The sequence below is a fragment of the Aldersonia sp. NBC_00410 genome, assembly GCF_026342035.1.
Lineage (GTDB): Bacteria > Actinomycetota > Actinomycetes > Mycobacteriales > Mycobacteriaceae > Aldersonia.
On sequence record NZ_JAPENM010000008.1, the window covers coordinates 230,509 to 345,851 of the forward strand.

104 protein-coding genes (2 of these 104 only partly in view) are annotated in these 115,343 nt (G+C 66.3%); 50 read left to right on the forward strand and 54 right to left on the reverse strand.

What is annotated here, in order from left to right:
- Positions 1-954, reverse strand: the 5' portion of a protein-coding gene (locus tag OG921_RS19435; RefSeq protein WP_266114273.1) for an Nramp family divalent metal transporter. The gene continues 282 nt to the left of window position 1, outside the view; only the first 954 of its 1,236 coding nucleotides appear in the window; it begins with the start codon at positions 952-954; the stop codon falls past the left edge of the window.
- Positions 955-1,131: 177 nt separating this feature from the next.
- Between OG921_RS19435 and OG921_RS19440 the strand changes: the two genes are divergently transcribed.
- Positions 1,132-2,433, forward strand: coding sequence for an amidohydrolase family protein (locus OG921_RS19440; protein WP_266114158.1), 1,302 nt, complete (start codon positions 1,132-1,134; stop codon positions 2,431-2,433).
- 184 nt (positions 2,434-2,617) lie between these two features.
- Positions 2,618-4,006 carry a wax ester/triacylglycerol synthase family O-acyltransferase gene (locus OG921_RS19445; protein ID WP_266114159.1) on the forward strand — a complete coding sequence of 463 codons (1,389 nt, stop codon included), beginning with the start codon at positions 2,618-2,620 and terminating at the stop codon, positions 4,004-4,006.
- A gap of 11 nt (positions 4,007-4,017) precedes the next feature.
- On the opposite strand, the gene OG921_RS19450 is transcribed toward OG921_RS19445, so the two are convergent.
- Complete coding sequence (locus tag OG921_RS19450) at positions 4,018-4,593, reverse strand: TetR/AcrR family transcriptional regulator (protein WP_266114160.1); 576 nt, start codon at positions 4,591-4,593, stop codon at positions 4,018-4,020.
- 128 nt (positions 4,594-4,721) lie between these two features.
- Here OG921_RS19450 and OG921_RS19455 point away from each other — a divergent pair, with 128 nt between their 5' ends.
- Complete coding sequence (locus OG921_RS19455; protein ID WP_266114161.1) at positions 4,722-6,218, forward strand: acyl-CoA carboxylase subunit beta; 1,497 nt, start codon at positions 4,722-4,724, stop codon at positions 6,216-6,218.
- On the opposite strand, the gene OG921_RS19460 is transcribed toward OG921_RS19455, so the two are convergent.
- On the reverse strand, positions 6,215-7,246 hold the full coding sequence (locus tag OG921_RS19460) for a TIGR03617 family F420-dependent LLM class oxidoreductase (RefSeq protein ID WP_266114162.1): 1,032 nt from the start codon (positions 7,244-7,246) through the stop codon (positions 6,215-6,217). The two genes, OG921_RS19455 and OG921_RS19460, sit on opposite strands and share 4 nt — an antisense overlap.
- A 19-nt stretch (positions 7,247-7,265) precedes the next feature.
- Positions 7,266-7,751, reverse strand: coding sequence for a nuclear transport factor 2 family protein (locus OG921_RS19465; RefSeq protein WP_266114163.1), 486 nt, complete (start codon positions 7,749-7,751; stop codon positions 7,266-7,268).
- 88 nt (positions 7,752-7,839) lie between these two features.
- On the opposite strand from OG921_RS19465, the gene OG921_RS19470 reads away from it, so the two are divergent.
- From OG921_RS19470 to OG921_RS19495, 6 genes are all read left to right on the forward strand, one after another.
- Positions 7,840-8,856 (forward strand): Rieske 2Fe-2S domain-containing protein, encoded by a 1,017-nt coding sequence (locus OG921_RS19470; protein WP_266114164.1) that lies wholly within the window; start codon positions 7,840-7,842, stop codon positions 8,854-8,856.
- Complete coding sequence (locus OG921_RS19475) at positions 8,853-9,467, forward strand: cysteine hydrolase (RefSeq protein ID WP_266114165.1); 615 nt, start codon at positions 8,853-8,855, stop codon at positions 9,465-9,467. Before OG921_RS19470 ends, OG921_RS19475 begins: the two co-directional genes overlap by 4 nt.
- 154 nt (positions 9,468-9,621) lie before the next feature.
- A complete protein-coding gene (gene cysD, locus OG921_RS19480) occupies positions 9,622-10,545 on the forward strand; it encodes a sulfate adenylyltransferase subunit CysD (RefSeq protein WP_266114166.1) in 924 nt (307 codons plus the stop codon).
- Complete coding sequence (cysC, locus tag OG921_RS19485; protein ID WP_266114167.1) at positions 10,545-12,401, forward strand: adenylyl-sulfate kinase; 1,857 nt, start codon at positions 10,545-10,547, stop codon at positions 12,399-12,401. Before cysD ends, cysC begins: the two co-directional genes overlap by 1 nt.
- Positions 12,401-13,153, forward strand: coding sequence for a 3'(2'),5'-bisphosphate nucleotidase CysQ (locus OG921_RS19490; RefSeq protein WP_266114168.1), 753 nt, complete (start codon positions 12,401-12,403; stop codon positions 13,151-13,153). The genes cysC and OG921_RS19490 overlap by 1 nt, the downstream gene beginning before the upstream one ends.
- 74 nt (positions 13,154-13,227) lie before the next feature.
- Positions 13,228-13,707, forward strand: coding sequence for an Rrf2 family transcriptional regulator (locus OG921_RS19495; RefSeq protein ID WP_266114169.1), 480 nt, complete (start codon positions 13,228-13,230; stop codon positions 13,705-13,707).
- 22 nt (positions 13,708-13,729) lie between these two features.
- Here the strand turns inward: OG921_RS19495 and OG921_RS19500 are convergent, their stop codons facing one another.
- From OG921_RS19500 to OG921_RS19545, 10 genes are all read right to left on the reverse strand, one after another.
- Complete coding sequence (locus tag OG921_RS19500; RefSeq protein WP_266114170.1) at positions 13,730-14,569, reverse strand: DUF1206 domain-containing protein; 840 nt, start codon at positions 14,567-14,569, stop codon at positions 13,730-13,732.
- A gap of 129 nt (positions 14,570-14,698) precedes the next feature.
- Complete coding sequence (locus OG921_RS19505; RefSeq protein WP_266114274.1) at positions 14,699-16,198, reverse strand: coniferyl aldehyde dehydrogenase; 1,500 nt, start codon at positions 16,196-16,198, stop codon at positions 14,699-14,701.
- A 30-nt stretch (positions 16,199-16,228) separates the two neighbouring features.
- Positions 16,229-17,038, reverse strand: coding sequence for an NAD(P)-dependent oxidoreductase (locus OG921_RS19510; protein ID WP_266114171.1), 810 nt, complete (start codon positions 17,036-17,038; stop codon positions 16,229-16,231).
- 10 nt (positions 17,039-17,048) lie between these two features.
- Entirely contained in the window at positions 17,049-18,509 is a 1,461-nt protein-coding gene (locus tag OG921_RS19515) for an aldehyde dehydrogenase family protein (RefSeq protein ID WP_266114275.1), read from the reverse strand.
- Between the two features lie 80 nt (positions 18,510-18,589).
- Positions 18,590-19,786, reverse strand: coding sequence for an acyl-CoA dehydrogenase family protein (locus tag OG921_RS19520; protein WP_266114172.1), 1,197 nt, complete (start codon positions 19,784-19,786; stop codon positions 18,590-18,592).
- 16 nt (positions 19,787-19,802) lie between these two features.
- Complete coding sequence (locus OG921_RS19525; protein WP_266114173.1) at positions 19,803-20,888, reverse strand: acyl-CoA dehydrogenase family protein; 1,086 nt, start codon at positions 20,886-20,888, stop codon at positions 19,803-19,805.
- A gap of 2 nt (positions 20,889-20,890) precedes the next feature.
- Positions 20,891-21,730: an amidohydrolase family protein gene (locus OG921_RS19530; protein WP_266114174.1), complete on the reverse strand. Its 840-nt coding sequence runs from the start codon at positions 21,728-21,730 to the stop codon at positions 20,891-20,893.
- The gene (locus tag OG921_RS19535; protein ID WP_266114175.1) at positions 21,730-23,403 is read right to left on the reverse strand and encodes an acyl-CoA synthetase; all 1,674 of its coding nucleotides are present in this window, start codon (positions 23,401-23,403) and stop codon (positions 21,730-21,732) included. Before OG921_RS19535 ends, OG921_RS19530 begins: the two co-directional genes overlap by 1 nt.
- 16 nt (positions 23,404-23,419) lie before the next feature.
- On the reverse strand, positions 23,420-24,616 hold the full coding sequence (locus OG921_RS19540) for an amidohydrolase family protein (protein WP_266114176.1): 1,197 nt from the start codon (positions 24,614-24,616) through the stop codon (positions 23,420-23,422).
- A 49-nt stretch (positions 24,617-24,665) separates the two neighbouring features.
- A complete protein-coding gene (locus OG921_RS19545; RefSeq protein WP_266114177.1) occupies positions 24,666-25,511 on the reverse strand; it encodes an enoyl-CoA hydratase in 846 nt (281 codons plus the stop codon).
- Between the two features lie 504 nt (positions 25,512-26,015).
- Here OG921_RS19545 and OG921_RS19550 point away from each other — a divergent pair.
- Positions 26,016-26,765: a TetR/AcrR family transcriptional regulator gene (locus tag OG921_RS19550; RefSeq protein WP_266114178.1), complete on the forward strand. Its 750-nt coding sequence runs from the start codon at positions 26,016-26,018 to the stop codon at positions 26,763-26,765.
- A 25-nt stretch (positions 26,766-26,790) separates the two neighbouring features.
- Here OG921_RS19550 and OG921_RS19555 read toward each other — a convergent pair whose 3' ends face one another.
- Both OG921_RS19555 and OG921_RS19560 read right to left on the reverse strand, forming a co-directional pair.
- Complete coding sequence (locus OG921_RS19555) at positions 26,791-28,515, reverse strand: HNH endonuclease signature motif containing protein (RefSeq protein ID WP_266114179.1); 1,725 nt, start codon at positions 28,513-28,515, stop codon at positions 26,791-26,793.
- An 80-nt stretch (positions 28,516-28,595) separates the two neighbouring features.
- Positions 28,596-29,831, reverse strand: coding sequence for a cytochrome P450 (locus tag OG921_RS19560; protein WP_266114180.1), 1,236 nt, complete (start codon positions 29,829-29,831; stop codon positions 28,596-28,598).
- Between the two features lie 146 nt (positions 29,832-29,977).
- Here OG921_RS19560 and OG921_RS19565 point away from each other — a divergent pair, with 146 nt between their 5' ends.
- From OG921_RS19565 to OG921_RS19575, 3 genes are all read left to right on the forward strand, one after another.
- Complete coding sequence (locus OG921_RS19565; protein WP_266114181.1) at positions 29,978-30,742, forward strand: enoyl-CoA hydratase-related protein; 765 nt, start codon at positions 29,978-29,980, stop codon at positions 30,740-30,742.
- Positions 30,743-30,851: 109 nt separating this feature from the next.
- Positions 30,852-32,528, forward strand: a complete 1,677-nt coding sequence (locus OG921_RS19570) for an acyl-CoA synthetase (protein WP_266114182.1) — start codon at positions 30,852-30,854, stop codon at positions 32,526-32,528.
- Positions 32,529-32,571: 43 nt separating this feature from the next.
- The gene (locus OG921_RS19575; protein WP_266114183.1) at positions 32,572-33,717 is read left to right on the forward strand and encodes a thiolase family protein; all 1,146 of its coding nucleotides are present in this window, start codon (positions 32,572-32,574) and stop codon (positions 33,715-33,717) included.
- A gap of 25 nt (positions 33,718-33,742) precedes the next feature.
- Here OG921_RS19575 and OG921_RS19580 read toward each other — a convergent pair whose 3' ends face one another.
- Entirely contained in the window at positions 33,743-34,948 is a 1,206-nt protein-coding gene (locus tag OG921_RS19580) for a cytochrome P450 (protein WP_266114184.1), read from the reverse strand.
- A gap of 212 nt (positions 34,949-35,160) precedes the next feature.
- On the opposite strand from OG921_RS19580, the gene OG921_RS19585 reads away from it, so the two are divergent.
- Both OG921_RS19585 and OG921_RS19590 read left to right on the forward strand, forming a co-directional pair.
- Positions 35,161-35,946, forward strand: a complete 786-nt coding sequence (locus tag OG921_RS19585) for a coniferyl-alcohol dehydrogenase (protein ID WP_266114276.1) — start codon at positions 35,161-35,163, stop codon at positions 35,944-35,946.
- 68 nt (positions 35,947-36,014) lie between these two features.
- Positions 36,015-37,286 (forward strand): cytochrome P450, encoded by a 1,272-nt coding sequence (locus OG921_RS19590; RefSeq protein WP_266114185.1) that lies wholly within the window; start codon positions 36,015-36,017, stop codon positions 37,284-37,286.
- 26 nt (positions 37,287-37,312) lie between these two features.
- On the opposite strand, the gene OG921_RS19595 is transcribed toward OG921_RS19590, so the two are convergent.
- The 4 genes from OG921_RS19595 to OG921_RS19610 form a co-directional block, all read right to left on the reverse strand.
- A complete protein-coding gene (locus tag OG921_RS19595) occupies positions 37,313-38,110 on the reverse strand; it encodes an SDR family NAD(P)-dependent oxidoreductase (protein WP_266114186.1) in 798 nt (265 codons plus the stop codon).
- 13 nt (positions 38,111-38,123) lie between these two features.
- Entirely contained in the window at positions 38,124-39,296 is a 1,173-nt protein-coding gene (locus tag OG921_RS19600; protein ID WP_266114187.1) for a thiolase family protein, read from the reverse strand.
- A 120-nt stretch (positions 39,297-39,416) separates the two neighbouring features.
- Positions 39,417-40,328 carry an enoyl-CoA hydratase/isomerase family protein gene (locus OG921_RS19605; protein WP_266114188.1) on the reverse strand — a complete coding sequence of 304 codons (912 nt, stop codon included), beginning with the start codon at positions 40,326-40,328 and terminating at the stop codon, positions 39,417-39,419.
- A 4-nt stretch (positions 40,329-40,332) separates the two neighbouring features.
- Positions 40,333-40,929 (reverse strand): hypothetical protein, encoded by a 597-nt coding sequence (locus OG921_RS19610; protein ID WP_266114277.1) that lies wholly within the window; start codon positions 40,927-40,929, stop codon positions 40,333-40,335.
- 249 nt (positions 40,930-41,178) lie between these two features.
- Between OG921_RS19610 and OG921_RS19615 the strand changes: the two genes are divergently transcribed.
- The 6 genes from OG921_RS19615 to OG921_RS19640 are packed head-to-tail and all read left to right on the forward strand — an operon-like array spanning position 41,179 to position 48,357.
- On the forward strand, positions 41,179-42,000 hold the full coding sequence (locus tag OG921_RS19615; protein WP_266114189.1) for an enoyl-CoA hydratase/isomerase family protein: 822 nt from the start codon (positions 41,179-41,181) through the stop codon (positions 41,998-42,000).
- 36 nt (positions 42,001-42,036) lie between these two features.
- Positions 42,037-42,840: an enoyl-CoA hydratase/isomerase family protein gene (locus OG921_RS19620; protein WP_266114190.1), complete on the forward strand. Its 804-nt coding sequence runs from the start codon at positions 42,037-42,039 to the stop codon at positions 42,838-42,840.
- A gap of 41 nt (positions 42,841-42,881) precedes the next feature.
- A complete protein-coding gene (locus OG921_RS19625; protein ID WP_266114278.1) occupies positions 42,882-43,688 on the forward strand; it encodes an enoyl-CoA hydratase/isomerase family protein in 807 nt (268 codons plus the stop codon).
- Entirely contained in the window at positions 43,688-45,211 is a 1,524-nt protein-coding gene (locus OG921_RS19630) for a class I adenylate-forming enzyme family protein (RefSeq protein ID WP_266114191.1), read from the forward strand. The genes OG921_RS19625 and OG921_RS19630 overlap by 1 nt, the downstream gene beginning before the upstream one ends.
- Positions 45,201-46,793: a class I adenylate-forming enzyme family protein gene (locus OG921_RS19635; protein ID WP_266114192.1), complete on the forward strand. Its 1,593-nt coding sequence runs from the start codon at positions 45,201-45,203 to the stop codon at positions 46,791-46,793. The genes OG921_RS19630 and OG921_RS19635 overlap by 11 nt, the downstream gene beginning before the upstream one ends.
- A complete protein-coding gene (locus OG921_RS19640) occupies positions 46,786-48,357 on the forward strand; it encodes a class I adenylate-forming enzyme family protein (RefSeq protein ID WP_266114193.1) in 1,572 nt (523 codons plus the stop codon). Before OG921_RS19635 ends, OG921_RS19640 begins: the two co-directional genes overlap by 8 nt.
- A 15-nt stretch (positions 48,358-48,372) precedes the next feature.
- Here OG921_RS19640 and OG921_RS19645 read toward each other — a convergent pair whose 3' ends face one another.
- Genes OG921_RS19645 through fabG form a run of 3 tightly spaced genes read right to left on the reverse strand, consistent with a single transcriptional unit; the run spans position 48,373 to position 51,577 of the window.
- Positions 48,373-49,566, reverse strand: coding sequence for an acyl-CoA dehydrogenase family protein (locus OG921_RS19645; protein WP_266114194.1), 1,194 nt, complete (start codon positions 49,564-49,566; stop codon positions 48,373-48,375).
- Between the two features lie 23 nt (positions 49,567-49,589).
- Complete coding sequence (locus tag OG921_RS19650) at positions 49,590-50,801, reverse strand: acetyl-CoA C-acetyltransferase (RefSeq protein WP_266114195.1); 1,212 nt, start codon at positions 50,799-50,801, stop codon at positions 49,590-49,592.
- 35 nt (positions 50,802-50,836) lie between these two features.
- Entirely contained in the window at positions 50,837-51,577 is a 741-nt protein-coding gene (gene fabG, locus OG921_RS19655) for a 3-oxoacyl-ACP reductase FabG (protein WP_266114196.1), read from the reverse strand.
- A gap of 220 nt (positions 51,578-51,797) precedes the next feature.
- Between fabG and OG921_RS19660 the strand changes: the two genes are divergently transcribed.
- Together OG921_RS19660 and OG921_RS19665 are read left to right on the forward strand one after the other, a co-directional pair.
- Positions 51,798-52,619 carry a mycofactocin-coupled SDR family oxidoreductase gene (locus OG921_RS19660; protein ID WP_266114197.1) on the forward strand — a complete coding sequence of 274 codons (822 nt, stop codon included), beginning with the start codon at positions 51,798-51,800 and terminating at the stop codon, positions 52,617-52,619.
- A gap of 27 nt (positions 52,620-52,646) precedes the next feature.
- The gene (locus tag OG921_RS19665) at positions 52,647-54,143 is read left to right on the forward strand and encodes a class I adenylate-forming enzyme family protein (RefSeq protein WP_266114279.1); all 1,497 of its coding nucleotides are present in this window, start codon (positions 52,647-52,649) and stop codon (positions 54,141-54,143) included.
- Here the strand turns inward: OG921_RS19665 and OG921_RS19670 are convergent.
- The 8 genes from OG921_RS19670 to OG921_RS19705 all read right to left on the reverse strand — a co-directional run bounded on the left by OG921_RS19670 (position 54,122) and on the right by OG921_RS19705 (position 62,746).
- Positions 54,122-55,087 carry an alpha/beta hydrolase gene (locus OG921_RS19670; RefSeq protein WP_266114198.1) on the reverse strand — a complete coding sequence of 322 codons (966 nt, stop codon included), beginning with the start codon at positions 55,085-55,087 and terminating at the stop codon, positions 54,122-54,124. The two genes, OG921_RS19665 and OG921_RS19670, sit on opposite strands and share 22 nt — an antisense overlap.
- On the reverse strand, positions 55,084-56,457 hold the full coding sequence (locus OG921_RS19675) for an NAD(P)/FAD-dependent oxidoreductase (RefSeq protein ID WP_266114199.1): 1,374 nt from the start codon (positions 56,455-56,457) through the stop codon (positions 55,084-55,086). The genes OG921_RS19670 and OG921_RS19675 overlap by 4 nt, the downstream gene beginning before the upstream one ends.
- A 2-nt stretch (positions 56,458-56,459) precedes the next feature.
- Positions 56,460-57,581: a phosphotransferase family protein gene (locus OG921_RS19680; protein ID WP_266114200.1), complete on the reverse strand. Its 1,122-nt coding sequence runs from the start codon at positions 57,579-57,581 to the stop codon at positions 56,460-56,462.
- A gap of 22 nt (positions 57,582-57,603) precedes the next feature.
- The gene (locus OG921_RS19685) at positions 57,604-58,446 is read right to left on the reverse strand and encodes an SDR family oxidoreductase (RefSeq protein WP_266114201.1); all 843 of its coding nucleotides are present in this window, start codon (positions 58,444-58,446) and stop codon (positions 57,604-57,606) included.
- Positions 58,447-58,584: 138 nt separating this feature from the next.
- The gene (locus tag OG921_RS19690; protein WP_266114202.1) at positions 58,585-59,472 is read right to left on the reverse strand and encodes an alpha/beta hydrolase; all 888 of its coding nucleotides are present in this window, start codon (positions 59,470-59,472) and stop codon (positions 58,585-58,587) included.
- A gap of 63 nt (positions 59,473-59,535) precedes the next feature.
- Entirely contained in the window at positions 59,536-60,303 is a 768-nt protein-coding gene (locus OG921_RS19695; RefSeq protein ID WP_266114203.1) for an enoyl-CoA hydratase/isomerase family protein, read from the reverse strand.
- Positions 60,303-61,574, reverse strand: a complete 1,272-nt coding sequence (locus OG921_RS19700) for an acetyl-CoA hydrolase/transferase family protein (RefSeq protein ID WP_266114204.1) — start codon at positions 61,572-61,574, stop codon at positions 60,303-60,305. Before OG921_RS19700 ends, OG921_RS19695 begins: the two co-directional genes overlap by 1 nt.
- Positions 61,571-62,746, reverse strand: coding sequence for a CaiB/BaiF CoA-transferase family protein (locus OG921_RS19705; protein ID WP_266114205.1), 1,176 nt, complete (start codon positions 62,744-62,746; stop codon positions 61,571-61,573). The genes OG921_RS19700 and OG921_RS19705 overlap by 4 nt, the downstream gene beginning before the upstream one ends.
- 90 nt (positions 62,747-62,836) lie before the next feature.
- Between OG921_RS19705 and OG921_RS19710 the strand changes: the two genes are divergently transcribed.
- The 5 genes from OG921_RS19710 to OG921_RS19730 all read left to right on the forward strand — a co-directional run bounded on the left by OG921_RS19710 (position 62,837) and on the right by OG921_RS19730 (position 69,273).
- Entirely contained in the window at positions 62,837-64,327 is a 1,491-nt protein-coding gene (locus OG921_RS19710) for a class I adenylate-forming enzyme family protein (RefSeq protein WP_266114206.1), read from the forward strand.
- Positions 64,324-65,100, forward strand: coding sequence for an SDR family NAD(P)-dependent oxidoreductase (locus OG921_RS19715; protein ID WP_266114207.1), 777 nt, complete (start codon positions 64,324-64,326; stop codon positions 65,098-65,100). Before OG921_RS19710 ends, OG921_RS19715 begins: the two co-directional genes overlap by 4 nt.
- Positions 65,101-65,344: 244 nt before the next feature.
- Positions 65,345-66,328, forward strand: a complete 984-nt coding sequence (locus tag OG921_RS19720; protein WP_266114208.1) for an MDR family oxidoreductase — start codon at positions 65,345-65,347, stop codon at positions 66,326-66,328.
- A gap of 9 nt (positions 66,329-66,337) precedes the next feature.
- Positions 66,338-67,534 carry a MaoC family dehydratase N-terminal domain-containing protein gene (locus tag OG921_RS19725; protein WP_266114209.1) on the forward strand — a complete coding sequence of 399 codons (1,197 nt, stop codon included), beginning with the start codon at positions 66,338-66,340 and terminating at the stop codon, positions 67,532-67,534.
- Positions 67,535-67,557: 23 nt separating this feature from the next.
- Positions 67,558-69,273 (forward strand): class I adenylate-forming enzyme family protein, encoded by a 1,716-nt coding sequence (locus OG921_RS19730; RefSeq protein WP_266114210.1) that lies wholly within the window; start codon positions 67,558-67,560, stop codon positions 69,271-69,273.
- 56 nt (positions 69,274-69,329) lie between these two features.
- Here the strand turns inward: OG921_RS19730 and OG921_RS19735 are convergent, their stop codons facing one another.
- From OG921_RS19735 to OG921_RS19755, 5 genes are read right to left on the reverse strand one after another with little or no spacing between them, the layout of a single operon-like run.
- On the reverse strand, positions 69,330-70,406 hold the full coding sequence (locus tag OG921_RS19735) for an acyl-CoA dehydrogenase family protein (RefSeq protein WP_266114211.1): 1,077 nt from the start codon (positions 70,404-70,406) through the stop codon (positions 69,330-69,332).
- Positions 70,403-71,596 carry an acyl-CoA dehydrogenase family protein gene (locus tag OG921_RS19740; RefSeq protein WP_266114212.1) on the reverse strand — a complete coding sequence of 398 codons (1,194 nt, stop codon included), beginning with the start codon at positions 71,594-71,596 and terminating at the stop codon, positions 70,403-70,405. Before OG921_RS19740 ends, OG921_RS19735 begins: the two co-directional genes overlap by 4 nt.
- Entirely contained in the window at positions 71,593-72,372 is a 780-nt protein-coding gene (locus OG921_RS19745; RefSeq protein WP_266114213.1) for an enoyl-CoA hydratase/isomerase family protein, read from the reverse strand. The genes OG921_RS19740 and OG921_RS19745 overlap by 4 nt, the downstream gene beginning before the upstream one ends.
- Positions 72,369-73,340, reverse strand: a complete 972-nt coding sequence (locus OG921_RS19750) for an acyl-CoA dehydrogenase family protein (protein WP_266114280.1) — start codon at positions 73,338-73,340, stop codon at positions 72,369-72,371. The genes OG921_RS19745 and OG921_RS19750 overlap by 4 nt, the downstream gene beginning before the upstream one ends.
- A gap of 44 nt (positions 73,341-73,384) precedes the next feature.
- Positions 73,385-74,542, reverse strand: coding sequence for an acyl-CoA dehydrogenase family protein (locus OG921_RS19755; RefSeq protein WP_266114214.1), 1,158 nt, complete (start codon positions 74,540-74,542; stop codon positions 73,385-73,387).
- A gap of 95 nt (positions 74,543-74,637) precedes the next feature.
- Here OG921_RS19755 and OG921_RS19760 point away from each other — a divergent pair, with 95 nt between their 5' ends.
- The 10 genes from OG921_RS19760 (at position 74,638) to OG921_RS19805 (ending at position 87,235) form a co-directional block, all read left to right on the forward strand.
- Positions 74,638-75,444: a FadR/GntR family transcriptional regulator gene (locus OG921_RS19760; RefSeq protein ID WP_266114215.1), complete on the forward strand. Its 807-nt coding sequence runs from the start codon at positions 74,638-74,640 to the stop codon at positions 75,442-75,444.
- A gap of 352 nt (positions 75,445-75,796) precedes the next feature.
- A complete protein-coding gene (locus OG921_RS19765; RefSeq protein WP_266114216.1) occupies positions 75,797-77,389 on the forward strand; it encodes an SMP-30/gluconolactonase/LRE family protein in 1,593 nt (530 codons plus the stop codon).
- An 8-nt stretch (positions 77,390-77,397) separates the two neighbouring features.
- Positions 77,398-78,243 (forward strand): SDR family NAD(P)-dependent oxidoreductase, encoded by an 846-nt coding sequence (locus tag OG921_RS19770; RefSeq protein WP_266114281.1) that lies wholly within the window; start codon positions 77,398-77,400, stop codon positions 78,241-78,243.
- A 28-nt stretch (positions 78,244-78,271) separates the two neighbouring features.
- Positions 78,272-79,648, forward strand: coding sequence for an aromatic ring-hydroxylating dioxygenase subunit alpha (locus OG921_RS19775; protein WP_266114217.1), 1,377 nt, complete (start codon positions 78,272-78,274; stop codon positions 79,646-79,648).
- 39 nt (positions 79,649-79,687) lie between these two features.
- Positions 79,688-81,517, forward strand: coding sequence for an NAD(P)/FAD-dependent oxidoreductase (locus OG921_RS19780; RefSeq protein ID WP_266114218.1), 1,830 nt, complete (start codon positions 79,688-79,690; stop codon positions 81,515-81,517).
- A gap of 39 nt (positions 81,518-81,556) precedes the next feature.
- Positions 81,557-82,486, forward strand: a complete 930-nt coding sequence (locus OG921_RS19785) for an SDR family NAD(P)-dependent oxidoreductase (RefSeq protein WP_266114219.1) — start codon at positions 81,557-81,559, stop codon at positions 82,484-82,486.
- On the forward strand, positions 82,476-84,182 hold the full coding sequence (locus OG921_RS19790; protein ID WP_266114220.1) for a thiamine pyrophosphate-binding protein: 1,707 nt from the start codon (positions 82,476-82,478) through the stop codon (positions 84,180-84,182). The genes OG921_RS19785 and OG921_RS19790 overlap by 11 nt, the downstream gene beginning before the upstream one ends.
- Before the next feature lie 9 nt (positions 84,183-84,191).
- Positions 84,192-85,625, forward strand: a complete 1,434-nt coding sequence (locus OG921_RS19795) for an aldehyde dehydrogenase family protein (protein WP_266114221.1) — start codon at positions 84,192-84,194, stop codon at positions 85,623-85,625.
- Positions 85,626-85,667: 42 nt separating this feature from the next.
- Positions 85,668-86,495, forward strand: coding sequence for a TauD/TfdA family dioxygenase (locus OG921_RS19800; protein ID WP_266114222.1), 828 nt, complete (start codon positions 85,668-85,670; stop codon positions 86,493-86,495).
- On the forward strand, positions 86,492-87,235 hold the full coding sequence (locus tag OG921_RS19805; protein WP_266114223.1) for an SDR family NAD(P)-dependent oxidoreductase: 744 nt from the start codon (positions 86,492-86,494) through the stop codon (positions 87,233-87,235). The genes OG921_RS19800 and OG921_RS19805 overlap by 4 nt, the downstream gene beginning before the upstream one ends.
- A gap of 89 nt (positions 87,236-87,324) precedes the next feature.
- Here the strand turns inward: OG921_RS19805 and OG921_RS19810 are convergent, their stop codons facing one another.
- A complete protein-coding gene (locus tag OG921_RS19810) occupies positions 87,325-87,906 on the reverse strand; it encodes a carboxymuconolactone decarboxylase family protein (protein WP_266114224.1) in 582 nt (193 codons plus the stop codon).
- A gap of 301 nt (positions 87,907-88,207) precedes the next feature.
- Here OG921_RS19810 and OG921_RS19815 point away from each other — a divergent pair, with 301 nt between their 5' ends.
- Positions 88,208-88,708 (forward strand): hypothetical protein, encoded by a 501-nt coding sequence (locus OG921_RS19815; RefSeq protein ID WP_323182827.1) that lies wholly within the window; start codon positions 88,208-88,210, stop codon positions 88,706-88,708.
- Positions 88,709-88,782: 74 nt separating this feature from the next.
- Positions 88,783-88,926 (forward strand): hypothetical protein, encoded by a 144-nt coding sequence (locus OG921_RS19820; RefSeq protein ID WP_266114226.1) that lies wholly within the window; start codon positions 88,783-88,785, stop codon positions 88,924-88,926.
- Between the two features lie 14 nt (positions 88,927-88,940).
- Here the strand turns inward: OG921_RS19820 and OG921_RS19825 are convergent, their stop codons facing one another.
- From OG921_RS19825 to OG921_RS19845, 5 genes are all read right to left on the reverse strand, one after another.
- A complete protein-coding gene (locus tag OG921_RS19825) occupies positions 88,941-89,567 on the reverse strand; it encodes an SAM-dependent methyltransferase (RefSeq protein ID WP_266114227.1) in 627 nt (208 codons plus the stop codon).
- A complete protein-coding gene (locus tag OG921_RS19830) occupies positions 89,564-90,313 on the reverse strand; it encodes a PIG-L deacetylase family protein (protein WP_266114228.1) in 750 nt (249 codons plus the stop codon). The genes OG921_RS19825 and OG921_RS19830 overlap by 4 nt, the downstream gene beginning before the upstream one ends.
- Complete coding sequence (locus tag OG921_RS19835; RefSeq protein ID WP_266114229.1) at positions 90,307-91,263, reverse strand: acyl-CoA dehydrogenase family protein; 957 nt, start codon at positions 91,261-91,263, stop codon at positions 90,307-90,309. Before OG921_RS19835 ends, OG921_RS19830 begins: the two co-directional genes overlap by 7 nt.
- Complete coding sequence (locus OG921_RS19840) at positions 91,257-91,964, reverse strand: glycosyltransferase family 2 protein (RefSeq protein ID WP_266114230.1); 708 nt, start codon at positions 91,962-91,964, stop codon at positions 91,257-91,259. Before OG921_RS19840 ends, OG921_RS19835 begins: the two co-directional genes overlap by 7 nt.
- 83 nt (positions 91,965-92,047) lie before the next feature.
- Positions 92,048-92,761: a DsbA family oxidoreductase gene (locus tag OG921_RS19845; RefSeq protein ID WP_266114231.1), complete on the reverse strand. Its 714-nt coding sequence runs from the start codon at positions 92,759-92,761 to the stop codon at positions 92,048-92,050.
- 223 nt (positions 92,762-92,984) lie between these two features.
- Here OG921_RS19845 and OG921_RS19850 point away from each other — a divergent pair, with 223 nt between their 5' ends.
- A complete protein-coding gene (locus OG921_RS19850) occupies positions 92,985-93,404 on the forward strand; it encodes a YciI family protein (protein ID WP_266114232.1) in 420 nt (139 codons plus the stop codon).
- Between the two features lie 10 nt (positions 93,405-93,414).
- The gene (locus OG921_RS19855; RefSeq protein ID WP_266114233.1) at positions 93,415-94,878 is read left to right on the forward strand and encodes an RNA polymerase sigma factor; all 1,464 of its coding nucleotides are present in this window, start codon (positions 93,415-93,417) and stop codon (positions 94,876-94,878) included.
- 21 nt (positions 94,879-94,899) lie between these two features.
- Here the strand turns inward: OG921_RS19855 and OG921_RS19860 are convergent, their stop codons facing one another.
- Positions 94,900-95,475: a TetR/AcrR family transcriptional regulator gene (locus OG921_RS19860; protein WP_266114234.1), complete on the reverse strand. Its 576-nt coding sequence runs from the start codon at positions 95,473-95,475 to the stop codon at positions 94,900-94,902.
- A gap of 370 nt (positions 95,476-95,845) precedes the next feature.
- Between OG921_RS19860 and OG921_RS19865 the strand changes: the two genes are divergently transcribed.
- Both OG921_RS19865 and OG921_RS19870 read left to right on the forward strand, forming a co-directional pair.
- Positions 95,846-97,312, forward strand: coding sequence for an MDR family MFS transporter (locus tag OG921_RS19865; RefSeq protein ID WP_266114235.1), 1,467 nt, complete (start codon positions 95,846-95,848; stop codon positions 97,310-97,312).
- A 67-nt stretch (positions 97,313-97,379) separates the two neighbouring features.
- The gene (locus OG921_RS19870) at positions 97,380-98,063 is read left to right on the forward strand and encodes a GntR family transcriptional regulator (protein WP_266114236.1); all 684 of its coding nucleotides are present in this window, start codon (positions 97,380-97,382) and stop codon (positions 98,061-98,063) included.
- Positions 98,064-98,089: 26 nt separating this feature from the next.
- Here the strand turns inward: OG921_RS19870 and OG921_RS19875 are convergent, their stop codons facing one another.
- From OG921_RS19875 to OG921_RS19895, 5 genes are all read right to left on the reverse strand, one after another.
- On the reverse strand, positions 98,090-98,959 hold the full coding sequence (locus tag OG921_RS19875) for a MaoC family dehydratase N-terminal domain-containing protein (RefSeq protein WP_266114237.1): 870 nt from the start codon (positions 98,957-98,959) through the stop codon (positions 98,090-98,092).
- 72 nt (positions 98,960-99,031) lie between these two features.
- Entirely contained in the window at positions 99,032-100,189 is a 1,158-nt protein-coding gene (locus OG921_RS19880) for an acyl-CoA dehydrogenase family protein (RefSeq protein WP_266114238.1), read from the reverse strand.
- Positions 100,190-100,272: 83 nt separating this feature from the next.
- Positions 100,273-101,067: a hotdog domain-containing protein gene (locus OG921_RS19885; RefSeq protein WP_266114239.1), complete on the reverse strand. Its 795-nt coding sequence runs from the start codon at positions 101,065-101,067 to the stop codon at positions 100,273-100,275.
- 109 nt (positions 101,068-101,176) lie between these two features.
- A complete protein-coding gene (locus tag OG921_RS19890) occupies positions 101,177-102,094 on the reverse strand; it encodes a TauD/TfdA family dioxygenase (RefSeq protein ID WP_266114240.1) in 918 nt (305 codons plus the stop codon).
- Between the two features lie 223 nt (positions 102,095-102,317).
- Positions 102,318-102,599, reverse strand: coding sequence for a DUF4242 domain-containing protein (locus OG921_RS19895; RefSeq protein ID WP_266114241.1), 282 nt, complete (start codon positions 102,597-102,599; stop codon positions 102,318-102,320).
- Between the two features lie 181 nt (positions 102,600-102,780).
- On the opposite strand from OG921_RS19895, the gene OG921_RS19900 reads away from it, so the two are divergent.
- Complete coding sequence (locus OG921_RS19900) at positions 102,781-105,378, forward strand: AAA family ATPase (protein ID WP_266114242.1); 2,598 nt, start codon at positions 102,781-102,783, stop codon at positions 105,376-105,378.
- A 134-nt stretch (positions 105,379-105,512) separates the two neighbouring features.
- Complete coding sequence (locus OG921_RS19905; protein WP_266114243.1) at positions 105,513-106,373, forward strand: class I SAM-dependent methyltransferase; 861 nt, start codon at positions 105,513-105,515, stop codon at positions 106,371-106,373.
- A 70-nt stretch (positions 106,374-106,443) separates the two neighbouring features.
- Here the strand turns inward: OG921_RS19905 and OG921_RS19910 are convergent, their stop codons facing one another.
- Complete coding sequence (locus OG921_RS19910) at positions 106,444-107,748, reverse strand: hypothetical protein (protein WP_266114244.1); 1,305 nt, start codon at positions 107,746-107,748, stop codon at positions 106,444-106,446.
- Positions 107,749-107,895: 147 nt separating this feature from the next.
- Entirely contained in the window at positions 107,896-108,084 is a 189-nt protein-coding gene (locus tag OG921_RS19915; protein WP_266114245.1) for a hypothetical protein, read from the reverse strand.
- Between the two features lie 203 nt (positions 108,085-108,287).
- On the opposite strand from OG921_RS19915, the gene OG921_RS19920 reads away from it, so the two are divergent.
- The gene (locus tag OG921_RS19920; RefSeq protein WP_266114246.1) at positions 108,288-109,586 is read left to right on the forward strand and encodes a cyclopropane-fatty-acyl-phospholipid synthase family protein; all 1,299 of its coding nucleotides are present in this window, start codon (positions 108,288-108,290) and stop codon (positions 109,584-109,586) included.
- A 9-nt stretch (positions 109,587-109,595) separates the two neighbouring features.
- Here OG921_RS19920 and OG921_RS19925 read toward each other — a convergent pair whose 3' ends face one another.
- The 3 genes from OG921_RS19925 to OG921_RS19935 all read right to left on the reverse strand — a co-directional run bounded on the left by OG921_RS19925 (position 109,596) and on the right by OG921_RS19935 (position 112,359).
- Complete coding sequence (locus OG921_RS19925; protein WP_266114247.1) at positions 109,596-110,414, reverse strand: mycofactocin-coupled SDR family oxidoreductase; 819 nt, start codon at positions 110,412-110,414, stop codon at positions 109,596-109,598.
- A 63-nt stretch (positions 110,415-110,477) separates the two neighbouring features.
- On the reverse strand, positions 110,478-111,725 hold the full coding sequence (locus OG921_RS19930; RefSeq protein ID WP_266114248.1) for a cytochrome P450: 1,248 nt from the start codon (positions 111,723-111,725) through the stop codon (positions 110,478-110,480).
- A 55-nt stretch (positions 111,726-111,780) separates the two neighbouring features.
- Positions 111,781-112,359, reverse strand: coding sequence for a TetR family transcriptional regulator (locus OG921_RS19935; protein WP_266114282.1), 579 nt, complete (start codon positions 112,357-112,359; stop codon positions 111,781-111,783).
- A 178-nt stretch (positions 112,360-112,537) separates the two neighbouring features.
- Here OG921_RS19935 and OG921_RS19940 point away from each other — a divergent pair, with 178 nt between their 5' ends.
- From OG921_RS19940 to OG921_RS19950, 3 genes are all read left to right on the forward strand, one after another.
- The gene (locus OG921_RS19940; protein ID WP_266114249.1) at positions 112,538-113,506 is read left to right on the forward strand and encodes an NAD(P)-dependent alcohol dehydrogenase; all 969 of its coding nucleotides are present in this window, start codon (positions 112,538-112,540) and stop codon (positions 113,504-113,506) included.
- Positions 113,507-113,588: 82 nt separating this feature from the next.
- Entirely contained in the window at positions 113,589-114,557 is a 969-nt protein-coding gene (locus OG921_RS19945) for an alpha/beta hydrolase family protein (RefSeq protein ID WP_266114250.1), read from the forward strand.
- Between the two features lie 191 nt (positions 114,558-114,748).
- Positions 114,749-115,343, forward strand: the 5' portion of a protein-coding gene (locus tag OG921_RS19950) for an amino acid hydroxylase (protein WP_266114251.1). Its footprint extends 302 nt past the window's final position; the window shows 595 of its 897 coding nt (coding positions 1-595); it begins with the start codon at positions 114,749-114,751; its stop codon lies off the right edge, out of view.

A 115,343-nucleotide genomic window follows, 5' to 3' on the forward strand; every position in this document is an offset into this window, starting at 1 on the left:
CAGCAGCCCGTCCATGATCATCGCGCCCGCGTAGGCACCGACCGACGTCGATGCAAGCCCGGATGCGAGCAGCCCCAGGGCGAACAAGAGCGCCACGAACGACCCCAGACTGTCCGCAACGGCGGCGTGGGCGCCTTCGATCGAATCGACGCCCTCGACGCCGCGCAGCGTGGTCGCGGCCGCCAGCAGCATCGAGAGATTGACCGCCCCGGCGAGCACCATGGCGAGGCCGACATCGACCCGCGTCGCGCGGAGCAGACGTCGGCGCGCCGGCCCCGGCGGCGGATTACCGTGTCGGTCGCGCGCCAGCCCGGAGTGCAGATAGACCGCGTGCGGCATCACGGTGGCACCGAGCATGGCGGTCGCGATGAGAACGCTCTCGGCGCCGTCGAATCGCGGGACGAGGCCGCCGACGACCGAACCGGGCTCGGGCGGCGCGACGACGACGCTGGTCACGAATCCCACCGCGATCACGGCGAGCAGTCCGGTGATGACCCGCTCGAAGCCGCGTTGCCCACCTCGGTCCTGCACCAGTAGCAAGCCCATCGACACGATGCCGGTGATCACGCCACCGATAACCAGAGGTAGGTCGAAGAGGAGGTAGAGGGCTATCGCGCCGCCGACCACCTCGGCCAGATCGGTGGCGATCGCGACGAGTTCGGCCTGCGCCCAGTAGCTGAGCCGCACGCCCCGCGTCGCGCGCGCCCGGACCGTTTCGGGCAGTGACATCCCGGTCACCACGCCGAGCTTGGCGGAAAGGAACTGCACGAGGCCCGCCATCGCGTTCGCGCAGACGATGACCCAGACGAGCAGGAAGCCGAATTGTGCTCCGGCACTGATATTGGAGGCGACGTTGCCGGGGTCGACGTAGGCGATCGCGGCGACGAACGCCGGGCCAAGCAGCAGCGACCCGGAGCGCGCACGCCGAAACGCCGGGCGCACGGTGTCGACCAGTGTCACGGCGCTCCAACTCCAGCATCCAACGGGCGATTTCGGGTAGCCGAAGACTAGCTTTCGCCATCCCGCAAAGCAATCCGCGCGCGCCGATCCCGGCCACCGAGGTTCTTGGGATTCACCTGCGAGAAGCGCTATCGTAAGACATACTGTATGCGCCTCGGAAAGGAGAACAGTGTGGACAGGAACGACATGATCCTCATCAGCGTCGACGACCACATCATCGAGCCCCCGGATATGTTCGAACGGCATCTGGCGAGCAAGTACCTCGATGACGCTCCGCGATTGGTGCACATGGATAACGGGGCCGATGTATGGACGTTCCGCGACCGAGTGATTCCCAACGTCGCACTGAACGCCGTCGCGGGTCGACCCAAGGAGGAGTACGGCCTCGAACCGGAGGGCCTCGACGAGATCCGGCCGGGTTGCTACAACGTCGACGAGCGAGTGAAGGACATGAACGCCGGGGGCATTCTCGCCTCGATGAACTTCCCGTCGTTCCCCGGTTTCGCCGGGCGACTGTTCGTCACCGAGGACTCCGAGTTCTCCCTCGCGCTGGTGCAGGCCTACAACGACTGGCATATCGACGAGTGGTGCGGCGCCTACCCGGGTCGGTTCATCCCGATGGCGCTACCGGTGATTTGGGACGCCGAACTGTGTGCGCAGGAGGTGCGCCGGGTCGCGAAGAAGGGCGTGCACTCACTGACATTCACCGAGAATCCGGCCGCCCTCGGCTACCCGAGTTTCCACAACGAGTACTGGAATCCGCTGTGGCGCGCCCTCGTCGAGACCGACACAGTGCTTTCGGTGCACATCGGCTCGTCGGGCAAGTTGTCCATCCCCGCCGTCGACTCGCCGCCGGACGTGATGATCACCCTGCAGCCGATGAACATCGTGCAGGCCGCGGCCGACCTGCTGTGGTCGCAGCCGGTCAAGGACTACCCGGACCTGAAGATCGCGCTGTCCGAGGGCGGTACCGGCTGGATCCCCTACTTCCTCGAGCGCGTCGACCGGACCTTCGAAATGCATTCCACCTGGACGCTGCAGGACTTCGGCGGCAAGCTGCCCTCGGAGGTCTTCCGGGAGCACTTCCTCACGTGTTTCATCAGCGACCCACTCGGGGTGAAGCTGCGCCACGAGATCGGCATCGACAACATCGCCTGGGAAGCGGACTACCCGCACAGCGATTCGATGTGGCCCGGCGCGCCGGAGGAACTCGGCGAGGTACTCAACCGCGAGCAGGTTCCGATGGACGAGGTGGACAAGATGACCCATCTCAACGCGATGCGGTGGTATTCCTTCGACCCGTTCGCCCACGTCCCCAAGGAGAAGGCGACCGTCGGGGCCCTGCGTGCCGCATCCGCCGATCACGACGTCAGCATCCAGGCCCTCAGCCATCATCACACCGACGCCAAGGACAAACTCGCCGCATTCCACTCCCAGATCAACGCCGCCACCGGGCACACGGCACGCCGCTAGCTCACCCGCCGCGACACCCTCCCCACCTGGTACGTAGCACCCGATCGGCGCGTGGTCACAAGCGATGGCTTGTGGCCGCGCGCCGCGTCGAGCGGGCGCACCGCGTTCGCCAGCTGTTGCAGCTGGTTACAGTAAGCATTACGGTAGCGACAAGGGACAACGGGGCCGATAGGGGGAACAGTCGATGAATCGACTCTCGGGTACGGATTCTGCGTTTTGGTATGCCGAATCACCAACGTGGCACATGCATGTCGGCGCCGCTGCGGTGTGCGATCCGACGAACGCGCCCGGATTCTGCTTCGAATCGGTCAAAGATCTTGTCGCACGACGGCTTCCAGAGGTACCGCAGCTGCGCTGGCGAATCGGCGGTGACGTGGCGGGTCTCGATCGGCCGTGGTTCGTCGAGGACGACGAGCTCGACATCGACTTTCACTTCCGGCGGGTCGCTGTGCCCGCCCCGGGTGGCGACCGCGAATTCAACGATCTGGTAGGGCGATTGATGAGCTACAAGCTCGATCGGTCGCGTCCGCTGTGGGAGCTGTGGTTCATCGAAGGACTGGCCAACGGCAAGGTGGCCATTCTGACCAAGATGCACCACGCGCTCATCGACGGCACCACCGGCGCCGGCCTGAGCGAGATCCTGCTCGATATCACTCCCGAGCCCCGACCGCCCGCCACGACGGTCGACCGCTCGCTCGTCGGCGTCGGCGTGCCCCCGCTCGAGCAGCGGGCACTCGGCGGCCTGATCAATGTCGCGGTCAAGACGCCGTTCCGGGTGGCGCGCCTGGTCGAGCAGACCATCCGGCAGGAACTGGCCACCCGTGGGATCGAGAACAAGCCGCCGCGGCCCTACGACGCGCCGCGGACGATTTTCAATGCGCCAATCTCGCAGTACCGCAAGGTCGGTGGCTCGGGCGTACCGATGGCGCGCGTTCGCGCGGTCGCGGACGCCTACGGCGTGAAGATCAACGACGTTGTCATGGCACTGACCTCCGGGGCGCTGCGCAGCTATCTCGACAAGCGCGGCGAGCTGCCCGACCGCGCGCTGGTGTCCCAGGTGATGGTCTCCAACCGCGGCGACAGCAACGACGTCGGAAATCGCTTCACCGCCATGCCCGTTGCACTGGCGACCGACATCGAGGATCCGGCGGAGCGGATCGCCGCGATCTACGCCAACTCCCAAGGTGCCAAGAACACCGCGAAGGCACTTGCGGCACACCAGATCGTCGGCTTGAGCGAGGTTGTCCCGCCGGCAATGATCAGCTTCGGCAGTTGGGCCTACACCGCGGCGGGCATGGGCGGCCGGGTGGCGCCGATGAACCTGGCCTTCTCCAACGTGGCCGGTCCCGATTTCCCGCTCTACCTGAACGGCGCGCTGCTCGAGCACCTGATGCCGATGGGGCCGTTGGTCTTCGACGTCGGCCTCAACGTCACCTGCTTCAGTTACCGCGGTTCGATGGATTTCGGTTTCACCAGCACGCCCGAGATCGCCGATGACATCGACGATCTTGCCGATGCCATCGAGCCCGCGCTGCGCGAGCTCGAACAGGCCGCCGGCATCGCCGTGTCCTGAACGTCGGCCACTCAGGAGGATTCCGCCGCCAGCTCGGCGCGCACACCGGCGAGGATCCATCGGATCGCCATCGGCAGGTTGCGCGCCATGCGAATGCTCTCGGCCACGTTCTCCGCCGACGGATTCGGCATGCGCAACGCCCGCACTTCCACGATCGTATGGTTGACCGTCACGTTCACCAGAGTGCGACAGCATTCGATCGCGAGCGTGCGTGGAAAACCTTCTCGAATGGCGACTTTCACGAGTTCATTGACGTAGTCGATGATCACCGAGCGGTCGTCGAAGCTCATCAACTCGGTGAGGAACGGATGGGCACGCAGCGTGTCGCGCAACGTCAGACACCAGTGCAACGCCGTCGATTCCCAATCCGAGCGCTCGGCGAACTCGAAGGTCAGCTGCGAGAAATGACGCGCCACAAGGGCACGGATCAACGCGTCCCGATTGCCGACCTGCTGATACAGCGTCCGCGTCGAGATCTCCAGGTCACCGGCCAGCCGCCGGGCACTGAGTGCCTCGGCGCCCTCCGAATCCAGTACTGCCAAAGCATGGTCGAGAATTTTCTCGACCGGGATCAACGGACGTGCCATCGCCGAGATTCACCGCCTCCATCGCACTTCGGCATTGCCCTTGTCACCAGCGCCGCACCTTGATAGAACAACACTGTAGTTCTAATCTCACTGTAGTTCCAACACGCCGAGCGGCTTAAGGACACCCGTTGACGAACGCGCAGAGCTGGAATGAAGCCCTCACCGATCTCGACGATCGACGGCAGCACACCTTCGCGATGGGCGGGCCGGAGCGGGTCGCGAAACATCACGGCAAAGGCAAACTCGACGCCCGTGCGCGAATCGCGCATCTCCTCGATCCCGGTTCCTTTCAGGAATTCGGCACCCTGGTCGGGGGCGAGATCGCCGCGGACGCACTCGTCGCCGGTTCCGGATTGATCGACGGCGCGCCCGTCATGGTGGGCGCCGAGGATTTCACCACCCTCGCCGGGACGATCTCGCCGGGCAGCAATTCGAAGCGCTACCGGCTGGCCGAATTGGCCCTGCGCAACAAGATTCCGATGATCATGCTGCTCGAGGGAGCAGGCTTTCGCCCGACCGGCGCGCACTACGGCCGCACGCCCACCGACCTGCTGGCGCAGGCTCGGTGTTCGGGCCGGGTGCCGTTGGTCTCGGCGGTGCTCGGCCCCTCGGCGGGGCACGGTGCGCTCGTCGCGCCGATCTGCGACTTCGCCATCATGAGCAATCAGGGTGCGATCTTCACCGCGGGGCCACCTGTGGTGAAAGAGTCCACCGGAGAGGATATTTCGAAGGAGGATCTCGGCGGGCCGGATGTCGCCCTGGCGAGCGGCGTGGTGCACAACGTCGCCGAGGACGACGAGACCGTCCTCGACGCGATTCGCCGGTACCTGTCCTATTTCCCGTCGAGCGCGTGGTCCTATCCGCGGTCGGCGACTCCGGACGAGACCACAGAGCAACGCCGCACCCCGGAACTGCTCGAGATCGTCGCCCGCGACAACCGCCGGGTGTACGACATGCGTGCGGTGCTCGACGTCGTCTTCGATCGGCCGGACTGGTTCGAGGTACAACCGGATTTCGGGCCGGCGATCATCTGCGCGCTGGCCCATCTCGGTGGACACCCGGTCGCGGTGGTCGCGAACCAACCCCGGGTGCTGGCCGGATCCATCGATGCCGATGCCGCCGACAAGGCCGCGCATTTCATCGCGGTGGCCGATTCGTTCCACCTGCCCATCGTGTTCCTCGCCGACAATCCGGGAATGCTCCCCGGCAGCGCATCGGAGAGCAGCGGAGTGCTGCGCAGCGGGGCCAGAATGTTCGCCGCCCAGACCGCCGCGACCACCTTGAAGCTGCATGTCACGCTCCGCAAGGCCTTCGGGTTCGGTTCGATGGTGATGTCGCTGCTTGGATACGACGACCAGGTCGCGACCTTCGCCTACCCGGGCGCCACCATGGGCGCGATGAGCGCGGCCGCGCTCAGCCGCGCCTCGAACGCCGAGCAGGACCTCGCCGCCCAGTTGCGCGAGATGGAACTGCAGGCGTCCTACTTCTCCGCCGAGCACATGGGCTTCGACGAGATGATCGACCCGCGTGAAACGCGCAATGCGCTGCTCGTCGCATTGCAGCGCGGACTGCACAGCCGCCAGCAGGTTCCGGAGCCGGTGAGCCGCACCGTCATTACGCCCTAATCGCCGACGAGGTCGGCCAGCACGCGCGCCACGGTCTCCGGAGCGGCCTTCCCGAAGATCGGCATCGCGCGATCGATGACGCCGGCGCAGCGCGTCCGCAGTGCTTCGGCGACCTCGCCGACCGGCGCGACGACCGCGAACGCGGCGAGGATGTCGTCGTCGACGAGTCTGCCCATCGCCTCCCACTCACCGCGCAGCGACAGCTCCCGCAGTTCGGTCTGCATCTCGCCCACGCCGTGCAGGTCGAGCACCTTGCGATATGCCGGGGTCGAACCGTAGAAGGCGATCTGTTGTCGCACAGCCGACTTCGCCGTTGCCATCTCTTGCTCGTCACGTCCGGTGACGACGAAGATCGGGCAGGTGACCTCGACATCGGGCCGCTGCCGATCGCTTCGCGCCAGGCCGCGCGCCAGCGTTGGCATGGTGACCTCATCGAGATAGCGCCTGGTGGTGAATGCGTGCACGAGCAAACCGTCGGCCACCTCGCCGCACATCTCGGTCATCGCCTCGCCGACCGCGGCGAGCAGTACCGGTGGAAATGGATGCGGCGACGGCTCCGGGGTGAACATCGGCGTCATGATCTTGTGGGTGTAGAAATCGCCCTCGAACTGCAGCTTCGAACCGTCCCGCCAGGCCGACCAGATCGCTTGCAGCGCCGCAACGAACTCGCCCATCCGGCGCGCCGGATTGCTCCACGGCATGCCGAACCGTTTCTCGATATGCGGCCGGATCTGCGTGCCCAGCCCGAGGACGAAGCGTCCCTGCGAATACGCCTGCAGATCCCAGCCGAGTTGAGCGACGCTCATCGGGTTGCGCGCGAAGGCCACCGCGATATTCGTGCCCACCCGGATCCGCGACGTGTGCTCAGCGGCAAGCACCATCGGCAGGAACGGATCGTGATTGGTCTCTCCGGTCCAGCAACCCTGGTAGCCCTGCTGCTCCAGTAGCGCGGCGGCGTCCGGCACAAGCGCCAACTGGTTGGGTATGCCGCCGTCTATCGCGACAGCATTCTCATCGACGGTCGTCATCCTGCGACCTGGCCCGCGATCACCCGGCCGGCCGCGCGTTCGCCCAATCTCCGGCCATCCGCTGGAGAGTGCGCGTCAGGTGCAAAGTCTTGATTCGCCATGTCCCGTCGTGCTTTTCGTAGGTCTCGTGATAATGCCCCGCGCCGAGGAGTTCCCGCCCGTCGGCAAACACGAGCCGGTCCTCCATCGCCCAGATGCCCGTCGCCGTGGTATCGGAAGTCAGGTCGAGTTCGGGGGTATGGCAATGGTGCACCGTTGCCGCACCGTCGAGGCTGGCTAGCACGGTGGCCACGACCGCGTCCGCCCCGACGAAGGGTGGCGCGGTCATCGGATCGGCGCCACCGGTGGACACCGCGAGATCGACCACCATCTCCACGTCGGAGGCGAACACGCTGCGCCACGCGTCGGCATCCTTGGTATCGAGGAAGCGGCAGTACCGCGCCTTCAATCGGCGCAGGGATTCGAGTTCCGCCGCAACATCCACGGTTGCTGTCACTGCTTCCATCGAAACCTCCTCGCCACATCGAACATGTTCGTGATGGTATTACCGTAAGCTACACAGTATCGATGTCCAGATCGAGGAGGGCCGGTCCGTGAAGGTTCCATTCACCTGGAAGGTCACGGGGTGGTTCGTCATCGGGTGGTCCGCGGAGTTTCCCATCGGGGAGTCTCGCGCGCTGCACTACCTCGGCGAGGAGCTCGCCGCCTATCGCGACGAAGCCGGCGAATTGCACTTGCTCACGGCGCATTGCCGCCACCTCGGGGCGCACATCGGGCACGGCGGCAAGGTGGTGGGCGACTGCATCGAGTGCCCCTTCCACGGCTGGCGTTGGGGACCGGACGGCACCAATCGCTATATCCCCTACCAGCCGGACCGCCCAAACCGGGCGTTGACGCTGCGGGTCTACCCGGTCCGCGAGCAGCACGGCGTCGTGTTCATGTGGTATCAGCCGGAGGGCAAGGAACCACAGTGGGAACTGCCGGATATTTTCACGAAGTTCCCCGAGTTCGACGGCGACCCGGACGACTATTACCGTCCGTTCCCCGAGTTCTCGCGCCGCGCGGAGAACGAGCCGGTACATCCGCAGATCGTCGCCGAGAACGGCCCCGACAGTTCGCATTTCCGCTATGTACACGGCGCCTCGGTGACACCGGTCTGCCTGAACTGGGAAATGGTGGACAACGAGTGGCGTTTCCTGACCGGCTGGCCCGATGTGCGCAGCGATGATCCGGAGAAGATGTCGCTGCGGATCCACAGCCATTTCTCCGGCCTCGGTTTCGCGATCAGCCTCTTCGAGGGCGCGCAGAACCATCGGCTCATCTTCGCCTGCACCCCGGTCGATGACGAGCGCTCCGACCTGTTCTACTCGATCTGGTGGCCGCGCAACGCCGGGGACGAGTCCGACGTCCCACCCGAAGACGTACGTGCCCTGGTGGAACGCCGATTCCTGGTGACGGTATTCGAAGATCTGAATATCTGGCGCTATCAGCAGTATGTCGAGAAGCCACCGCTGGCGAAGGTGGACGCGGCACCCTACATGGCGATGCGCCAGTGGGCCAAGCAGTTCTACGAGGTGCCGCCCGCCGGGCAGGCCGCGAGCACCGCGTGAGTCCCGCCCTCGCCGACCTGATTGCGCCCGGGCACACCGCGATCGTGACGCAGGAATGCCAGGGCGCCGTCGTCGGGCCCAACGCGGGACTCGCCGCACTTGCCGACGAGGCCCGCCGAGTTGCGTTGCCCAATATCGGACGCCTGCTGCCTGCCGCTCGCGCGGCCGGAGTACATGTCGTGCACTGCCTGGTGCAGCGGCGCGCGGACGGACTCGGCTCCAACCACAATGCGAAGCTCTTTGCCCTCGGGCGCAGCGCAGTGGCGATCGAACCGGGCGGCGAAGGAGCGCGCCTGCTCCCCGAGTTCGGTCCGGAACCCGCCGACGTGGTGCTACACCGTTGGCACGGTCTCGGCCCGATGGGCGGCACCGATCTCGACGCGGTGCTGCGCAATCTCGGCGTGAGTACCATTGTCGCCGTGGGCGTCTCGCTCAATGTGGCAATCCCGAACCTGGTCATGGACGCGGTGAATGCCGCGTACCGGGTGGTCCTCCCCCGCGACGCGGTTGCCGGCATCCCGGCCGAGTACGGCGACGCGGTCATCGCGAACACGCTGTCGCTGCTCGCGACCATCACCACCACCGACGATCTGCTGCACGCCTGGAAGTAGCGCTCGCCTGTCGCGGGGGTGAGGTCCGCCCGCGGCTGCGGCATGCGCCCTTCCGTTTGTGCCCTTCGGTTGACCGCCTTCCCCCGGCTGTGGTTCCCTATACGACTATGCGGATAAACTTGGTCATTCTGACCCAATTAAAGGGGATGATGCGATGACCGCCCCGACCACACTCGAACCGGGCCACTTCGAGCTCAGTCACCTGCGCTGGCTCGAGGCCGAGGCGATCCACATCATCCGCGAGGTCGCGGCCGAGTTCGAACGACCGGTCTTGCTGTTTTCCGGCGGCAAGGACTCCATCGTCATGCTCCACCTGGCGCTCAAGGCGTTCGCGCCGGCCCGGCTCCCCTTCCCCGTGATGCACGTCGACACCGGGCACAACTTCTCGGAAGTCATCGCCACCCGGGACGAACTCGTCGCCCGCAGTGGCGTCCGCCTGGTCGTCGCGTCCGTGCAGGACGACATCGACGCCGGCCGAGTGGTCGAGAACGGACCCTCCCGCAACCCGCTGCAGACCGTGACACTGCTGCGCGCGATCCGGGAGAACAAGTTCGACGCGGCCTTCGGCGGCGCCCGCCGCGACGAGGAGAAGGCCAGGGCCAAGGAGCGGGTTTTCAGCTTCCGTGACGAATTCGGGCAGTGGGACCCGAAGGCGCAGCGCCCCGAGCTCTGGAACCTCTACAACGGTCGCCACCACAAGGGCCAGCACATCCGGGCCTTCCCGTTGTCGAACTGGACCGAATTCGACATCTGGACCTACATCGGCGCCGAGGACATCACGCTGCCCTCCCTCTACTACGCGCACCACAGGCAGGTCTTCGAGCGCGACGGCATGCTGCTCGCGGTCGACCCATTCCTGACTCCCGAGCCCGACGAGGAGGTCTTCGAGACCAGCGTGCGATTCCGCACCGTCGGCGACGTCACCTGCACCGGTTGCGTGCAGTCCACGGCCGCCACCGTCGAGGACATCATCATCGAAACCGGGATATCGCGGCTGACCGAACGCGGCGCCACCCGCGCGGACGATCGCATCTCCGAGGCCGGCATGGAAGACCGCAAGCGAGAGGGCTACTTCTGATGACCACGCTGTTGCGCATCGCCACCGCCGGCTCCGTCGACGACGGCAAGTCGACGCTCATCGGGCGGCTGCTTTACGACTCCAAGGCGGTGATGGAAGACCAGCTCGCGGCGGTGGAACGCACCTCGCGCGAACGCGGCAACGACTACACCGATCTAGCGCTCGTCACCGACGGGCTGCGCTCGGAGCGCGAGCAGGGCATCACGATCGACGTCGCCTACCGCTACTTCACCACTCCCAAACGCAAATTCATCATCGCCGACACCCCCGGCCATGTGCAGTACACGCGCAACATGGTGACCGGAACGTCGACCGCCCAACTCGCGATCGTGCTCGTCGATGCCCGTCAGGGCCTTACCGAACAGTCCCGGCGGCATGCCTTCCTCGCCTCACTGCTCGGGGTCGCCCACATCGTGCTCGCGGTCAACAAGATGGACATGATCGATTGGGACCAGGCAGGTTTCGAAGCGATCCGGGACGAGTTCCACGCGTTCGCGGCCCGCTTGGACGTGCACGATGTCACCTCGATCCCGATGTCCGCATTGCACGGGGACAACGTCGTCACGAAGTCGGACAACTCGCCCTGGTACGAGGGACCGGCGCTGCTCTCGCATCTCGAAGAGGTGTACATCGCCGGCGATCGCAATCTCGTCGATGTGCGGTTCCCGGTGCAGTACGTGATCCGGCCGCAGACCCTCGAACATCATGACCACCGCAGTTACGCGGGCACCGTCGCCAGCGGCGTGCTGCGCCCCGGCGACGAGATCGTGGTGTTGCCGAGCGGCAAGACCAGCCGGATCGCCGCGATCGATGGGCCCGAAGGCCCAGTGGCCGAGGCATTCCCACCGATGGCCGTCTCGGTCACCCTCGCCGACGACATCGATGTGTCACGCGGTGACCTCTTCGCGAGGGTCAACAACCAGCCTCGAGTGGTCCGCGAGTTCGACGCCACGGTCTGCTGGATGGCCGATGAATCCGTGCTCGAACCCGGACGCGACTATGTGCTCAAGCACACCACGCGAACCACTCGCGCACGAATCACCTCGCTCGAATATCGCCTCGATGTCAACACGCTGCGCCGCGATCAACGCGCAACGGCGTTGCGACTCAACGAACTCGGACGGATCACGGTCCGCACCCAGTCGCCGCTGATGCTCGACGAGTACAGCCGCAACACCAGTACGGGATCGTTCATCCTCGTCGATGCCGCCACCAACGACACGGTGGCCGCGGGAATTGTGCTGCGCGAGGTGTCTGCTCGCGATGCGGCCGCACGCTCGGCGAGCCCCAATACCGTCAAGCACAAGTCACTCGTCACTGCCGCGGACCGGCAGAGCCTCGGGACCACGGTGTGGTTCACCGGACTGTCCGGCTCGGGCAAGTCGTCGGTCGCCGTGCTGGCCGAACGCATGTTGCTCGAAACCGGGCGCCCGACCTACGTCCTCGACGGCGACAACCTGCGGCACGGCCTGAATGCCGACCTCGGGTTCAGCCTGGCCGATCGCGCCGAGAACCTGCGTCGACTTGCCCATGTCGCCAAACTGCTCGCCGACTGCGGCCAGGTGGTGTTGGTGCCGGCGATCAGTCCGCTCGCCGAGCATCGCGAACTGGCCCGGCAGGTGCACGAGGAGGCCGGTATTCCGTTCTACGAGGTTCATTGCGATACGCCCCTGGCGGACTGCGAGCGCCGAGACCCGAAGGGGCTCTACGCTAAGGCTCGGGCGGGCGAGATCACCAACTTCACCGGTATCGACAGCCCCTACGAGCCGCCGCAGGATCCGGACCTTCGCCTGACGCCGGACCGGACGCCCGAGGAACACGCCCAGCAGATCCTCGACCTGATCGGAATTCACTGATGACCGACCGCACAGACCACGACCGCACAGACCACGAACTTGCCGCCACACTCGCGACCGAGGCCGGCAGGCTGCTGCTCGACGTCCGCGACGAATTTGCCGACGCAACGACCGACGAGCGAAAAGCCGCTGGGGACAAGCGCGCCCACGAGTTCCTGATGCGCGAACTCCAGCGGCACCGCCCCGGCGATGCCGTCCTGTCCGAGGAAGGTGTCGACGATCCGGTGCGGCTGTCCTCGCGCCGGGTGTGGATCGTGGATCCGTTGGACGGGACCCGCGAGTTCGCCGAGCTGGGACGGTCCGACTGGGCCGTGCACGTTGCACTCTGGGAAGACGGCTCCCTGATCGCCGGCGCCGTCGCACTGCCCGCCCAGGACGTCACGCTGGCGACCCCATCCGTTTCGGCCCCGCCGGCGATGCCCGCGTCGCCGCGCGTGGTCGTGTCGCGCAGCCGTCCGCCGGCCGTCGCGCTCGATGTGTGCCGAGCCCTCGACGGCACGCTGGTCGAGATGGGCTCGGCGGGCGCCAAGGTGGCTGCCGTCGTGCAGGGACTCGCCGACGTCTACGTGCATGCCGGTGGCCAGTACGAATGGGACAACGCCGCGCCCGTCGCGGTCGCCCGCGCCGCCGGCCTGTACACCGCACGCATCGACGGCGCCGACCTCGAGTACAACCGCCGCGACCCGCTGCTGCCCGACCTCATCGTCTGCCGCCCGGAACTCGCCGCCGCCGTTCTCGCGGTCACCCGCTAACGGAGCGGACCCACATCCGGAGACTTCGGGTCGCTCCGCAGGCTCCGGTCCTGTTGCGTGGCACAATCGCCCGTATGCGCATGTCGGCCAAGGCGGAATACGGGGTCCGCGCCATGGTCGAGATGGCGACCCTCGAGGGGGGAGTCCTGGTCAAGACCGAGGACCTGGCGAAGGCGCAGGGCATCCCGCCGCAGTTCCTCGTCGACATCCTGTCCGATCTGCGCAACGCCCATCTCGTGCGCAGCCGGCGTGGTCGTGACGGGGGCTATGAACTTGCCCGCCCGCCGGCGCAGATCAGCCTCGCCGACGTCCTGCGCTGTATCGACGGCCCACTGGCCAGCGTGCACGACACCGGGCTCGGCGACCTGCCGTACTCGGGCGCCACGACTGGGCTCACCGACGTCTGGCGTGCGCTGCGTGCCAGCATGCGCGCCGTGCTCGAGGCCACCAGCCTCGCGGACGTCGCCGGCGGTCGACTTCCGCCGGAGGTCGCCGCCCTCGCGGGTGACTATCAGGATCAGGAACGCCAGCGCGGGCGCCGTCCCGCCGGCTGACGACGGTCACTCCTCGACCAGCTCACATCTTGGCGAATCGGGCCATGACGAAGCAGTAAAGCCCGTAAACCGCGATGCCGATGGCCGCCAGGAACAACAGAATCTTGCCGAATGGCGCGTCGCCGAGAGTCTTGACCGCGCCGTCGATCCCGGTCGCCTTCGAGGGGTCCGCGGTCCATACCGCCACGATCACCAGGATGCCCGCGCCCGCAAGCACGATCCCCTTGGCGATATAGCCGACTATCCCGAGCGGCTCGATCACCTTGCTGTCGTTCGTCTTCAAATCGTCCATGAAGTTCTTCGACGCGCCCTTGTACACGTGGTAGACGCCCACTGCGACAATGACCAGTCCGACGACGACGAGCACCGCCTTGCCCAGGCCGGATTCCATCAGACGCGCACTCAGACCCGCGTTCTGCTCGCCGCTCGATTTGCCCGAGCCGCGGGCGAACTGCACGGCCGTGATCGCAAATCCGATGTACACGACGGCGAGGCCGAGTGCCTTGCCCCGGTCGAACCAGTCGGATTCGTCACCGCTCTCACCGTCGGCCGAGTCGGTGCCGCCCGAACTCTCCCCCGGATGCTGGCCGACAACCATCTCGGCCAGTCGCCACAACGCCATTGCCAGGAAGGCGGCCGCGGCGACCCACAGGGCCACTGCGCCACCGGGTTTACTCGCGACCTCGGACAATGCACCGGACTGGTCGGCATTCCCGCTCGAGCCGACCGCGATGCGCACGATGAGATACGCGATGAGCAGGTGCACAACACCGCTGACCACGTGTCCGGCACGCGCTGCCCGCTCGAACGCGGTGCTGTCGGTCGCGCGGTCAACCGCCCCTGTCGATCTGTTGCCGGCCATGGTCACCCTTCGTCGACGAAAGCGGTGCGTTTGTCTGCGAAGAGTGCCACGCCCGGCCGAGATCGAAACCCCACAGCGTTCCCCGGACGTTTTTCGACCGCTCGTCACGTCCGTGGACCGGGATCCCGACTACTGACGCGACGAGTGGTGGAATTCGTTCCCCCGGCCGAGTCGGCGATGCGCCCGGCGTCGCTGTGACCACACCATCCATTTGCCCACTGCGCGGATGCCGCGTCCGAACGGTGGCACAGCAACCGAGGTGGTGATCGGAATGGGCAGGTCGGTGCCGACGATCGACCGGCGATGGCTGAACGTGTCGAACCCGGCCTTGCCGTGGTAGGCGCCCATCCCGCTGTTCCCGACACCGCCGAACGGGGCGTCCGAGGGAAACATGTGGATGCCGAACTCGTTTCGCGCGACACCGCCGCTGCGCGTGTTTGCGACGAAGTCACGGAAATCCTTGCCGTCGCCGCCGAACCAGTAGGCGACCAGCGGCGCGGGGCGGCGGTTGATGTAGGCGACCGCCTCGCCGAGGCTTCGGTAGGTCAGCACACCGAGCACCGGGCCGAATACCTCTTCGGTGCTGATCGCCATGCTGTCGTCGATGTCTCGGACGATGGTCGGCGCGATCTTGCCGGTCGCGCGGTCGGGCAACCGTTCGGATGGCGGCGCGACCGATTCCACGCGGGCGCCCTTGAGCTGCGCGTCCTCGATGAGTCCGACCACGCGCTCGAAGTTGGCCCGGTTCACGCAGGCGGGATAGTCCTCGTTGTCGGTGATCGTCGGAAACGCCGTGCGTAATGCCTCGCGCGCACCGACGACGAACTGATCGACCTTGGCCTCGGGTACCAGGACGTAGTCCGGGCAGACGCACACCTGACCGCCGTTGACCATGCGTCCGAGCGCGATCCTGGTGGCGGCGCGGGAAATCTCGGCATCCGGAGCGACGACGACCGGATTCTTGCCACCGAGTTCGAGGGTCACAGGGACCAGGTTGTCCGCCGCGGCGCGCTGTACCAGCGCGCCCACCCGCGGCGACCCGGTGAAGAACAGATGGTCGAACGGGAGGCCGGCGAACGCGGCGCCCACCTGGGCGTCGCCGGTCACGACTGCCAGTTCGGAGACGTCGAAGTACTTGGGCGCCAATGCTCTCAGGAGGTCGGCGGTGTTCGGTGTCACCTCCGACATCTTGATCATCACTCGATTGCCTGCCGCGAATGCCGCCGAGGCGGGCAGGACGACCAGGTGTAGCGGGAAGTTCCACGGCCCGATGATGCCGACCACACCCAGCGGGGCGGGCTGCACTTCGGCCCGGATCCCGAACAACCGTGCGGCCCGCGCGGGTTTCGTTGCCCGCATCCAGCGCGGGATGTTCGACCTGGTGTGCTCGATGACCGACATCATCCCGAGGATCTCGGTGAACAGGGTGCCGGTGCGCGATTTGGAGCCGAAGTCCGCGACGAGCGCGTCCACGAACGCGTCCGTGTTGTCGAGGACGAGCGCCAGGAGTCGATCAATTCGGTTGCGGCGCAATGCGACATCGGGCGGGCCAGCCCGCAGGAACGATTCGCGCTGAAGTTCCAGAACCGCCCGCAACTCGTCGGGAAGCGAAACAGCGGTGGAATCGATGATGTCGTCGGTGGTGCTCACGAACTCTCCTCAGGACAGACTCAGCGGACCGGACTCGACCACCGTGTGCAACCAGCCGAGGTCGGTGCCGGTGTTCGCTGCCGCAGCGACACACGCAGCGACATCCTTGCGCAGGAATGGCCCCGCGACGTCGACGAAGGGGGTAGGCCCACCGATGAGGTGGATCGACGACGCGGCGTAACTGCGGGCGCTACAGACCGAAAGCGCCTCCAGGAACTGAGCGTCGCGAACACCGAGTCGTTCGCCGAGTTCCACGGCGGCCGCGACGAGTTGCGCATTCGCCGCGAACAGGATGTTGTTGACCAGCTTCAGATTCAGCGCGGTGCCCAGCCCGCCGGTGCGGATGATCGGTTGCGCATATGCGGCGAGTACCGGTTCCACCCGCGCGACTGCTGCATCGTCGCCGCCGAACAGCACGGTCAGCTCGCCCGCTTTGATCTCGTCGGCCGACCCGCTTACCGGCGCATCGAGCAGGGTGGGTCCACCGGGAAACTCCGCCGCGAGTTTCTCCAGAGTCGCCACCGTGCCGGTGGCGTGCGACACGACGACCGCACCCGGCTTCGCGTTCGCCATGAGCCCGTCCGCCCCACCGACAACCTCGACGAGTTGCGTATCGGAGAAGGTGCAGACGATGACAATGTCGGCGCGCGAGGCGAGGTCGGCGACCGAGTCCGCGAGTTCTGCCCCGCGTTGCTGCAGCCGCTCCCGCACCTCCGGTCGCCGCGCAAACAGCACGACCCGATGTCCGCCGTCGATGAGGCGGCCCACCATCGGCTCGCCCATTTGACCTGCACCGACGAACCCGATCACTTCCGACACTGTCAACTCCTCACTTTCGCGGCAGCCGGTACCCGATCGTCTTCGTCTCCAGGTACTGCCCGAATCCCTCGATACCGCACTGTCTGCCGACGCCACTGCTCTTGTAACCACCGAACGGGGCGTCGGCGCCGTAGTACATTCCACCGTTGACGCCGAACGAGCCTGTCCGCACTCGGCGCGCGACACGCATGCCGCGATCGTTCGACGCAGACATCACCGCGCCGGCCAGGCCGAAATCGCTGTCGTTGGCGAGACGAACCGCCTCGTCGTCGTCGGCGAATGGCATCATCACCACGACCGGCCCGAAGATCTCCTCGCGCGCGATCGCGACGCTGTTGTCCACCCCGGTGATGACGGTGGGTGCGACGAAGTGACCATCCGCGAGATACTCCGGCAGACCCTCGTAAGCGCCACCGCCCGTGTGGATCTCGGCGCCATCGCGGCGCGCCTGCTCGAACGCGGCGAGCACGCGTTGCTGCTGCCGCGCACTGATCAACGGGCCGACGAAGGTGTCCGGCAACGCCGGGTCACCCACCGGTACCGCCGCGAACGCGCTGGTCACGTCGGCCACCGCGGCATCGAACAACGATTCGTGCACGAGCACCCTGGTATTGATGGCACATCCCTGGCCGGCGTGCACGCAGGCACCGATCGCACCCATCACAATCCGACTCGGGTCGGCATCGTCGAGTACGACAAGCGCGGATTTGCCACCGAGTTCGAGAAAGACACGCTTCATCGTGTCGGCGCCCTCGCGCATGAGCTGCCGACCGACCGCGGTGGAGCCGGTGAACGAGACCAGGTCGACGCGCGGATCAGTGCCCAGCAGTCCGGCGACCGCATTGTCCGGTGTGGGAACGACATTCACGACTCCCGGCGGGATGTCGGTGTGTTCGGCGATGAGGCGTCCGAGCCGGGTGGCATTCCACGGCGTGTTCGGGTCCGGCTTGAGCACCACGGTGTTCCCACTCGCGAGTGCCGGACCGAGCTTGTTGAGGATCACCTCGATGGGAAAGTTGGACGGGGTGATGGCGCCGACCACCCCGGCCGGTTCCTTGACCACGACCCGTGCATTGCGCTCGCCGAACAACCCGCCGCCCTCGAGCGTGCGCTCCCACTCGAAATCGTCGATCAGTCGTGTCGGATAGCGCAACGCGTCGGCGAGCGGCCAGGCCAATTGCGCAGTGTCGATGGTCATCGTGGGACAGCCCACCTCGGCGATCAACTCTTCGGCCAAATCGTCGCGCTCGGCCTCCAGCGCCGACTGCAGTTGCTGCAGACAACGCTTGCGCAGCTCGCGGTTGGTCGACCAGTCGGTGTCGTCGAAGGCCCGCCGGGCGGCGCCGATAGCTCGCTCCATATCCGCTGGCCCGGCCGCGGCCGTGGCGCCGAGGACGAGTCCGGTCGCGGGACTCAGGTTGTCGTACCGCTGCCCGGACACCGCCTCCACCAGCTCGCCGTCGATGAGCATGCGCGCCTCGGCCCGCTCCCCCGCGCGCCGCCCCAGTTCCACACTGGCACCGCCACTATCGGTCACGACCTCGCGCACAGTCAGCTCGCCTTCGCCTTCGGCGGTGAATAGTTCGGCCGGCCCAGACCCAGCATGTGCTGCGCGATCATATTGCGGAACACTTCGAGTGTGCCGCCGTAGATTCCACACAGCGGCGCCCAGCGGTACAGGTACTCGCTCGCACCGTCGTCGATCGCGCCGTCGGTGTAGGTGGGCAGCACCGAGGCGGAACCGAGCAGGTCCATCAGATCCGGTGAGACATCGCGCATCGTCTGGGCGAGCGCGACCCGGCCGTACATGTGCGGCGTCGCGAGCGCGGCCTCGATTCGGGCTGCCGCGCGGCCGAGGCGGTAGGCCGCCGAGCCGTCGTCGATCAGCCGCCGACCGTCCGGACCCGGGCGCCCGGCCAGGACCGAAACGGTGTCGACCGTCGTTCCCATGAAGTTTCCCTGATGCGACATGATCGAGACATCCTGCAAACCATCGGGATTCGCGCCGGTCACTCCGTGTTCGACGTCGAGCGGGCCGCGCAGCACCGCCCAACCGTCGTTGACCTCGCCGAGCCGGTACTTGTCGGAGATCCGGACATCGCTGTAGTAGACGATGTTGGTGCGGTCGCCGTCGACGGTCCGGATGCCCTGGATCTCGATGCCCGGCGTGTCCAGCGGCACAAGGAACATGGTCAGGCTCTTGTGCTTGCGCTCGGCATCGGCGTCCGTGTTGGTGATGAGGAAGACGTAGCGGCAGTTGTGCGCACCGGTGGTGAACATCTTGGAGCCGTTGATAATCCAGCCGTCACCATCGGGCACCGCCCGCGTCTTGCAGGTCGCGATATCGGACCCGCCTTCGGGTTCGGTGTAGCCGAGGCAGAGCCGCACATGCCCGCTGAACACGCCGGGCATGACCTCCTCGCGGAGTTCGGGCGAGCCGTAGCGCTCAACCGACTGCGCCACGATCGCAGTGGTTCCCCATGTCACCCACGGCACGTGGACGCGCCGCTTCTCCAGCGCCCAGAGCCGCCGCTGCAGGCGGGTGAAACCCCCCTCGGCCTCCGGCCGGTACTCGCGCTCCAGATAACCCGCGGCGCCCATCGCCACGTGCACCTCGTGGTCGAAGTTGTCGCCCGTCTCGCGGTCGCGGCGCCGGACATCGTCGGTCACATGGGTTGCGAGGAAGGTGCGGATCTCGTCGAGGAATGCCTGATCGTCGGCGGAGAGTTCGACACGTGAAAAGTCCATGCTTGATCCTTCTGCCTCAGGCCCGGGCCGGGTCGTGTGCGGCGTGGTTGACGCCCTCGCGAATGTTGCGTTCGGAGATCAGCTCCGCGATCCGCAGCGCACTGGCGCCCACGTCTCCCCCGGCGAGGGGCCAGCCACGCGCCCGGACGAGGTAGGCCGACGCCGCAGACTCCTCCGAGACCCCAAGACCGCCCTGCACCTGTACCGCCATCGTGGCCGCTTTCGCGGCCTCGTCGGACATGAAAACAAATGCCGCAAGCGCCAATTCACGCCGCGCATCCGGCTCGTTGTCCAGATACCACGCCGCCTTGCGGCCGAGACTGCGGCCGCCTTCCACCGCGATGGCGATATTGGCCAGCGGGTGCGAGATGCCCTGCAACGTAGAGATCGGCACACCGAGCGTGTAACGCGTGGTGGCGAACTCGGCCGCGATCCGCATGGTCTGCTCGATCAACCCCACGAGCGCCGATGCGGTGAGCAGGCGCCATTCGTCGAGCGCCCGCTCGTAGTGCGCCAGCACATCGGCGCCGCCGAGCACCGTCCTCGTGTCCGCCGCCGCCGGATCGACCCACGCCATCGGCAATCGGCCCAAGTTGTCGACCTTGGCCGGCCGCGTCGCAAAGCTCAAAGCAACGATCTCGTCACCGTCCCGGACGACGATGTGGTCGGCGATCGAGCCCGCCGGAATGAGCCGCTTCCCGGTCGTCACACCGAGTTGCGGAGCAAGGGCGGCGATTTCGCGACCCTGCGCGAGGGCCGACACGGTGCCGGCGTCGAAGTCGCCGACTTGGGCGAGCAGTCGCGCGGCGCAGACATGGTCGATCCACGGTACCGGCGCCATCCAACGCCCGATTTCCTCCGCAACCAAGGTCAGGTCGACCAGAGTCGCCCCATCTCCGCCGGCCGACTCCGGGAGCGCCATCGTCGTCGCACCGGTGCCGCACAACCGTTCCCAGAGGCTCTTGTCGAAGCCCTCCGGTTCGGCGGCGCGCACCACGTCGATCGGGCAGTGTGCCGCAAAGAACTTCGCGTAGGCGGACTGCAAATCGGCCTGATCGGCCGACAGGCTGTAGTCCTCCCTACGCAATTCGTAACGGTCCATCGTCACTGCTCCTGTTCCTGCGGGGCGTCGAAGAAGAATTCCTGCGCGTTGTTGTGCAGGTAGTTGTCGAGCACCTCTGCTGGCAGATCGAGCGCTACGGCCTCGGGAATGACGCGGCGCATCCCGAGCACCGGCCAGTCCGAACCGAAGATCACCTTGCGCTGCCCGCGGGTGCGCATGTAGTGCAGCAGGCTCTCCGGCAATCGCTTGGGCGACCATGCGGACGTCATTATGCGCAGGTTGGGGTATTTGATAAGCAGCCGAATCGCAATGTCCCACCATGGATCTGCGCCATGAATCATGCAGAGCTTCAGTTCCGGGAAGCGGACACAGACCCGGTCGAGGTGAATCGGGTTCTGCACCTCCCCGGGGATCGGCGGGCCGGGAATGCCCGTGTTCATGCACAGTGGCAGCGCGAGTTCGGCGCATTTGGCATAGAGCGGGTAGTACACGGCGTCGCTGGGGGGATACTGCGCGTCACCCCAGAAGCTCGGCCCTACTGTGGCATACGCGACCGGCAGATCTGCGACGACGGCGGCGAGTTCGCGCATCGCTGGTACCGGGCGCAGCAGGTTCATCCCGCCCATCGCGAGCGCGAACCGGTCGGGGTGTGCCTGCACGAACTTGCGCGCCGTCACTCTCGGCGTGGACAGCGAATCCATTAGGATCGCCTTGCGCACCCCTTGTTCGTCCATCTCGTCGAGCAAGTGCGCCAGGTCCACCGGCGCGAACATCGACTTGGGACCCTTGAAGTAGTCGTCGCGCACCGCGCGCATCCAGCCGGGCTGCTCGGTCTCCCCGAAATGGACATTGACCAGACAATCGATGACCTTGCGCGGCATCAGACCCCGACTTCCCGCGAAAGTTGCCGCACCGACCCGTCGCCCGTCGGCAGATCCGGATCGTCGCCGTCGACCACGACGCGATCGGCCGCCCAGCGATAGTCCGGTTTCCCGTTGCCGAGGCGCCGGATCTGTCCGACGAACAGCACCGCCTTGGGCACCTTGAACCCGGCGAGCCGGGACTTGCACAACTCCAACAGCGCAGCTTCATCCACGCCGTTCGTCGACCGCCGCGCTACCAACGCCACGACTTCCTGGCCCCAACGCTCGCTCGCCCGGCCGACCACCAGGGCGTCGGCCACCATCGGATGCGCCCGCAGCACGTCCTCGACCTCTTCGACGAAGACCTTCTCCCCGCCGGTGTTCACGACGAGCGAGTCTCTGCCGAGCACCCGGATGGCGCCGTCGTTCTCGACGGTGGCCCGGTCGCCGGGAATGGCGAACCGCACGCCGTCGATCACCGGGAAGGTGCGCTCGGTGGCGTCGGGATCGTTGTAGTAGCCGAGGGGAATCCGGCTCGACCGCGCGGCCCAGCCGATTTCGGTGTCCCCGGGTGCGAGGACCCGGGTCCGATCCGCCGATACGACCGTGCCGCCGGGACGTGGTACGAACGTCTCCGCGCTCGATCCGCGCCGGCTGTTGCCGAATCCCATGCCGCCCGTTTCCGACGAGCCGTACCCGTCGATGATCGTCGCGTGCGGTATCGCTTCGAGTAGCGCCCTTTTGTGCACCGGGTTCGTGGCGGCACCACCGGTGCCGATGACGAAAAGTCCGGACAGGTCGTAGGAGTTCGCTTGCAGTTCTCCGACAAGCGGTCCCGCGAAGGCGTCGCCGACCATCGTCATCAGGAACACCTTCTCGCGCTCTGCGGTCTCGAGTACGGTTCGGGCATCAAATTTGTGCCGATCGTCGTAGAGCACCACGGTCTGCCCGGTGAGCACACCCGCGAGTGCGGTCCACACGCCCGCCGCATGCAGCAACGGCGAGACGGCGAACCACACCTGCCCGCCGCCGCGCGCGATGTCGCGCAGCACTTCGGCCGATGCGTGATCCGATCCCGCCATGGCCGCGACGTACATGTCACTCTGCCGCCACAACACACCCTTCGGCCGGCCGGTAGTGCCGCCGGTGCACATCATGAGCAAATCGTCCGGAGACGTCGGAATGACCCGATCCGGGTCGCCTAGCGCGATGGCGTCGTCGAGGCTCACTGCGCCGTCGATGTCGGGTTCTTCGCTGCCATCGTCCGCCACCACCACCAGATCGAGGTCGAGTCCGTCGAGCGCCTCGGCCACGACCGGGCCGAGCGAACGGTGGTAGACCACGCCCCTGGGACCGACATAGTCGAGGAGGTCCCGAACTTCACCGGCCGTGTAGTGGTGGTTGACGTTGACCGGAATGGCACGGGCCTTCAGGCAGCCGAGCAACACCTCGGGATAGCGGTCGTTGCGCATGATCAACGCTATCCGGTCCTGGCCGCATTCCCAATTCGCCAGGTCTTCGCGCCGGGTGTGCATCCCGAAGCCACGGTCGGCGAGAAAGTTCGCGAATCGCCTGGTGTCCGAGGCTATTTCGGCGAACGTGCGCTTTCGGTCACCGCAGACGGTCATCGTCCGATCCGGTACCGCGCCGGCAACGGCGTCGAGGATGTCGCCGAGTGTCCATTCCGTCATTCGCCAGTCCCCCCGCTCAGGCGATCGATGCGGGCGCGAGAAACTCTGTCGCGTTGTCTCGCATGACCTTTCGAATATCGCGATCATCGAGTCCGGCGAGATCCTTGACGTAGGACGTCGGATTCTCCAGGCCCTCGCCGTGCGGCCAGTCCGAGCCGAACAGGATGCGGTCGATACCGATCCGGTCGGCGAGCGCCAGCACGTCCTCCTCGTAGTAGGGCGCGACCCAGACGTTGTTGCGCAGCTCGTCGATCGGGTCGTTCGGGAAGGTCTGGGGGAATTGGTTTGCCAGCTTGTGCAGCCGCTTGGCCAGCCGGTGCACCCAATCCGATCCGTTCTCGATACTCGCGACCCGCAACGAGGGATGCCTGCGGAAAACGCCGTGCACGATAAGCGAGGCAATGCTGTCGTGAATCGCGCGGTCGTCGACCACGATCTTGTCGAACGGGTCGACCGTGCCGAACCCCTCGAAGTTCTCCTTGCCGCCCCACATCGCCGCGATCTTGAGATAGCCGCTGTCACCGAGATGGAAGGCCACCGGCACGTTCGCCTCCGCGAGCCGGGCCCAGACCGGATCGTGCAGCGGGTCACCGAGGGAACGCGGCTTCGGGAAGCCGGGCACCGGAGCCGGCCGCACGTGCACCAGGCGGGCGCCGCGCTCGATCACCGAGTCGACCTCGGCCACCGCGGCTTCCGGGTCGGCGAGCGAGATCATCGGTGCGGTGAGGATGCGGTGGTCAGGACGGTCGAAGCCCCAGTCTTCGTCCAGCCACAGATTGAACGCGCGCAACGACGCCATCGTCGCGGGGATGTCGGCCCTGAGCGCTTCCTCGACGCCGCAACCAAAGGTGGGAAACATGACGACGGTTTCGAGATCCTGCTTGTCCACCACTGCCGCGCGTGCATCGCGGTTGTGATACTCCGGGCGCAGCTCGAGCTCTTCGACCTTCATCATGTTCGACCGGTCGTAACCCTCGGGGATCTCGCCGCGGAAGAAGGGGTCGAGGCAGCCCGGCACGATGATGGGATCGAACGTCGGATTCGGGATGAACCGATTCACCCGGTCCCCGATGATCGCCAGGGTGTGCTTGCCGTCCTTGACCATTTGCACTCCGCGCTTGCGGAATTGCTTGTCCAGGTGCCGGGTGAACGCATCGATCGGCTCGTAGTAGTGGTTGTCGACATCGATTGCCTTGTAATCGAGTTCGGTCATCATGATCCTCCGGTTGGCACGTTGTCGGTTCGCGTCGTGGGCGGGCGCGTCACTCCAGCGGTGGAAAGTTCGGGCGGCGTTTCTCGAAGAATGCGGTGATCCCTTCGATGACGTCGGGCCGGGTCAACGACTCGTTCATCAACGTCTCCGCACGGGCGGTGGCTTCGCCGATGCCACGGCCGGCGTCCCCGTACAGCTGACCCTTGATCTGTGCCAGCGAAGCCGGGGAACACTGCAGCGCAATATCTTCGGCGTACTCGAGCGCCACCGGCAGCAGTTGCTCCTGCTCGACGACGCGCTTGACGAGCCCGAGCTCGAGCGCCTCCTCGGCGAGGAAGGTACGCCCACTCAGCATCAGATCGGTGGCGACGCCCCACCCTACGAGTCGGGGCAGAATCCACGAGATGCCGTGCTCGGCGATAAGTCCGCGGCGCGCGAAGGCGGTCGCGAACTTCGCTCCGGCGGAAGCGAATCGGACATCGCACATCAGCGCAAGGGTCAGCCCGAAGCCGGCACAAGCCCCGTTGATGGCCGCGACGACCGGCTTGCGAAGGCGGGTCAGCGAATCCGGCACCCGGCCACCGACGAGCTCGGCGATGTCGACCGCGCCACCGTCCTCGAGCGAACCCGCAGACTCTGCGGATCCCATATCCGCGCCGGCGCAGAAGGCCTTTCCCGCACCGGTTACGAGCAGCACCCGCGCGGCGGGATCGGCGTCCGCGCGGTCGACGGCAGCATAAAAGGCGCGGGCGAGTGCCGGGCCCCAGGCGTTTCGCCGTTCCGGCCTGTTCAGGGTGAGCATCGCGACACCATTCGCCGTCACCTCATAGCGGACCGAGAGATCACCGTCGGCGACCTCGCCGGCACCGATGCCCTGACCGGACACAACACTCATCGCCGCACCGCCCGGTAGTCGGCGCGGTCGACACCGTGACCAACGCAACAGCCATACATTCCGGCGGGACCTCCTGATCCATGGCTACTGCCCGTCAGACCTCTACTGTATAGCTAACGGTACTACCTTCCGCAAGGATTACGGCAGGCTGTTGCGTTCACCTTGCCCGCAGTGCGCGTGGAGGGCGTCGATCCTGGCAGCGACCCGGATTGCGCCACGGCCGAATTGCCGGACGCCGCTCGGGAACACCGCCCGAAACGAGTGCGAAACACGTCCATTCTCTCGTCTTTACTGTATCGTTTACAGTATCTGCGTGAGACGGTCCGTCGGGATACCCCCGATCGGTGCGGTCCGTACCGCGCCGATCCGCAACGGTCACGCCGGCCGGAACGCCGCCAGTAGGGTTCTCGGCGACGAGATTCACCGGCGGCGCCGGATTTCGGCACCGTCGGCCTCGACGACACTGCCGACGGGGACGGGAGAATTCACGGAGGTGGCTTGGGAATGGTGAAACAGGGAACGGCGCAGAAGCGCCCGCGCCGGGAGCGTGGCTCGATCGATCCCGACGACATCATCGCCGGCGCTTTTGAACTCGCCGAGCAGGTCTCGATCGACAATTTGAGCATGCCGATGCTCGGCAAGCACCTCGGCGTTGGCGTCACGAGTATCTACTGGTACTTCCGTAAGAAGGACGACCTGCTCAATGCCATGACCGATCGCGCGGTGCGGCAGTACTTCTCCGAAGCTCCCTTCCCCGAGGCCAGCGATTGGCGCGAGACACTGCGCAAGCATGCGCGCGTCATGCGGGAGACGTTCCTGAGCAACCCGATCCTCGCGGACCTGATCCTGATCCGGTCGTCGCTGAGCCCGAAGCACGCCGTCGTCGGCGCACAGCAGATCGAGACCGCCGTTGCGAATCTCGTCGACGCCGGACTATCCCTCGACGACGCGTTCGATACGTACTCGGCAGTCCAGCTGCATGTCCGTGGTTCGGTGGTGCTCGCCCGACTGCATGACAAGAGCAAGGCTGCCGATCCCGACTCGCGCGCCTACTACGAGAATCTCGTCATCACGCCCGAGTCCACACCGGTACTGGCAGAGGGAACCTCGCGTGGGCACAGTATCGGCGCCCCCGACGAAGCGAACTTCGCCTACGGGCTCGAGTGCATCCTCGATCACGCCGACCGCCTTATCGAGGCGTCGCCCGGCAATGACGCTACTGCCCGCCGGAAGACGAAGGCCGCAGCGCGCTAGAACACGCGGCGTCCAAGGCTGGGTCTCAGAACGGCGGCGGCTGCAGTAGGTACCGGCGCCGGACCACATCGCGATGTTCGCGATGGCGTTCACGTAGTTCCGTGTCGTGTGGCGGTGGTGGGAGCGAGTCCCCCATGTTCAGTTCCCACCAGGTGGGTTCGTAGAGCAGGTCGATTTCCTCGTCGGGAGTCGGGCGGTCGGTGAACGACTCTCGCGCTTCGTCGATGCGGACCGGTGCCGGCCCCTTGGGGATCCCAGCGAGACTCCCCTGCGTGACGGTGATTCGCGCAATGCCTGCATTGCTGCGCCAGTACACAGCTCCGCCACCGAGTCCGGTACAGGCCCAGAGCTTTTGGGTCTTCATGTCATGATGTTGTTTACACAGTGGCGCAAGATTGCCGGAAACCGTCCATCCCCCGCGCAGCGGATCGGCATGGTCGAACGGCACCTGATGATCGAGTTCACACCGCGCCGAAGCGACCGAGCAACCCGGAAACGTGCAGGTCGTGTAGGTCGCGCGCACAATGTCTGCGGTCGCGGCCGAGGGCCGGTAGGTCAAGGCGCCCGGCGGCGGAACCTCGTGCCCGCCGTGTCCGTCGTTGACCGGGCACCCTCCATCGATGAACGCGGCGTACGACCGGTCGTGCAACAGTCCGACACCGTCCGGGCGCAACCGCCGCGCCACACCCGCGGACCGAGGGACGGGTCCGGGTGCACGACGGCGCCCACGGCCGGCCACCCGAGAAACCGTGACGGCAGGTGCTGCGGCATCTGGCACGCCGTATTCGTCGGCGGCAGCGTCGGGTGTCGGTCCTGCTGCCAGCGAACGCATCTCGACGAGCAGCCCCTGCCAGGTCGCGTCCTCGGCAAGGATCCGGATCAGCTCCGGGTCCAGCGGTGTTCCATCCGGCAGCGTGCCGGGGTCCTCGGAGAGCCCGAGGAGCGTCTCGATACCCACCAGGATCTGCAGCAGGTGCGCCCGCCGTTGCGGTGGCTCGGACCCGGCATGCGGGCAGTCCGGCGCGCCGCATCGGCACGACAAATACGCCTCGCCGTGCAGCAACGCCAGCAACGCATCGGCTCGGCGATTATCCCGGGTCCGCGGATCACCCGCGCACACACTGTCGGCGAGCTCGTCGATCAACCGATCTGCCTCGGAGCCCTCGAGGTCGGTCAAACACGCCGATAGCCAAGATAATCCATCGGTCCCGCGCCGCACGTACACCTTGCGCTCGCTGGCGCGCTTACCCGCCCGAACGGCCGCCGCCTCGTCGGGGTTGGCGCGCATCCATGCCCGCCAGATCGCCGACCGCAATGGGCCCGGTGTCAGGTGCGCCGCCGCGGCAAGTACCTCGGTCTCGATGGCCCGGATCGTCTCATCGCTCGCGTCGGTCAGCACCGCGGCGATCGTGCGTGCTTTCGCGAAATCGATGTCGCCGGCCCGAAAGACTTCGTTGACGATCGGGGCCCGAAACTCCAGGAGCTGCGCCGTGTCGATCATGGACTTCGCCGTGGCCTGCGAACAGCCCAGCGTGACGGCGACCTCCGCAATCGCCGACCGCGACACCGTTTCCGCGTCGCCTCCCGCGGCCTCAGCCGCACATAGCCGTACCTCCCACAGATCGCGCGCTGTGTGCGCCAACCGCGCCGCCGCAGCATTGGCCACCTGCCGGCATTCGTCGAGCACAGCCAGTGCCGTATCACCGCAACTGAGCGCATCAGGCGGGACCTGCAGCACGTACTCGAACATGCATTCGAGTTTACCCGACGAGTTCGATTGGCGCACCCCCTATTTCAGGTCCGGAACAGGCCTCTCTGCCGCAGGCGGGACTACGTCAGCGTGTACCGAATCGGCAGGTGCTTGAGCCCACCGACAAAGATCGTGGCCATATGCTCGGCAGCCCCGGCCAATTCGATGGACTCGAGTCGGGGCAGCAGCGCACCGAAGAAGCTGCTGACCTCCATTCGAGCCAGCGCCGCCCCGAGACAGAAGTGCACGCCGTGGCCGAACGCGACGTGCCGGTTCGGATCCCGGCCCGCATCGAACCGGAACGGATCGGCGAAGACCTCCTCGTCGCGATTGCCCGAAACATAGGACAGTAGAAGCGATTCGCCCTCCGCGATCGGCACGCCACGCACGACGGTGTCCCGGCTCGCGGTGCGCATGAACTCCTTGACGGGCGTCACCCACCTGATCATCTCTTCGGTGGCGAGGGGCAGCAGCGCGGGGTCGGCCTTCAATCGCGCCAGTTCCTCCGGGTTTTCGATCAGCGCATGCAGACCGCCGGAGATCGTCGCGCTTGTCGTATCGTGCCCGGCCGTCGCAATGATCACGTAGTAGGACACGGTGTCCACATCCGAGAGCGGTTCGCCATCCACCCTGGCGTTGGCGATCGCCGAGGCCAGATCGTCGGTGGGATTCTCGCGGCGCTTCGCCGTCAACGCATTGAAGTACTCGAACATGTCGAGGAGCGCGACCAACTGCTCCTCTTTCGATGTGCCGCGCTGAAATTCCGCGTCGTCGTTGCCGAACAGTTCCTGGGTCAACCCGAGCATCCGCCCGAAGTCCGACTCCGGCATGCCGAGCAGCGACAGGATCACATACAGCGGAAAGTTGACCGCGACCTCCTGGACGAAGTCGCATTCCGGTCCGCGGGCCACCATCTTCTCGACATACTGCTGAGCCAAATCGTCAATGCGCAGTTTCATCGCGCGCATGGCTTTGGGCCGGAACCAGTCGCCGGCGATGGCGCGCACCACCCGGTGCTGCGGGTCGTCCATATGGATGAGCGTCCGCACGCCGACGTTCGCCTGCGCCTCGTCGGACTCCGCCGTCATCAGCACCGGCCGGGGATAGTTGGTGAATAGCGTGGGGTCCCGCTCGATCGCCATGATGTCGGCGTGTTTCGTTACCGCCCAGAACGGCTTGTAGCCCGGCACGTCGACCCAGGAAACCGGCGCTTCGGCACGCAAATGGGCCAGCGCCGCATGCAGTTTCGGTTCATCGGCGTATGCGCTCGGGTCCGCGAAAACCCCGGCCGCCGCGTCGATCACCCGCGTTTCCATAGCCCACTCCTCATCTCGGCGTCCGCCACTTCGCCGACGAACGGACACCCGCCGTGATTGATACCGAACAACGTACCGTATAGATTTCCGTAAGGCCGCCGTCCGAATGTCGCGGCCTTTGCCGACCATCGCAACGGAGCAAGCCCATGTCGGTGCTCGTGGAGCAGCAAGGTTCCGTGCTTGTCGTGACGCTGAACCGGCCCGATCAGCGCAATGCCCTCGACGCCGCGACCATGTCCGGCATCGGCCGCGCATTCGCGGCGGCCGAGACCGACGACGGCATCGCCGCGATCGTGCTCACCGGCGCGGGCGACCGCGCCTTCTGCGCCGGACTGGACTTGAAAGCGTTCGCCGGAACAGGGCGTGCACCCCTTCCCGTCGATGGACCCGGACTCGACGTGCTGTTGTCGCGAACGTATCCCAAGCCGGTTGTGGCGGCCGCCAATGGCAGCGCCTTCGCCGCCGGTTTCGAACTGCTCCTGGCGTGCGATCTGATCGTCGCCGCAGACCATGCGCTGTTCGGAATTCCCGAGGTGAAGCGCGGCTTGGTCGCAGCGGGTGGCGGAATCTCGCATCTGCCGCGCCGCATTCCCCTTGCCGTCGCCCTCGAACTCGGCTTGACCGGAGAACCGATCGACGCCGAACGCGCCTATGCGCTTGGCCTGGTGAATCGTGTGGTGCCGGGGCCCGAGGTCGGCGCGACCGCACTGCGTATGGCCGAGACCATCGCCGCGAACGCGCCCCTTGCCGTGCGATTCACCAAGCAGCACATGCACGCCGCCGTCTCGGGCAACGACGACGCTCGACGCGCCATGCACGACGGCCTTCCGAGAATTCTCGCCAGCGCGGACGCCGGAGAGGGTGCGCAGGCCTTCGCGCAGCGCCGGGCGCCCGTCTGGGCGGGGCGATGATCGGCGCCGAATACTGCTCCGCCAAGGTATCGCAAGCCTTGCCGTATGCCTTACAGTGACTAGCGTCGCACGGACCTGTGCCAACGACCCCGCGAGACGAGGAGCAGTGTTGTCCAACCTCACGTCGAGCGCCGATCTGGGTGCGCGAGAGTTCAACATCCCGACGATCGCCGACCTGGTTGCGGCCGCGATCCCGGACCGGGAATTCATCGCTTTCCGCGGCCGCCATCACACCTACGCCGACGTGGTCGATCGCTCACGCCGGCTTGCGTCGTATCTGCATTCGCGCGATCTCGGCTGCCGAACCGAGCGATCGGAGTTGGCCGGCCACGAAGTCGGCCAGGATCTGCTCGGCATCTACGCCTACAACGGCAACGAGTACGTCGAATCGATGCTCGGCTCGTTCCGGGCCCGCGTCGCACCGTTCAACGTCAACTACCGGTACGTGAAGAACGAACTGCAGTATCTGCTCGCGGACTCGGGGGCAACCGCCCTCGTCTACCACGCGGCGTTCGCGCCGCGACTCGCCGAGGTGTTGCCGGACCTACCGAATCTGCGGGTGCTCATCCAGATCGCCGACGACTCGGGCAATCCCCTGCTCGACGGCGCCGTCGACTACGAGACCGTCATCGCCGACAGCGCGCCCGAGCCGCCGGTGCAGCCGACTCCCGACGACCTCTACGTGCTCTATACCGGCGGAACCACCGGCATGCCGAAGGGTGTGCTCTGGCGCCAGCACGACATCTTCATGGGCGCTTGCGGCGGTAAAGCACTCGACTCCGGCGATGCGGTGGCGTCCTACGAGGAGATCGTGGCGAAAGCTGTCGCCAACCCGGGGATGCGAATCATGGTACTGCCGCCGTTGATTCACGGCGCGGCGCAGTGGGCGGCACTCACCGCGTTGACGTCGGGGCAAACCCTCGTCTTCTCCCCGGTGACCGACCACTTCGACACCGACGCGGTGCTGGCGACCATCGAAGCCGAACGACCCGCGGTGGTGACCACGGTCGGGGATGCCGTTGCCCGTCCGCTCGCGGCCGCGCTGTCGGGCACGGACGCCGATACCTCGTCGCTCATTCTCATCGCGAATGGCGGCGCGATCCTGTCCCCCACTGTCAAGGAACAACTGATCGCCGCCCTACCCAACGCGATCGTGCTCGACGGTGTCGGCTCGTCGGAGACCGGCTATCAGATGACGCACATGTCGGTGAACGGCGCGGTGTCGACCGGAAAGTTCACCGGAAGCACCGATACCCGCGTCGTATCGGAGGACAAGGACGCGGTGTTGGGCCCCGGACACGACGGCATCGGCTGGCTGGCTCAGCGTGGCTTCGTGCCACTCGGCTACAAGGGCGATGAAACCAAAACGGCAGCAACGTTTCCGGTCATCGACGGGATTCGCTATTCGCTGCCGGGTGACCGCGCATGCCTGCTCGACGATGGCTCGGTTCAGCTGCTCGGCCGCGACTCCGTGACAATCAATTCCGGCGGCGAGAAGGTCTTCGTCGAAGAGGTCGAGATGGTGTTGGCTTCCCATCCCGCGGTGGCGGATGTGGTGGTCGCGGGTCGGCCGAGTTCGCAGTGGGGCGAGGAGGTCGTCGCGATCGTCGCGCTTGCCGACGACACCACCGCGGACGGGGCCGAACTCATCGAGCACGCCGGACGATCGCTTGCCAGGTACAAACTTCCCAAGGAAGTGCTGTTCCGGCCCGCCATCGAGCGCAGCCCGGTGGGCAAAGCCGACTACCGGTGGGCACGCGAACAGGCCGCCGCCTCTGCCGAATAGCTCACGCACAGTCCACTGTTCGAGGGGGAAAGGAACTCCCGATATGCACGATGTGGCAATCATCGGCGTCGGATTGCATCCGTTCGGCCGGTTCGACGGCAAGTCGGCGATGGAAATGGGTGCGGATGCCATCTTCTCCGCCTTGGCGGACGCCGGACTGCGGTGGCAGGACATCCAATTCGCGGTTGGCGGCAGCTGGGAGATCGCGAACCCGGACGCGATCGTGAGCCGCGTCGGGCTGACCGGGATTCCGTTCACAAACGTGTTCAACGCATGCGCCACCTCGGCGAGCGCAATCCAGTTGTGCGCGGACAATATCCGATTCGGCAAGTACGACATCGGAATCGCGATCGGTCTGGACAAGCACCCCCGTGGCGCCTTCACAGCAGATCCCACTCTGGTCGGCATGCCGTCCTGGTACGCCGAGAACGGCCAGTACCTGACCACGAAGTTCTTCGGCATGAAGGCCAATCGCTATCTGCACGAGCACGATATTTCGCAGGCCACGTTGGCCAAAGTGGCCGCGAAGAACTACCGCAATGGCGTGCTCAACCCGAATGCATTTCGGCGCAAGCCGATTTCGGAGGAGGACATCCTCGGCTCGCCGATGCTGAACTATCCGCTCACCCACTACATGTTCTGCGCGCCGGACGAGGGCGCCGCCGCCGCGATCATGTGCCGGGCCGAGCTCGCGCACCGGTTCACGACCAGGCCCGTCTACGTGCGCGCGGTGGAAGTCCGGACGCGCAGTTATGGTGCCTACGAGGTGAATACGACCTGCGCGCCGGTCGAGGAGGATGTCTCGCCCAGCGTGTACGCCGCACGGGCCGCCTTCGAAACGGCCGGTATCGCGCCAGCGGACGTCGATGTCATCCAGCTCCAGGACACCGACGCCGGCGCCGAGGTCATCCACATGGCGGAAGCCGGTTTCTGCGCCGACGGCGAGCAGGAGAAGCTCATCGCCGACGGCGCGACCGAGATCGGCGGCTCGATGCCGGTCAACACCGATGGCGGCCTGATCGCCAATGGTGAACCGATCGGCGCATCGGGACTGCGGCAGGTGCACGAACTGGTGCGCCAACTGCGGGGCGAAGCAGGAGAACGTCAGGTGGGCGGAACGCCGCGTGCGGGTTTCGCGCTGCTGTACGGCGCTCCCGGTACCGCGGGCGCCACCATCGTCACGACCTGATCCGAGGCCCCCAGCACTGCCGACCTCAGGGCAGCACGCGCACCGGCACGTTGCCCCAACCCGCGACATTCTGCATGGTGACGCGCGTGCAGCCCGCCCAGTCCACCTCGTAGCGGGGCATGAAGTCGAGCATCCGCTCCAGCGCGATCGCACTCTCCATCCGGGCGAGCGCGGCACCGAGGCAACTGTGCACGCCGTATCCGAACGCGAGGTTCTGCGCCTGCTTTCGGTCGCGATCGATGTCGAAGGTGTCGGCGTCGGTGAACGCGGCGGGATCCCGGTTCGCCGAACCACAGACGAGGAACACCGGCTTTCCCGCCGGGATTGTCACCCCGTGGAAAGTCGACTCCTTCAACGCATAACGGACGTTGTACTGGTTCGGCGATTCATAGCGCAGTAGTTCCTCGACCGCGGCCGGGATCTTGCTTCGGTCGTCGAGCAGCTTCTGCCATTGCTCGGGAAAGCGCGCGAAGGTCACCGCCGCGCTGCCGACAAGCTTCGCGACGGTCTCGGCGCCGGCACCGCCGAGCAGCGAGGCGAACATGGCAATCTCCATGGTGCTCAGCGTCGTCCGATCGGCATCCGGACTGCCGAACTGCGCGAGCACCAATCGCGAAATCATGTCGTCCTGCGGATCGGCACGCCGCTGCTTGGCCAAGCCGTAGTAGAACCGCGCCAGATTCACCACTGCCTCGAAGCCTGCCTCGGACATCTCCACCTGGCCGATTTCGCGATGCAACAGTTCGTCGTTCCACAGCCGTACCTGCCGACGCGCTTCCTCGGGCACACCGAGCATCCGGGAGATGACTTCCATGGGGAACAGCGCCGAGAACTCCTCCACCACATCGAAAGCCGCGGGATCGACCGCGCCGAGAAACCGATCGATCTGTTCGGCGATCATCGGACGCATCGCGGCGATCGCCCGCGGCGTGAACACCTTGTTGACCAGGCTGCGCATCTCACGGTGATCGGGTGGGTCGAGCACGATGATCGACTTGTGCGCCGGTATTTCGCCATTGCGGACGGTCGCGAGATCTATCCCGCGTGCCGAGGAGAACGTCTCGAAATCCTTGTAACACATCGCGACGTCTTCGTGCCGGGTCAGCGCATAAAAGTCGTACTGCTCGCTGTAATAGACCGGCGCCTCCTCGCGCATTCGGCGGTAGAGATCGTAGGGACCATTGAAGAACTCCGCCGAAAACGGGTCGAACACGAGCTTGGTCTTCGTCACAGGGCCCTCCCGGATCGGGCGCGTCGCAGCAAACTATCGGTCTAGTTACCGTAAGCCATACTATATATTTCTCCATCGAGGTACAGGACCACTTCGACACAACCCCCGAAGGGTGTTGTCGGGATCACCCGAAGTGTTTACTGTCTTAGTTACAGTAGCGACCGATGCGGGCGGCCCCCGCCGGTCGCGACCAGGCATGGGAGGACGCGCGTATGGGATCCGAACAGCGCAGGATTGTCGTGGTCGGTGCCGGTTCCGGGATCGGCGCCGCCACCGCCGCGCACTTCCATACCCGCGGGGACCACGTCCTCGCCGTGGACGTCCGCGAAAACGAAACGCCGGCGGCCGAGCACCGGACATGCGACCTGCGGGACACGGCCGCCGTCGACGCGTTGTTGCACGACATTGGTTCGGGCTGGGATCTGCTCGCCCACGTCGCCGGTGTGCCAGGCACAGCTCCGCCCGCGGATGTGCTGACCATCAATTACCTCGGCATGCGGCTGATGACCGAAGGCATGCTGCCGCTACTCCATCCGGGTGGCGCGGTTGTCGCTGTCGCTTCCACCGCCGGGGCGGGTTGGGCGCACCGGACCGAAGTGCTGGAAGGGTTGCTCGGCGCCACCGACACGGCTGCCGTCGAATCCTGGCTGGCGACCCAGGATCCGTCCTACCCGGTCTACAACACATCGAAGGAAGCGGTAATCCTCTACGCGAAGCGGCTCGCCGCACCCGCATGGACGAAATACGGGGTGCGAATCAACACGGTCAGCCCCGGTCCCACCGAGACACCGATCCTCGCCGACTTCGAGCAATCGATGGGGGTGGACGTGCTCGACATGGTTCGCAGCACGGTGGGCCGGCATGCCACGGTCGACGATATTGTGCCGATCATCGACTTTCTCGGTTCACCGGCCGCGCGCTGGGTCACCGGACAGGACGTCTGGGCCGATGGCGGCTTCGTGAGTTCGATACTCGCCGGAACACCGATCGACATCTAGCGTCGATCGCCACCACGACCTTTGATTCGCAGCCCGAATCGTTTGGAAAACCTGGGAGGACAACTACGTTGACCGCAACCGATGCCCCACCGGCGCCGCGCCCCTACCATCGGCACGATATTTCGGTACATGACTTCTGGGACCGGGACTTCCGTTCCCGGGACGACGTGTTCGCCGACCTTCGGGCCGAGGACGGGCTGAGCTGGCAGCCGCCGGTCGAGGCGATCTTCCCGCACGAGGAGCCCGGCTACTGGGCGGTGACGCGGCACGCCGATATCAAGTTCGCCAGCCAACGCAATGACCTGTTCGGGTCGAGTTTCGGGATCAGTGTCGATCCGATGCCGGCCGAGATCCAACGCGGGATCTCGTTCTTTCTCTCGATGGACCCGCCCGACCACACCCGGTACCGCCGACTGATCAGCATGTCGTTCACACCGCGGCAGGTGCGCCGAATCGAATCCCAGATTCGCGACAACGCCACGGAGATCGTCGATCGGCTGCTCGATGACCTGCGGGCCGGAAGGGACGTCGATTTCGCCGCGGACTTCGCCACCAAACTGCCGATGCGAACGGTCTCGGACATGATCGGCATCGATCCGGCCGACCGCGAGAAGGTTGCCTACGCCGCGGAATGTCTGTTCAGCTCAACCGATGACGACTACGCCTCGCTGGAAGAACGTGCGACACACACGATGGCGCAGCTCGGCATCCTGACCAGCGCCGGAATGGAACTGGCCCAACGCCGCCGCGTGGAACCGCGCGAGGATCTGATGACGAACATCGTCAACGCCGAGGTCGACGGCCATCGGCTCACCGACACCGAGATCGGCGCCTTCATGGTCCTGCTCGGCTCGGCAGGCAACGACACCACCAAGCAGACCACCTCGCACGCCTTCCGCGCGCTTGTCGACAACCCCGATCAGATCGCCTGGCTGCTCGACGACTTCGACGGCCGGATCGACGGCGCGGTAGACGAATTCGTGCGCTGGTCAACTCCGGTGATCAGCTTCGCCCGCCATGCGCTCGTCGATACCGAACTCGGTGGGACGCCCATTGCCGCCGGCGAGAAGGTTGGATTGTTCTACTGCTCGGCCAATCGGGACGAAGCGGTATTCGAGCGTCCGAACGAGTTCGACATCACGCGCTCGCCCAATCCGCATCTCGGATTCGGCGGCGGCGGCGCGCATTTCTGCCTCGGCAGCCAGCTCGCGAAAATGCAACTGCGGCATCTGTTCCACGAGCTGCTGACCCGACTTCCCGAGGTAACCCTCGGCGAACCGGAGTACGTGCACAGCAACTTCGTGCACGGCGTCAAGCGGATGCCGATCGCGCTGGCCTGATAGGCGCCGGCGGCGACTTCACCGCTTTAGGTGAAGTCCGTGCCGCCGTCGACGTTGATGTTTGCCCCGGTCATATAGGAGTTGCGCCGCGATGCCAGGAACGCGACGACCGGGCCGACCTCGTCGGGCAAACCTACCCGCGGCAGGTGTGCGGGGTGGCCGAAGTGCTCGGTGATCGCCTCGGCCAGCCGATAGGGATCGGCGTCGCCGACCCCCACCGACTCGGCCCAACTCACCAGCGATTCGGACGCGACGCTGCCGGGCGAGACGATGTTGACCATGATCTCGTCCTTCGCCAGCAGCAGCGACAGGTTCTTGGAGATGCTGGTCACCATCGATTTGGCTGCGGTATATGCCGCAAGTGAAACAGTCTGCCGCTGTGTCGAACTCGCGGAGAAGTTGACGATCCGGGCCCATTCCGCCGCGCGCAACATGGGCAGCGCCGACTGCACGCAGTGCACCATGCCGAGCACGCCCCCGTCGAGCGCTGTTCGCCACTGCTCGTCGGTCAACTCCTCGACCGTGCCACGCACATCCGGTCCCGCCGCATTGACCAGAACGTTGAGCGTTCCGTCCCAGCGTTGCGCCAGCTCGGCGAAGACCTCCGCCACTCGGTCACCGTCGCGCATGTCCGCGACCAGCCCCACCGCATCCGGACTGCCGAGCGCGCACAGCTCGTCGACTGCCCGGTCGAGATCGGCACGGGTGCGCGCGAGTACCGCTACCCGGGCACCGTCCTCGGCAAAGCAACGGGCGGCGGCCAGGCCCATGCCTCGACCGCCACCCGCCACCACGACTTTCGCATCGTCGAACCCAAGATCCACTGCGCTACAGCGCTCAGACTTCGATCACGACGGCGCCACCCTGGCCACCGCCGGCACACATTGCGGCGACTCCGATTCCACCACCGCGCCTGCGTAGTTCGTAAATCAGCGTGGTGATCATCCGAGCGCCCGATGCCGCGATCGGGTGGCCGAGGCTGCATCCGCTGCCGGAGAAGTTCACCAGTTCCTCGTCCAGACCGTGCTCGCGGCACGCGGCGATCGGAACCGACGCGAACGCCTCGTTGATCTCCCACAGCGCGACGTCCGACGGCGCGAGTCCTGCGCGGTCGAGCACCTTCCCGATCACCTTCACCGCACCGAGTCCGCAGTCGCGCGGCGGCACGCCGGCCGCGGCCCAGGCCCGTACCGAGCCGAGGACATCGAGGCCCTCTGTCGCCGCGTACGCCTCGTCCACCAGCGCGACCGCGGCCGCTGCGTCGTTGATACCGCTGCTGTTGCCCGCGGTGATGGAGAATCCCTCGATCTCCGGGTGCAGCACCTTCAGTCCGGCGAGGCGTTCGATCGTTGTGTCGCGGCGCGGCTGCTCGTCGACGCTGAAGTCGACCAACCCGCTCGCGGTCTGAATCTTCATCGGGACGATCTCGTCGACGAACTTGCCGGCATCCATCGCGGCAATCGCGCGTTGATGCGAGCGCAGCGCCCATTCGTCCATTTCCTGCCGAGAAATGCCCACGGCCTTGGCCGTGTTCCAGCCGACGGTGACGGCCATGTCGAGCGTGGGGGCGTCCGGCGTCTCCGGATGGCTCGGCGGCATCCACGGTTCCTTGAAGGTCAGCTCCGGTCCGGGCACCCGCCACTTCATCAACGGCCCGGTGGACAGCGACTGCACACCGCCGGCGACGAGCACGCGTTCCATCCCGGAACCGATCTGCGCGGCGGCATTGCCGATCGCGGTGAGGCTGCCCGCGCAGTGCCGATTCACCGCCTGCCCGGGCACACTATCCATTCCCGTCGCGGCCGCGGCGTATCGGGCGAGATCGCCGCCACCGTAATGTGATTCGGCCAGAATAATGTCGTCGACCGCCGTCGGATCGATCCCGGCTCGCCGGATCACCTCGGGCAGGATGGTGGTTGCGAGGGTTTCCGACGGCGTGTTGACGAGCGCGCCCTTGAACGATCTTCCGATGGCTGTCCGAGCGGCGCCGACGATTACGGGTTTGGGCATGATTCTTCGACCTCGTGCGGGCAGGCTGCGCTTGGCAGCGTGGGTATGGTGCAGGGCGCGGCTAATCGTAGGATCTACCGTATGGCCAACTGTATAGTGTCGCGAGCGGGCTGTCAGCCCCTACCCGCGGCCCGGCTCGGGCACGTGGAAGTGCTCGTCGCGCAGCCGGAACGCCTCTTTCGTTCCGTGCTCCGCCCTGGTCTTGACGAAGTTGAACTCCCCCGGCGCGAATTGCAGGTTCGTTCCGTAGGCGTGGAAGAGATAGCTGGCCACCTCCTCACCCTGGTACGCCTGACTCTGCTCCACGAGGCGAAATGCTTCCTTGGCGATGACCACACCGTCGGCGGGCATCCTGGCCGCCTTCTCCGCCCAGTAACGCGCCCGTGCCGTGACCTCGTCCGGATCGCAGGTCTCGGTGAAGACGCCCAGGTGTTCGACCGCGGCGGCCTCGATGATGTCACCGGTCAACAGCAGGCGGCGGGCGAGCACGGGACCGAGGCGATGAAAGAACATGTGCAGGCTGCCGAGCGCGGGGCCGAGGAACCGGGTTGCGGGCATGCCGATCTTCGCGTCTCGCGCGATCACCGAGATATCGGTCATCAGCGCCATTTCGAATCCCCCGCCGAGCGCGAACCCGCCGATCTCCCCCACCGTCACCTTCGGAAAGCCGAGGAGATTGTGATAGAAACCGAACGACTTCCGGTCGACGGCAAGCCGACGCCGCTGACTCGGCCGGCTTTTCGCGCTCCGCGAGTCGGAATCCCCTGCCTGCGAACCATTCTTGCTGCCGTACCAGCCGTAGGCATTGTTCATGTCCGCGCCAGTGCTGAATACGCCCTCCGCGCCGCGGAGCAGGACCACCGTCAGGTCGTCGTCGTCGGCGACATCGTCGAGATGGTGAGCGAGGGCATCCCGCATCGCGGCATCGTAGGAGTTGCGTTGCGTGGGATTGTTCAGCGTGATCGTCGCGATCCTGCTGTCCCGGTCCACCTCGAACAACACGCGTTCGTCACGATTACCCGGATCCGTCATATCGTCAGTTCCCTTCTCGCGCAACGCGCCGCTTGCCGTATCGGTGACCGATGAGCTGCTCGGGCGGCAATGCAACCGCGTCGACCGCACCGATACACAGCACCTCGCCACCGAGCAGCAGCCGCGCCGTCGAGCTGATGGCTCGGTCGGTTCGACTTCGGGTGATGTCGAATGTCAGCTCGGCCAGGACTGGCGTCGGGCGTCGGTACCGCACGTTGAGCGATCGGGTCTTGCCGGAGGGCCCTGTCGCGCAGTTGTGCTGCTGAATGACACAGTCGAAGAAGACGCCGAGGAACCCGCCGTGCACGAGTCCGGGCGGCCCTTCGTACACCACTGGGAATGCCACCGTTCCGCGTGCCGATTCGCTGGCGACGTGGTCGAAGCGATACTCGGGAAAGGCGGCGTTGTAGGACCCGATGTCGAAGGCGTGATCGAGATAGATCCGGCGCGACTCGTCGAGATCGTCGCCTACCCGTGGCGCAGGATCAGTCGGCGCGACAGGCTCGAGCGCCCTCTCCCACTCGGCGAACCGCGCGACCATCTCGTCGACCGCCGGATGTGGCTGCTCGAGCGAGAGCAACAGGCCGGTCAGTCGGCGCATCGCGGCAGCGGCCGCGATCGTCTGTGCCAGCGGTTGCTCGCCGAACCGAACACCATCCTCGGTAGTGGTGATACTGCCGATTCCGGACGCGCCGGCCTGCTGTGTCGCGTCGGCCTGCCCTGTCATGGACCCTCTTTCCACGCGCTGGTCGTTCCGCCGACGGTCATTCCTTGCTAACTTGTCCAAAACAGTAACGGTATCGCCTACCGTATAGCTAACAGTATCCCCGGAAAGGTGCGGCACACAACGGTGAGCAGCGACGTCGAGAGCGATCCGGCCAAAGGAGCCGTCGTGGTGGAACGCGACGGTGCGCTGCTACGCATCACCCTCGACCGCCCAAGCGCGCGCAACTCGTTGAGCCCCGGCATGATCGAGACACTGGTCGGCACCCTCACCGCGGCCGCAGCCGATGATTCACTGCGCGCGATCCACATCCGGGGCGCCGGGGACAACTTCTGCTCCGGTGCCGACTGGCTGGCCACCAACAACGCCGACCGGCAACGGCCACGCTCGGGCGACCTCGTTCGCCGCATCCCCCATCAGTCGCACCGCGTGATCGAACTCGTCCACTCGATTCACTTGCCGGTGGTGTGCACCGTGCGCGGGTGGGCAGTCGGGCTCGGCTGCAACCTTGCGCTCGCCGCGGATTTCACGGTCGCCGCCACCAACGCCGTGTTCTGGGAGCCCTTCCTCGCCCGCGGCTTCAGCCCGGACTCGGGCGCCACCTGGCTGCTACCCCGACTCATCGGGATCGCGCGGGCCAAACGACTGCTTCTGCTGGGTGAGAAGGTCGGCGGCACGGACGCCGCCGACTGGGGATTGATCCACGCGTGTGCGCCGGACCTCGATCTCGATGCGACGGCCGAGGATCTCCTGGCCAGGCTGGCCGCGGGACCGACCGTCGCCATCGGCATGGCCAAGCAGGCCATCAACTTCGGGCAGCACGCCACCCTCGGCGACACGATGGCGCAAGAGCTGTTTGGGCTGGAGTTGTCTTGCCGCACCGACGATTTCAAGGAAGGGCTGGCGTCGTTTCGGGAACGGCGGCCGCCCGATTTCACCGGACGCTGAGCAGTACGCGCAGAGCCCATCGATGAAGGGGACACCATGTCGTTCGACACGATCAAATATGAAGTCGATGGCCATACCGCGACCATCACGCTCAATCGTCCCGATGCACTGAATGCGCTCAGCCCGCACATGATCACCGAACTGCGCAGCGCCTACGCCGAAGCCGAGAACGACGATCGGGTCTGGCTGGTGATCGTCACCGGCAGCGGACGCGCCTTCTGCACCGGCGCGGACGTCAAGGAAATCCCCGGCGACGGCAAAGTCGTCAACGAGCGCCCGTACCTGTCCACCTACGAGCAGTGGGAGGCTCCCCAGGAGGGCACTCCCCCGTACCGCACGATGGCCAAACCGATCCTGGCCGCGATCAACGGACTGTGCTGTGGCGCTGGGCTCGACTGGATCACCACCGGCGACATCGTGATCGCCTCGGACAAAGCCACCTTCTTCGATCCGCATGTCAGCATCGGGCTTGTCGCCGGCCGCGAGGTGGTGCGCCTGGCCCGAGTGCTGCCCCGTTCGGTCGCACTTCGAATGGCTCTGATGGGCAAGCACGAACGGATGAGCGCGCAACGTGCCTACGAGCTGGGCATGATCAGCGAGGTCGTCGAGCACGACAACTTGCTCGAGCGCGCTCACGAGATCGCCTCGATCGTCAATTCCAATGCACCGCTGGCGGTTCGGGGAACCCGACTGGCGATTCTGAAGGGACTCGACCTGCCGATCCACGAGGCCGAGATGCTCGCGGAGTCGTTCCGCGAGCGCGTCACCAGGACCGAGGACGCGCTGGAGGGTCCGCGCGCCTTCGTCGAAAAGCGTGCACCGGAATGGCAGTGTCGGTGAACGGCGGGTCGATGAACGGCGGGTCGATGAACGGCGGGTCGATGAACGGCACCTTCGAAACCATCCTGCTCGACGTCGATGCAGCGGATCACGTCGCCACCATCACGCTGAATCGTCCCGAGCGGCTCAACGCGTTCGATCGAACGATGTGCGAAGAGATGGCGCGAGCATGGCACGCGGTGAAGTTCGACGAGGCGGTGCATGCGGTGGTAATTCGCGCCGCGGGTGAGCGGGCGTTCAGCGCCGGCCTCGACATCAAGTCGTCCTACGGGCAACCGGACAATGTGTGGAACCACGAGGATCCGGGTGAACTGCTCAGCCCCAAGTGGCAGAAGATGTGGAAGCCGGTCGTGTGCGCGGTGCAGGGGATATGCACAGCGGGAGCGTTCTACTTCGTGAACGAGGCCGATGTGGTGATCTGCTCCACGGACGCCACCTTCTTCGACTCGCATGTGTCCGCCGGGTTGGTGTCGGCGCTCGAACCGATCGGCCTGATGCGTCGCATCGGCCTCGGCGAAACCCTACGAATGGCATTGCTGGGCAACGACGAACGGGTCGGCGCGGACACCGCGCTGCGGATCGGCCTGGTGACCGAAGTCGTTGCACGACCGGACCTCTGGAGCCGCGCCCATCAGATCGCCGCCACCATCGCCGCCAAACCGCCGTCCGCAACGCAGGGCACTGTCAAGGCCATCTGGGAATCGTTGGACAAGCCGTATCGAGCCGCGATGGAGCAGGGGCTCATCTACACCCGAGTCGGGAATCCGCTCGGCACTGCCGAGTTGGCGGCACAGCCCAACGGCTCCGCGACCGATCCTCGCAGGGCGACCACGCCGAGGATCCGCTGATGGCGACACCCCTCGGCGACGCGGCGGACCATCCCCTCGCGCGGCGAATCTCCGCTGTCCTGGACCTCGATCCCGACGCGCCCGCAATCGAGTTCGACGGGCAGTGGCACACCTGGGGCGAGATCGGCCACCTCGCCCGCTCGATCGCCACGCTGTCCTCGACGCGGGTCGGAATCCTGTTGCGCAACCGGCCCGTGCACGTCGCCGCCTTCCTCGGAGTTTTGCTCGCCGGTGGGAGTGTCGTCGCCATCAATCCCGCGCGCGGCGACGACCGCACCAGGGCCGACATCGCTGCCTTGCGCCTTGCCGTAGTTGTCGGCGAGCAGGGCGACCTCGACACGTTCATCGCACCCGGGTCGACAACCACTGTGGCACTCGCCGGAACCGGCGCCGAACCGCGCGTGACGCCGGCACCCCGATCCCAGCGCGAGGCCGAGGCTTACCGACCGGGCGTGGCTGTGCACATGCTGACCAGCGGCACCACCGGGCCACCGAAGCGAATCGACCTGACCTACGACATGCTTGCGCACAGCGTCCTCGGCCCACCGAACTCCAGGGGCACCGTGCCGAACGCACGGCCGCGCGGTGTCGCCATCGTCAACGCGCCGCTTGTGCATATCGGCGGCGTTTTCCGGGTCCTGCAATGTGTCACCGCCGCGCGCTCTTTCGTACTTCTCCCCCGTTTCGAACTCGGATCGTGGACCGACGCCGTCCGCAAGTACCGGCCCCGAACCGTGTCGCTCGTCCCCGCGGCGCTGCGCACGGTCCTGCACTCCGACTTGAGTCGAGACGACCTGTCGAGCATCCGCGCGGTCACCTCCGGCACCGCACCGCTGTCCGCGGAAGATGCCGACGCGTTCACCGACAAGTTCGGCATACCGGTACTCACCTCCTACGCGGCAACCGAATTCGGCGGCGGCGTCGCCGGGTGGACACTCGCCGACCACCGGGAGTTCTGGACCGCCAAACGGGGCAGTGTCGGCCGCGCCGATCCCACCGCATCGCTGCGCGTCGTCGACGATGACGGCCGACCGCTCGCCGCCGACCAGCCCGGGTTGCTCGAGGTCCGGCCGGGCCAGTTGGGTCCCGACGCGGACTGGATCCGCACCACCGACATCGCCCGCATCGACAGCGACGGGTTCGTCTGGATTCTCGGCCGCGCCGATCAGGCGATCATCCGCGGTGGATTCAAGATCCTGCCCGATGACGTGCGTTCCGTGCTCGAGAGCCATCCCGCGGTGGCCGGCGCCGCAGTGGTCGGCCGCAACGACGAACGACTCGGTGCGACACCGGTCGCGATGATCGAACTCCGCCCAGCTCACGAGACCACACCCGAGGCGCTCGGTGACTACCTCCGAAGCAGGCTGGCGGGCTACGAGATTCCCACCGAGATCACTATCGTCGACGCCATCCCGCGCACCCCGTCCGGCAAGGCCGACCTAACCGCGGTGCAGGCTCATTTCGGTGCGGCAGATAGACAACATCGCGGGGCGACAGGCACCCGAGGCGAGTATGTCCGCTAGTGCCGCCACCCTGCCCGCGCTCCTCGCCGCACGCACCGGCGTCGCACGCCCGCTGCTGGTGTGCGACGCCGATCGGCTCGGCTACAACGAAGCCATCGCCCGCTCTGCCGAACTGGCGCGGGGTCTCATCGCCCTCGGCGCCTGTAAGGGCACGCACGTCGGACTGCTCTACCCGAACGGCACCGACTTCGTCGTGGCCATGCTCGCGGTGGGCCGGATCGGCGCCGTCGTGGTGCCGTTCTCCACGTTCGCCACGGGAGCCGAGCTGCACCAACAACTTCGGCACAGCGACATCGTGATCCTGTTGGCCGCAGCATCCTTCCGGGACCACGACTACATGCAGCGGGTGACCGCCGCGGTGGGCGACCTCGGCGGCTCGGAGCCCATCTTCGCACCGGACGTGCCGAACCTGCGCCATGTCGTCTTCGGACCCGTCGCAACCGCCACCCTGCCCGCGCGCAACATCGAGCACGTGTACCGGCTGGCCGACTCGGTCGACCCGGCACTGCTCGCCGCGGTGGAGCACGATGTCGAAGGCAGCGATCCACTCGCGATCGTCTACACCTCCGGATCGACCGGTGCGCCGAAAGGTGCCGTGCATTCGCACGAGGGGCTGCTTGCTCATCAAGCGAGGCTCAACCAGATTCGCGGTCTCACCGAGCACGAGACGCTGTTCTGCAACTCGCCGTTCTTCTGGATCGGCGGGTTCGCGTTCGGTCTGCTCGCCACGCTCGTCGCGGGCGCCACCTTGGTGTGCTCGAACGCCACTGACGCGGGCGACACCCTCGACCTGATCGAGGCCGAACGTCCCACCATGACAAACGGTTTCGTGGCCGGGATCACCCATCTCACCCAACATCCGAGCTTCGCTGCACGGGATCTCTCGTCGATGCGCCGCGGCAATCTCTATCCGCTGATGGCACCCGACGTTCGCCCGCGCGATCCGGAACTGCGGCACAACATGTTGGGCATGACCGAATCCGGCAGTGTTGTGCTGCTCAGCGGTGACGAGACCGACCAGCCCGAGCACCGGCGCGGCTCGTTCGGCCGCCCGGCCCCCGGCGTCGAGACCAAGATCATCGACCTCGAGACCAAAGACGATGTCGCGATTGGCGACGTGGGCGAACTCTGCCTGCGCGGACCGAATCTCATGCTGCGTCACCACCGCCGCAGCCGGGAAGAGTGCTTCGACACCGACGACTGGTTCCACACCGGGGACCTCGTCCGTGCCGACCGGGACGGCTTCGTGTATTACCTCGGCCGGCGGGACGCGATGATCAAGACCGCGGGCGCGAACGTCTCCCCCGTCGAAGTGGAGCGGGCGATCGCCCGGGTCACCGGCGGTGCCGCAGCACACGTCGTCGGCTTGCCCCACGCCGAACGCGGGCAGATCGTCGCCGCCGCGGTGGTCGTCGAGCACGAAGGCGACCTGGACGAGGCGGCCCTCCTCGACAAGCTGCGCACCGAACTGTCCACGTACAAGATTCCCCGACGCGTCGTACCCCTCGCGCCCAGCGCAGTGCCCGTCCTGTCGAGCGGGAAGGTCGACCGCCGGCAGCTGATGAAGGTTTTCGATGTCTGAACAGCCCGCTCGCGATGCGACCACGATCGGCGATCTGGTGCGACTCCGAGCGCAGACGGATGCTGCGAAGCCGATGGTGATCGATCCCGACACGCGAATCGGCTACGCCGAACTCGACGAGACGACCCTCGCCATGTCCGCCGCGTTCATCGAGGCCGGGGTCGGCAAGGGCACCAGGGTCGCCTTGATCATGCCCAACAGTGCGCGCTGGGTGCAGATTGCCTTGGCGCTCACTCGAATCGGCGCCGTCCTCGTGCCGCTCAGCACACTGCTGCCCGCCCGCGATCTGCTCGCACAATTGCGCAGCGCCTCGGTGCGTTTCCTGCTGACCGTGGCGGAATTTCGCGGTCACCGCTATCTCGATCACCTCGCCGCGGCGCTGGCGACCCGGGACGCGGACGGTGTCGTGCACTGTCCGGACCTGCCCGCGCTGCGGCGCGTCGGCTGTGTCTCCGACATCGCCCCCGCACCTGCGGAGGCGAACTCCGTGCGCGTGGCCGCGGCGCTGTCGGCCGACGTGACCGCCGCCGACCCGATGATCGTCATGTTCACCTCCGGCAGTAGCGGTGCACCCAAAGGTGTCGTGCACTCGCACGGGAATGCGTTGGCTGCAGTGCAGTCCGGGCTCGCCGAACGCTGCATCGATTCCGGCACCAGGCTGTACCTGCCGATGCCGTTCTTCTGGGTTGGTGGCTTCGGTAGCGGGATCCTGTCCGCGCTGCTCGCCGGTGCCACGCTCGTCACCGAGGAGGTCCCCACGCCGGAAACGACATTGCGGCTGCTCGAACGTGAGCGCGTGACGCTGTTTCGTGGCTGGCCGGACCAGGCCGAGGCGCTGGCCAAGCAGTCCGGCAGTGTCGGTGCCGACCTCTCCGCGCTGCGTCCGGGCAGCCTGGAGGCACTGTTGCCATCCGAGCTGCGGTCTCGTCCCGGCGCACGGGCCAGGCTGTTGGGCATGACCGAGTCGTTCGGACCCTACTGCGGGTATCCACTCGACACGGACATGCCCCAATCTGCCTGGGGCAGTTGCGGAAAACCGTTCGCGGGTATCGAAGTGCGAATCTGCGGCGAGGACGGCGGACCGGCACCGGCCGGCACGATCGGCGAAATCCAGCTGCGCGGACCGCATGTGCTCCGTGGCATGTGCCGCCGTAGCCGAGCAGACCTCTTCACCCGCGAGGGCTTCTTCCCCACCGGTGACCTCGGTCGGTTCGACGACGAGGGTTTCCTGTTCTACCACGGTCGATCCGACGACATGTTCAAAGTCAGCGGCGCCACCGTCTATCCGAGCGAGGTGGAATCCGCGCTGCGCACGATCGACGGTGTCGAGAACGCGTTCGTCACGAACCTGGCCGATGCCCGTGGCGATCGCGTCGCTGCCGCGGTGGTGTGCGATCCCGCGGGGACGGCCGTCGAGCATCTCCGTGCCGCGGCGCGCGAGGTGCTCAGCTCGTTCAAGGTTCCGTCGGTATGGCTGCTGCTCGATTCCGATGACGCGGTGCCACGCGGCTCGACGGGCAAGGTCGATGTGCGGCGGTTGCGTGAACTCCTCGCCGAGCGCTGACCGCCGGCGCTGCGGTCAGATGCGGTACTCGTCGAGCAGACGCTTGCTGATGATCTGCTTCTGAATCTCGCTGGTACCCTCGCCGATCAGCAGGAACGGCGCGTCGCGCATGAGGCGCTCGATCTCGTATTCCTTGGAGTAGCCGTAGCCACCGTGAATCCGGAAGCTTTGCTGGGTGACCTCGGCACACAGCTCACTGCACAGGTACTTCGACATGCCGGCGGCGACGTCGTTGCGGTCGCCGGAGTCCTTGAGCCGTGCCGCATTAACCATCATCAGATGAGCGGACTCCACCTTGGTGGCCATCTCGGCGAGCTGGAACGCGATGGCCTGGTGTTGGGCGATGGGCTTGCCGAAGGTTTCGCGCTGCTGCGCGTAGCGGATCGCGAGCTCGAAAGCACGGATGCCGACACCGCAGGCCCGGGCGGACACGTTCACCCGACCGACCTCGACGCCGTCCATCATGTGGAAGAACCCGCGCCCCGGCGTGCCACCGAGGATGTCCTCGGCACGTGCGACATATCCGTCGAAGATCAGTTCGGTGGTGTCGATGCCTTTGTAGCCCAGCTTGTCGATCTTGCCGGGGATCACCAGGCCGGGCGCGACCTCACCGAACCCGGCGGGCTTCTCGATGAGAAAAGTGGTGAGGTTGCGGTGCGGCTTGTCGGCGCCCTCGTCGGTGCGCACCAGCGCCGCGACGAGCGTCGAACTACCGCCATTGGTGAGCCACATCTTCTGGCCGTCGATGGTGTAGGTGTCATCTGCATTCCGCTTGGCCCGGGTCCGGATCGCGGCCACGTCGGAACCCAGTTCCGGTTCCGACATCGAGAACGCGCCGCGCACCTCGCCGGTGGCCATGCGTGGTAGCAAACGATTCTTTTGCTCGTCGGTGCCATGCTGGCGCACCATGTAGGCCACGATGAAATGCGTGTTGATCACCCCGGAGACACTCATCCATCCGCGCGCGAGTTCCTCGACGCACAGTGCGTAGGTGAGCAGCGACTCTCCCAACCCGCCATATTCCTCGGGGATCATCAGGCCGAACAGGCCCATGTCCCGCATCCGGTCCACGATGTCCTGCGGGTAGGTGTCGGTGCGTTCCAACTCCGGGGCGTTCGGAATGATCTCACGCTCCACGAATTGTCTTACTGTGGAGACAATCTCGGTCTGGAACTCGGTCAGTCCCAGCGTCTGAGCAAGGCGTGCCATGACGTCTTCCCTTTCCTGCCAAGTCAACCGACGCGTTCGAACACCGCGGCCAGGCCCTGACCGCCGCCGATGCACATCGTTTCCAGTCCGTAGCGCGCTTGCCGCCGGTGCAGTTCGCGAGCCAGGGTGGCCAGCATCCGTCCGCCGGTAGCACCCACCGGATGGCCGAGCGAGATGCCCGATCCGTGCACATTGATGCGTTCCCGATCCGCCATGGTAAACGACCATTCATGTAAAACCGCGAGCGCTTGAGCCGCGAAAGCTTCGTTCAGTTCGATCAGATCCATATCGGTGAGGCGGAGCCCGGCCTTGGCGAGTGCGACCTCGGTGGCCGGCACGGGGCCGATGCCCATGATCTTCGGCGCGACACCGGCGACACCCCAGGACACCAGCCGCACCAGCGGTGTCAGCCCGAGCTCGGCGGCCTTCTCCGGGGTTGTCACGATGCACATCGACGCCGCGTCGTTCTGCCCGCTGGCGTTGCCTGCCGTCACCGTCGCGTCGGGGTCATCGCTGCCCAGCATGGGCTTCAGCCGGCTCAGCGACTCGACGGAAGTGTCCGCGCGCGGATGCTCGTCGGTGTCGATCAGCTCCTCACCGCGGCGGGTGCGGACCGCCACCCGGATGATCTCCTCGGCGAACACCCCGTTCTGCTGCGCCGCCACGGCCCGCTGGTGCGACGTCACAGCAAGCTCGTCCTGCTCGGCGCGCGAAATGTCGTACTGGCGGCGGAGGTTCTCGGCGGTCTCGAGCATGCCGCCGGGGACCGGATAGTTCCGACCGCCGGCGGTCGTGCGCCCGCGGGCGAGGCCGTCGTGCACGCGCACGCCGGTGCGTCCGCCACCCCAGCGCATGTCGGTCGAGTAGAACGCGACATTGCTCATGCTCTCGGCGCCGCCTGCGACGACCACGTCGTTGTCGCCACTGCCGACCTGCAGGCAGGCCTGAATCACCGCCTGCAGCCCGGACCCGCATCGCCGGTCGAGCTGCATCCCGGGCACCGTCACCGGAAGACCCGCATCGAGTGCGACGACGCGTCCGATCGCCGGCGCCTCGCTGCTCGGGTAGCAGTGGCCGAGGATGACGTCCTCGACTGCGGCGGGCGCGATCCCGGTGCGGTCGAGGAGTCCGGCCAGCGCCGCGACGCCCAGGTCGACCGCCGTACGGTTGGCGAAGATGCCTCCGTAACGGCCGATCGGCGTCCGGACGGGTTCACAGATCACTGCCTGACGCATGTCGTCTACCTCCACCTTCCGACTCGGCGGCCCGGTCACATATACCGGCCGCCGGTCACCTCCAGCACCGTACCGGTCATATACGAGGAGTCATCGGAGGCGAGAAACAAAGCCACACTGGCAATCTCGCTGGGCTCGCCGGCCCGGCCCAGCGGAACTTCGGCAAGCTTGCCGTCCCAGATGTGTTTGGGCATAGCCTCGGTCATCGCGGAGCGGATCAATCCCGGCTGGATGGCGTTGATCCGGACACCGTGATGGGCCATCTCTTTGGCCGCGGCCTTCGTCATGCCCACGATCCCGGCCTTCGCGGCCGAGTAGTTCGTCTGGCCGACCATGCCCACCTTGCCCGAGATCGAGGAGATGTTGATGATCGCGCCGCGTTTGCGCTCGCGCATGATCGCGGCGGCCTTGCGCAGGCCGTTCCAGGTGCCCTTGAGATGCACTGCCATCACCTGATCGAACTGATCCTCGGTCATCGTCCGCATCGTCGCGTCGCGGGTGATCCCGGCGTTGTTGACCATGATGTCGAGGCCGCCGAAGGTGCTCACCGCGGCATCGAGCAGCGCGTCCACCTGTGTGCCGTCGGTGACGTCGCACTGCACGGCCAACGCCACCTCGGCACCGCCGAGTTGCTGCACGGCGGCTTCGGTGGCGGCGAGGTCGAGGTCACCGAGCACGACGCGCGCACCGTCGGCCACGAAGCGTTCCGCGATCGCGAATCCCAAGCCCTGCGCGCCCCCGGTTACGACCGCGGTCCGCCCGCTCAGTGCCGGCATCGCCCACCCACCTGCCTCTCGCACCCGGTCCCGGACCGGATCCTCGTCTGCTGTCTGTTCACCCTTGCACTATCGACAGGCAACTGCGGGTGCACCCGCCTCGGCGGTAGCTGCCGAGGTGCGGCAGTCGCCACCACAAGAGCCTATGGTAAGTATTACAGTCACCCTTACCACAACGGTCGACCCGAGTGCTCGAGTCGGCGGATTCGAGGAGTACATCATGGCCGCCCTGCTCACCGGGAAAGTCGCGTTCATCACCGGCGCCGCGCGCGGTCAGGGACGCGCCCACGCCGTCCGGATGGCGAACGAGGGCGCCGACATCATCGCCGTCGACGTCGCGGGCAAGCTCCCGGATTGTGTCCCCTACAACCCCGCCACACCCGAGGATCTCGACGAGACGGTGCGCCTGGTGGAGGCGACCGGGCAGCGGATCGTCAGCACCATCGTCGATACCCGCGACTACGACGGGCTGCGCGAGGCGGTCGACAGTGCTGTCGCCGATCTCGGCCGGCTCGACATCATCGTCGCCAACGCGGGAATCGCGGCTCCGCAGGTATGGAACGAAATCACCCCGGCGTCCTTCCGCGACGTCATGGACGTCAACGTCACCGGAACCTGGAATACGGTGATGGCGGGCGCGCAGCACATCGTCGACGGTGGCCGCGGCGGATCCATCGTCCTGATCAGCTCCGCAGCCGGAATCAAGATGCAGCCCTTCATGATCCACTACACCGCGAGTAAGCACGCGATCACCGGCATGGCCCGGGCGTTTGCCGCCGAGCTGGGCAAGCACGCCATCCGCGTGAACAGCGTTCATCCCGGCGCCGTGCTCACCGACATGGGCAGTGGCGACATGGTCGCCGCCATCGGGCGAACCATGGAGACGAATCCGCAACTTGCGAACATGATGACGCCCTTCCTGCCCGAGTGGATCGCCGAACCGGAGGACATCGCCAACACCGTGTGCTGGCTGGCGAGCGACCAGTCGAACAAGATCACCGCATCCGCGATCTCCGTCGACCAGGGTTCGACGGTCTACTGACCACGGGACGCGCTGATGGCGAGCAGCATGCACGCCGGCGATGACGGCACCGGCTTCGCGGAAGAGTTGACTGCGCATCTCACCGGTTACGGCGACCGGCCGTTCATCGAGTTCGAACACCAGTGGTACTCCGGTACCGATATCGAGCGCTACATCGATCAAGTGTCCGGTGCACTCGACGATGCCGGGGTGTCCGGATCGGCGCCGGTTGCGCTCGTGGTCCGCAATCGGCTTCCCCATGCAGCCGCCATACTCGGCTTCATCGCGCAGCGCCGACCCCTGGCGATGGTCTACTCGTACCAATCGGATAGTGCGATCGCACGTGACATCGAGGCGCTGCGTCCGGCCGCGGTGATCGCAGATCGCGAAGATTGGACCGATCCGGTCGTCGCGGCGAGTGCGCGGATCGGCAGCGCCGGTGTCGCGCTGAGCCTTACGGTGCCCAACGTCGAGTCCGTCATGCCACGCCGCGAGCGCGGACACGACCATGATCCGGCGTTGTCGACCGCAGGTCTGCATATTCTCACCAGCGGCACGACCGGCCCGCCGCGCCGGCTGCCGCTGCGGACGGCCGTGCTGCGCCATACGGTGCTGTCGATGACCGGTGGACTCGCGGCGGATCCCCAGGATCCCCCGGAACTGGTGTTCTGGCCGTTCGGCAGCGTCGGTATCTGCCAACTGCTCGCGGCGCCGTTCCTCGGCAAACGCATGGTGTTGTTGGAAAAGTTCACCGTGCAGGAATGGGTGCGCGCGGTGAAGACGTACCGCATCAGGCGAACCGGGGTGCAGCCGGCCATTCTGCGGATGCTGCTCGATGCCGATGTCGCGCGCGAGGATCTCGCGTCGCTCGAGTCGCTTCCCGGCGGCTCGGGACCACTCGACCCCGGGCTGCGCGCGGAATTCGAGCAACGGTACGGCATTCCGCTCCTCTGGGGTTACGGTGCAACGGAATTCGCCGGATCCGTCTGCGCCTGGACCCCCGCCCTGTACGACGAGTTCGGCGCCGCGAAGCCCGGCAGCGTCGGACGTCCACTGCCCGGTGTCGAGGTGCGGATCATCGATCCGGATACCGGAAGCGAATTGCGCGTCGGTGAGCAGGGATTCCTCGCGGCGCGGGTTGCCGTCATCGGCCCGGAGTGGATCCGCACGACCGATCTCGGGTCGATGGACGCGGACGGTTTCGTCACCTTGCACGGGCGCGGCGACGGCGCAATCAACCGGGGCGGCTTCAAGATCCTGCCCGAGACGGTGCGCAGCGTCCTGCTCGGTCATCCCGCCGTACTCGATGCCGCAGTGGTTGGTGTCGATGACCGACGGCTCGGCCAGGTGCCGTTCGCGGCCGTCGAGTTGCGGCACGGCATGCCGACACCCGGCGAGCGCGAGCTGCTGGATCTGGTGCGGGCGGAACTGCCGAGCCAGCACGTGCCGGTCGCTATTGCCGTTGTGGACGAGTTGCCGCGCAACACCGCGATGAAGGTGCTGGTGCGTGACGTGGCAGCGCTCTACGAAGCTCGGTCCGCATAGTTGCTGCGGGTGGTCGGGCGTTCGTTCGACGACCCCGTGGCAGCGCCAAATGTTCTGGTCAAAAAGGCGATCTGGTGTGCGACGGCGGTGTCGAACCAATCGTGTCCCGGCCAGACATCGAAATGGTCACATGGGTAGTGGTGTACCTGCGCCCTGGCTCGCACCGCGGTCTTCATGATCGAGGTCGGCGGGACGTACCGGTCGAAGTCGGCAATTTGGGCGAGCACCGGGCACCGCAGCCGCTTCGCCGCGTCGGCAGTCCGGATACCTGCCAGTTCGATACCCACCGCAGCATCGACCTCATTGCGCCAGGACGGCCCGGCGATGGACAGATAGCTCTCGTACGCACCGTCGAGTGTCATCGCGCCGCGATTCCCTGGCCGTGCGACGAGCGGCATCAGTACCGGATCACGGTCGCGCGCGACGGCGATCCGGCTGCGCACGCCGGCAGCCAACCAGCGCAACGGCGTCACCGGATCGCGCTGATCGACGGCGGTTCGCCCTCCGGCGAGGCCGTTGGTCAGCGGCGTCATGGCCAGTACGGCTGCGATGCCGTCGTCCTCGGCTGCGACCCGCAGGACGTGCCCACCCGACAACGACGATCCCCAGAGCACAATGCGGTTCGGGTCGGCGCCCGGAAGAAGTCGCGCCGCGGCGATCGCGGCAACGAAGTCGTGCAGCTGACGAGTGATCGAGATCGACTGACGCGGCGCACCATCGGAGGTGCCGAACCCGCGGTAGTCGAATGCCAGGACATCCAGCCCGGCCGCCGCCAATCGCTCGGCGAACGGCTCGAGGCCGGAGTCCTTGGTGCCACCGAATCCGTGCGCCATGACCACCACGGGCCGGCCGTCCGGTCCAGCGAACCGCTCGCTTTCGCCACGGAAATGCCATGCGCTGCAGCGCACACCATCGGCGAAGAAGTCGACGTCGCTGCGTATCATGCGCTCTCCCGAAGCAGTCGACTGTACGCCCCTGCACCGTCGGTGGGGCGCTGCTTCGCCCGCTCGAGACCGGCAGGCAACTCGCGAGCGCGGATGTCATGTTCGTAGATGAAATAGTCCACCTGCTGCGTGTGCCGTGGCCGGTCCGTGCAGTGCCCCGCGTGCAACTGCTGGTCGGATTCGATCACCCGCTCCATCTCGGGGATCGACGGCAGTGCGTAGCGGCCGACGGCATAGGCGCCGAGCACCCGCGCCTGGCACTCCACGAACGGGAACAAGGTGGGTACCGACTGTGCGAACCCCATGAACACGAGATTGTCGATGCCCGGCTTGAACATTCGCTTGTACAGGCCGATGTGGTTGCCCGGCGCGCTGATGAATCCGTCGTCGAAGAAGGGGAACGTGATGTTGTAGCCGGTCGCGTAGATGATGGTGTCGAAGTCGTCGCTCGTCCCGTCCTCGAAGTGCACCGTCGCCCCGTCCAGTCGTGCGACGTTCGGCTTGGGGGTGATGTCGCCGGAGCCCAGCCGCAGCGGTAGCTCCACCGATTGAGTCGGATGCGCCTCGAAGAGTTTGTGGTTCGCCGGCGGCAAGCCGTAGAGCTGCGGGTCGGTCCCCATCAGCGGCATCATCATCTGTAGCGCCTTGCGCTGCCAGGACAACGGAAGATACGGCGTGGTCCGCCAGAACTTGTCCCCCGGACGTCCGGCGATGTACTTCGGCACGATCCATGCGCTCGATCGCGTCGAGAGCGTCACCGTGTTCTGCAACGCCTTCGAAGACAACTCCACGGTGATGTCGGCCGCGCTGTTTCCGATACCGACGACCAGGATCCGCTTGCCGGTCAACTCGAGCGGCGTGCTCGGATCGATGTAGCTGTGCGAATGGATGCTCTCGCCGGAAAAGCTGCCGGGGAATTCGGCGATCCGCGGGTCCCAATGGTGCCCGTTCGCCACCACCAGCAGGTCGAATTCGCGCCGCTCCCCCGTCCAGTCGTCGATTTCCCAGGTGCCGTCGGCACGGCGCTGCGCATGCTGCACGCCGTTTTCGAACTCGATGTTGTCGAGCAACCCGAAAGCCTCGGCGTAGGCGTCGAGGTAGGCCTTGATCTCACTGTGGTGCGGAAAGGCCGGGTAGTGCTCCGGCATCGGAAAGTCCTTGAAGGACAGTCGATGTTTCGAGGTGTCGATATGCAGCGAGCGATACGCACTGCTGTGCCCGTTGGGGTTGCCGAACGCCCAGTTCCCGCCGATCCGATCGGAGGATTCGAATGTCGTGTAGGGCACGCCGTAATCCGAGAGCATCTTGCCCGCGGTCAGACCGCTGATTCCGGCCCCTATGATCGCGGTGCGTGGTAGTGGCCGATTCACTGTTACTCCTTGGTCCGTGCCGGAATGAGGTCGAGCGTGCCGAGTTCGCGGACCGCGCGCGCGCCCCGGCTCAGCATCGCGACAAACATGTCGTTGCCGCGCTCGGTATCCACCGCGAATGCGCACCCGAGGGTCGGTATCAGCAGGGCCTGCAGCATTCCGAATCGGTAATCTTGCCAGCAGGTTTCGGCGCTGTAGTCGGTGACGCCGTGTGTGGCGAGCGCGGCCCGGTATTCCTCCACCAACCCCTGCTCCACCTGCGCGCGCAATTCCGGGTCCAGGCTGGTCCCGGTGAAGTAGGCAAGGTCACGGGCCGGAAGTCCGACACCGAGTGTCTGCCAGTCGACCACCGAGACGGCGGTGTGGTCGACGTCGAACAGGAGATTGTCCAGGCGGTAATCGCCGTGCAACAGCGCAAACCGCTCCGGCTCGGCAAGCAACCAGTCGGTTACCGATCCCATTGCGGCGGTCAGTGTTTCGCGGTCGATCGGGTCCAGGTCTGCGCCGAGCCGGGCAAGGGTCATATCGGCACTCATCTTTGCGATGTCGCCCAGGCCGCGGATCGCCGCCTCGTCGGGCAGCGTGAAGGCCAGCCCGTGGAAGTCGCGCCAGGACGGGTCACACCAGGTCGGACCGTGCAGTCCTGCGATCGCCCGTGCCGCCAGCGAAGCATCGGCGGGACCGCAGCCGCCGATCTGGTCGCCCTGCGCCGCAGGTGACTGGTCGGCGAGCAGCAGTGCGTAATTGAACGCATCGTCGGTGATCTCACAGTGGAAACACTCGGGCACCGGAACGGCGACCCGGGTCGCCACCGAGGTGTAAAACGCGCATTCGCTGCGGTAACCGAGCGCGACTCGGTCGCGCACGGTGTCGTCCTGCGACGGAAGCTTGATGATGAACTGCCCGGGAAGGCCCGCCGGGTTGTGCGCGTACCGGGCCGTGACCCGGTAGGTTGCGCCGGTCTGTCCGGTTCCCACCGGCGTCACCGCGACGTGCTCGATTTCGACGGAGGTGTCGGTCTTGCTCAGCACGGTCGTGAGCCACGCGCTCGTGACTTCCGCAGGCGAGCGGGGAATCGCCGCCACCGCGCTCACCGCCCCACCACCCGGATGAATACCGAACATTGTTGCACTGCAGGAGAACTCGTCATACTCGGGTACCTTCCGTGGTCGGCGGATGCGCGGCGCGCTGTTTGGCGACGAAGCCGATGGCCAGCCGCTGCAGCAATCCCGGTGCGAGGCGGGCAAACAGCCAGGTCAAGTACGCCCGCCGCGGGGCAACCAGCAGCGCACGGTTGCGCTCGATCGCGGCCAGTGTCTGGGCGGCCAAGCGATCCGCGTCGTAGAACTTCGTACTGCCCTGTCCCACTCGATAGAACTCGCGGCCGTCGAAGTCACCCATCCAGCCCTTGTCCAGGATCGGCGTCTCTACCGCCGTGGGGCAGATGGCGAGCACGCCGACGCCATGCCCGGCGGCTTCGGTGCGCAGTGCCAGCGACAGTCCGACGATGGCGTGCTTGGTCATCACGTAGCTGGTGATCCGACCGGCGGCGGCCAGTCCAGCCATCGACGCGGTGTTGATGATGTGACCGCTGCCCTGGCGCACCATCACCGGGTACGCCGCGGCGACGCCGTGCACGACGCCACGGATATTCACGTCGATGATGGAGTTCCACTGTTCGAGCGTCAGTAGTTCCGTATCGCCGCCCCAGGTGATGCCGGCGTTGTTGAAGATCAGATCGATCCGCCCCGCCCGTGCGACCACGTCGTCGACGGCCGCCTGCACGGCCGCCGCATCCGTGACATCGACGCGCGCGGCTCGCGCCGTACCCGGGCCTTTCGACTCGGCGGCAGTCCGCTCGGCGGCGGCACCGTCGATATCGGCGCATACGACATCCGCGCCTGCCGCAACGAGGGCGCGGGCCAGCGCCGCTCCGATCCCGGAGCCCGCACCGGTCACGATTGCCTGTTTACCGTGGAAGGATTTCACGCGCCGGCGGCCTCTCGGATGTTGTGCCTGCCCATCCTGCCTCCTCGCTCGACGCGCCCCACGATGCTCGCGTCTGGTCAACGGTAATACATACGGCAAGTAGTTCGATAGGGCAGCTTCCGATGCACTGCCGGCGCCTCAGTTCGTCGCTGCGAGCGCGGCTCGCAGTCTGTCGCACTGGATATCGAAGAACCGTCGCGAGATCGGCGCACGCGGTGCGACGAGATCGAAACCGTGGAACGCTCCGGGAACGACGTCGACCACACACGACACGCCCGCCCGCTCGAGCCGCGTGGCGTACTCGACGTCCTCGTCGTGGAACAGGTCCAACGCGCCGACACCGATCCAGGCCGGCGGCAGTCCGGACAGGTCGTCGCGGCGCGCGGGTACGGCGACGTTCGGATCCGCCCCGCCGCGATAGGCCTCCCACCCGAACCGATTGCTGTCGCGGTTCCACAGCCGGTAGTTGTCCTGCCGTCCGACATGCGGGCGATCGTCGAGCATTGGATAGACGAGCAACTGAAAGATCGGCTCGACCGCACCGAGGTCATGCGCCCGTTGGGCCAGTGCTGCGGCGAGCCCGCCGCCGGCGCTCGCCCCGCCGATCGCGAGCCGAGCGGCATCGACACCGGGCATGTCCGCGAGCATGGTCAGCGCCGCGTAGCAATCGTCGAGCGCCGCGGGGTAAGGGTGCTCGGGTGCGAGCCGGTAGTCCACCGAGATCACCGTCGCGCCGAGTTCGCGACTGAATCGTCGGCACAGCCGGTCGTCGAACTGGGCGCGGCCGATGACGTATCCGCCGCCGTGGATCCACAGCAGGCCGGGGCCAAGCGTGTCCTGTCCTTCCGGACGGAAGATCCGCGCCGACCCGCCGGTCTCGAGCCGGTGGACCTCGACACCGGTGTGCCGGTCGGGCAGCACCTTGGTGAGTGCGCGCACCAGCGGAAGACTGCGCGGACCGACCGCCGCGCGCGGCAGGAACCGGGCGGTACGACGAAGATCGGGATGGAACACTTCGGTCGTCATAGCCGCAGTATGCACATTATTCGAGCAATGTGAAATACCCATTGCTCACTCGACGTTGCTCGCCTAGCATCCTCTCCACTGCGGTGTTTGCTTGTGCGCGAACGCGCGCGGGCCTTCCTGCGCGTCTTCGCTGTTGTAGCAATGCTCGGACGCATGCCGGGCAGCCTGCAGCGCCGCCGAGCGACCCATCTCGGTCGCGAGCATGACCGTGTCGCGGGCTGCTTTCACCGACAGCGGCGCACCGGCGAGAATGTCGCCGGCCAGCTCGATCGCGGCATCGAGTAAGTCCGGCGGCGCCACAACGCGATTGACCAGGCCGATCTCGTAGGCGCGCTGTGCCGAGATCGGTTTCCCGGTCAGGAGAATCTCCATCATGATGCGCTGCGGGATCATGTGAATCAGCGGCGAGGCCCACGGCGAACTGCGGCCCACCTTGACCTCGGTGACCGCGAACGTCGCGGAGCTACTGGCCACACAGAGGTCACAGGCCTGAGCGATCATCCACCCGCCGGCGAACGCCGCGCCATTGACGGCCGCGATCGTGGGCTTGGACAGCTCGATCGTGTCGTAGGGCAGCGCAAACATATCGCGCGGCGGCACGCGCATGCCGGTCTCGACCATCTCCTTGAGGTCGCCGCCCGCGCAGAACGCCTTCTCCCCCGTCCCGGTGAGGATTGCCACGCGTAGGGCCGGGTCGTGTTCGAAGCGGTCCCATGCGGCGGACAGTCCCGCTCGCACGTCGGAGTCCAGACAGTTGCGCGACTCCGGCCGGTTCAGCGTGATGACCGCGATACCGTCGGCCCTGGCGTCGAACAGAACGGCATTACTCATCAAAAACCCCTTCGCGCGATCTCGTTCGCCTCCCGCTCGAGCTCTGAACGAAAATCTGGGTGAGCGATGGCGATAAGGCGCCGGGCTCGCTCCGCCAGAGTCCGGCCCTTGAGCTCGGCGGCGCCGAACTCGGTGACGATCACGTCCACATCGGCTCGCGCTGTCGTTACCGGACCGGACAGCCGAGCCGTAATCCGGCTGATGGCACCGTTTTTCGCGGTCGACGGCAGCGCGATGATGGCGTGACCGCCACGCGAGCGCGCACCGCCGCGGACGAAATCGACCTGGCCGCCGGTGCCGCCGAGGTAAGCCGAGCCGGTCTGTTCGGCATTCACCTGCCCGCCGAGGTCCACCTCGATCGCCGAGTTGATCGTCACGAGCCGGTCCAGCTGCGCCAGTACTCCGGCGTCGTGCGTGTAGGCCGTGGTGCACATCCGTAGGGCGGGGTTGCGGTCGACGAACTCGTAGAGACGCTTCGTGCCGATCAATGCCCCCGTGATCGATACCCCGGTATCGATGGGTTTGCGGGCATTGGTGACGACGCCGGCCTCGACGAGTTCGACGAGCGTGTCGCCCACCATTCCCGAATGCACCCCGAGATCGCGTCGGTCGTACAGGCGGCGCAGCATGGCGTCCGGCACCGCGCCGACGCCGACCTGCAGCACCGAGCCGTCCTCCACGAAACCGGCGGCATAGGTGGCGATGGCTTCGTCGATCTCGCTCATCCGCGCCGGCGCGACCTCCACCGGTGCGCGTGAAACCGTTACTGCACAATCGATTCGATCCGCGGGCAGGAGTTCACCGTGGGTGTAGGGCACCTGCTCGTTGACTTCGGCTATGACGACGCGGGCCTTGGCGATGGCCGCCTGCATGTAGTCACTGACCAGTCCGAGGCTGTGGTTGCCGTCCGCGTCGGCGGGACTCACCGAGACGAATGCGACGTCGCAGCCGATGATCCCAGCTGTGATCATCGGGCCGACCTGACTGACATGGATCGGGATGACGTCGAGTTTGTGCTCCTTGGTGAGCGACTTGAGTGTGCCGATCGCGCCCATGCTCGACATCCTGAAGCCACGCACGGACTCCGGAGTGAGGATCCCGGAGAAGCTCGTCGCGGTGAACGCCGAAAGGCCGCCGATCCGTTCGCCCTGTTCGATCAGCGCCTCGACCAAAGTCGTTGGCTCACCACATGCTTGACCCCACACGATCCGATCGCCCGGCCGCACGAACTCGGCCAGGTCGAACGCGTCCGGGCCGTCGACAATCCTCATGCGCGCGTCGCCGCGTCGGAGCGAGCGGACTCGGCTGCGCGGAGCTGCGCGGCGACCTCGTCGTTGTGTTCGCCCAGTCGCGGTGCCGACCCGTCGATTCGCCCGGGTGTCCGCGAAAACCACGTCGGCGGCCCGGGAAAGCGCACGGGGCCGTACGCCGAGTCAACTGTCTGGAAGAGGCCGACGTCGTTGAGATGCGGGTTGTCGAACAGTTCGTCGAGGGTCCGCACGGGCGCGGCGGGGACGTGCAGGGATTCGAGCAGATCCAGCCATTCCTTCGTGGTCCGCTCCAGGAAAGTCTCGCCGAGCAGCATGTACACCGTGTCGATTTGCCGAGCGCGTTGTTCGAGCGTCGCGAAATGTTCTCCGGCCCAGGGAGGTTGCACGGCACCGATGAACGCACTCCACTGCTTGTCGTTGTAGACCAGTGCGGAGATATAGCCGTCCTTGGTGCGGTACGGCTTTCGGTTGGGGGTGAGCGCGCGCGGATATGCGGCAGCGCCCAACGGTGGGCTGAACATCGCACCGTTGGCGTGCTCCACGAGCATGAAGGCGGCCATGGTCTCGAACATGGCCACCTCGACCTCCTGGCCCTCGCCGGTGCGTTCACGATGGAACAGCGCCATCGTGGTCGCGTACAGGGCGGTCATGCCCGCAACCTTGTCGGCAATGATCGTGCCGACATAGGACGGCTCCCCGGTCAACTGCTCCTGCGCATAGGGCAGACCGCACTCGGCCTGAATGGTGTCGTCGTAGGCCGGTTTATCGGCGTCGCGTCCGCGGTGGCCGTAGCCGTAGCAATTGGTGTAGACGATCGAGGGGTTGATCGCGGCGACATCGTCGTAGCCGAAGCCGAGCTTGGCGATCGCCTTGGCCCGCATCGAATGAATGAACACATCGGCGTCTTCGATGAGGCGCCGCAACGTGATCTTGTCCTCGTCGGTGCGCAGATCGAGCACAACGCTGCGCTTGCCACGGTTGACGTTCACGAAGACGCCGGCCATGCCGGGTTCCGGACCGACCGAGATATAGCGGGTGTTGTCGCCGGCCGGGGGCTCGATCTTGATCACGTCGGCACCCATGTCGGCCATGATCTGGGTGCAGTAGGGCCCCATCACCATTGCCGTCAAATCGATGACACGCACGCCGGTCAGTGGGCCGGTGTGTTCCATTGCGTGAGCCTACTTTCCTGTGAGACAGCCGAATCGACACTATAGGATGAATCCTTGCAAGGATAGTGATAATAGGGTTTGGTAGACGTCGTGAACGGCGACATAGCGGGCGTGCTCGACACTGCCCTCGCGGAGCGTCCCGACGCGACCGCGATCGAGGCTGCGTCCGGCGCATGGACCTATTCCGAACTCGACGACCAGGCCAATCGGGCAGCGGGCGCACTATGGTCGCTCGGCGTGCGCCCGGGCGACCGCGTCGCCGCGTGCCTGCCCAACGACCTCGATATCGTCGCGGCGTTTCATGGCGCGGCCCGAATCGGGGCGATCTGGGCGGGTATCGGCGAGGCGCTCACCGCCGCCGAGCAGCAGGGACTGAGCGACATCATCGACCCTACGGTCGTGCTCGCCGGCCCACGCTGCCTGCTCGACACACCGAACTGCGTGACTCCCGACCGCTGGGCGGCACTGCTGGCGGATGCGCCGTCCGCGCCGCAGGTCGAGGTCGACCTCGATGCACCTGCCGGAATCGCGTTCACCAGCGGCACCTCCGGCGCGCCCAAGGCGGTCGTGCACAGCCAGCGCAACCTGCTGCTGCCCGGCGCGGCCCTGGTCGCGACCCGCGGCTGGGGTCCCGAGCTGCGCAAAGGCGACAGCTTCCCGTTCACGATCCTCAATTTGATGGTGCTCTCCACCCTGCTTACGGCGCAGGCGGGCGGGTGCGCCGTGGTGATGAACCGGCGCGACGTGGACGGGGTGGCCGAGTGGATCGCCGAACACCGCGTGACGGTGTGGAACGGCGCCCCGGCGCAGCTGTTCGACCTGGCCAACCGCCCGCATCTCGACCTGAGCTCGCTGCGCGAGGTGTGGAGCGGCGGCAGCGATACCCCGGACCCCGTGCGCCGTGCCTTCGCCGCGGCGCACGGGGTCGTGCCGCGCGCTACCTACGGCCTCACCGAGGCACCGACCGTGGTGGCCATCGACCCGGCCGGCGAGGAATGGCGCCCCGGCGCGAGTGGTCGCGTGCTGCCGCAATTCGACGTCGCGGCCTACGACGATGACGGGAACCGTCTGCCGGCGGGCGAACTCGGCGAATTGCGAATTTCCGGCGCGACGGCCGGGCCGTGGGCAGGCCACTGGGCGCCGTTGCTCGGCTACTGGTCCGATGGTGGTGTGCGTGCGCCGGATCCGGGGCCGTTCCCGACCGGTGACGTCGGCACCGTCACCGAAGATGGTTGGCTGACCGTGTTGGACCGCAAGAAATTGGTCATCATTCGCGGCGGGGCGAACGTGTATCCGCTCGAGGTGGAGCGGGTTATCGCAACCCATCCCGACGTCGCGAAGGTCGCGGTGTGCCCGGTGCCGGACGAGCGACTCGGGCAACGGGTTGCCGCGGTCGTCGAGTCGGCGTCACCGACACTCGACTTCGATGCTCTCACCGAACTGTGCCGGCGCGAGCTTGCCGCGTACAAGGTGCCCGAGGTGTGGGCAAGGGTGGACGCGCTGCCGCTCAACGCGATGGGCAAGATACAACGCACGGAGCTCGCCGGGCTCCTCGACCACGCCGGAGGCCGGCCCGAATGACCGCGAATTCTCCCTCCGGACCACCGTCGTTCGGCCTCGACGGCCGTGTCGCGATCGTCACCGGCGCGTCGTCGGGCCTCGGGGCCGCGGTGGCGCGCGCGCTCGCCTCGCTCGGCGCCCGCGTGGCGGTTGTCGCACGGAGGTACGACAGGCTCACCGATCTCGCGGGAGAGATCGACGGCTTTGCGATTTCGTGCGATCTGTCCGACCTCGGCGCCGTCGGTACGGTGGTGCCGGAGGTGGTGGCGAACCTCGGTCCGCCACAGATCCTGGTCAACGCCGCGGGCAGCATGTTCAGCTATGAACGCGCCGAGTCGGAGCCGCTCGAGGCGCTGCGCAAAACGACCGACCTCAATCTGCTCGCCCCCTTCCTGCTCGCGCAGGGCGTGTTCCCGCATATGTGCGAAAACGGTGGCGGGTCGATCGTCAACATTTCCTCGATCAGCGGCCGGGTCGGCATCCCCGGCATTCCGCAGGCGTCCTATGCCGCTAGCAAAGCGGGCCTTTCCGGCCTCACTGCGGAGCTCGCCGTGCAGTGGGCCCGACATTCGATCCGGGTGAACACCGTCGCGCCGGGCTTCTTCCGCAGCGAGATCACTGGACAGCTCTACGACAGCGAGAAGGCAGCCGAGTATCTGCGGCGCAATACACCGCTGCCGAAAGAGGGCACGGCGGACGACATCGTCGGCGCCGTGATGTGGCTAGCCGGCGATGCCGGCAGCTACGTCACGGGGCAAACAATCGTCGTCGACGGCGGCTGGACCGCACGTTGACCGGGCTGTTGACACTACTTTCTATCCATGTAAACCTTATAAGCAATGAACGGAAATGGCATTCTCGCTGGTGAGATCAATCGATCTCCAGCGCGAGCGTGGCGTGTCGGGACGTATCGGTTCCGGCCGCGAGAGAACGCCTAGCGCATTCGCAGGCACCGCCCTCTCGACCACAGGTCGGGGAACAGCCATGGCAACTCCCCCACCACTTCCGCGTGACGGTTCTAGAAAGGAACTCCCCCAGGTGTTTTCGGCAATTCTCATCGACAAGGACGAGGCCGGGCAGAATGTCGCGCGGACCAGCATCGACGAAGCGGCACTCCCAGACGGCAATGTCACCGTCGAGGTCGAGTACTCCACGCTGAACTACAAGGACGCGCTGGCCATCACCGGTAAGTCACCGATCGTGCGGAAGTACCCGCTCGTCCCCGGTATCGATCTCGCCGGTGTCGTCACCGAGAGCACCCACGCGAACTGGTCGGTCGGCGACCGTGTCGTCCTCAATGGCTGGGGCGTCGGCGAATCGCACTCGGGTGGTTTCGGACAGCGCGCGCGCCTGAACGGGGACTGGCTGGTGCCGCTCCCCGCCGCGTTCACCTCGCGCCAGGCGATGGCCATCGGAACAGCCGGCTACACCGCGGCCCTCTGCGTCGATGCACTGGTGAACTTCGGCGTGACTCCCGATCAGGGCGAGGTCCTGGTCACCGGAGCCACCGGCGGAGTCGGCAGTGTCGCGATCGCACTCCTGACGAAGGCAGGGTTCAGCGTCACCGCGGCGACCGGCAAGTCCACCGAGGTCGAGTACCTGCAGAAGCTCGGTGCGGTGGCCGTGATCGATCGCGCCGAGCTCTCCGAGAAGGGCAAGCCCCTGCAGAAAGAGCGCTGGGCGGCCGTCGTCGACTCGGTCGGCAGTTACACGTTGGCCAACGCCGCCGCCCAAACGCGCTACGGCGGTGCGGTTGCGGCGTGCGGGCTCGCACAGGGCATGGACTTCCCCGCAACCGTGGCACCGCTGATCTTGCGCGGAGTGTCGCTGCTCGGCATCGACAGCGTGATGGCTCCGATCCCGCGCCGGCTCGCAGCCTGGGAGCGGCTGTCCCGTGATCTCGATCCGGCGCTGCTCGACGACATCGCCCGCGAGGTCGGTCTGGACGGTGTCATCGACGCTGCGGGCGAGCTGATGGACGGCAAGGTCCGCGGCCGCATCGTCATCGACGTCAACCGATAAGGAGTCACCGTGGCAACGAGGAAAACGGCCGCCAAGAAGTTGGAACTCGACCTCTCCGATGTCGATCACCGGGTCGGCCAGCCGATCGGCGGTGGCCAGCAGTGGGAGCCGTGCAGTCCCTCCGATATCCGCCGCTGGGTGATGGCGCTCGACTACCCGAACCCGCTGCACTGGGACACCGAGTTCGCCCGCGAATCGAAGTTCGGCGGCCTCGTGGCGCCGCAGTCGATCCCGGTGGCGCTCGACTACGGCCACGGTGCCGCACCCGCGTGTGTGGGCAAGATCCCGGGCAGCCACCTGATCTTCGGCGGCGAGGAGTGGTGGTTCTACGGCGTCCCGGTTCGCCCGGGCGACAAGCTGTTTCAGGATCGACGCTTCCTGGACTACAAGGTCACCGAAACGAAGTTCGCCGGGCCGACCATGTTCCAGCGCGGCGAGACCATTCACAAGAACCAGCACGGCGCGCTGGTGGCCCGCGAACACGCCACCTCCATCCGCTATATCGCCGAAGAGGCCAACAAGCGGGGCATGTACGACGAATCACTCGGCGAGATCAAGCGGTGGACCCAGGAAGAACTCCTCGAGGTCGAAAAGCTGCGCTACGAGTGGCTGATGTCGAACCGGCTGGGTGTATCGCCGCATTTCGATGAGGTCAAGGTCGGTGACACGCTGCCGCGCAGGGTCGTCGGCCCGCACAGCGTCGCTACCTTCACGACCGAATACCGCGCCTTCCTGTTCAACATCTGGGGAACCTTCCACTGGACCGCGCCCGAGGGCATCGAGGATCCGTGGGTCAACCAGGATCCAGGCTGGACCGAGGGTTTCGCGTTCGACGAAGAAGGCGCGAGGATCGATCCGCGGCTGCGCGACGGCCTGTATGTCGGCCCGTCGCGTGGGCATATCGACGGCGACAAGGCCGGCGAGGTCGGCATGTCACGCGCCTACGGCTACGGCGCCACGATGGGCGGCTGGTGCACCGACTACCTGGCGTACTGGGCCGGCCACGACGGAATGGTGCGCCACAGCAAGGCCGACTTCCGCGGGCCTGCGTTCGAAGGCGACGTCACGTACTTCGACGCCGAAATCGTTGGCAAGCAGGAGCAGTCGGAGTGGGGCGTACCGCTGGTGCAGATCAAGCTGCGCCTCACCAATCAGGACGGCGGCACACTGGTGACGTGCACCGCCGAGGTCGAACTTCCGCGATAGGCACGTCAACGAGGGCGGTTGCAATGACGACGACGGGTACCGAGGCGGCGATTTCTTCGCCGAATCTCGGTGATCAACAGCATCTTTCGATCATCAGCGGTCCACCGCTGGCGGACGAGCCGGGCCTGGGCACGCTCACGCTGCCCGGGTTCCTGCGCGAGGTCACCACTCGGTTCGGTGATCGCGAGGCGCTCGTTGCCGGAGATGTTCGTTGGACCTACGCCGACCTGTGGGAGCGTTCCATCGAAGTGGCGCGTGCACTGCGTGCCGCGGGTATCGGCAAGGACGGCCGCGTCGGTGTCCTGATGACCAACCGCCTGGAGTGGCTGTCCGGGTTCTTCGGTACCGCCCTTGCCGGCGGTGTCGCGGTCACGCTCAGCACCTTCTCGACCAAGGACGAGCTCGAATACCTGATCGACGTGTCCGCAGTCTCGGTGCTGCTGTTCGAACGCCGAATCCTCAAGCGGGACTTCGCCGAAGTACTGACAGCGCTCGAACCGCAGCTCGAGACCGCGGCGCCCGGTGCGATCGCCTCCGCGAAGTATCCATTCCTGCGCCACGTCGTTGCGGTCGACGACACACCGGGCGGCGCAATCGAGGGCTGGGCAGACTTCCTCGCCCGAGGCTCGAGCGAGTCCCGCGAGTTGGTCGAGGAGACCGCCGCACGCACCCGGCCCAGCGATGCCGCCGTGCTGTTCTTCTCCTCGGGTTCGACGAGTAAACCGAAGGGAATTCTCAGCGCGCACCGGGGTGTGTCCATCCAGACGTGGCGCTTCGCGCGCATCTTCGCCCTCGGCCCGGAGGATCACGTGCGCTGCTGGACGGCGAATGGGTTCTTCTGGTCGGGCAACTTCGGTATGGCCGTCGGCACCACACTCGCCGCCGGCGGGGCGATCGTGCTGCAGTCCGGTTTCGACGCCTCGGCAGCGCTCGAGCTCATGCAGGCGGAGCGCGTCAATTTCCTCGTCGCCTGGCCGCACCAGTGGGCACAGCTGCAGGGCGCACCCAACTGGCTCGATGTCGACCTGAGCGCGATGAAGTACGTCGACCTCAATTCGCCGATCGCCCAGCACCCGACGGTGTCCACCACCTACACCGAGCCGCTGCAGGCCTACGGCAACACCGAAACCTTCACGATTACTTCGTGTTTCCCGGCCAATACCCCTGTCGATGTGCATGGCAACAGCAGCGGTGTGCCGCTGCCCGGCAACACGATTCGGGTTGTCGATCCGCTGAGCGGCGAGGTCGTCCCGCTCGGTGAACGCGGCGAGATCTGCGTCAAAGGCCCGACCCTCATGCTCGGCTATCTGGGCACCTCACTCGACGAGACGCTCGACGACGAGGGTTTCCTGCACACCGGCGACGGCGGATACATCGACGACGTCGGACGGCTGGTATGGGAAGGCCGCCTGACCGACATCATCAAGACCGGCGGCGCGAACGTATCCCCGGTCGAGGTTGACGAGGCACTCGAAACGCATCCGGCGGTGAAGCTCGGCCGCACTGTCGGCGTTCCGCACGAGACCCTCGGCGAACTGGTCGTGGCGTGCATTGTTCCGCAGGACGGAATCCCGGTTGACGCATCCGAAATCCGTGCGTTCCTGAAAGAGCGCCTGGCCAGTTACAAAGTGCCGCGCGAGGTGCTGTTCTTCGACGACTCTGAAATGGCACAGACCGGCAGTGCCAAGGTCAAGTCCAGCGACCTACGGGAACTCGCCGCCAAGCGCCTCTCCGAGTAATACGAGTAATAGCGGTGTGGCCGGCGACCCCTGGTCGCCGGCCACGCCGCTGTTGTCTATGCCCGGTAGCGCTCCGCGATCGAGCGGCGGTGCGCTGCGAGTGAGCCGTACAGCGAGCGGTTGAGCGCGGCCCGCTTGAGATAGACGTGCACGCCACTCTCCCAGGTGTATCCGATGCCGCCGTGCAGTTGCATCGCCTTACCGGTGATGTCGACCGCCGCGGCGCACGCGTATGACTTGGCCATGTGCGCGGCGAGCGCGGCATCCGCCGAATTCTCGGTCTGCCCAACCACGGCCGCCGCAACCAGCCGCCGCGCCACCGACACCGCGACGAGCATGTCCGCGCAGGCGTGTTTCACCGCCTGGAACGAGCCGATCTTGCGACCGAACTGCTCGCGGACTCCGGCGTAGGCCACGGTCGCATCGAGCATGGCCGCCGCGATGCCGAGGCTGTCGCAGGCCACGGCAATCGCCGCGCGCTGCTGCAAACGGCGCAGCTCTTCCGGCCCGTCGCCGGCGAAGTGCCACACCGACTCCTGATCCACTTCGACACCCTCGGCGGTGATGTCGGCGAAGCGTCGGGTCGCGTCGACGACCGGCCGTTCACCGACGGTGATGCCGGCAGCGCTCGGAGCCACTGCGACCAATACCGGGCCATCGGATCCGATGGCGGGCAAGAGCAATCGGTCCGCTTCGATCCCATCGGCCACGAACTCGGCTCGTCCGGAGAGCACGGCGCCATGCGAGGTGAGCTCGAGCCGGAACGGACTCGGCTCCGGGCTCTCCCCCGGCAGCCCGACGACGGGGACGGCAGTGCCGCCGACCGTGGCACACAGCAACTCGTCACGGGCCGGGCTTGGCGCGAGGGCGTTCAGCGCTCCGACCGCGAGCGCAACCGAGGAGTACGGCCCGCGAGCAGCGGCTCGCCCCACCTCATCGAGGATCACGGCCACTTCCGCGAAAGTCGCATCCGCGCCGTCGAACTCGCCGCCGACCTCCAGGCCGAGCCAGCCCGACTGCGTGATCAGGCCCCAGTCGATCGACGCCTCCTCGCCGGCCTTCGCGAGCAGGTCCCTTGCGACCGATCGCAGTTCGTCGTGCAGTTCGGCGAGTTCGCTGGATGCGTGTGTCATCGCGCAGCCTCCGGTTCGCGTGGCAGGCCGAGACCGCGCTCGCCGATGATCGTCCGCTGAATTTCGCTCGTACCGCCCGGAATCGTCCATTCCCACGAGCCGATGAAGTCGAGCATCCAGGCACCGGACTCCCACCCACTCGAGAGTGGTTTGCGCAGCTGAGTGTGCCCGGCAAGTCCGGCGACCTCGGTGGCGAAGTCCGTCATCCGCTGCAGCAGTTCGCTGTAGTACAGCTTCACGATCGAGGCGTCCGCGGGAGCGGGGTGATCGTTGGACACGAGATCGGTGCACAGTGCGCGCAGGCCGGTCAGCTCGGTCTCCAGTGTCGCGAGCCGATCGAGGACCAACGGATCATCCAGTGCGCGTTCGCCGTCCGATCCGGGACGGCCGCACATCTGCACCAGCCAGCGGAAGCCGCCATGATGCAGACGCTCGGCGAGTTCGAGCATCGTCATACCGCGTTCGGCACCGAGCGTCTGCTGCGCGACCTGCCAGCCCTGGTTCTCCGGTCCGACGAGCCGGTCGGCCGGAATCTCGACGTCGTCGAGGAAGATTTCGCAGAAGTGCGACTCGCCGGTGGCCTGCCGGATCGGACGGACCTCGATGCCGGGCGTGCGCATGTCGAGCAGGAAATACGAGATGCCCCGCCGCTTCGGCGCATCCGGATCGGTGCGAGCCAGCAACAGGCACCAGTCGGCGTGCATGGCGCCGCTCGCCCAGAGCTTCTGGCCATTCACGATATAGCTGTCGCCCACCTTGCGTGCCGAGGTGGCGAGCGAGGCCATATCCGATCCGGCACCGGGTTCGGAAAACCCCTGACACCAGATCTCGCCGTCGAGGATGGCCGGAAGGTGTTGGTTACGTTGGGCTTCCGTGCCGGCCGCGAGCAGCGTCGAGGCGGCATGATGGATCGAGACGAAGGCCAGCACGAGGCGGGGCGCGTCATGCTTGGCGAGTTCCTGATAGAGCACGACCTGCTCGGCGACCGACATGCCGCCGCCCCATTCCCTCGGCCAGTGCGGTACGGCAAAGCCGGCGGACCGCAGTTCCTGGAACCACTCCTTCTGGAACCGGACGAACTCGTCCTCTCCGACACCGGTTTGCGTCTGCCGCCAGTCCACGGGGATGTGTTCGCGACACCATTCCCGCACCGAGGTGCGTAACTCGTCGAGGTGTTCGCTCGTCGTCATCGGCGCGCCTTGGCCCGCAGCGCGAGCAGCCGCTCTCGGTGCTCATCGCTCTGCATGGAGACGACCTCGGCGGCGAACCCGGCCTGCATCGGGCCGCCGAGTGCCTGCGACAGGTACATGTTGACCACCCGTTTCGTACCGCGCAGCGCTTCGACGGGTTGCGCGGCCAGCCGTGCAGCGAGGCGATGGGCGTCGTCGAGCAGCTCCTCCGGGGTGCTTGTCTCCGATGCGAGCCCCAACTCGACGGCCTTCGCCGCGGGGATGCGGTCGCCGGTGTAGAGGTACTGGCGCGAGCGCAGGATTGGGGTCAGCAGCGGCCAGAACGCGGCGCCGCCGTCGCCGGCAACGAGACCGACCGCGACGTGCGGATCGGCGAGATAAGCGGTTTCGGACATCAGGACGACGTCGCACAGCACGGCGATGCTGCCGCCGAGGCCGACCGCGGCGCCGTTCACCGCCGCGATCACCGGCAGCGGAAACCGCAGCATCTCCTCGATGATCTGCGCGCCCTCCCGGATACTTTCGTCGCGGGCGACGGGATCGTCGAGAAACGACGTGATCCAGTCGAGGTCGCCACCCGCGCTGAACGCGCGGCCCGCGCCGGTGAGGATGACCACCTTGGCATCGAGGTCCGCGGCGATCTGGCGCCATACGTTGGCCAGCGCCCAATGCAGCGGGCGGTTGATCGCGTTCAGGTCGTCGGGCCGGTTGATGCACACCGTGCGGATGGGGCCGTCGGCGGTGACGCTCAGTTCCGGTGGCAGGTCGTAGTTCACGAGACGCGCTCCGCGTCGGAGACGCCCTCGTGCAGCGCATCGCCGAAAAGTCCGGTGAGCCCGGCAGTCCCGATGCGGCGGGTCAACTCGTCCAATGTCCCGGACGGGCCGAGCGGCAGTCGCCGCAACGGCAGGCTGTAGCGCGAAAGCCACGACAGCTGCGTCTCGTCGCAGAACCCGCTCGCGCCGTGCAACTGATGCGCCACCCGGAAGACCGTGTCCGCCGCGTCGAGGGCAGCCACCCGGAGCGAAAGCGCGTCCGCGAGCGCATCGGGCCGGCCGGCCTGCACGCTCCACAGCGCGTACTTGGCGAGAATGTCGAGACCGCTGCGCTCGAGTTCGGCGTCGGTGAGCTGGAACTGCACGCTCTGCAGCCGGGCCAGCGGCTGACCGAACTGCTCGCGCAACAGCACATGCGATCGCGTTAGATCGAGCGCCCGATCGAGCATTCCGAGCAGCGTCCAGCACGGCAGCACCAGACCCAGCGCTACGTCTGCTGCGCCGTCTTTGTCGAGCGGCTGAAGGTCGAGGGATGCGACGAATGCCGTCGTACGGGGGGAAGCATCGGTCGGACGCGGTACCGCGGAGCTACGTTCGCCGTCCAATGTCACTGCAGCCCAACGTAGATCGACGTCAGAGATCGCGCCCTTCGGCGCCGGTCCGGTAACCACGACCAGACCGTCGACATCGAGGTCGGCGGGCCGGGCGAGTCGTTCCGCAACCGGATACGGCACCGCCCAGTAGCCGGCGCTTCGGCACAATGCCGCCGCCGCTTCCAACTCCTCCGCGTCTCCACGGGGGTCTAGCTCCCATGCGCCGAGTCCGTCGAAGACTTCCGTCACCAGGTCGGCACGCCCGGCCGGATCCAGCTCCGCTCGCTGGATCAACTCGTCGCCGCCGGCGGCTTCGAATGCCCGTAATGCAAGGCTGCCGTATTCGGTGGCCTCCGCACTGAGTTCGATCTGCATACCGTCCTCCGCTACGGGCTCGATGTCCCGCTGCGTGCTCGTTGTCATGATGTTGCCAGTAGGGCTCGGGCGAGCAGAATCCGTTGCATCTCAATGCTTCCCGATGCGACAGTGGATGCGCGCGAATACTTCCAATGGTCGTCGACCTTGCTCCGGAACCGGGCGGCCAGGCCGCCATCCAGTTCGGAATCCGTCGCGTAGGCGGCAATTTCGACGAGCAGATCGGCACTGTCCTGATCGAGCTTTGTCACCGCGATCCGATACGCCGCGGCGTCCCCCGGCCGCACCCGGTCCTCGCTCTGCATCGCAACCACGCGATAGGCCATCAGCCGTGCCCGCCGGCAGTGCACGAGCATCCGCGCCCAGCGGCCGCGCAAGTCTGCGGGCATCTCGTCCCACCGGTCGGCAAGCACCTCGGGTGCCGACTGCAACAACCGCTCGCAGCGCGCGTAGCGGGCGATGCCGACCCGTTCGAAGGACAGCACCTCCTGCACGACCTTCCAGCCCTCGTCCACGGGCCCGAGCACATCGGCCTCGGTCACCCTCAGGTCGTCGATGAAGACCTCGTTGAGGTGGTGCGGGCCGAGCATGGCGCGGATCGGACGCACCTCGATACCGGGTCGCGACATCGGCACGAGGAAGATCGTCAGCCCCTGCTGTTTGCGTTCGCCGGTCGAGGTACGGGCGAGCAGAAAGCACCACTGCGCCATCGTCGCGTACGAGGTCCAGATCTTCTGGCCCGTGACTCGCCAGCCGTCCCCATCGGGTTTGGCAGTGGTGCGCAGCGAGGCGAGATCGGAACCGGCGTTGGGTTCGCTGAAGCCCTGGCACCAGATGACTTCGCCGCGCGCGATCAGCGGGAGGTGGGTGCGCTGCTGCTCGACGGTCCCGTGCCGCATGATCGTCGGACCGACCCAGTTGACGCCCATGTACTGGGCGCCGCGTGGTTCGTGCTGCGCCCACATTTCCTCGCGCACCGCGGTCTGCTCCCATACCGAGCCGCCGCGCCCACCGAATTCCTCGGGCCACGCCAGGCAGAGCAGTTCTCGTTCCGCAAGCACACGGCAAAACTGCTGGGCGGTTGCCAAATCCGCCGGATCATCGGTGAATGCGCCGAGAAAGTCCGCCGGGACGTGCTCGGCTACGAGGCCGCGCAACTCCGCGCGCAGCGCGGTGACCGCGTCCCCCATGGTGAAGTCCATAACCTGCACGGTAATTCAATCCTCATAAGGATAGCAATCCTTGCATTGTCTATATCTATGTATGGGATAGCCGGGACCCATGTATGGTTGCGCATGTGACGACGCCCCGCCGTGGCCGGATTCCGCAACGGCGGATCGCGGAAACTGTTGCCGCGGAGTTGCGTGTCCGGATCCTCGCCGGTGACGACGACTACCGCCTACCCACCCAGGATCAACTGGTGCAGGACTTCGGCGTCAGCTATCCGTCGATCCGCGAGGCCCTGCGCATCCTGGAGACCGAAGGACTCGTGACGGTGCGGCGCGGCAACGTCGGCGGCGCGGAGGTGCACCGTCCCGACGCGTCCTCGGCTGCCTACCACCTCGGCCTTGCGTTGCAAGGAGCGCGGGTGACACTCGGCGATCTCGCGACCGGGTTGCGGACACTCGAACCGATCTGCGCTGCCGAGTGCGCACGCCGAGAGGATCGCAACGAGGTAGTCGTGCCGGCACTCGAAGCCAGCATCAAGGGCTCCGTGGAAAAGGTCGAAGAGGGCGTGACATTCACCCACGCCGCACGCGAATTCCACGACCTCATCGTCAAATTCACGCCCAACGTCACCATCCGCTATGTGGTCTCCACGCTGGTCACGCTGTGGTCGGCGCAGGAAGAGGCGTGGGCGGAGGTGCTCACCAGGCGGGGCGAGTACCCGTATCAGTCGGAGCGCGCCGAAGCCGTTCATACGCACGAACGCATCGTCGAGGAGATTGCCGCGGGCCGGGCGGAAGAGGCGGAGCGGCTCTATCGCGCGCACCTCGCCGCGACTCAGGCATTGGTGCTCGAGCGCTACGACAACGGCGTGGTCAACGCGTCCTCGGACATGGCTCACCTCGCGATCCAGTCCACCCAGCGCGCCCGCGTTTGATCGGGACCCACCGCGGCCAACCTTTCGCTATCCAAGCGAGCGTCTGCTCGCGTCGCGAAATGATCTGCGGCGGAACGGGAATTGTAGATCTGCGCGCTGTTGAACTCGGCGCGGCAATCGCCGGCGTCGCAGGACTCATCGCACCGCGTCACACACGTCATGCACGGCACAGGTCGAACCGACCACCCGTTGAATGGCCTATGCTATGTCTATCCTTGTAAAGATAACAAACCTTGCATTCTCAACCCCCGCGTACGTAGACTCCTCGTCGCGAGGTGGTCTGCATCACACGGCTGAATGGCCACGGCCCCTCACCGACCTTCCGAGTCCTCACGACCCCAGGAGGCCCACCTTGACGCAGGGTGCGCGCTATGCCAGCTCTTCGATCCAGCTCGCCGAAGGGTGGGCGCTGCAACGCCTGACCCAGCCGAGCCGTCTGTTCGGCGCAAACGGTCTGCGCACCGGCCCCGACGGCCGTATCTACATCGCGCAAGTTGCCGGCAGCACGATCAGCGCGCTCGACGTCGAAACCGGCGAGGTCGAGACGATCAGCGCCAAGGGCAGCGACGTCATCGCGCCCGACGACGTGGCCTTCGACTCCCGCGGCGACATGTACATCACCGAGTACTACGACGGACGAGTGAGCGTGCGCGAGGCCAACGGCACGACGCGCCTGCTGCGCGACGATCTGCCCGGCGCCAATGGCATCACGATCCACCAGGACCGCCTCTTCGTGAACGAGTGCCGCATCGGCGGGCGCCTGATGGAGGTCGACCGAAGCGGCGGTGCGCCCAAGGTCCTGCTCGATCAACTGCCCATGCCCAACGGTATGGAGGTCGGCCCCGACGGCAAGCTCTATTACCCCCTGTTGGGCACCAACGAGATCTGGCGCATCGATCCCAACGGCGGCGAGCCCGAGCGGGTCGCGGACGGACTCGGCGGACCCGACGCGGTCAAGTTCGACTCGCAGGGCTTCATCGTCTCCACCCAGGTCGGTTCCGGCCAGGTGCTGCGGATCGATCCGCGCAACGGCGAAAGCACGCTGCTCGCTCAGCTCACTCCCGGGCTGGACAACCTCACCTTCCTCGGCGACCGGCTGTTCGTGTCGAGCTTCACCGGACAGATCACCGAGATCCTGGGCAACGGCGAGACGCGTGCCACGCTGCCCGATGGTCTGACCTGGCCGCTCGACCTCACCACCGGCGCCGATGGCACCGTGTACATCGCCGACGGCACGTTCCTGCTTGCGCTTGCGCCGGGCGGCGAACTCAGTGTTCTGGGAATGCTTTTCAGCCCCGGGTGGCCCGGATACATTCGCGGCCTCACCGCGGTGGGCGACGGCGAGTTCATCGTCACCAGCTCCGAAGGCCAGGTGTCGCGCTACCGTCCGGCCACCGCGGAAAGCGAGTTGCTCGTCGACGGGCTCGGCCAGCTCTACGGCGTCGCGGTTGCCTCGAACGGCGCCATCGCCACCACCGATCTCGCGGGCGGGCGGGTCTACACCGTCGCCGACGGCAAGGCCGAGGAGGTTGCCGCCGAGCTGGCGCAGCCAATCGACGTCGCCTTCACGAGTGACGGCACGCTGCTTGTCTCGGAGTCGGGCGCGGGCCGCATCGTCCGGGTCACCGGGTCCGGCACCGACACCGTCGTGGACGGCTTGGAGACCCCGCACGGCATCCTCGTCCAGGATGGTCTGCTGTACATCGTCGATGTCGGCGCAAAGACGCTGGTTTCCGTCGATCTCGAGTCCAAGGCTCGCGAGGTCGTGGCGAACAACCTGCCGGTCGGTGCGCCCGAGGGCGTGACCCCGAAGCCGCTGGTCGGCATTGCGCCGTTCTCCGGTCCGCAGGGTCCGTTCGCCGGCATCGCGGTCGGACCGGATGGGACTCTGTATATCTCCGGTGACGCCGAGGGCAGTGTTCTGGCGGTCCGGAAGCAGCGGTGACCTCACCCATGTCGCGCGACTTCTTCGGCCTCACTGGTCGGATTGTCATTGTTTCCGGCGCCGGCGGCGGCGGCATCGGCACCTCGGTGACGAAGCTGGTCGCCGAGGCCGGTGCGACCGTGATCGCAGTCAGCCGCTCGAAGGAGAACCTGGCGACCCATATCGAACCGTTGGCCGCCCAGGGGCTTTCGGTCGTTCCCGTCGCCGCCGACGCGTCCACCGATGACGGTATCGCCACCGTGCTCGATGCGGTTCGCGGCACCGAAGGGCAGCTGCACGGTCTGGTCAATGTCGCCGGCGGCGCCGACCCATCGACCTGGATGCCGGCCACCCGGGTCAAGCGGGAGGACTGGCGCGCCCTGTTCGCCCAGAACCTCGAAACGATGTTCTTCATGAGTCAGGCTGTCGCGGCCGAACTGAAGGCGGAGGGGCGACCCGGCTCGATCGTCTCGATCTCATCGATCAGCGGCATGAACACCGCCCCATTCCATATCGGTTACGGCACAGCCAAAGCCGCGTTGGTGGCGGCGACCCGCACCATGGCCGTCGAACTGGCGTTGGATGAGATCCGGGTCAATGCGGTGGCACCCGGCGTGACCGCAACACCCGCATCGCTCGCCTATGTCGAGGACGACGCAGAGCGGGACCGGACCGCGATCGCCATGGGCCGACGCGGTCGCCCCGAGGAGCAGGCGGGGGCAATCCTGTTCCTGCTCTCGGACCTGTCTACCTACATCACCGGGCAGACACTGCTCGTCGATGGCGGTCTGAACCTCAAGTGGACCCATCTCGGTGCCGACAACACGTCCCTGTTCCTCAAGGATGAGTCGTTCCGCGCGGCAATCACGCAGTAACGCAGCCCATTCCGCAAAGGAGAAACCTATGAGCGACACGGTTGAGGAAGTTCACGACGCGACCGCCGAGCAGCCGTTCACGACGCCCCAGATCCTGCCGGTCGAGGCGTACACGTCACGGGAATACGCTCGCGCCGAGGGTGATCGGCTGTGGGCCAAGGTGTGGCAGCAGGTCGGACGCATCGAGGAACTCCCCCGCGTGGGCGATTACCTCACCTACGAGATCATGGACGACTCGATCATCGTGGTGCGCACCTCGCCGGACACCCTCCGGGCGTATTACAACGTCTGCGCGCATCGCGGACGACGGCTCGTCGACACCCCGGACGGTGCCCGCGACGCGCGTGGTCACGGCCGCCAGTTCGTCTGCGGATTCCACGGCTGGCGCTACAACCTGGAGGGCGAGAACACCTTCATCCCCGAGCGCGACGACTGGCCCTGCGGACTCGATGCGAAGAACTCCGGTCTCACAGATGTCAAGGTGGATACCTGGGGCGGCTGGATCTTCATCAACATGGACCCCGAATGTGAACCGCTGCGGGACTATCTGGAGCCGGCCGCAAGCCTGCTCGACCCGTTCCAGCTCGAGAAGATGCGCTACCGGTGGCGGCGCTGGTTGGTCTTCGACTGCAACTGGAAGGTCGCCTTCGAGGCGTTCATGGAGACCTATCACGTCCCCTACACGCACCCGGAGTTCATGAACTTCGGCGCATTCCTCGGCTGGGCCCGGGCCCAGGGCAAGCACAGCAACATCGGTTACGACGCACCGAAGGGTATGGAGGAGAACCAGGCCAAGCTGCGCATCGGCTCCGGGCCCGACGCCCGCAAGTCGACGATTCAGCTGCAGAACTTCACCTGGGAGAACGCCAACACCAACACCACGCGCACGCTCGTAGATGCCGCACAGCGGTTGGTGGAGGAACTGCCCGAAGGCACGCCGCCCGGCGAGGTGATGCAGCACTGGCTCGCCTCTGCTCGCCGTGACGACGCCGCGCGCGGCGTGATCTGGCCGACCGTGCCGCCGGAAATCGTCGCCAAGAGCGGCACCGCATGGCAGATCTTCCCGAACTTCCAGATCGGGCACGCGCTGAACAACATGCTGTGCTACAGCTTCCGGCCCTACGGCGACGATCCCGACAAGTGCTACTTCGAGGCCGCTGTGTACGAACTGTTCCCCGAGGGCGAGGAACCCAAGACCGAGTGGGTGTACACCCCGGTCGACGATCCGGGCTGGCGCACCGTGCTGCCGCAGGACTTTTCGAACATGGCCGCCGTCCAGAAGGGCATGAAGGCCCGCGGATTCACCGGACCCAAGCCGAATCCCTACCGCGAGCGCAGCGTGGTGAACCTGCACCACAACCTGTCCCAGTACATGGGCACCGGTGCACCGCGCGACCTGAGCTGAGCGCTCGTCCCTACCACCCGCACGAATATAGGAAGCTAAATGCAGCAGAACTGCGCAGCAACGGAAACTCCGGAAGTCGATATTCCGGCCTTGCACGCGAAGTACCTCGCAGAGCGCGACAAACGGCTGCGGACCGATGGCCAAAACCAGTACCTGCAGGCCGAGGGCGGCTTCGAAGAGTTTTACGAAGGTGATCCGCACCTGCCGGTGGAGCCGCGCGACGCGATCATCGACGAAATCGACGTCGTGGTGCTCGGCGGCGGGTTTGCCGGCCTGATAGCCGCGCAGCGTCTGCGCCAGGCCGGGGTCGAAGATTTCCGGATCATCGAACTCGGCGGCGATTTCGGCGGTGTTTGGTACTGGAACCGCTACCCGGGCATCCGGATCGACTCGGATTCCTACTCCTACCTACCGCTGATCGAAGAGACCGGTTTCATGCCGAAGGAGAAGTACTCCAGCGGCGACGAGTGCTTCGAGCACGCGCAGCGCATCGGCAAGCACTTCGGCCTGTACGAGAAGGCGCTCTTCCACACCCTGATCCGCTCGCTGGAGTGGGATGAGTCGATCAGCCGCTGGCAGATCAGGACGAACCGGGGCGATGAGATCCGCGCACGCTTCGTCGTCATGTGCCAGGGCCCGTACAACCGGCCGAAGCTGCCGGGTATCCCAGGGATCAAGGATTTCAAGGGACACATGTTCCACTCCGCCCGCTGGGACTACGAGTACACCGGCGGCACCCTGCACGGCGGGCTGGACAAGATCGCCGATAAGCGAATTGCTGTCATCGGCACCGGGTCGACCGGCGTTCAGATAATTCCGCACCTGGCCGCCGGCGCGAAGCACCTGACCGTCTTCCAGCGCACACCCTCCTACATCTACGAGCGCAACAACCCACCGACCGATCCGGAATGGGTGAAGTCGCTCGAACCGGGTTGGCGCGAAGCCCGGCAGCGGAACTTCAACAACGCTGGTTTCGCGTTCTACAAGCCGGGCGAGCCGGACCTCATCTGCGATGGTTGGACCGAGGTCGCACGCAACCTGGCCGCCAAACTGAACGAGACGAACGGCTGGGCCGCGATCGCCGATCCGGTCGAGTTCGCGCGGCTCAAGGAGATCGAGGACTATCGCTCGATGGAGCGGCTCCGCCGCCGGGTCGACGAAATCGTCGAGGACCCGGAGACCGCGGAGAAGCTGAAGCCGTACTACCGGAACATGTGCAAGCGACCCGTCTTCAGCGAGGAGTTCCTGCCAACCTTCAACCGCCCCAACGTCACGCTCGTCGACGTAGCGGAGACCAAAGGCGTCGAACGCATCACCGAGAACGGCATCATCGCCAACGGTGTCGAGTACGAGGTCGATTGCATCGTCTTCGCCAGTGGCTTCGAGATCACCACCTCGCTCGACCGGCAGTTCGCCATTCGTCCGTTCGCCGGCCGGGATGGTGAGTCGCTGTACGACAAATGGGGCAACGGTTTTCGCACGCTGCACGGCATGATGACGCACGGATTCCCCAACCACTTCGCGACCGGTTTCGTGCAGGGCGGGGTGACCGCGTCGGTGACGCGGATGTACGAGCAGCAGGCCGACCACATCGCCTACATCGTCAGTACGGCCCTGGATCGTGGCATTACGCACGTCGAGCCGACCGCGGAGGCCGAAGAGAACTGGGTGCAGACCATCCGGGCCAACGCGTTCGACAACAGCCTCTTCACGAGCGAGTGCACGCCCGGCTACTACAACAGCGAGGGCGAAAAGAACGGTCGCGGCTTCCTCGGCGATCCATTCTGGGGCGGTTTCTACAAGTTCGAATTGCTGCTGCAGGCTTGGCGCGCCACCGGTGAACTGGAAGGTATGGAGCTGCGCAAGTGATGGTTCACCTGTCTCGTTGCCACAACGTGAGGAGATCGCATGACTGACCTCCGATTCGACGATCGCGTTGCCGTGATCACCGGAGCCGGAAGGGGATTGGGACGTGCCTACGCGCTCCTGCTCGCCGCCAAGGGTGCCAAGGTGGTCGTCAACGACAACGGCAGCGCGATCAGTGGCACCAACGGCGACATCGGCGTCGCCGACTCCGTGGTGGCCGAGATCCGCACCGCCGGTGGCGAAGCCGTCGCCTGCACCGAAACCGTGGCGTCTCCGGCCGGCGGGCAGGCGATCATCGACGCCGCGCTCGACAGCTACGGCCGGATCGACATCCTCATCCACAACGCCGGCAACAACCGGTACGCCTCGCTGACCGAGATGAGCTACGAAGACTTCGACGCGGTACTCGATGTCCATCTTCGCGGCGCATTCAACTTGGTGCGCACGGCATTTCCGCACATGTGCGACGCCGGGTACGGCCGGGTGGTGCTGACGTCCTCGATCGGCGGCATCTACGGCAACAAACGAGTGGCGAACTATGCCGTCTCGAAGGCGGGCATGATCGGACTGTCCAACGTGGTCGCGCTCGAGGGCGCGGAGCACGGGGTCAAGTCGAACGTGATCGTGCCGGCCGCAGTGACGCGGCTCGCGGAGGGGCTCGACACCTCCGCGTACCCGCCGATGGAGCCCGAGCTGACTTCACCCGCAGTCGGCTGGCTGGCTCACGAAAACTGTTCGATCACAGGGGAAATGCTCGTTGCGATCGCCGGGCGAATAGCCCGCGCCTACATCGCCGAGACCCCTGGGGTGTACCAGCCGGCTTGGACGATCGAGGAGGTCGGGATGCGGATCGATGCCATTCGCGATACCGACGATTCGTGGATTCTGCCGGTCGTCCCGTCGGGACACGTCGATCACATCACCAGAAGCTTTGCGATGGCCATGGAAGGCAGCACTCATCATGTCGGTTAAGGTTTACGAACGCATTCTCGACCTCTTCGAGGCCGAGGGCATCAACACCATTTTCGGTATTCCGGACCCGAACTTCGTCCACCTGTTCCACGAAGCGGAGGAACGCGGCTGGAATGTCGTTGCGCCACACCACGAGGAGTCGGCGGGCATGATGGCCGAGGCCGTGTCGCGCATGACCGGCAAGGCGGCGGTGTGCATCGGCACGCTCGGTCCGGGCATCGCGAATATCGCCGGCGCAATCATGTGCGCCAAGGTGGAGAATTCGCCGGTCATTTTCCTGGGCGGCCAGCGCGCCCGGATCACCGAGCAGCGGGTCCGCCGCGGCCGGATCCAGTTCGTGAAGCAGGCCGGCCTGGTGGAGAACTCGGTCAAGTACAGCGCCAGTATCGAGTACGCCGACCAGACCGACGAAATCATTCGAGAAGGCCTGCGCAAGGCGCTGTCCGGCACCCCCGGCCCGGTGTACATCGAATACCCTTCGCACGTCATCCTCGAAGAGCTCGACGTGCCACCGGTGCTTCCGCCGGATCGCTACCGCCTCGTCGGGCAGACCGCCGGTCAGGACAAGATCACCGAGGCGGCGGAACTCATCCGGGCTGCCAAGCAGCCGGTCCTGATCGTCGGCCACGGCGTACATACCGCGCGGGCGCAGGAGACGGTCAAGGAGCTCGCCGATCTCATGGCCTGCCCGGTGATCCAGACCTCCGGCGGTACCTCCTACATCAAGGGCCTCGAAGACCGCACGTTCCCCTACGGCTTCTCGGCCGCCGGGCTCGAGGCGGTCGTCGCCTCCGACCTTGCGCTCGCGATCGGCACCGAGCTCGGCGAACCGGTGCACTTCGGCCGGGGGCGGCACTGGGTGGCCAACGAGGCGAACCGCAAATGGATTCTCGTCGAACAGGATCCGACGGCGATCGGCGTCAACCGTCCGATCGATGTGCCACTCGTCGGTGACCTGCGCGCGGTCGTGCCGCAGCTGGTCGAGGCGCTGCGCGACACTCCGCGCACGGCCACGCCGGAACTCGCCGAGTGGATCAAGAAGGACGCCGATCGCCTGCACGAACTCGCCGAAACCGCCCCCTCGGGGCGCACCCCGGTGCATCCGGCGCGGCTGATCGTGGAGGCCACCAAGGTATTTCCCGCCGACGGCATCATGGTGCGCGACGGTGGCGCAACGACGATCTTCGGCTGGACCTATTCGCAGGCCAAGCCGCACGACGTCATGTGGAACCAGAACTTCGGTCACCTCGGTACCGGACTCCCCTACGCGGTGGGCGCGTCGGTCGCCGACGGTGGCAAGCGCCCGGTCATGCTCGTCACCGGCGACTCGTCGTTCCAGTTCCAGATCGCCGAGCTCGAGACTGCCGCCCGACTCAACCTCCCGCTGGTCTGCGTGGTTGCGGTCGACTACGCCTGGGGCCTCGAGGTCGGTGTTTACAAGCGCACCTTCGGTCACGATTCCCGCGAGACGGGCACGCACTGGAGCACGAACACCCGCTTCGACAAGGTGGCCGAAGGCTTCGGCTGCTACGGCGAGTACGTCGAACGCGAGGAGGACATCGCACCCGCCATCAAGCGGGCCTACGCCAGCGGTACCCCGGGCGTCATCCATGTGGCGATCGATCCGAAGGCGAACTCCGAGGAAATGCCCAGTTACGACGAGTTCCGCACCTGGTACGCGGAAGGACAGCAGTGAGGAATTGCCATGCGTGAATACCTGAAGTTCTACATCGACGGCGAGTGGGTCGATCCCGCAACTCAGCAGAGTTTCGACGTCATCAACCCGGCGACCGAGGAACTGGCCGGCAAGGTCGCCAACGGCTCGGTTGCCGACGTCGATCGCGCGGTGTCGGCCGCCCGGCGCGCGTTCGGAACCTGGTCGGAATCGACGGTCGCACAACGCTTGGATCTGCTGCGCGCGATTGCCGCCGAGTACCAGAACCGCGCGGCCGACCTCGGCGCGGCCCTCACCGAGGAGATGGGTGCACCGTCGGCCCTGGCCAACGGTTTTCAAATCAACCTCGGTGCCGGGCATCTCGACACCGTCATCGGCATCCTGGAGAACTATGCGTTCACCGAACAGCGTGGTTCGACGCTGATCTCGAAGGAACCGGTCGGTGTCTGCGGCTTGATCACGCCATGGAACTGGCCACTGAATCAGATCGCAGTGAAGGTGTTCCCCGCCCTCGCCACGGGTAACACGACGGTGCTCAAGCCCTCCGAGCGTTCACCGCTGAGCGCACAGATCTTCGCCGAGATACTGCACACCGCAGGCGTCCCCGCGGGTGTCTTCAACCTGGTGCAGGGCGACGGACCGAGTGTCGGCGTGCCACTGTCGGCACACCCGGACGTGGACATGATCTCGTTCACCGGCTCGACGCGGGCAGGCATCGCCATCGCGGAGAACGCGGCCAAGACGGTCAAGCGGGTCACCCAGGAACTGGGCGGCAAGAGCCCCAACGTCATTCTGGACGACGCCGACTTCGCCGATAACGTCGGCAAGGGCGTCGTGTCGATGATGCTGAACTCCGGCCAAACCTGCAGCGCTCCCTCCCGAATGCTCGTACCGAGCACCCGGATGGAGGATGCGATCGAGGCGGCCAAGCAGGCCGCAGCGGGAGTCACCGTCGGCGATCCGAACGGCGACTTCGCCATCGGTCCCGTCGTGGCCAAGGATCAGTTCGACAAGATTCAGCAGCTGATCCAGAAGGGCATCGATGACGGCGCCACCCTCGTCACCGGCGGTCCCGGCCGACCCAAGGGGCTAACGAAGGGCTTCTACGTTCAGCCGACCGTCTTCGCGGATGTCAAGAACGACATGACCATTGCCCGGGAGGAGATCTTCGGTCCGGTTCTGGTCATCATCGGCTACGACAACGTCGATCACGCGATCGAGATCGCCAACGACACCGAGTACGGCCTCGCCGGCTTCGTGGCGGGCGCCGATCTCGACGCTGCGCGCGCGGTCGCTCGCCGCATCAGGGCTGGGTCGGTCGCGATCAACGACGGATTCGACTTCTGCAGTCCGTTCGGCGGTTACGGCAAGAGCGGAAACGGCCGGGAATGGGGCGAATTCGGCTTCGAGGAGTACCTGGAGGTCAAGGGCATCCTCGGCTATGCACCCGCGGACGCCCAGTGACTGTGCGACCGAACTCCACCAGGTATCAGTAAGGAGCACGAGTTGCCTGCGATTGCGACGAAAAAACTCAGCGACAAAGTCGGCGTCGAGGTGCTCGATGCCGACGCCGATCGGCTGATCAACGATCCCGACATCCCCGCCGCGTGCATGGACGCCCTCGAACACAATGGCGTCCTGCTGTTTCGGGAACTGCACCTGACCGACGCCGAGCAGGTCGCGTTCTGCCGGCGGCTCGGCGACCTCGTACTGTTCCCGAAGTACGAGGTCCCCGAGGTCATGGTGATCAGCTTCGACCCGGACAACCCGAACCGCCGGTACTTCGAGAGCAACGACTACTGGCATCTCGACGGTTCGCTGGACCCGATTCCGGCGAAGGCCTCGATCATGAGCGCCCACATCACCGCCGAGCGCGGCGGCGAGACCGCGTTCGCGAGCACCTACGCGGCGTACGACGCGCTGTCCGACGTGGAGAAGGGCGAGTTCGCGAACCTGCAGGTGGTGCATTCGATGGCCGCCATTCAGCGGCGCGGGCATCCGAATCCGACCGAGAAGCAAGAGTCCGACTGGGCCCGTGTGCCAACCCGGGAGCATCCGCTGGTGTGGAACCACGAAAGCGGGCGCAAGTCGCTCGTCTTCGGCGCGACCGCCGACCACATCGTCGACATGGACGTCGACGCGGGACGCAAGCTGCTGCTCGATCTCGAGGAGCGTTCGACGGCACCGGAACTGGTGTACCAACACACCTGGTCGGTCGGCGACCTCGTGATCTGGGACAACTGCGGTTTGCTGCACCGGGCGTGCGAGTTCGACCGGAACAAGCCGCGACGGATGCACCGCAGCACGCTCGTGGGCAACGAACCCATCAAATGACCGGTCGCACAGCGATTGTCACCGGCGGGGCGTCCGGAATCGGTGCCGCCATCGCGCGTCGCCTGGCCGCTGATAGTGCGCTTGTCGCGATCTTCGATGTCAACGCCGACGCGGCCGTGGCGGCCGCGTCGGCCATCGAGAGCAATGGCGGCAAGGCCGTTGGGATCGGCGTGGACGTCACAGACCGGGCGAGCATCGACGCGGGTGTGGCCGAGGTACGGGCCCGGCTCGGCCGTCCCGCGATCCTGGTAAACAACGCCGGCCTAAGCTCCGACCAGCCGTTTCTCGAGACCACCGCCGAGACATGGAACCGAATTCTCGCGGTCAATCTAACCGGATCCTTCGACTGCTGTCAGGCTGTACTGCCGGACATGATCGACGAGGGCTGGGGACGTATCGTCAACATCTCATCCTCCAGCGTGCACAGCGGCGCACCACGCATGGCTGCCTACGTTTCGGCGAAGTCGGCCGTCGTGGGCCTGACGAAGGTACTGGCGCTGGAATTCTCACCTCACGGGATCACCGTCAATACGATCCCGCCCGGGTTCATCGACACCCCGATGTTGCGGGCATCGGTAGCGCGCGGGGAGGTCCACGTCTCGTCACAGGAGAAGCGCACGCCCGTTCGCCGCATCGGTCAACCAGAGGACGTCGCCGCCACGTGCGCATTCCTGGTGAGTGAGGAAGCGGGCTACATCACCGGTCAGGTTATCGGCGTCAATGGTGGCCGAAACATGTAGCAGCCCCTGCGAGCCGATCGGTCGCACGAACGACGAGCGCCTCCGCCCGAATCACGGGTGGAGGCGCTCGCGTCGGGTCGACCGCAGGGTCAGCCGCGAACCGGCAGGTATGGCACGAGATCCGGCTCGGGTTCGACCCCAAAGGTGCGCAGCGCCTTCGCGAGCAGTTCGTAGGCGCCGACGGTGAAGACGATGTCCATCAGCTGTCGATCGTCGTACTCGGCCGCCAGTTCCTGCCAGGTCGGTGCGCTCACAAACCCGTCGAAGACCATTTCGTCAGCGGCCCGCAACAGACTGCGGTCGCTGGGCGACCAACCTACGGCGTCCGGCCCGTCCGTGACACGGGCGATCTCCTCCGGTGTAAGGCCGGCGTCACCGGCCAGCAGCGTGTGCTGGGCCCACTCGTAGTCGGCTTGCCGAACACTGGCCACTCGGAGCACGAGCAGTTCGCGCACCCGCGCGGAAATCGTTGCTCCATAAAGGATGTGCCCGTTGAACTCGAGAAACGACCGCGCGAGATCCGGATGAACCGCGAGGGTGCCGAGGAGGTTCGCACCACCGGGACGTCCCTCATTGTTACGGTCCCCCTTGACTTTTGCGCGATACTCCGACATGTACGTCACCAGCTTCGGCGCCCATTCTCGCCTGCTGATCGGTGCGATTCGAGCCATGCGCACAACACTTCCTTCGACGAATCGATCGTCGTAATCCATTGTTACGAACGAAGATTTGAAAACGGTGCTACCGCTTCGAATGCTATCAGCGTCTCGTCCGAGCGCGGAGGTCTGTGGCCGCCCGATTCGATGACCGCGATCCCATCCCACGACGTGGCCGTCGTCGCCGACACCCAGATGGCAACAAGAGCGGTCGCACTCTGGTTCAATTGGCTGGCCACCACTACGGCATGCACTTGCCCGACCGGAGAGGGACCCGATGCCGCGCGCCCATTTTCGAAGCCCGTTGCACGGGCGGTTGTTCAGTCGCCGGAGCGATCTCGAGCCCGGTCCCGCGGCGAGTCGAATCAGCGCCTACATCTACGGAAACATCCTCATGCTCACGGCATTGGTGCCGTTGCCGGTTGATCGGACCGAACTCGGTATCGCAGTGCTGATGGGTACCGCGCTCTCCACGTTCATTGCGCACGCCTTCGCGGAGACAGTGGGCGACAGCGTGCGCGAGGGAACCGACATCACCCGCCAGATGCGAGTGTCGGAGCTGCGAAATTCCGTTCCGATTCTCACCTCGGCGGTCCTGCCATCTGCCGTCCTGGTTTTCGGCGCCTTCGAGGTGGTTGACGACGAGACGGCACAGCTCATTGCCGAGATTTTGGTGTTGCTCCGGATCGGCGGAATCGCGTTTGTCATCAACCGGCTGCGCGACCGGCCCGTCGGTTTCGAGACCGTCGTCGCGTCCATCGTGATCGGCACGGTGGCGTTGGCAGTCGTCGCGGTCAAAATTGCGCTCGCGTACTGATTGCGATCAGCACGATTCCAATGCTCCCCAGCGATGACCGCGACGCCTAACGTCGGCCGCTGGGAGGTGCCGACATGGCCGAGCCGCGCGAACGAACGAGTCTGTTGTCGTCACCGATCCAGGTCATTCGCAACCTGTTCCGCGGACTGCTGCGCAGTTCCTGGTCCTTCGCCTCGTCCGAGACGGGGCTGCGCACGGTGATCGCTCAACTGCGCTGATCGCCGACAACGGCTCAGCCGAGCAACCCGTCCACATTGGCAACGGAGCGAGCCGGGCCCTTCACGAAAACGTCGATATCGAGGTCCTCGTCCCGATAGGCGGCAAGCAGGTTCAGGTCCCGAGTGGCGTGCACGATCCGGTGCACCGCACCCCCGGACAGCGGATAGTCCGGTGCGAAGTGTTGCCAGTGCACGCAGACCAGCGTTCCCCCAGGATCTAGGTGATCGACGGCGTCACCGAGGGCATCACGCAGCGCGTCGCCATCGAGGTAGTAGCCGACCTCACTCAACACGATGAGATCGAACTCGCCGAGGTCCCGCCACGGCGACCCCAGCGCCCATTGCCGGCACCGAACGGTCCCGATGTTCGGTGTCGCGGCGACCCGTTCTCGCGCGGCGATCACAGCGGAATCGACGACGTCGGTGGCGATCACCTCGTCACAACGGGCGGCCAATCGTGCGGTGAGCACACCGATCGAACAACCCGGCTCGAGGCATCGACGATACCGAGGCTGCGGGAGCGCCGCGAGCGTGAGCGCGTACTTGCGCTCCTCGTACCAATGGCGTTCGAATCCCCACGGGTCACGGTCATCGTCGTACAACTTCCGGAAATAGTCGGCGGGCAGGCTGGAACCGGTCATGGAAACACCGTCTCGGTGGTGCGGGTCCAGTGCTCGAGGACGTGAGCTCCCAGCACCGGCGGTCGCTCCGGGTCCGGCGAGTCGATTTGGCTTCGAAAGTGTTCGATGGCAGCGAGTTTGGCCGAGTGCTCGGCATCGGTCAGGTTGATCGACCGCGCCCGCACCCACGGGACGATGGGTTCCTCCGGACGGGCCCAATGCCACATCCAGATCGGGTACCACACGAGCCGCGCTCCGGTCGCGTTGCATGCCTTGGCGCACGCTCGCCCAGTGGCGTCGTGGTCCGGGTGGCCGTCGCGCCGGAAAGGTGCTAAGCACCAGGTGCTTTCGGACCCCGCACGCAGGACCGATTCGACCGCCGACATGAGCATCGGTTCGTGCGCGGCAACGTCTCCGTCGGGTAGTCCGAGGCGGACTGGAACCGCCGCGACACCGAGTTCGGCGAGCGCGCGCTCCCGCTCCACCGCGCGAGTGTCGACGAGATCGGACCGCGCCGTACCGGACTCAGTGGGGTGGGACCCTTCGCCCTCGGTCACCGCAACGACTTCGACCGAAATGCCGAGTCCGGCACAGCGTGCCATCAGGCCGCCGACCCCTAGCGTTTCGTCGTCGGGGTGTGGCGCGACCACGACGAGGCGCTCACACCCGCTGATGTTCAGCTCCGGAAAGTCGATACCCGCACTCTGCCAATCGGACTCACGTGTCCCGGGCAACTGTGGCGGCGTGTCGGCCAGTGAGCTCACCATGGTTCCTCCTGATCGGCGACGTCGTGCCCCAGCATGGCAAGGTCGCGTTCGGCATGGCTCTGACGTAGGTACACGGTGAGATCGGCGACCCGCCGGGCATGCTCGGGGTCAGCGCACAACGGTCCGGCACCGAGCGCGCGTCCGACCCGGTCGATCACCTCGGTGGCGGTCTGCTCGACGACCGCTCGGACGCGCAGTGCACGCAATCTTGCGGTGTGCCGGTGGTCGAAGGGGTCGGCATCGACTTCGGCTGCCGCACCACGCAACACTGCTCCGGCAGCGTGCAACACCGCGGCAACGGCACCGAGGTGCGCTGCGCCGTGTTCGTCCGAACGCCCCTCGGCGATCTTGCGATGCAACGGATCCGCGACTGCGCACGCGGCACCGTACCAACATGCGGCGACACCGATCGCGCCATGCCAGAATCCCGCCCGGCGCAGGTACTCCCCCGGCTTACCCACCACTACCGCCGGTGTGTGATCGAATTCGACTGCGCCCGAATCACTGTCGGCCATCCCCACCGCGTGCCAGGTATCGGGAACGACGCGCACGGACGGTTCGCGGAGATCGACGGCATAGAGCGCTCGTTCGTCGCCCGCTCGTGCGGTGATCAGTGCGTGGTCGCAGATTGATGCACCGGAGCACCAGAGCTTTCGGCCGTTCAGCAGCACCCGGTCACCGTCGGGAATTGCGTCGAGCACCGGCGACGGCGGCTCAGCTGCCCATACGCCCCACAGCTGCGCGCGCTCCGGGGGCGGGCCGTCGAGTTCATGCAGGATGGCCACCGCGTCCGCGTGTGCTTCCGCGAGTCGACCGAGGACGGTGTCACGCCGGGCGAGTCCGGCGAGTCGTTCCCAGCGCTCCCAGGTTCGTCCCGCGCCCGGGTCGGGGAGCTCGAGTTCCCCGGCATGCTCCAGGTCGCGCAACTGCCGCGCGACCGGACTCAGCACGCCCCCACCCCGCGGGCGTCGGGGTCCGGACTCCCATGCAGAGTTCGCAAGTGAGCGGCGAAGCCGCTCGGCGCACGCCCGTGCAGTCGAGCCGAGGTGCGGACGGCGAGGTCACCCGCCCACGTGATCGGAACACCGTGCTGTTGCAGGCGGTGCACCAGATCGACGTCTTCCCCGGTGGCCAGCGGGGCAAAGCCGGCGACGGCCCAATAGTCATCCGACGCGACCCCGAGGTTGGCGCCGTGGATGTGGCGATGTCCGCGCTGCCCGCGGTAGGTGGCCTCGTAGTTGCGGCGTGTCCGCGCGTCCAGCGCCGACCAATCGTGCACTGCGACGGTGCCGCACACGGCCCGCGCACCACCTGCGGCGTGCGCGAGATGCCTTTGCAGCCACCATGGTTCGACGTGGCAGTCGGCATCGGTACTCACCAGCCACGCACCCGGCGTGCCGTCGCGAACGTGCTCGAATCCCGCCGCACGCGCCGCGCCCACGTTGCGGTGACGCACGAGCACAACCTCGTCGACGCCCTCGGCCGCCACCGCCGACGCATCCGTCGAGTCGTCGAGTACGACCACCAGTCGCACCGGCACGCTGACCTCGGCGCGGGCGCGCTGCAACGACTCGACGCAGCCGGGCAACCTAGCTGCTTCGTTACGCGCCGGGACGACCACAACGATGCTCGGCGGGGTGGCATCGGTCATGTGCAGCGAGGTACCCGCTTTTCGCCGAGTTCAAGCCGAGTGCACAGTTCTTCCGGTTACCGAGGCATGCTCGGCCGGAACAACTATGCGGTGGGCGTGACCGCGCAGCCGTCCGGGCCGCAAGATTCGGCATCCTCGACGCCGACCGGGACGAGCCGATCGCCCCAGGCGAGTTCGAGCGCCTGGGCGAAGACCTCGGGCGGCTGCGCACCGGAGACCGCGTACTTGCCGCCGAAAACGAAGAACGGCACGCCACTGACGCCGAGCGACGCCGCCTCTTGCTCGTCGCGCCGTACGGCGTCGGCATAGGCATCCGGATCCGCGAGCACCGCACGCACCTTCGCCTCGTCGAATCCCGCCCGCACCGCGATGTCGACGAGACGCTCGTGGCTGCCGAAGGTCGGCTCGGGTTCGGCGAAGTTGCCGGCATACAGCGCGTCGAGCAACTCTTCCTGCCGGCCGAGTTCGTGGGCGAAATGCAGCAGTCGGTGCATGTCGAAGGAACTGCCGAAGTCGCGCCCGGTCAGATACGGCAGACCGAATTCGTCGAACTGCGCGGCCATCCCGCGCTCTTTCGCAGCGACCTGTTCGATCGAGAGGCCATACTTTCGCCCGATGTGCTCCTCGATCGGGCGGGAGGCGTCGGCGGGCAGCGTCGGATCCAGCTCGAACGACCGATGCACCACCTCGATGCCATCACGCTGGGGAAACTCCGCCAACGCCGCGTCGAACCGTGCCTTGCCCAGGTAGCAGAACGGACAATTGATATCGGTCCAGATATCGACCGTGACAGTCATTCGAAGGGTCCTCTCCACTGACCGACGACGCGCCGGACTCCACCGGTACAACGACGGAACCCGCCATCCGCTTCCCGCCGCGCCGCGCGGTGACCGATGTCATGCGCGACCCGTGCGTAAATATTGTCCCGGATGCCGTGTCGATCCGAGGGGTGACCCGTTCGACCTTGGGATGAGAGGCTGGCGAGGGCGAGCCTGACAACCGTCACAGGAGGCGAGACCGATGAAATACATGCTGGTGATGCGCGCGACCGACGAGGGCTTGGCCAAGATGGCGAACGTCGACTTCACCGAGATGCTCGAGACCGTGGGCAGATTCAACGAAGAGTTGATCCGCGCCGGCGTGCTCGTGGCGGCGGAAGGGCTCGACGACGCCGCCGAGGGTGTGGTCGTCGACTACTCCGCCGATCCGCCGATCGTGACCGACGGACCGTACGGCGAGACCAAGGAGCTGTTCGGCGGGTTCTACCTCCTGGACGTGGCCTCGAAGGAGGAGGCCGTCGAGTGGGCGAAGCGGCTGCCGATGGCCGGCCCGGGCTTCAAGACCGAGATTCGGCGCGTGCCCTCGATCGATGAGTTCCCGCAGGACAACGAGTGGATAAAGATGGAACGGGCATGGCGCGAGGAAACCGGACAGCTCTGACCGACCACTGATGGCCGATCCCACCAGCGCGGAGCCTGCGGAGCGCTCATCGCGGACCAGCGCGGAGCCTGCGGAGCGCTCATCGCGGTCCAGCGCGGAGCCTGCGGAGCGCTCATCGCGGTCCAGCGCGGAGCCTGCGGAGCGCTCATCGCGGGCCAGCGCGGAGCCTGCGGAGCGCTCATCAAGGACCGGCCGTGAAGCGGTTGGCGCCGTCTGGCGGATCGAGTCGGCGCGGATCGTCGGTGCCCTGGCGCGCTACACCGGCGATTTCGCGTTGGCCGAAGACCTCGCCCAGGAAGCCCTTGCCGAGGCCCTGGTGAGCTGGCCACGCGACGGCATACCGCGCAATCCAGCCGGGTGGCTGCTCACCGTCGGCCGGCGCCGGGCGATCGACGGGTTCCGCCGACGCGCCGCGCTCGACGAGCGCTACACCGCCCTCGCGCACGGTCTGGCCGAGGGCGGGGTCGTCTCGGGTGGCGCGCCCGAAGATGTCACGAAGGCGGCGGCGGACGTGCTGTGGGATCCGGACCGGATCGATGACGACATGCTCGCGTTGATCTTCACCGCGTGCCACCCGGTGCTGTCGCCCGAAGCACGGGTGGCGCTCACGCTGCGCGTGGTCGGTGGCCTGACGAGCGACGAGATCGCCAGGGCATTTCTCGTCCCCACCGCGACCGTGCAGGCTCGGATCACGCGCGCGAAGAAGACACTCGCGGCCGCCGGGGTTCCGTTCGCGGTGCCTGCCGCACAGGAGCGGGCGGCGCGCCTCGGCTCGGTTCTCGGCGTTATCTACCTGATCTTCACCGAAGGATCATCGGCGAGTTCCGGCACCGCGGTGATCCGGCTCGACCTCGCCGCCGAAGCGCGCCGGCTTGCCACGGTGCTCGGCAGGCTGATGCCCGATGAATCCGAGGTGCACGGGCTGCTCGCATTGCTCGAGCTGACTGCCGCACGTTTTCCCGCCCGCACCGGGCCGGACGGGGCGCCGGTGCTGCTCGAACAGCAGGATCGGACGCGCTGGGACCGCAGCGCAATTCGCCGCGGCCAGGCGGCGCTGCGACGCGCCGAGCGAGCCGGACGCGGCGTCGGCGCCTATGGACTACAGGCACTGATCGCCGAATGCCACGCCGTCGCATCCGCAGTGGACGAGACGAACTGGGACCGTATCGTCGCGCTCTACGGCGCACTGGGCCGCCTTGCTCCCTCGCCCGTCGTGGAGTTGAACCGCGCGGTCGCGGTGGCCATGGCGCACGGACCCGCCGCCGGGCTGCTGATCGTCGACGAACTGAGCACGGACCCGGCATTGGCGAATTCGCATCTGTTGCCCAGCGTCCGTGGCGAGCTCCTGATCCGGCTCGGTCGCGACGGCGAGGCCCGCGCCGAGTTGGAGCGCGCGCTCGAATTGTGCGGGAACGAGCAGGAGCGAGTCGTCCTGCGTCGCAAGATCGACAGCAATACGCAGCGTCCCGGGTGAGTGCGACGCCCGGCGCGGGCGTCAGTCTGCGTTCAACACCGGGTCGGCCATGCGCGTGACATAGTCCGCGATCCGGTCCAGGTCGGCGTTTTCCAGGGCGGAGGTGGCGATCTTCTGTCGCATCACCACCACGCCGAGGATGAGGGCGTTGAGGAGTTCGGCGCGCAGCGCGCCGTCCGGACCGGCGAGTCGGTCGCCGAGGCCTTTGGTGATTCTCGACTCGATCATGTCCCTGATCACGACGGTCATCATCTCGTTGTTGACGACCCCGGCGAGCAATTCGAATGTTCCCTTACCCGACGCACTGACCTCGAGCACCTCGCGGAGCATCACGGCGGCGATCTCGTCGAGCGGGGCCGACGCGACGACATCGTCGACACTGCTGGTGCCGGATCGGACAGCCTCGACGAAGAGCTCCTCCTTGGAACCGAAATAGCGATTGATCAGCGCCTGATTGACCCCGACCACAGCGGCGATGTCACGTGTCGTGGTATGCGCGGCGCCGCGCTCGGCCAGCAGTTCGCGCGTCGCGCTCAGGAGGGCACTGCGGGTTGCCGCGGCATCGCGGCGACGCGGGTGGGTGTCGTCGGCGGCCATCGGGATTGCCCTCCCGCTCGGATTCACGGCTGGACGCCAAGCTTAGGACACTGGCCGGGCTGTGACGGGAACCACTGAGGACATAAGTCTTCACACGTTGACTCGCATCGGCTCCCGGTCGTAGATTCGCAAGTCGTCGACTGTTTACTCTTGCGTTCGGCGCCTGAGCCTGTGTCGGCAAACCCGATCTCCGGCCCGGTCCCCGCGAAAATCGACGCGACCGAGTGGTGCACCATGCTCTATCGTCCCGGTAGCCGAGCGGCTGGGAGCACCGCGCACTGTGCATCACCGCCGCACCAGCGATCGCGCGGCACCCCCTCCCGTTACCGACCCGCCAGCCCCGGCGCCCGCGCCAGAAACGAAGCAACGAATGCCGATCAGCCAGGAAGACGAACGGACTGCGCCGGAAAGCCAGGACACCGGGATCGGTGCTGCCGGTGGACTCTTGATCGCTGTCCTCTTGGTGGCCACGTTCGTGGTCATCCTGAACGAGACCATCCTCAGCGTTGCCCTCCCGCGCCTGATGGCCGATCTCGGCATCTCGGCATCGTCTGCTCAGTGGCTGACCAGTGGGTTCCTACTGACGATGGCGATCGTCATTCCGACGACCGGCTACATCCTGGAACGGTTCAACATCCGGCCCGTCTTCATCACGGCCATGACGCTGTTCTCGCTCGGCACGCTGGTGTCCGCGCTCGCGCCGGCATTCGGGGTACTGCTCGTCGGCCGGGTCATCCAGGCGACCGGTACCGGCATCATGTTCCCGCTGCTGATGACCACCGTGCTCAACGTCGTCCCGGCCGCCCGGCGCGGCAGGATGCTCGGCCTCATCTCGATCGTCATCTCCGTCGCACCGGCGATCGGGCCGACCTTGTCCGGGCTCGTCCTGCAGCACTTCAGCTGGCGGGCGATGTTCCTGATGGTCCTTCCGGTGGCGCTCGGTGCACTCGCACTCGGCGCGGTCCTGGTCCGCAACGTCACCGAGCCGCGACCCGCACACCTTGATATCGCGTCGGTCGTATTGTCGGCCCTCGGCTTCGGTGGACTCGTCTACGGCCTCACCGCCATCGGCGAATCCGCAGCCGGACACTCCGCTGTCCCGCCGTGGGCCCCCCTTATCGTCGGTGCGGTCTCGCTGACGTGGTTCGTCTTGCGACAGCGGGCCCTCGCCCGGAGTGATTCGGCGCTGCTCGATCTACGCGTGTTTTCCGTGCGGGCGTTCGGCATCGCCGTCGTCCTGCTCTGCATCATCATGCTGTCGCTGTTCGGTTCGCTGATCCTGCTGCCGATCTACATGCAGAGCGTGCTGGGAAAGAGCACCCTGGCAACCGGTCTCGCGTTGCTGCCCGGTGGCCTTGCCATGGGACTGTTCTCGCCGTTCGTCGGAAACATGTTCGACCGGTACGGTCCCCGGCCCCTCGTTCTGCCCGGCGCAATTGCGCTCAGCGCGGGCATGTGGATGTTGGCAAGCCTCGGCGAGGACTCCTCGTTGCAACTTGTCGTGGCCGGACACGTCACGCTCTCGATCGGCATCGCATTCGCGCTGACACCGCTGATGACGACGGCGCTCGGATCGTTGCCCGAGCACCTCTACTCGCACGGCAGCGCCGTCGTGAGCACCGCCCAACAGGTCGCCGGAGCCGCGGGTACCGCGCTGTTCGTGACCATCATGGCGACCGCGGCACACAACGCCGACGGTGCCACCGACATCGCCTCGACTGCGCACGGTATCCATCTCGCGTTCATCGTCGGTGGGGTCGTTTCACTGGTCGCGGTAGCGGGTTCGGCGTGGTTCATGCGGATGCCGGAGTCCGCGCGCACCACCGCGGTGGCGTAGCGGACGCAGTGGCGAAGCGGGTACCGACTTCGAAGTCGCGGCCTCGAAAATAGTCTATATTTGCGCCATGCCTTCACCGTCCGGGACCGCAGCACGACCCCAGCGACGACCGCGGCTCAGCGACGTCGCCGCCGACCACGTGCGTGAGCTGATCGTCTCCGGTCAACTCGCGCCCGGTGAGTTCGTGCGCCCGGAAATCCTGGCCGACGACCTCGGGATCAGCGCCACACCGGCCCGGGAGGGGCTGCTGACGCTGCAGAGTGAGGGGTTCCTCCGTGTCGAACCACGACGCGGATTCGTCGTCGCCGCGCTGAGCACCGCCGATATCGCCGACGTCTACACCGCGCAGGCCCTGCTCGGCGGTGAGTTGGCCGCGCGGGCCGCAGCCAAGGCCACCGACGCCGAGGTTGTCGAGCTCGAAAAGATCCAGTCCGACCTCGAATCCGCGGCAAAGGTCCAAGATTTCGAGGCCGTCGAGCGGCTCAACCACGAGTTCCATCGACGCGTGTACCTGATGGCCGATGCCCCTAAACTGCGCTGGCTGGTGCGGGCCACCCTCGGCTACGCGCCGCGGAAGTTCTTCGCCGCGGTGGAAGGCTGGCCGGAAGCATCCGCGCACGATCACCGCGCGATCATCGACCGACTCCGCGCCAACGACGGTCGGGGAGCGCGCGAAGCGATGGCGCAACACGTCCACAACGCGGGTGACCTGCTCGCCGAGCATCTCGGGGCACGCTCGGTCGAGAAATGATCACCGAATCCAGCGACCGAGCGCGCTCATGCGAATTGCCCTGTCGCGCTTGCATGCACGCGGCCGCCACCGGAAACGACTGCCAACTCCACGGTGCCCGCGTTCGACGCCGGTGTACCCTCCACCCGTAGCGGGTCGCCAAGGATAGCCGGGCTTTGCAGCCGGAACTCGAAGTTGGACAGCACCTTTCCATTCGAACGAGCGAGCTCTGCCATGTACACCGCAAGCAGCGGGCCGTGCACGACCAGGCCGGGATATCCCTCCACCCCGGTGACATAGGGATGGTCGTAGTGGATGCGGTGCGCATTCGAGGTGAGCGCGCTGAACCGGAACAACAGCGCTTCGTCCGGTTGCAGATCGGCATGCCATGGCGCGCCCGACTCCGGCAACTGTTCCGGATTGCGTGCGAAGGCCGTCGCGCTGCCGGTGTCGCTGCGGTACACCAGGTTCTGCTCCTCCACCACGCACAGCGCGTCGTCCTGCCGGTACTCGCTGCGGATCGTCACGAACAGCATCTCACCGCTGCGGCCGGTCTTCTCCTGCACTCTCGCGAGGCGCGCCCGTTTTGTCGCAGGCCGTCCGACCCGCAGCGGCTTGTGCACCTCGATGCGTGAACCGGCGAACATCCGGCGCCGGTTCGGAATCGGTGGCAGGAAGTGGCCATCGCGGGGGTGCCCGTCGACGCCGAGTTCGCTGCCCTTCGGCCAGTCCGGGAAATACACCCAATGCCACGGGATCGGCAGTGCATCGCCGGCACCGAACGTGTCACGGAGTTCGAGAGTCGCCGCGAGCCGGGTCGCCTGCGACGCTGCCAGCTCGTCGTGTTCGTCGACCGGTTCGGGATGCCAGTCGCCGACGAAGCGGCCGAGGCCGGTTTCCGTTGTCGAGTGCGTCATATGGTGCTCCCCTCACGGGATTTGGACGATTCCCGAGCGGACGAGATCGTCGACGGAAAGTTCGCGTACAGCTCAGATATCGAGCCCGCCGCGCTTGACCAGCTGCTTGGCGATCACGCCCTGCTGAATTTCGTTGGTGCCCTCACCGACGATCATCAGTGGAGCGTCGCGGAAATAGCGCTCGACGTCGTACTCGGTCGAGTAGCCATAGCCACCGTGGATGCGCACCGCGTCGAGCGCGATCTCCATCGCCGCCTCGGAGGCGAACAGCTTGGCCATGCCGGCTTCCATGTCGACGCGGGCGCCGGTGTCGAACCGCTCGGCGGCATCGAGCAGTAGCGAGCGAGCCGCGTACAGCTTCGTCCCCATATTGGCGAGCATGTTGCCGACGGACTGGTGCTTCCAGATCGGCTGACCAAAGCTCTCCCGATCCTGGGCGTACTGCAGGGCGTCGTCGAACGCGGCGCGCGCGACTCCGGTGGCACGCGCGGCCACCTGCAGGCGACCGGTCTCCAGTCCCTTCATCATCTGGGCGAAACCACGGCCTTCCTCGCCGCCGAGCAACGCATCGAGTGGCACTCGCGCATCGGTGAAGTTCAGCTCACAACTCTCCACGCCTTTGTAGCCGAGCTTGGGCAGGTCCTTCGAGATGGTGAATCCGGGGACCTTCTCGACCAGCAGGATCGAGACACCCTTGTGCGCCGGCTCTGCCTGCGGATCCGTCTTGCACAGCAGCGCGATCAGCCCGGAGCGACGCGCGTTGGAAATCCATGTTTTGCTGCCGTTGATGACGTAGCCGTCGTCCTCGCGACGCGCGACGGTCCGCATGCCCTGCAGGTCGGAACCCCCGCCGGGCTCGGTGAGCGCCATCGTCGCACGCAATTCCCCGGTTGCCATGCGGGGCAAGTACTTCTGCTTCTGCCCCTCGGTGCCGAACGTGAGAAGCAGTTTGGCCACCACCGTGTGCCCGCCCATCGCACCGGCCAGGCTCATCCACCCCCGCGAGAGTTCCTCGGTGACCTGCACATAGCACGGCATCGACACGCGCCCGTATCCGTACGGCTCCGGGATGGCCAGGCCGTAGATGCCCATCTCCTTCATCGCCTCGATGAGCGCCTCGGGGTACTCATTGGCGTGTTCGAGGTTGTGAACGACCGGCCTGACCTGCTTGTCCACGAACTCACGGACGGTCTTGACGATCGTTTCTTCTTCCGCAGTCAGCGCAGACATGAGGTTCCTTCGGAGCTGGCGACTAACTCTATGGAAAATATTCTATAGAGCAATCGGGCTGATGTCACCCCGGGGCACGCAACTCAGCCGTCGAAGGTATGTGCCGTCACCAGCGTCGTCAGCCGGTTCTCATTACCGGAATCGCGCACCTCGACCCGCCCGACCCGACCGCGCAGATTCGCGGTCGCGACCACCGGCCCGACCCGCGCTGCCTGCAGGTAGCGCAGGCCGAGGAAGCTCAGGCTCCGGCCCGGCGTCAGCGACAGCACGGCTTCCTCCGCCGCCAACGCAAGCAGGCCGCCGTTGACCGTGTTCGAGGCATTCAGTCCGTCCTCGGTGCGCGGCAGGGTCGCCACGCCCGGACTTCGCCGCTCGCAGCCGGCGCGCTCGGCGAGCGGCACGGCGAGTCGCTGCCGCGAGGGTGGAAGGTCGACGCTGAGGCCGTCCGGAAGTTGCAGATCCGGATCGGGAGCCACCATGAACGACGCGGCGCCGAACGCGATCGGCTCGCCGTCCACGGTGAACTCCATCTCCGCGACGAACACCGACCGGCCGATCTTCGCCGTCCGGCCGATCGCCACGACCGCACCGGCGGCCGGCGCAGGACGGTAAAGGTTGACGTCGAGTTCCAGCGTCACCGGCACCCGAGGTCCCATCACGACGGTGGCCAGCAGACCCGCGAGCATGTCGGCCCAGATCGCCAGAATCGAGGTACGCAGTTGGTTCGTCCCCGGCACGTGCATCTCGGGCGTAATGACGGCCGCCCCGTGCAGATCATCACCGACCTTGCGCGTGGTGAAACCGAGCTCTCGCAGGATGTGGATGCGTTCTTCCCCACCGGGTTCTTCCAGGCCGCGTTCTCCCAGGCCACTACCCACCGCTGTCCTCCTGCATCGAAGGCCCTGTCAGGACCGTCTCGACCCTATGACACCGGGGATTGCGCCGGGTGTGCCCCGCGCCTATGGGAGGTTCGCCGCCGTGCGGCGCTCAGATCGCTTCGAAAGGGTCGCCCTCCAGCGCGATCGATTCGCGATTGTCCGGTCCGACCGGCACGTCGCCGACGAGCGTGATGCGGTAGAGCCGCCGGTCGTCGTCGGTGGTGAGATCGCGCGGCGCAAGATGGACGGTGGAGCGGTTGTCCCAGAAGGCAATCGAGCCGGGCTCCCACCGGAATCGCACGGTGTATTCCGGGCGCGCGAGTTCCTCGTAGAACAGTTCGAGCAGGCGGCGACTCTCGTGCGGGGACACGTCCGCGATGTGGCTGGTGAAGCCCGGGTTGACGTAGAGCGCCTTCTCGCCGGTCTCGGGGTGCACACGCACCACCGGGTGCTCGCTGAGCAAGGGACGCTGCTCCACCCGGCGCAGGTAATCCGCCGTGGGCTTCGCGCCTGCGCCCGGGCTGAATCGGTGTACGGCCCGCAGTCCGTCGGCGAGTTTGCGCACGGGCTCGGAAAGACCGGCGTAGGCGGCCACCGTGTTGGCCCACTGGGTGTCGCCACCGTAGGCGGGCAACACCTCGGCGCGAAGGATGGATGCCGCCGGCGGGTTCACCGCGGCCGTGACGTCGGCATGCCAGCCTGGCCGGTCGTATCCGGAACTCTGTGCGACGCGTGCCTTGAATCGGTCGCGGAAGATGGGGTAGATCGTCGGATAGTCCGGGTCCGGAATCGCGTCGAACAGCGGGTGCGCGGGCGTCGGCGCGCCGAAGTACTGCGCGAAACGCAAATGCTGAGCGTGGTCGAGGAACTGGTCCCGGAAGAAGACCACCTTCCATTGCAGCAAGGCGTCGCGGATCGCCGACACCTCGTCGGCGGTGAGTTCGGAGCCTAGGTCGATCCCGCGAATTTCCGCGCCGGTGTGACCGGACTGCGGGCGTATCTCGATTCGGGTCGCGGCCTGGGTCATCCTCGGTCTCCTTCGATGCGGCAGTAGCGTTCCAGCGGGTAACACTGCCGCCGGACCACCGTGCAGACAACGCTTCCGCTCACCGCGATCGGGAGAGTTGGCACCTCGCCGCGAATGGAAGATTCGGTGCGTTGGACGGGGTGAACGGAATCGTTCACTCCGCTGAACGCACCAAATCTTCCGTTCACACTGGGCGGCGACGGGCGGCCGCCAGATCGTCGGACTACGGCGCGGGCTCGGCGGTCTGCGGTCCGAACTCGTTGGCAACGACGGAAACGACATCCGCGGGGAAGCCACCGCGCCGCGCGTGTTCGCGCACGGCAGCTTCGTCGTCGGCCTCGTGGATGCAGTAGATCTTGTCGCCGGCGACGTAGCTGGTGATCCACCGATACGGAACTCCGAGCGAGTCGACGGTGGCATTCGATGTCTGGGCGATCCCGGCGAGTTGCGCCTCCGTGAGGTCCTGGGCGTCGGGAATCTGTCGCTCGATGATGAAGCGCTTCATGGCTCTCTCCTGTTTCGTGTCGGTGTCGCAGATGCGCTAGAACTGGTTCCCACTCTGGGGCGACGGTCGCGGATCCTCATCGGGAGAAGCTGCCCATCTTCACGTCCGGCACACGCCAGGACCGCGAGGCCGCGCGCAGTTTCCGCTGGTCGGGCCGTCGGCGTGCCGGTACCATTCCAGGGTGATCCTCGCCGAGCGCGGGCATGAGCTCAGCGAACTCGAGACATGGGCAGCCAAGGCCCGCGCCGGACACGGCGGAGCGGTTTTGGTCTGCGGCGAATCCGGTGGGGGCAAAACAGCATTCGTCGAGACGTTCATCGAACAGGCCGGTAACGACGTCCGTGTGCTGTGGGGTGCCTGCGATCCACTCTCGACACCCCGGCCGCTCGGCCCACTCCGCGATCTGGAGGACCGCTTCGACGCGGGCACTCGAGTGCTGCTGCGCGGCGGCGAGCAACCCTACGAGATCTTCGCCGCCGTCTTCGATGACCTCCGGACACAACCGACGATTCTGGTGGTGGACGATCTGCACTGGGCCGATCAGGGCACCATCGACCTGTTTCGGTTCCTCCTGCGACGGGCTCCGCATACACACCTGCTGCTGGTCGGGATCGCTCGCGACGACGAGGTGGGCGTGACGCATCCGCTGCGTGGGCTGCTCGGCGACGTCGCGCGGTCCGCGCACGCACAGTCACTCACCTTGCCGCCGTTGAGCCCGGACGCGGTGGCCACCCTCGTTGGCGATCGGACGGTCGACCCGACGTGGCTGCACCGGGTCACTGGGGGCAACGCGTTCTTCGTATGCGAGATGCTCGACCACCGCACCGGCGAATTGCCGACCACCGTGCGCGACGCCATCCTCGCGCGCACCGCCGGCCTGGATGCCGAGTCCTGGGATCTGCTCAATCTGCTGACCTGCGCACCGGGCGCGATCGCAGATCACCTGCTCACCGACCTCGGCGTCACCTTGCCCGCGCTCCGGTCACTCGACGACGCCAAACTGATCAGGCGAGACGATCGTGGGGTGGCCTTTCGTCACGACTTGTGCAGACTTGCGATCACCAGCGTCATCCCGCCCGGTGCCGAACCGGGTCTGCACCGTCGTTTCATCCACGCCCACCGAGCGGCGTCACATGCGGATCCGGCGGTCATCACCCACCATGCGCTCGGTGCCGGAGACCGGGACCTGGTCACGACCGCCGCTGCGGAGGCCGGCCGCGCGGCGACCCGCTCGGGTGCGCACACACAAGCGACCGAGTTCTTTCGAATTGCGTTGAAAGAGGGCGATTTACCGAGCGAAGTCGAGGCGGAGCTGCTCGAACTCCTCGCGACCGAGTACTACCTCACCGACTGCCTCGACGAGGCGATCGCGGCGTGCCGGCGCGCGAAGCACCTGCGCGAGGCAATGCGCGCAGACGTCGCCGTGAGCGCCGACCACCACTCGTTGGCGGTCTACGAGTGGTACAACGCCAACCGCGCTGTCGCCGACGACCACGTCGCAACCGCGATTGCCGTACTCGAAGACCGCGCGGAATCGGATGAACCACAGCTTCTTACGCAATTGGGGCATGCCTTCGCGTTCCAGGCGTTCCTCGCCGTCCAGTCGAGTCGTCTCGATGCCGCGACGCGGCTACTCCGGCGCGCACGCGAAATCGCGGGCAGGGCACACGATCCCCTGCTGAATGTCCGCATCGACGTTGTCGGCGGAGTTTGCGAAGTGCTCACCGGACACGAGGTTGCCCGGGACGAGTTGCTGGAAATGCTCGGAGCCGGCCCACGTCTCATCAACGAGACCTACTCCAGCGGATACACCGCGCTGAGCTACTTCGACGTCGAGCAGCGGCGCCTCCGCGCCGCCACCGAACTCCTCGACGTCTGCCTTCCCCTCATGGTCGAGCACGACTTGCCGATCTGCCATGTCGTGCAACTCGGTTCGCGTAGTCGGCTGAAATTGCTCGTCGGCGACTGGGACGGCGCGCTCGTCGACGCCGATGCGGTCCTGGACAGGCCCAGCGCCCCGCTCGCTCATACGTGGCCGTTACTCATTCGCGCGCTCGTATCGCTGCGCCGCAGCGGCGACGACCTCGGCGGGATCGATGCGGCCTGGCGACTCGCGAACCGCTTCGGCGAGCCGGTGCGCATACTGCCGGTCGCAGCGGCGATCGCCGAGAAGTCATGGTTGACCGGCGTGCTCGATGCGCGCCTCGACGAGTGCCGTTCGCTGCTCACCACTGTTCCGGTCACCGGACTGGAATGGTCACGGGCCGAGCTCGCGACCTGGTTGTGCCGCGTCGAAGGCACCGCGACCACCGACACCCCCGATACGGCAGCGGCAGAGCCGTACCGGCTGCTCGCGAGCGGGAAGTTCGAGGCCGCGGCCGGGGCCTTCGATGACCTGTCGACCCCCTACGACGCGGCACTCGCGATGGTCGACTCCGGCGATGCCGAACTCCAATACCGGGCCCTCGATCTGCTCGACCGACTGGGCGCGGACGCCGTTGCCGCCAAGGTGCGCCAAGACCTGCGAGCGCGCGGGGTGCGGAGTGTGCCGGCGCCGCGGCGAGCGACCACGCTCGCCAATCCCGCCGGCCTGACGACTCGGCAGATCGAGGTTCTACGCCTGCTCGAGAACGGCCTCACCAACGCCGAATTGGCTGAGCAACTGTTCCTTTCGGTCAAGACGGTCGATCACCACGTGTCGGCGATCCTGACCAAGCTGCAGGTGAGCAAACGACGCGACGCGGTTCGCCGCGCCAGGGAAATCGGCATTCTGCGCTGAGTTCGGACCCCCACTCGAGCCGAACTCCCCCTGCTGTTCCACGCCCAAATAGGGAGGTTTCCCCGATGTGGGGATGCCGTGCGAACCCGGATCCTGAAGGCGTCGGAAACACCAGGACCGAGGAGCGATCTCCCATGAGCATCACCAACGATTCCGTACGGACGTCGGCCGACCAGGACGCCGACCGGCAACTCAAGGCCAAGCATCGGGCGCTGTGGGCGTCGGGTGACTACCCCGCCGTCGCGGCGGAGATCATTCCGGCGCTCGGACCCGAGTTGGTCCGGGCCTGCGGGATCGGGCCGGGACACCACGTCCTCGACGTCGCCGCCGGGTCGGGCAACGCCGCGATTCCGGCCGCGGCCCTCGGTGCGACAGTCACCGCGAGCGATCTGACACCCGAACTCTTCGACGCGGGCCGCGTCATCGCGACCCGACGCGGCGTGACGCTGGACTGGGTCGAGGCCGACGCGGAGAAGCTGCCGTTCGAGGACAACTCTTTCGACGTCGTCATGTCCTGTGTCGGGGCAATGTTCGCGCCGCACCATCAGGCGACCGCCGACGAGTTGGTCCGGGTGGTTCGGCCGGGCGGAACCATCGGGATGATCAACTGGACACCCGACGGGTTCATCGGCGACCTGTTCGCGACCATGAAGCCCTACGCGCCACCGCCACCGGCCGGCGCCAGCGCGCCCCCGCTGTGGGGCAGCGAGGACCATGTCCAGAAGTTGTTCGGCGACAATGTGCTCGGCCTGACGACCCGACGCCAGCACGTACCGATGGACCATTGCGCCACGCCGCTGGAGTTCCGTGAGTACTGGAAGCGCAACTACGGCCCGACAATTGCGGCGTACAAGTTCAATCAGGATCGACCCGAGCGGGTTGCCGAACTCGACCGCGATTTCCTGGAGATGCTCACCCGCTGGAACGAGGCCACGACACCCGGCGAAACCGCGTATCGGTCCGAGTATCTGTTGGTCACCGCCACCAAGCGGTGAGCATTGCGTCGACACGCGACCTGCCCGACCGCGTGTCGGCGTCGGAGCCGTGGCACCGGGTACGCCGGCGTCAGCGCTGCATCGCTGCCGGCGGCCACTCCTGCTTCCGCGAGATCCGGTAGTGCAGCACGAGAAACGGGAAACCAAACACCCAGAACGCATGCTCGGCACGTAGCTCATCGCCATCGACGTACACGTCGAGTTCCTCGGCGAAGCCGTTCACCTCGACCGCAGTCAACTCGCGGTTGCCCGGGTCGATATAGGCGAGGTAGTGGCCGGGGTGCTCGAGCTCGCTGCGGCTCGTCAGCACCAATCCACCACCGCTGCGTGCGCGTGGCAGCAGAGTGGCGGTGAAACTGCCTTGGGGAACGGGGAATCCGACGCTGACATACCCACGTTCCTCGTGCCGGTAGGTCGTGTAGATGCCGATATAGATCGGCTCGTCGGTATCGGCAAACGACCGGATCCAACCGCGGACCGCCACCGTATCCTCGCCGGGCGGTGTGATCGTGTCGATTCGGCTGCGGATGCCCCGCTGGGTTGCGCGCTGATTCATCGGCACGTTCGCCTGCCCGAGTGGGCGCGCCACCAACGATCGGTAGAGCAGATAGCCCGGCCGGACCCAGAGGCGCCACTCCGGCTCGATGTCGAGCCGAAACCGCGTGGTGTGCTCGTAGAACTCGCGCACTCTCGGATCCAGAGCGGCCGGTTCGAACTCGGGACCGGCGAGATCGTCCATCGACGCGACGATCCCCGCGTCCGCCGCGTCCTCGACGTAGTCGCCACCGATCTGTTCGGCGAGCTCTCGTACGTAACCCGTTCCAACATAACGGGATCGGGCCTCGCGAGGTACGACGAACGGCAGGTCTCGAGCGGCTACTCGGTCGGCGAGCAGGCTCACCTGCGCATCACGGAACAGCAACGCCGACAGCGTGCGGTACGCCACCATGGTGCCGCTCGCGACAGCCGCTCCGCGCAACGGCACCCGACGCGCTGCACTGCCGAGAGCAGCGCCCAGGGCAGGTCCGAAAAGCACCTTCTGCGGTCGTACTCCCAGCGCGCCACCGAGCGCGCCCGCACCGGTGGCCACGACCACAGGCCCGGCACCGGCCCGGTCGGCCGCCCATCCGAGCGGTGCGATCAGTGCGGCGCTGGTGGCGATTCGCTGCCAGAGCGCCGGCAACTCACCCGGACGTTGCCGGGCCCGCGCGATCCGTTCCGACGTTGCCAGCGCCGCGGCCCCCGCCAGCGCCCCGATCCCTGCCGCTTTCGGCCCACGGTGACCGGTGAGTGCGGCACCCGCGACGGCGCCAATGGCGGCGGCGGAGCCGACCGCGACCCGAAGGTCGGCCGGTCCGCGATCTCGCGCTGTCATGGTCGCAAGCTACCGCCCGACCGGCGAATGCGTGGCGAGTACGTTGTGTCGAATCAAGTTGTCCACACGTTGGCGGTCGGCTCGACCACGAATGACCAACTTGCGGTCGGCCGACTCCTCCACTGGATGCGTTGCGATGCTGAGCGATTACGTCGCCGGTCCCTCCCCCGTCGCGCCGCCTTCGTCGGTCCAGTCGGCTCGGTCGTCGGCGCCCTTGCCGGGGTCGCTCTCGACGTCGTCGTCGGCGCCACCCGGTGAGGTGGCGACGTCCTCGGTGTCCGGGTCGGGCGTCGGCACATCACGCGGTGGGCTCTCGGGATCTCCTGGGCTACTCATGTCAGGAAGGTGCCCGCTGCGAGATACAGGGAAACCCGCCCGCAGTGCCCGGCTTCCACCATTTGAAGTCGCGCTCGTACTGTTCCGCGCGCCCCGGGGTGTGCTTTCCTGGGCGTGCGATCGGCGAATTCCCGGTACGTTGCGGGGCAGGCCCAAATCGAGCAGCGCGTGATGGTTGGTTACCGACGATTGTGAGGGAATGCATGACGGTCGCGGACACGGTGGCGCCACTGGTGCACGCAGCGGTGGGTTCGGAAGTTCCGCTGCGCATACGTGGCTGGGACGGAAGTGTGCACGGACCTTCGGAAGCTCCGTGGCAGTTGAACCTCGTCAACCGGCGTGGCTTGCGACGGTTGCTCTGGGCACCCAACGACCTCGGCTTCGCGCGCGCGTACGTGTCCGGCGACATCGACATCGAGGGCGACCTGCTCGCCGGACTGGACGCCTTGGAGCGTGTCTCGGATCCGAGCCGTGGGCCCGGCGTGCGCATCGACGCGCAGACGAAGAAGGCGCTCGTGATCGCGGCGTTGCGGCTGGGAATCATTGGGCCGCCGCCGAAGCCGCCCGCCGAAGAGGCGAAGCTCGCGCGCGGGAACAGACACGAGAAGGCGCGGGACGCAGCCGCGATCAGCCACCACTACGACGTCGGCAACGACTTCTACCGACTCGTGCTCGGCGAGTCGATGACGTACTCCTGCGCATACTGGCCGCACCACGACGTCGATCTGGAGCAGGCGCAGTTCGCCAAGTGCGATCTGGTGGCCCGCAAACTCGGGCTCCGCGCGGGCATGCGAGTCCTCGATGTCGGCTGCGGGTGGGGCACCTTCGCGCTGCACGCGGCACGCAACTACGGGGTCCAGGTTGTCGGCGTCACCCTGTCCCACGAGCAGGCCGACTACGCCCGAAAGCGGATGGTCGAGGAGGGTGTGGGCGAGTCGGTGCAGATCCGCGTCCAGGACTACCGCGACGTCGACGACGGCCCCTACGACGCGATCTCGAGCATCGGCATGGCCGAGCACGTCGGCGTCGCGATGCTGCCGCGATATTCCGCCGACCTGTTCGCCCTGCTCGAGCCGGGCGGCCGGCTGCTCAATCATGCGATCTCACGACGCCCGGGCAAACCGAACACGTTCTCCAAGACGTCGTTCATCGATCGATATGTGTTCCCCGACGGCGAGATCGAACCACTCTCGACGATGATCGAAGCGCTCGAGGGCGCCGGCTTCGAGGTTCGCGACGTCGAGTCGCTGCGCGAGCACTACGCACTCACCCTGCGGGCCTGGGTGGCGAATCTGGAGGCGAACTGGGACCAGGCGGTGCGACTCAGCAGCGCCGGCCGGGCGCGGGTATGGCGGATGTACATGGCCGGCGCCGCCTTGAGTTTTTCGGGCAACCGGCTTGGGATCAACCAGGTGCTGGCTGTCAAATGCGCCGAGCGGGGGCGCAGCGGCATGCCGGCCACGCGCACCGAACTACTGCGATCCAGCGCACCGGATTCCTGATTCCGGCGCCTACCGCTTGTTGAGCTGGCCTGCGTCGACGGGAACGACCGTACCGGTGACGTAGCGGGCGTCGTCGGAGACCAGCCAGGCGATGGCGTTGGAGACGTCGATCGGTTCGATGAGGTCTACGGGCATCGCGTTGGAAAGCGCACGGGCCAGTTCCGGGGCATGTTCCATGATGGCCTTCAGGTCCCCGTCACCGGCCATCGGCGTCCGGACCGCCGTCGGGGCGACACTGTTCACCCGGATATTGTGCGGCGCAAGGAAGTTGGCCCAGGACCGCATGAGCCCGATGACGCCGTGTTTGGCCGCCGTATAGCCGAGAAAGCCGGCGGTGGGAATGCCGACGCCGATCATTCCGCCCGTGGAGCTGGTCAGCACGATCGACCCACCCTGGCCTCGTTCCAGCATCGACGGGATTGCGACGCGACCGGTGTTCCACACACCCTTCAGATTGACGCCGACGACCTCGTCCCATTCCTGGTCCTCCGACGCAGCGGCCCCACCCGCACCGATACCGGCATTGGCCAGGACGATATCCACCGGACCGAGCTCGGCAACGCCCTCCTCGAAGGCTTGTCTGAGCTCGGAGACATCGCGCACGTCGGCCCGAGCGGTGTAGATGCGCCGATCGAGCTGTTCGACCTCTTTCGCGGTTTGCGCGAGTTCCTCCGCGGTGCCCATCGGGTACCGCACAGTGTCGAGCTGAGCACAGATGTCGATGGCGATGATGTCGGCGCCTTCCTGTGCCAACCGGATGGCGTGGCTGCGGCCCTGCCCGCGGGCCGCTCCGGTGATGAAGGCGACCTTGCCGTCGAGCTTTCCCATACCTTCTCCTCGTCGAGTGGTGAAAAGCGTTGGTGGATTGGGGTTTCGAACAGATCTGTCGAGTCAGCCGACGATGAGCGGCAGGGTTTCCCAGCCGCGTACGGTGGAGGTCGGCGACAACGCGACCTGGTCCCAGTCGACGTCCCACCGTGGGAAGCGCGCGAGAAATTCCTCCATCGCCACTCGTGCCTCGAGTCGGGCAAGCGAGGCGCCCAAACAGAAGTGGGTACCGAGACCGAAAGTCCGCATATTGGTCATGCGTCGGTGGATGTCGAATCGGTCGGGCTCCGACCATCGACCGTCGTCTCGGTTTGCCGAGGCGATCAGGATCATCATGACGCTGCCGGCGGGCACAGTGCTTCCGTGCAGCTCCACGTCGGCCGCGACATATCGGGCAATCGCGTGGCCCGTCGGTTCGAACCGCAGCGTCTCCTCGATTGCGTTCGGAATCAACTGCGGGTTGTCGACCATCTCGGCGCGCTGGTCGGGGTGCTTCGCGAGCAGCGTACCCAACCAGCCGATCAGCCGAGCTGTGGTTTCATTTCCCGCACCCGCCACGACGGCGACGTAGGTCAGAATTTCCTGCCGGGTCAGCGTTCGCGTCACACCCTCGGTGTCCACGAATTCGGCTCGCAGCAACTCCGTCATCAGATCGTCGGACGGGTGATCGGCGCGCCAGTCGATATATTCCGCGAAGTCGTCGGTGTGCGGAATCGCCTTGTCGGCCACCTGCATTTGCTGTCCGGGCACGGTGCGCAGATTCGCGTCGGTGTTGGCCCGGACCGCCTCCTGGTCCGACTCCGGTATGCCGAGGAGCATTCCGATCGCGCGCATGGGTATCTCGTTCGCGAACTCCGTCATGAGGTCGAAACGATCGATCCCGGCGAGCCGGTCCAGAGCCCGGGTGCACATCGCCCGGATCTGCGGCTCTACCGCCATGATCCGGCGTGGTGTGAACACACTGCTGAGCAGCGCGCGGTGGATATCGTGTGCCGGCGGATCCTCCATCAGCAATGTGCCCGGCGGAATCTCGACGCCCGACTTGATGATTTCCATAATCGGGCCGCGTGCCGAGGAGAAGGTCTTCCAGTCCAGTAGTGCACGGTCGACGTCGTCGTAGCGGCTGAGGGCGTAGAAGTCGTGGACATCGTTGTAGTAGAGCGGCGCCTCTGCGCGCAGCCGTCGGTAGGCCGGGTACGGATCACGCGCAATATCGCGGTCGAACGGATCCCAATACGCCGAATCTCCATGGCTTTCCGGAGAAACTCCCTCGGCCGGTTCTGCGGGGCGATCTACCTGTGTTTCGGGCATGCTGCATCCTGCTTCCTGGCGTGGTTTCCAACGCCCCTGACGGTGTTTCGCATGATCACGACGCGTGGGTGGCTTGGTAGCCGGACGCCAGCCAGAACATGGTCCGGTCGATCGCGGGAAGGATGTCGGTCGCCGCGATCTCGCCGGCCGCGAAGCGCCCCATCAGTCCGTAGATCAAGCTGCTCAAAATCGCGTACAGGTCGTTGATGAAATCCAGGTCGACGCCCTCCAATACCGCCATCGCAGCTGGAAATACGGCGTCGATACCGTGATCGACCAACCTTGCGCCTTCCGCCGACGCGCGTGCGCGAAAATATGCGGCAAGTAGTCTGGGATTGCGCTCCCAGGGTTCGAAGATCGGGCGCAGGACGCGCATCAGCGCGACGTGCAGTGATTCGCCGGGCCGGACGGGGTGTTCGGGCAGATCGCCGTAGCAGTGCTCCGCCATCCACCAGTCCAACGCCGCGAGAATGAGTTCGTCGCGTGTGCCGTACAGCTTGTAAATCTTGGTGAGCGACACTTTTGCTTGCCGGGCCACTTCACGGACTTGTATTGCCTCGTAGCCCTCGACCTCGAGTAGTTCCAGCACGGACGCACGAATGCGTTGCTCACTGCTGCCGAGTGCTGATTCCATGACGGCCTCGTCGAACGCCGGCATTCCACCGCCTCTCTCGGAGCGGTGTATCTGCCACTCCATGCTGCGGTAATCAAATTACCACGTGATCTGAGGCACACAATAGGCTGGAAGTGGTCGCGTCTCGGCGCGCACGGTTTCCCCGGCAGTGGGGTGTTCGGGGTGATACTTCTGACGCATGAAGGCCGTCGTGTACGAGCGGTACGGACCACCCGAGGTGCTGCGGCTCGACGAAGTCGATCGGCCGCGACCCGGCGACGACCAGGTATTGATCAAGGTGCACGCGGTCTCGGTGAATGCATCGGACTGGGAGACCATGCGGGGCAAGCCGATGTACTCGCGAATCGGCGGGCCGCTGCGGCCGCGGTTTCGGATCCTGGGATCCGATGTCGCCGGGAGGGTCGAGGCTGTTGGCAAAAGCGTCACGAAGTTCGCGCCCGGCGATGAGGTATTCGGCGACAACCTCGCCCTGATGGGTGGTTTCGCCGAGTATGTCTGCGCGCGTGAGCAGGCGGTGGCCGCCAAACCGGCGGGCTTGTCATTCGAACAGGCCGCGGCCATCCCGCAGGCCGGCGTGATTGCCCTACAGGGGATACGAACCAAGGGGCGCGTCCGGTCGGGCGAACGAGTGCTCGTCAACGGCGCGGGCGGCGGTGCGGGCATGTTCGCGGTGCAACTCGCCAAGCTCGCCGGTGCACACGTCACCGGAGTCGACAACGCCGGCAAACACGACTTCATGCTGTCACTGGGCGCGGACGACGTTATCGACTACGCCCGAACGGATTTCACCAGGACCGGCGAGCGTTACGACGTCGTGCTCGATCTTGCCGGGCATCTCGGTGTCGTCAACTATCGGCGCGTCCTGGCACCGAACGGACGCTACCGGTACGTCGGCGGGTCGGTCCCGTCCCTGCTGCAGGTACTGCTATTCGGACCGCTGCTCGGGCGCCGGGCGGGCAAGGAGATACGTCTGCTCGTCGTGCGACAGAACCCGCAGGACCTGCTCACCGTCGCCGAACTATGCCAGGCGGGCACTCTTGTGCCGGTCATCGACCAGCGGTATTCGCTCGACGAGGTTCCGCAGGCACTGCAACGCCTGGGAGAAGGCCGCGCCAAAGGCAAGTTGGTGATCACCTCGACGGAGTAGCTTGACAGGCACCCAACCTACCGGCCGGGGGAGATCGGAGCGCAGCGAGTTGCATCGGTTACCACGGAGCGCACGACGAAGGATGCGGCGAATCGCCTTGACGCTCGCCATCGTCGGTACGACGGCGCTGGGCGTCGGGTCCGTCGGCGCTGCGCCGCTGGTCCAGCACCGCGTCCCGGCCGCGGCGCAGGTCGACCTCAACGTGTACTCCCCCGCCATGAATCGTTTCGTGCCCGTACGTGTGCTGCGCCCCGCCGACACGTCCGCCCCCCGCCCTACGCTGTACCTACTGGACGGGGCCGGCGGCGGCGAGACCGGGTCAGGGTGGCTGGACCGGACTGACGCCGCGACATTCTTCGCCGACAAGAACGTGAACGTGGTTCTACCGCTGGCCGGGCGGGCGAGCTATTACACCGACTGGCAGCACGATGACCCGATCCTGGGACGCAACAAGTGGACGACATTCTTGACCAGAGAATTGCCGCCGGTAATCGATGCGACACTCGGCACTAGCGGGCGCAATGCGATAGCCGGCCTGTCGATGTCGGCGATATCGGTGCTGAATCTCGCCATCGCGGCGCAGGGTCTCTATCAGGCGGTCGGTTCGTACAGCGGCTGCGCGCGCACGAGCGACCCTGTGGCGCAGGCCTTCGTCACATCGATGGTGGTCAGTTACGGCGGCAATCCGTTCAACATGTGGGGTCCGCCGTCAGATCCGGAGTGGGCGGCAAACGACCCGACGTTGCATGCGGATCGCCTACGCGGGACGCAGCTGTATGTGTCGGCGGGGACCGGTTTGCCCGGTCCGCACGAATCTTTGGGCGACCATGACGTGGCCGGCAACCCGATCGCGCTGGTCGATCGTGTCGTCGTCGGCGGCGGGTTCGAATCGGTGGTCGACGACTGCACGCACCGACTCGCTGCCGCGCTGGGCGCAGCCGGCGTACCCGCGCGCTTCGATTTCCGGCCGACCGGTACGCACGCGTGGGGGTATTGGCAGGACGCACTGCACGAATCGTGGCCGATGATGGCGGCCGCCATCGGGGCCTGAGCAATTCATCAACCGCCGCTCGAATCGGACATTCCTTGCAGACCAGTGTATTTCGTCCTCGGCCTGCGACAGTGGCGCGAAGTCGATTTCAAACCCAAGTTGCGCGCAAGGTGACTACAATGTAGCTGGTCCCACCGCCGAGAAATCGGCGGATTTCGCCACTGAAAGCCCTGACCGGCTATGCGCGAACGTTGTACAGTGCCGCCCATACCCACCCGGTCCTGCTTCGTGGCGTCGATGTATGTGCTGATTGTTTGAACCTCGTTTCGGCGGTGAATTCCACCAACGCCACCGCGGCACCCACAGGGAGAGGACGGATTGCGATGACCGTTCGTCTTGATGTTCGAGCCGAGCGTGAGCGGATGGCGCGCGCCTACCGCCCGGGGCAACACGTGCCCGATTTCGCCTATAGCAGCGACGAGGACGCACTGTGGTCGCGTGTTTTCGCGACGCTGTCAGCCATGCATCAGCAGCTCAGTTGTACCCAATATCGTTTGGCCGCCCGATATGTCGGGTTGCCCACCGGTCGGGTACCGCAACTGAGTGAGGTCTCGGGCACGTTACGGTCGTTGACCGGATTCGCGCTTGCTCCGGTGATGGGCGCCCTGCCGGGCCGGCTGTTCTACCCCCCGCTCGCCGACGGCATCCTCAGATCGACCCCCGATCTACGCCCGGTTGCGGAGCAATCGTTTTCGCCTGATCCCGACGTCATTCACGAGTTGGTCGGACACGCGGTGATGCTGGCCGATCCGGACTTCGCAGACATGTACCGCTGGTTCGGACGAG

Bases quoted from the DNA above. Each gene is read 5' to 3' on its own strand.
- OG921_RS19450 (WP_266114160.1), bottom strand. From the start codon at position 4,593: ATGGCACGTCCGTTGATCCCGGTCGAGAAAATTCTCGACCATGCTTTG.
- OG921_RS19490 (WP_266114168.1), top strand. From the start codon at position 12,401: ATGACCGACCGCACAGACCACGACCGCACAGACCACGAACTTGCCGCC.
- OG921_RS19620 (WP_266114190.1), top strand. From the start codon at position 42,037: ATGTCGTTCGACACGATCAAATATGAAGTCGATGGCCATACCGCGACC.
- OG921_RS19625 (WP_266114278.1), top strand. From the start codon at position 42,882: ATGAACGGCACCTTCGAAACCATCCTGCTCGACGTCGATGCAGCGGAT.
- OG921_RS19525 (WP_266114173.1), bottom strand. From the start codon at position 20,888: ATGGACCGTTACGAATTGCGTAGGGAGGACTACAGCCTGTCGGCCGAT.
- OG921_RS19500 (WP_266114170.1), bottom strand. From the start codon at position 14,569: ATGGCCGGCAACAGATCGACAGGGGCGGTTGACCGCGCGACCGACAGC.
- OG921_RS19945 (WP_266114250.1), top strand. From the start codon at position 113,589: ATGCGGCGAATCGCCTTGACGCTCGCCATCGTCGGTACGACGGCGCTG.
- OG921_RS19895 (WP_266114241.1), bottom strand. From the start codon at position 102,599: ATGAAGCGCTTCATCATCGAGCGACAGATTCCCGACGCCCAGGACCTC.
- OG921_RS19775 (WP_266114217.1), top strand. From the start codon at position 78,272: ATGAGCGACACGGTTGAGGAAGTTCACGACGCGACCGCCGAGCAGCCG.
- OG921_RS19740 (WP_266114212.1), bottom strand. From the start codon at position 71,596: ATGACGACGAGCGAACACCTCGACGAGTTACGCACCTCGGTGCGGGAA.
- OG921_RS19645 (WP_266114194.1), bottom strand. From the start codon at position 49,566: ATGGCACGCCTTGCTCAGACGCTGGGACTGACCGAGTTCCAGACCGAG.
- OG921_RS19660 (WP_266114197.1), top strand. From the start codon at position 51,798: ATGGCCGCCCTGCTCACCGGGAAAGTCGCGTTCATCACCGGCGCCGCG.
- OG921_RS19935 (WP_266114282.1), bottom strand. From the start codon at position 112,359: ATGGAATCAGCACTCGGCAGCAGTGAGCAACGCATTCGTGCGTCCGTG.
- OG921_RS19925 (WP_266114247.1), bottom strand. From the start codon at position 110,414: ATGGGAAAGCTCGACGGCAAGGTCGCCTTCATCACCGGAGCGGCCCGC.
- OG921_RS19650 (WP_266114195.1), bottom strand. From the start codon at position 50,801: ATGCGTCAGGCAGTGATCTGTGAACCCGTCCGGACGCCGATCGGCCGT.
- OG921_RS19750 (WP_266114280.1), bottom strand. From the start codon at position 73,340: ATGCAGATCGAACTCAGTGCGGAGGCCACCGAATACGGCAGCCTTGCA.
- OG921_RS19530 (WP_266114174.1), bottom strand. From the start codon at position 21,730: ATGCCGCGCAAGGTCATCGATTGTCTGGTCAATGTCCATTTCGGGGAG.
- OG921_RS19795 (WP_266114221.1), top strand. From the start codon at position 84,192: ATGCGTGAATACCTGAAGTTCTACATCGACGGCGAGTGGGTCGATCCC.
- OG921_RS19780 (WP_266114218.1), top strand. From the start codon at position 79,688: ATGCAGCAGAACTGCGCAGCAACGGAAACTCCGGAAGTCGATATTCCG.
- OG921_RS19855 (WP_266114233.1), top strand. From the start codon at position 93,415: ATGGCCGATCCCACCAGCGCGGAGCCTGCGGAGCGCTCATCGCGGACC.
- OG921_RS19600 (WP_266114187.1), bottom strand. From the start codon at position 39,296: ATGCCCAAACCCGTAATCGTCGGCGCCGCTCGGACAGCCATCGGAAGA.
- OG921_RS19905 (WP_266114243.1), top strand. From the start codon at position 105,513: ATGAGCATCACCAACGATTCCGTACGGACGTCGGCCGACCAGGACGCC.
- OG921_RS19755 (WP_266114214.1), bottom strand. From the start codon at position 74,542: ATGGACTTCACCATGGGGGACGCGGTCACCGCGCTGCGCGCGGAGTTG.
- OG921_RS19575 (WP_266114183.1), top strand. From the start codon at position 32,572: ATGCACGATGTGGCAATCATCGGCGTCGGATTGCATCCGTTCGGCCGG.
- OG921_RS19585 (WP_266114276.1), top strand. From the start codon at position 35,161: ATGGGATCCGAACAGCGCAGGATTGTCGTGGTCGGTGCCGGTTCCGGG.
- OG921_RS19850 (WP_266114232.1), top strand. From the start codon at position 92,985: ATGAAATACATGCTGGTGATGCGCGCGACCGACGAGGGCTTGGCCAAG.
- OG921_RS19665 (WP_266114279.1), top strand. From the start codon at position 52,647: ATGCACGCCGGCGATGACGGCACCGGCTTCGCGGAAGAGTTGACTGCG.
- OG921_RS19610 (WP_266114277.1), bottom strand. From the start codon at position 40,929: ATGCGCCGACTGACCGGCCTGTTGCTCTCGCTCGAGCAGCCACATCCG.
- OG921_RS19825 (WP_266114227.1), bottom strand. From the start codon at position 89,567: ATGACCGGTTCCAGCCTGCCCGCCGACTATTTCCGGAAGTTGTACGAC.
- OG921_RS19565 (WP_266114181.1), top strand. From the start codon at position 29,978: ATGTCGGTGCTCGTGGAGCAGCAAGGTTCCGTGCTTGTCGTGACGCTG.
- OG921_RS19605 (WP_266114188.1), bottom strand. From the start codon at position 40,328: ATGACGGATCCGGGTAATCGTGACGAACGCGTGTTGTTCGAGGTGGAC.
- OG921_RS19910 (WP_266114244.1), bottom strand. From the start codon at position 107,748: ATGACAGCGCGAGATCGCGGACCGGCCGACCTTCGGGTCGCGGTCGGC.
- OG921_RS19495 (WP_266114169.1), top strand. From the start codon at position 13,228: ATGCGCATGTCGGCCAAGGCGGAATACGGGGTCCGCGCCATGGTCGAG.
- OG921_RS19915 (WP_266114245.1), bottom strand. From the start codon at position 108,084: ATGAGTAGCCCAGGAGATCCCGAGAGCCCACCGCGTGATGTGCCGACG.
- OG921_RS19690 (WP_266114202.1), bottom strand. From the start codon at position 59,472: ATGACGACCGAAGTGTTCCATCCCGATCTTCGTCGTACCGCCCGGTTC.
- OG921_RS19465 (WP_266114163.1), bottom strand. From the start codon at position 7,751: ATGGAAGCAGTGACAGCAACCGTGGATGTTGCGGCGGAACTCGAATCC.
- OG921_RS19545 (WP_266114177.1), bottom strand. From the start codon at position 25,511: ATGAGTGTTGTGTCCGGTCAGGGCATCGGTGCCGGCGAGGTCGCCGAC.
- OG921_RS19890 (WP_266114240.1), bottom strand. From the start codon at position 102,094: ATGACCCAGGCCGCGACCCGAATCGAGATACGCCCGCAGTCCGGTCAC.
- OG921_RS19705 (WP_266114205.1), bottom strand. From the start codon at position 62,746: ATGGAACACACCGGCCCACTGACCGGCGTGCGTGTCATCGATTTGACG.
- OG921_RS19735 (WP_266114211.1), bottom strand. From the start codon at position 70,406: ATGACACACGCATCCAGCGAACTCGCCGAACTGCACGACGAACTGCGA.
- cysC (WP_266114167.1), top strand. From the start codon at position 10,545: ATGACCACGCTGTTGCGCATCGCCACCGCCGGCTCCGTCGACGACGGC.
- OG921_RS19940 (WP_266114249.1), top strand. From the start codon at position 112,538: ATGAAGGCCGTCGTGTACGAGCGGTACGGACCACCCGAGGTGCTGCGG.
- OG921_RS19860 (WP_266114234.1), bottom strand. From the start codon at position 95,475: ATGGCCGCCGACGACACCCACCCGCGTCGCCGCGATGCCGCGGCAACC.
- OG921_RS19730 (WP_266114210.1), top strand. From the start codon at position 67,558: ATGACGACGACGGGTACCGAGGCGGCGATTTCTTCGCCGAATCTCGGT.
- OG921_RS19715 (WP_266114207.1), top strand. From the start codon at position 64,324: ATGACCGCGAATTCTCCCTCCGGACCACCGTCGTTCGGCCTCGACGGC.
- OG921_RS19535 (WP_266114175.1), bottom strand. From the start codon at position 23,403: ATGACGGAATGGACACTCGGCGACATCCTCGACGCCGTTGCCGGCGCG.
- OG921_RS19670 (WP_266114198.1), bottom strand. From the start codon at position 55,087: ATGATACGCAGCGACGTCGACTTCTTCGCCGATGGTGTGCGCTGCAGC.
- OG921_RS19520 (WP_266114172.1), bottom strand. From the start codon at position 19,786: ATGGACTTTTCACGTGTCGAACTCTCCGCCGACGATCAGGCATTCCTC.
- OG921_RS19770 (WP_266114281.1), top strand. From the start codon at position 77,398: ATGTCGCGCGACTTCTTCGGCCTCACTGGTCGGATTGTCATTGTTTCC.
- OG921_RS19840 (WP_266114230.1), bottom strand. From the start codon at position 91,964: ATGACCGATGCCACCCCGCCGAGCATCGTTGTGGTCGTCCCGGCGCGT.
- OG921_RS19560 (WP_266114180.1), bottom strand. From the start codon at position 29,831: ATGGAAACGCGGGTGATCGACGCGGCGGCCGGGGTTTTCGCGGACCCG.
- OG921_RS19830 (WP_266114228.1), bottom strand. From the start codon at position 90,313: ATGGTGAGCTCACTGGCCGACACGCCGCCACAGTTGCCCGGGACACGT.
- OG921_RS19810 (WP_266114224.1), bottom strand. From the start codon at position 87,906: ATGGCTCGAATCGCACCGATCAGCAGGCGAGAATGGGCGCCGAAGCTG.
- OG921_RS19805 (WP_266114223.1), top strand. From the start codon at position 86,492: ATGACCGGTCGCACAGCGATTGTCACCGGCGGGGCGTCCGGAATCGGT.
- OG921_RS19700 (WP_266114204.1), bottom strand. From the start codon at position 61,574: ATGAGGATTGTCGACGGCCCGGACGCGTTCGACCTGGCCGAGTTCGTG.
- OG921_RS19555 (WP_266114179.1), bottom strand. From the start codon at position 28,515: ATGTTCGAGTACGTGCTGCAGGTCCCGCCTGATGCGCTCAGTTGCGGT.
- OG921_RS19880 (WP_266114238.1), bottom strand. From the start codon at position 100,189: ATGTCTGCGCTGACTGCGGAAGAAGAAACGATCGTCAAGACCGTCCGT.
- OG921_RS19695 (WP_266114203.1), bottom strand. From the start codon at position 60,303: ATGAGTAATGCCGTTCTGTTCGACGCCAGGGCCGACGGTATCGCGGTC.
- OG921_RS19460 (WP_266114162.1), bottom strand. From the start codon at position 7,246: ATGACGACCGTCGATGAGAATGCTGTCGCGATAGACGGCGGCATACCC.
- OG921_RS19920 (WP_266114246.1), top strand. From the start codon at position 108,288: ATGACGGTCGCGGACACGGTGGCGCCACTGGTGCACGCAGCGGTGGGT.
- OG921_RS19680 (WP_266114200.1), bottom strand. From the start codon at position 57,581: ATGTTCGGTATTCATCCGGGTGGTGGGGCGGTGAGCGCGGTGGCGGCG.
- OG921_RS19790 (WP_266114220.1), top strand. From the start codon at position 82,476: ATGTCGGTTAAGGTTTACGAACGCATTCTCGACCTCTTCGAGGCCGAG.
- OG921_RS19550 (WP_266114178.1), top strand. From the start codon at position 26,016: ATGGTGAAACAGGGAACGGCGCAGAAGCGCCCGCGCCGGGAGCGTGGC.
- OG921_RS19930 (WP_266114248.1), bottom strand. From the start codon at position 111,725: ATGCCCGAAACACAGGTAGATCGCCCCGCAGAACCGGCCGAGGGAGTT.
- fabG (WP_266114196.1), bottom strand. From the start codon at position 51,577: ATGCCGGCACTGAGCGGGCGGACCGCGGTCGTAACCGGGGGCGCGCAG.
- OG921_RS19870 (WP_266114236.1), top strand. From the start codon at position 97,380: ATGCCTTCACCGTCCGGGACCGCAGCACGACCCCAGCGACGACCGCGG.
- OG921_RS19845 (WP_266114231.1), bottom strand. From the start codon at position 92,761: ATGACTGTCACGGTCGATATCTGGACCGATATCAATTGTCCGTTCTGC.
- cysD (WP_266114166.1), top strand. From the start codon at position 9,622: ATGACCGCCCCGACCACACTCGAACCGGGCCACTTCGAGCTCAGTCAC.
- OG921_RS19865 (WP_266114235.1), top strand. From the start codon at position 95,846: ATGCCGATCAGCCAGGAAGACGAACGGACTGCGCCGGAAAGCCAGGAC.
- OG921_RS19875 (WP_266114237.1), bottom strand. From the start codon at position 98,959: ATGACGCACTCGACAACGGAAACCGGCCTCGGCCGCTTCGTCGGCGAC.
- OG921_RS19630 (WP_266114191.1), top strand. From the start codon at position 43,688: ATGGCGACACCCCTCGGCGACGCGGCGGACCATCCCCTCGCGCGGCGA.
- OG921_RS19820 (WP_266114226.1), top strand. From the start codon at position 88,783: ATGGCCGAGCCGCGCGAACGAACGAGTCTGTTGTCGTCACCGATCCAG.
- OG921_RS19540 (WP_266114176.1), bottom strand. From the start codon at position 24,616: ATGACCGAACTCGATTACAAGGCAATCGATGTCGACAACCACTACTAC.
- OG921_RS19445 (WP_266114159.1), top strand. From the start codon at position 2,618: ATGAATCGACTCTCGGGTACGGATTCTGCGTTTTGGTATGCCGAATCA.
- OG921_RS19635 (WP_266114192.1), top strand. From the start codon at position 45,201: ATGTCCGCTAGTGCCGCCACCCTGCCCGCGCTCCTCGCCGCACGCACC.
- OG921_RS19515 (WP_266114275.1), bottom strand. From the start codon at position 18,509: ATGCTCATCGACGGCGAGCTGGTGGAGGCGGTGTCCGGGCAGCGGTAC.
- OG921_RS19785 (WP_266114219.1), top strand. From the start codon at position 81,557: ATGACTGACCTCCGATTCGACGATCGCGTTGCCGTGATCACCGGAGCC.
- OG921_RS19640 (WP_266114193.1), top strand. From the start codon at position 46,786: ATGTCTGAACAGCCCGCTCGCGATGCGACCACGATCGGCGATCTGGTG.